Genomic DNA, 115,343 nt, shown 5'->3' with positions numbered 1-115,343 from the left:
CCTGGGTCATGTTGCGCGGAACGCAAAGGTACATGCCGCGCAACGATCCTAAAAGCATTTGCATGGGCGAACCGGCATGCCACATGCCTTGCAGCTGGTGCCCGCGGGTACGCACAATTAAGGGGGCGGCCTGCTTGCCCTTGGTGCGGTATTGCATGCTGGCCAGGTCATCGCTCAGGGTCGAATGCGCATAGATAAGGTAGTCGAGGTACTGAATTTCAGCGATGGGGCGGAAACCTCGTATAGCCAAACCAACCCCTTGTCCAATAATGGTTGTTTCCCGGATTCCCGCATCAGAAACACGCTGAATACCGTACTTTTCCTGCATGCCTTTCATCCCTTGATTAACGCCACCTAATTTTCCGGTGTCCTGTCCAAAGGTCACCAGGTTGGGGTATTTCTGAAATAGCACATCGAAATTTTCATTCAGAATGGTAGAACCATTAACTTCAGGAGCGTTTTCGCCGTACGAAGCGAGTACGCCTTCAACTTTTAACGCTGAATCGTTGCCTTCGCGGTAAAGTCGACTATTGTACAACCCGCTACTTTTAACTTTGAACTGTTCTATCCAATGATGTAATTTTAGCCGCTCTTCGCCAACGCTTTCATCGAGGTGAATGTCGTAATAAATTCGCTGGGCAAAGCTTAGGTATTTGCGGCGGGTAGGGAAGATGCGCTGCTTGATCTCAGCCAGTTCTTCAAGGTGGTCAACTATTCCATTTGATTTTTGCTTCAACAGGTGAAGGATTTCCTGTAGGTGCAGCACTTCCTCTTTGTAGCCACCCATGAAATTTTCCCAGGCATTCTTTCTGGCTTCTTTCGCCCGGGTTTCAGCTTTCTTCTCAATGGCATTGATGGTATCCATGTCGGCCTGGCCAGATTCAATCAGCCAGAGCTTAAACTGGTAAATGCCATCGTATTCTTTTTCCCATTCCAGGCGCTCCTTACTTTTGTAGCGCTCGTGCGATCCCGAAGTAGAATGCCCCAGTAATTGGGTCACTTCCTGCACGTGAAACACTACCGGTATATGATTTTTTCGACATTTTGAAATGCCATCGGCAAAGGTCTTCACCAATTCAGGATAGTTCCATCCTTTGCAGGTGTAGATCAGAATTCCGTTGGTATCCTTTTGTTTTTGAAATCCTTTTAATGCTTCCGAAATACTGGATTTGGTCGTCTGTAGCTCAATGGGAACGCTGATCCCGAAGCCATCATCATAAACAGCAACAGCCAACGGTACCTGCATCACGCCGGCTGCATTGATGGTCTCGAAGAACATCCCTTCCGAAGTACTGGCGTCTCCAATGCTGCCAAAAGCCACTTCGTTGCCCGTGACGTTGTTGTTCAGGTGCTTTTTCAAGCCTTTGTCTTCCCTAACAATTTTGGAGGCTTGCGCCAAACCAAGCAATCGGGGCATTTGTCCGCCTGTTGAACTAATGTCGGAACTGGAATTGAAGCTGGTGGCTAGATCCTTTATTTCCCCCTGCTCATTAATATTGGCTGTGCAAAAATGGTTGTTGAAATTGCGGCCACCGGTTGATGGATTCATTTCATCATCGGTGTCGCCATAAATCATGGCAAAAAACTCTTCGGGTTGCATCAGGCCAAGGGCAAGCATGAAAGTCTGGTCACGGTAATATCCCGAGCGCCAGTCGCCCTTCCGGAAGGTTTTGGCATAGGCTATTTGTGCAATTTCCTTTCCATCTCCAAAAACACCAAAATGTGCGCGTCCATTATGTACCTCGCGTTTTCCCAGGAGGCTCAATTGACGACTCAAATAAGCGATATAGTAATCGTTCAGAATTTCTTCGGTTTTTTTATCGCTTGTTATAAGCATTCCAGCTTTCTCTAAAAGCATTTATCGTAATTTAGTGATTAAGACTATTCGGTCTGAAATACATTAAACAACGTTCGTTCGTTGGATTTGTTTAGTTATATGTATGGATGAAAGTGAACACGCCATTCCCGAAAAGAATTTGACTCTCAGTTTCAGAATTGTAGCTGTGTTGAAGGGTTTATCTGAAATTTTGTCGACCAGCTTTTGTTGACATTGCAAGTAGTGAAGCGAGTATTGGTTGAAATTAGAAGAAGACCACCCGAAAATCGAGGCGAAAATTCCGGGTAGTCATTTCTAAATAAATTATAATGGGATATTTCCATGTTTGCGTGGAAGATTGGACTTGCGCTTGTTGTGGGTCATTTCCAGCGCATTAATAATTTTGATGCGTGTATCTTCCGGATATATAATCTCATCGATATACCCCAGCGAGGCGGCCCGATAGGGGTTGGCAAAAGCATCACGGTATTCTTCGACAGCTTTAGCTTTTTCGGCCTCATCGGTAATATCGCGGTTCAGAATGTTTATTGCGCCTTCAGGCCCCATAACGGCAATTTCTGCCGTCGGGAAGGCATAGTTAATATCGCCGCCAATGTGCTTGCTCGACATGACATCGTAAGCGCCACCGTAAGCTTTCCGGGTGATGAGCGTTATTTTTGGCACCGTTGCCTCAGCAAAAGCATAAAGCAATTTGGCGCCGTGTTTGATAATGCCGCCAAACTCCTGTTGAGTACCAGGCAAAAATCCCGGAACATCAACCAAAGTGACCAGCGGAATGTTGAAGGCATCGCAGAAACGTACAAAACGTGCAGCCTTAGCCGATGAGTTGATGTCGAGCACACCTGCCAAAACAGCTGGTTGGTTGGCTACAATGCCAACTGATTTACCCCCAAAGCGTGCAAAACCGATAACGATATTGGCAGCGTAGTTGGGTTGCACTTCCAGAAAGTGTTCATCGTCAACTATTTTCAGAATGATATCTTTCATGTCGTAAGCCTTGTTGGGATCTGCTGGGACAACATCGTGCAGGGCATCAATTTTACGGTCAATCGGATCGGTGGTCGTTTGAAGCGGGGGTTCTTCCATGTTGTTTGAAGGAATGAAACTCACCAATTCGCGCACCATCATGATGGTTTGTTCTTCGTTGTCACCCGAAAAATGAGCCACGCCACTTTTCGAAGTGTGTGTAACTGCTCCACCCAAATCTTCTTTGGTCACATTCTCGTGGGTTACAGTTCGGATGACATCGGGACCGGTAACAAACATGTGACTGGTTTCGTTGACCATGAAAATAAAATCGGTCAGGGCAGGAGAATAGACCGCCCCTCCGGCGCATGGTCCCAGAATTGTACTGATTTGCGGAATTACCCCTGACGAAAGAACGTTATTGTAGAAAATGTCGGCATAACCGGCCAAGCTTTGCACGCCCTCCTGAATTCGGGCGCCACCAGAGTCATTAAGGCCAATAAGCGGAGCTCCGTTTTCAATGGCCATTTTCTGGATCTTAACAATTTTATCAGCATTCGACCGGCTCATCGTTCCTCCAAAAACGGTGAAGTCCTGGGCAAAAATATACACCAGGCGATCGTGAATTTTTCCATAGCCAGTAACGACCCCATCACCTCGAAATTTCTTTTTGTCAATGCCGAAATCGGTTGCCCGATGCAGCACAAACTTATCGATCTCGTTAAATGTTCCCGGATCAAGCAGGTCTTCAATGCGTTCACGGGCGGTTTTTTTTCCGGCAGCATGTTGTTTTTCAATTCGCTCCTGGCCCCCGCCAATTTCAGCTTCCTTATTGAGTTGTTCTAATTTTTCGAATTTGCCTTTTAAGTCCATAGTTTTTTCAATTAATCAATTTCAATCAATACCTGGTTTGATTCTACCGTGTCACCATCGGCAACGTGAACCGCTTTCACAATGCCATCGAGCGCTACTTTGTACTCACTTTCCATTTTCATAGCTGCAATAATGATTGCGGTTTGTCCCTGGGTCACTGATTCACCTTCTTTTACCAATACTTTTACAATTTTACCTGGCATGGGCGCGGTAATCTGTTTCTCACTTTGCGCAATCGCTCCGGCGCCGCGGTTACGAATGTATCGTGCTTCGGCATCAATGATTTCCAGGTCGTAGGTATTATACAAGGTGTGCGCCGTATACGATTTTGGTTTTGGTGATGGTACCAGGGAAATATTATGTGAGCGGTTGCTCTCTATGATGGAAAAGGTTCCCTCGTCATTATGCATCAGGTCAACATTGTAAACCTTATCATCGACCATAATTTCGATGAGATTTTCATTTTGGTTTAAAATTTTAACGGACGCAATGCGGTCACCTAATTTTATTTCAATAGGCATATTTTTCTGTTTTATAAACGGTCAAAATTCTTTTGGTAAGTGTATTTCTTCCACCGATTCTTTGCCGGATTGAGCTCTTTGGTTGGAATGACTTTGTTTTTCCGGTTGATAAAATCGAAGTATGCGGCAATGATTACCATGTCTTGACTTTCGTCTGCGCTGGAATCATCGGCCAATAAAGTACTTCTATTTTTTTCGATGAAATTGGTGTCATAATTTCCACTGACAAAGTCGGCTGAATCCATGATTCGCTCCAAAAACTTGAGTGAGGTCCTGATTCCCGTGATTTTGTACTCGTAGAGGGCTCTTCGCATCCGTTGAATAGCCTCGCCACGTGTTTCAGCCCAAACAATCAATTTGGAGATCAGCGGATCGTAGTGAATTGGGATTTCATAGCCTTCATACACATAACCATCAGTTCGTACGCCTAATCCCAGGGGTTGCGTGATGGTGTGAATTTTTCCCGGACTCGGCATGAAGTTGTTGTCTGAGTCTTCCGCGTAAATGCGGCATTCGATGGCATGCCCTTTTTGTTCGAGCCTAGCTTGCTCCAGGTTTAGCTTCTGTCCTTCCGCAACCTGAATTTGTTTTTTCACCAAATCAATACCAGTGACCCGCTCAGTAATGGGATGTTCAACCTGCAAGCGGGTGTTCATCTCCAAGAAATAATAATTCCTGTCATTGTCCACTAAAAATTCAATTGTTCCGGCTCCAACGTAGTTCACCGCTTTGGCGGCGTCTACGGCATGTTTTCCCATTTGTTCGCGTAACTCAGGGGTCATCAAGACCGATGGCGTTTCTTCAACCATCTTCTGATGCCTGCGCTGGATAGAACACTCACGCTCAAACAAATGAACCACATTGCCATGTTCATCTCCCAACACCTGAAATTCAATGTGGTGTGGCGATATGACATATTTTTCAATGTAAACGGCATCGTCACTAAACGAGGCAAGCGCTTCGGAACGGGCCGCCCTGACTGAAGAAACAATGTCCTCAGCTTTTTCGACCAGGCGCATGCCTTTACCACCACCTCCGGCCGATGCTTTAATCATCACCGGCAACCCAATGGTTTGGATGGTTTTAATGGCTTCATCTTCCGACTGAATGGCCTCGGTTGTTCCGGGTACCACCGGAACACCTGCGGCAATCATGGCTTTGCGGGCCTGAATTTTATCACCCATTTTTTCAATCACTTCGGGAGTTGGCCCGATGAAAATAATGCCATTGTCGGTGCAAAGTTTCGCAAACTTGGCATTTTCAGATAAAAAGCCGTAGCCCGGGTGAATGGCATCGGCTTTTGATTGTAAAGCGACTTCAATAATTTTATCGGCTTTCAAATAACTGTCTTTCGACGGGGCCGGGCCTACATGATATGCTTCGTCAGCATAGCGTACATGCATGGATGTCCGGTCGGCATCGGAAAAAACAGCAACAGTTGCTATGCCCATTTCACGGCAAGTACGCATGATACGGACAGCAATTTCACCCCGGTTAGCAACCAGGATCTTGTTGATCTTCCTCATAATTAACTTTTAATACTTCAAATATTTGTCTTATTAAATAGTCTGGCTATAGTCTCTAAGTCTAACTTAAAAACCACATTCACCTTAAAAAGTTTCTCAATATCCTCATTAATTCTATCATTTTTCAAAAAAAATCGATGTTAAAAAACCTACTTGAATAATAAATTATGTATTTTTGATAGTCTTTAGAAAAAAATTATGTTCTACCAAAAATCACGCCTTCTGGTTTTTTCAGTTCTGGCTGGTCTTTGCTGGGTCAAATCGATTCAAGCACAGCAGTCTGGTAGTTATTCCTTATCTTCCGATTCGCTTGTCAATCAGGTCGCCAGTTATAAGAAAGTTTACTACGCTTCGTTTACGACTGAAAAAGTGAAAGTTGATGGTGAACTCGATGAGTCTTGCTGGAGTAACGGGCATTGGGGAGGAGGATTTGTTCAACAGCAACCACTGCAAGCTCAAGCTCCCTCGCAGGAAACGGAAGTATGTATTTTATACGACCGGAATAATCTTTACATCGCGATGCGCTGTTATGATAATGAACCGGAGAAGATTCGGCCAATTTTAAGCCGACGCGATGAAATGAATGGTGATATTGCGGGAATTGCGATTGACTCGTACGCGGATAGGCAGACTGCATTTGAATTTAATGTCTCTGCAGCTGGACAAAAGGTTGACCTCATGCACTTGGGCGCTTATGAGTGGGACCATAATTGGGATGCAGTGTGGGATGGCAAATCAGCGTTGAAAGATTCGATGTGGACGATTGAAATGCGCGTGCCTTTCAGCCAGCTTCGGTTTGCTGATGCCGAGGAGCAAGTGTGGGGGATGCATGTATGGCGTTGGATTGATCGGAATATGGAAGAAGCGCAGTGGAAACTGATTCCGGTTGACGCCCCGGCTATGGTCTATTTATTTGGTGAACTTCGCGGAATTAAAGACATCAATTCCAAGCGAAAAAAAGAGTTTTTGCCTTACGCAAGCACGCGCTATTCCCCCAATACGGATTTAGAAAACAAGACTAAGCTTGATTTTGGCCTGGACGGAAAAGTTGGTTTGAGTTCGGATTTCACGCTGGATTATACCATTAATCCGGATTTTGGGCAGGTCGAGGCTGATCCATCGGTTTTGAGTTTATCGTCGTATGAGGTTTTCTACAATGAAAAAAGGCCATTTTTTCTGGAAGGAAACAATGTGTTGGATTTCAGCACCGGACGGGATTTGCTGTTTTATTCGCGGCGGATTGGTCGCGCTCCCGTTTATTCGCCGGGGTTGCAGGATAAGCAGACGATGGCTATACCCGACAACACTTCCATCATTAGTGCCTTGAAGGTTACAGGAAAAAATAAAAAAGGTCTTTCCCTTGGTGTGGTGCAGAGTTTGACAGCGCGCGAAGAAGCGACTATCTATTCGGACGACGCGACCGAAAAGCTGACTGTTGAGCCTTTTTCGAGCTACTTTGTTGGCCGTGTCAAGCAGGATTTTAACGAAGGAAACACGGTTCTTGGCGGAATTCTAACCTCTTCGCTTCGTTCCATTAAGGACGAGCACCTGGAATTTGTACCCAGCTCGGCATTGGTTGGTGGTTTTGACTTGCAGCACAACTGGAAAAAGCGGAAGTACTTTTTCGACGCGAAAAGCTTTTTCAGCCGTGTAGGCGGAAGCAATGAAGCAATCAGCAGGTTGCAGCAGGCTTCGCAACATTATTTTCAACGTCCGGATGCTGACCACCTGACTTTTGACCCTGATAAAACCGAATTAACTGGCCATGGCGGCGAGTTAAAAGGGGGCAAGCGTAGCGGAAAGTTCCGTGCGATCGGGACCTTTAGTTGGCGTTCTCCAGGAGTTGACCTCAATGATTTGGGGTACATGTACCAAGCTGATTATCTGCAGCAAGAAACTGAATTGCGATACCAGGTAAACAAGCCATTGGGGATCTTAAGAGATTATTATTTCGACCTGACCCAGAACAATAGCTGGAGTTATGGTGGTGAGACAACTAAAAAAGAACTTGATCTGCATGCCTTTTTGCGGTTTACGAATTTGTGGCGCGTGCATGCTTACCTGGAATATGATTACAGTCAGTTTGATACGCGTGAGTTGCGCGGAGGCCCAAAGCTATATAAAGAAGATAGTTGGAAAGCCCGGATTTTTGTGCAGAGCAATAATGCAAAAAAAATACTCGTGGCTGGCGGACCAAATCTGACTTGGTCGGTTGATGAGGTTTCCAAGCGGGCGGTATATACCTTTTTCGTGCGATGGCAAATCAACGATCGGATTAGCATTAACAGTCAAACCGATTATGAATTGATGACCGACTACCACGAGTATGTTCGCAAGCTCAACCTTTCCGACAACCGGACTGGCTACCTGGTTGGTCAGCTCGACAGGAAAACAATTTCGACCACCTTAAGGCTCGAATATTTTATTACCCCGGAGTTTTCGCTCCAGTATTATGCCAATCCCTATGCTTCGGTTGGACAGTACAGCAATTTCAGGCGGGTAAACGAGGGCAGCAGTAAAAACATCAATGAGCGTTACTTTAGCCCACAAGACATCAGCCTGGAAAAAAATTCCTACAACATGACTGATGCGCAATCGGAAAGTTACGCGTTTGCCAATCCTGATTTCAACTACCAGGAATTGCGCTCGAATCTGGTTGCCCGCTGGGAATTCAGGCCGGGATCGACTGTGTATTTGGTGTGGAACAGTTCACGCTACTTGTATGAACGAAGCAGTAACTATTCGGTCACTAAGAGCTATGGCGATCTTTTTGGCTTGAAATCAGACAATGTCTTTATGATCAAGTTTAGCTACTGGTTTTCGTTATAAGCTAATGTCTTTACTTCCGATTGAATAATTTGCTATCGGAAAACAGATTTTGCTGATTTGATCAAAATAATTCATTTCATTTCCTTAAACAGAAAACATTCGTTTACTTTTGTGCAATTTTAATGCAAAGGTGCAAGAACCATTTTTGCTCGATTTGGTTTTTGTCTGTTTAAAATGACATTGAATTCGTGAGACTTTCAGATTATATCCCGTTATATAAAAAAAGCCTGCACCTGGCTTTTCCTGTTATTTTATCACAAATTGGCCAGGTAACGGTTAGCTTGGTTGATAATATGATGGTTGGGCATGTGGGAACCGTTGAGTTGGCTGCGGCAGCATTTTCCATCAATATTTTTCATATTGGCATGTTGTTGGGAATTGGAATTACCATGGGCTTGACTCCGTTGGTTGGCCATGTTTACAGTCAGAAGAAGGAACAACAAGTAGGCGAATACCTGAAAAACGGCTTGTTTGTGCATGGTGTGGCAACTTTGGTGATCGGCGTGATCATGGCTTTTATAAGCCTCTTTCTCAACCGGATGGGGCAGCCGGAAGAAGTCGTAAAACAAGCTGTGCCTTACTATTTGTTGCTGGTGACCTCCCTATTTCCCATGCTGCTGTTCTATTCATTCAAACAGTTTCTGGAAGGTGTGGGCAACACCAAAATTGCCATGTACATTACCCTCACGTCCAATCTGGTCAATATTATTCTGAATTATTTGCTGATTTACGGAAAGTTTGGATTTCCAGAGTGGGGGCTCAATGGTGCCGGAATTGCCACGCTCATTTCCCGAATAATTATGCCAGTAATGTTGATTCCCTTTGTATTGAAAAACAAACAGTACAAACGCGAATTCCGCATTGCTTATCATGCGCGGATTCAGCTCAAATTGCTGAAAGAAGTGTTTGCGGTAGGTTTCCCAATTGGCTTGCAAATCATTGTTGAAGTGAGTACGTTCAGCTTCGGAGCCATCATGATGGGCTGGATTAGTAAGGAGGCATTGGCCGCGCACCAGGTAGCCATTGGCTTAGCTTCATTTACCTACATGATCAGCTTAGGGTTGGGAGCCGGGACCACCATATTGGTCAGTCATAGCCGCGGATTTGATGATCCGCTGAAAATGCGACGAAGCATCTACGCCTCGTTCCATCTGGTCGTTTTGTTTATGTCGGTGATGGGTGTTTTGTTTGTACTGCTGCGGCACCAGTTGCCGTTTCTGTTTACCGAAGACCCCGAGGTTATTTTAATTGCAGCAAACCTGCTGATTGTGGCCGCGCTTTTTCAGATCTTTGACGGTATTCAAGTAATTCTGTTGGCTTCGCTCCGCGGATTGTCTGATGTGAAACACCCCATGTTTATGGCTTTTATCAGCTACATGGTTTTAGGGCTACCTATCAGTTACCTTTTCGGAATTGTGCTTGGATTTGGCGCAATTGGCGTTTGGATTGGTTTCCTGAGCGGGTTGGCTTTTGCTGCTTTGCTTTTCTCATTTCGGTTAAAGAAGCACCTCCATTTCAAATAGAAAAGCCTCAATTTTTTCGTGTTAGCAAAACGGTCGTGGGGCGTTCCATAATATCGCGGGCTGAAAAGGAAACCTTCACTTGATCTGGCAACCTCACCCCTTCGAGTTTTCGCTTGGTCGAAATAATGACACCATCAGGATATTCGTCGAAAAAGTTGGTGAACTGATCGTATTCCAGGTGTTCAATTTCCTTTTGAAGATAAAATGAGAAGGAAGGATTAAACTTTTCAAAATACCGAATTTCTTTTCCTTCCAGCAAGTGCAGGCTTTGAGCCACCGGGTTTTCCTGGTCGATTCGCGGAAAAACCAAGGAGATAAAGCTGAGTGCACCCAAAAGACTACTCACTCCAATAAGCTTTATCGCCAACTTTAATCGTTTTTTGGAGAACCAATAATACGCCACGGCAAAACCCAGCGGAATGGGAAGGAAATACCAGGCCAAGGAGTCTAAATGAGCCAGTGCCGGGTCGAAACTGATGCCGATATAAAGCGCCGGAATCAAAATAATACCAAAGATGAGCAGCACCAGCATACTCGCTTTGGGTTTGGCGAAGTTGAAGTTGAGTTGAGACAGCCACAGCCCCAGCAGTATGGCAAAAAACGGGTAAGCTGGCACAGTATAATTGGGCAGTTTGGTGCGCGAAATGGAAAAGAAAACCACAATTGTCAGTCCGGCCACTAAGCTGAGCAAGGTGAAATCATCTTTTCGGTTGGCAAAGGCCTTTTTTAAGGCTTGAACAATAAAGGCCGAAAAGGGAAAAAGGCCGAGCAAAACAAACAAAATGGTGATCAGGAAGATTCCTCCATGTCCTTCCATCTCGCTGGAAAAACGGCCCAGATTGTGTTTGAAGAAGAAACCATCAGTCCACACCCCGTTGGTTTTCACGTGAACCAGGATGTACCAGGGCAGAGCGATCGCCAAGACAATGGCCGCGCCCAGAAATGGCCTCAGCTGCTTTATTTCGATCCATTTGAAACGCTTACTGAAAATCAGAAACAGAAGAAAAATCAACCCGGGCAAGCCGATGGCAACCGGGCCTTTCGATAACGTTCCCAAGCCAATTGAGCCATAAAGCATCAACAGGTAGATGAATCGTTTTTCTTTGACAGCCCCATAGAATGAGAACAGGCTGGCAGTGAAGAAAAAGATCAGATAGGGATCGGGAACAGCTAAATGAAACTGGATATTGAGGTGGATGGAAGCCAATAAGATAAAAACAGTCCATAATCCAGCTTTTTCAGAATGAAAACGGCGAACAAACAGAAAACTTATCAAAATTGTCAGGGCACCGAAAACAGCCGAAAAGAACCGGGCCGAAAAGGCATTGACCCCGAAAATGGAGTAACTAAGCATCATGAAAAAGTAGTGCAAGGGCGGTTTGTCGGTACGCAGCTCGTGGTTGAAAGTGGGAACAATCAGGTCGCCCCGGGTAAACATTTCGGCAGCGCAGGTTGCATTCTTCGCTTCATCCAAAATGTATATGCTACTGCCACCAATATTGAAAAGGTAGCTTACTAAGGCAACGGAAAAAATAAACCAGGGATAATATTTGGGCTTGTTCAATCGCTTGAGCATGGGGCAAACCAGTTTTAAATTGATGATTCTATTAGATAACTTTCAGCCTTTTTTGTTAATTTCGTGTCGCTAAATAAGACAATTTCGGCAAAGATATTCTTTAATCGCCATAAACAGAAAATCATGAAGCAATTAAGTGTGGTTATTTGTGTTTACAACGAAGAGTTGAACATTCGGCCACTGAGCGAACAAATAAAAGGCGCTCTCAAAGATTTCGATTACGAAGCAATTTTTGTGGATGACGGATCGACCGACCGCACGCGCGAAGAAGTGAAAGCGATTAATGATGAGCATTTTTTGCTGCTTGAATTGAAGAAGAACTACGGACAGAGCTCAGCGCTGCAAGCTGGAATTGATGCCGCTTCGGGCGAGTATATCGCTCTTATTGATGGCGATTTGCAGAATGATCCAAAAGATATTCCGATGATGTTGAAGATGGCAATCGATGGCCAATGGGATATGGTTGCCGGCGTGAGGGCCAATCGTAAGGACGGCGCTTTTTTCCGCAAAATCCCAAGCAAAATTGCCAACTACCTCATTCGCGAGGCTACCGGAATCCGGATGAAAGATCTGGGCTGCACCTTAAAAGTATTCACCAATGAAGCGATCAAAAGCATTCATATATATGGCGAGCTACACCGGTTTATTCCGGCACTTTTAGCACTCGAGGGTTCTACCAGGATAACCCAGGTTGATGTGAATCACCGAGCCCGTGAGTTTGGAAAATCGAAATATAACCTGAGCCGGACCACGCGGGTTTTCAGCGACTTAATTCTGATGGTCTTCTTCAAGAAATATATGCAACGACCGATGCACTTTTTTGGCGGAATTGGGATTGTTACGCTGGGGATCGGCTTTTTGATTAATTTTTACCTGTTAGGTTTGAAGCTTTTGGGCTACGACATTTGGGGAAAACCAATTTTGATTTTGGGCATGCTTTTAGTGATGGGGGGCATTCAGTTTATGACCATCGGAATCATGGCCGAAATTCTAATGCGTACTTACTACGAAGGTCAAAATAAAAAGCCGTACCGGGTGCGCCGGATCACGGTTACCAGCAAATAATAGATCGGGTTAGGTGGCGCTTTGTTTTTCTTTCGGGTGGGTAAAGTAAAATCGGGAGCCTTCATTAACAGCGGACATCACCCAAATATGTCCTCCGAGTTTTTCGACAAGGGAACGTGCGATGGAAAGCCCAAGACCAGTGCCTCCCTGGTTTCGCGTGATATGTTCTTCAATTTGCTGAAAAGCCGAGAAAATTTCGTTTTGTTTGTTGTCCGGTATTCCAATGCCGCTATCTTTTACGAAAAATTGAATCATGTTATCTTCGCGATATTTGTACCCAAACTCAATGGTGCCCTCGTCTGTAAATTTCAGAGCATTGCCCAACAGGTTTAAAAGCACTTGTTTTAAGCGGACTTCGTCGGTTTCAATTACTAATTCCTGAGCAGCATCCCGATCTTTGGACAAAACCAGTTGTAGGTGTGATTTCTGATTGATTACCAGTTGATTTTTAACCAGTTCATAAACATCGTCAAGTATTTTATTAAGATGGTGCTCTTGCTTTTTGACGACTAACTGGTTGGCTTCAATCTTGCTCAGATCGATAATGTCGTTGATAATGGTGAGCAGGTGTTCGCCACTAGTCTGAATGTGACGGATAAATTCTTTTCGGATGATTTCATCATCATGATATTCTTCGAGTAAGGATGAGAAACCTAAAATACTGTTCATTGGTGTCCGGATTTCATGGCTCATATTAGCCAGAAAAGCCGATTTCAGCCGGTCACTCTCCTCGGCTCTTTTTTTTGCTTCTATCAGTTCTTGCTCGGCTTGAACCCGATGCGAGATGTCATGAATAATCACATAAATAAATGTGGTGTTATCGAAGATAATTTTTCCGCTATGAATTTCAACATCTTTTGTGCGCCCATCCTTCAGGTGGTGCTTTTGTTCGAAATGACTGTTTTGCTTTTGCGATTGGCTGAAAAATGCTTTGATATCCAGTTTGGGAAGTCGGCACAGATCTTGAAAATAAAGTGCTTTTAGTTCCTTCTGGTTGTACCCATAAAACCCGGCGGCGGCTTTGTTAGCATCTCTTATTTGCTGCGTGTTGGCATGGATAAGCAGCATCATCGAATGGCTTTCGTTAAAAATATTGAGGTAATTTTCAGCAATCATCCGAAGCGACTTTTCAGTTTTTCGTTTGCTGTTAATTAGATAGATAACCAGAAAAAGTATAAAGAAGAGAGCCAAAATAGCCGTGATAACCTTTATCAATTCCAAGCGGGCAATTTCAACATTCATTTGTGGCTGGTTGAGCAAAAGCACCCGTTGCGGGACCAACTCAAGGTTGATACTGTGTTTTTTCAATTGGTTGTAGTCGACAATGCTTGTTGTGGGGAGGGTACTGCTTATTTTGAATTGTGTTGGTGACGCTCCGGCCAGAATTTGCTTGCCAACCATACCAGCCGCGTACATGTGATCATAATAGTTTATGATTGTTCCTCCCATGAAGCCGTCACCAACCCCTTCATCATAAGCATGGTAGATTATGGCTTTCGTGTTGTTTTTAAGAAATTCGACAATTTGTTCCAGTCCTAAATAAATGTCTTTCAAACGGTACGAAGCCATTAGTAATACCAGGTTGTCAGCTGGAATTGCCCGAATTTTTTGAGTGTATTCCTCGAAGGTTAGATCGCTGACGTTTATTTTTTCAACACCAAAGCTGGGAAACAGAGCAATCTTTTGTTGAAAGACCCGGTAGTCTGCCATTGCCGTGGTTGTGTTATCTGTAATTACCTGCAATTTTGTCCGATTGGGATGAAGTTTCTGAATCAAGTTCAGGGTGTTTTCCAGCGAAATGTTTTCGGTAAAGCCCGTAATCCATGGATTATTCTCCTGCTCCATTGCTTTTTTTTGGTCGTTAATGCCCCAGAAAACGATCGGAGTTTGGTTAAATAATTCATTCTGGAATTCTAAACAAAAGTTGAAAGCATTGTCGTTGCAGGCAATCACAAGGTCGTATCGTTGTAAGGTTTGTTGCTTGAGCTTAATGTGTTGAAAAATGGTCGAATTGAGCTGGCCTTCGGGATAACGTTTCGAATCCAGAAATTCAATGTCAACAGAGTAGTCTTTTTCAGGAAAAATTTCATCAATAGCTACTTCTGATTCCTGGTAAATATGAAAGCTTGCGTTGTAGGAATAAATGATCAGTACTCTTTTCTGTTCGGACTGTCCCATGCAAGAAATCGAACAAAGCAGTAGGGTGCTAAAAATCAGATATGTGATTGTTTTTTGCAATGGACTAGGTGCGCGTTAAAAATTATTTAGTAAAATGGTGCATAAAAATAGCTTTTTTTTTGCTGATGTTAAAAGATCATTCGTCCTCATTTTCCTTTATTCCGAAAGTATTTTTTGCACCACTAAAAATCGATTTCCACCAATAGTTGACGATCGACTTTTGCGGATCTCGTTTAAAACGGATTTCATCGGGGAGCAGGATGCGGGTTCGTGGGTGCTTCGATTTCAATACCAAACTATTGGTTAGAAAACTCAGGAATTTAGCTTCTCTCGTATCCCCGTCTTTTTGTTCGAGAATGGTGATTTTAAGATCGTCGTAGGCAAATCGAAGCTTTCCGTCGGCTTGGGTTTCGTTGGCTGTAAATTCAAAATCGAATCGGTTAAGCTGTCCAGAACGAACGGCGATTCCTGCCGCATTTCGGGTAATGGGATTTAAAGTCTCTAAGTCAAATGGCTGAATTTGTCCACGTACCGTAAAACTGTTGTTGGATGAAAGGAGATTGTAAGTCATGGTTGTTTGGAGCAAAGCTTCGCCCATGAGCAATGCATTGGCTTTAACGTTTAATTCTGGTTTTGCATTCAACAGGTAGGGGAGATTGGTTACCGGAAATGCCCGGATATTCATCTTTTCAAAATACACCACCCCCGGCAAAGGCCTGTCTGCAGTTTGTTCCTCATAACGAATGGTGTAATCGTTCAATTTGAGGGTATCGAAATAAATTGGAAGCGCCAGGTTTTTGATTAACTCCTGAGGCAGCTTGGATTGTTTGTTTGGATCGTCTGGTGTTCGTTTGTCGCGATAAATATTCAGGGATCCACCGCTGGCAATTAACTGCGAAGCGGTCAGTTCGCCTTGATTAAACCATCTTTTCAGATCCAAATTCATCACGTCCAATTTGCTGATGGTTCCTTGGTAATGGTCGGCTTCAAAAAGAATAGCCGACTGAAATTGCTGTTTGCTATACCGGGGGTTGATCTTGATATCGGCAACGGATAAGTGGTTGTTCTGATTGCTGAATTGAATATCGCCCAAATGAAAATTATATTGATTTGATTCATCCGAAAAAGCATAATTTTTCAGGTTCAGCTTTACCGATTTTGCTCCAAGTAACCGGTCATTTGGAGTGGTGTCCAACGCAAATTCATGTAATTCAATCTGCAGATTTGGATAACTTTTTGATTGATCATGACCGATTCGTATTAGCTCAGCCTCATTGAGCTGAATGCTTTGAGCAGCAATTTCACGGACAATAGGTGAAATGTCCGGGGGAATTTTTAGTTGGTACAGGTTGATTTTCGAGTCGCCCGTCGCTTTTGCACGAATTGTCAAGCTCGGTTTGTCGGCCTGGATGGACTTAAACTGAAGACTATGTTCATTCAAGACCTGCTGAATATTGACTTTTTCGAAAGTCAGCGACGGAATATTCAACTGAACAAAACCAGTTTCACCGTTGCTGGCTGTATTTTTCAGAAGCAGGTTGCTTACGGTCAGATTTTTCTCATGGGTTGAAAAATGAAGTTCATCGGCGGTATAGTCAACGGTTCCCTTTTCAGGTTTGAAAATAACTCGGCTCAAAGTGGTCGAAATGTTGTCCGACTTGAAAGTAGCCGGCTGATTTGCCCCATGGCTAATCAAGCTGTTGTTGTCGCCAATCATTGATATTCCAGAGGTCAGCACTTTCGATTCATTAAACTCATCGGTATTGTAAATGTCAATTTGTCCGTTGGTTAGTATAAACTGGCCAATCATCAGTCGCTGCATTTCCTTGGGCAACGGCACTTCGATGTCCTGAAAAACCACTTGCTTTTGTGGTTTTTGCGAGCGATAAAGATTGATACTTGGTTGATCGATTAGAACCCGGTCAACATCAAGTTTTTGTTCAAAATAAGCTTCCTCCAAATCAACACCCTGCAGTCTGATTTCGGGAATATTAATGTGGAAATGCAGGGGCAAATCTCCGTAAATGCGACTGCTGATATCGGGATATAAAATGGCGTTGCGGATGTAAATTTCAGATTTTTTCGATGAGATGCCAATTTCGCTGGCCTGCATGTTGTGCACATCATCGGATAGCTGAAACAGCTGGTCTTCGATTTGCAATTCAAAATCATCAGCAAAAAATAAGCGATCTTTTTCAATTTCAGTTTCATTCAGTAAAAAGTTTTCCAGCTCAACACTAAATTTATTGTTGAAAGAACTGGTTTTACCTCGTCGACTGTGTGTAACCAACTCAATATTGCCATTTGGTGCTGAGATTTTTCCAATGGAAATACTTTCGATGTACTTGTTTAACAACTCGTACAATTCGCGCGGATTGGTCTTTTTTGTTCTGGTCTTGGGATGTGAAAAAACTTCAAGATAAATGCTGGGTTCAACGATCGAAAAATTATTGATGTGCAGGTTTTTTCTGAAGAAAGCCTGGTGGATGTTCGTATTACTTAAAACGAGTGATGGAATTTTGATTTCGTATATCTGCGAGCGATTGTAGCGTTTCAACAAGCGGGCATTTTGTCCTGGTGAGTCCGGAAATAGGTGCAAATTCTTCATGCTTGCCCTGTTGGTGTGCGACGACACGGCAATTTCATCAATTTCCAGCCGGTGAATCTGGTCAATCAATTTCATCTTGTAGTTCGAAAAAGTCAGATCGATATTGGTCGCAAAAAAAAGTTTGTCGGTTCGTTCGGCGCTGATTGAATCGAGCGAGAAATCGGTCAACCTAAAGTCGAAATCAGAAGAAATTACACCCGATCGTTGCGGTCCTTCATCGGTATTGATCACAAACCGGCCCCGATCGAATTCAACGACATTGGCATACACCCCTTTGATGTAGTTCCGAATGAAGTGATAGAGTAAGCTGTTGGTCTCTAGTTGCTCTTTCTGCTTCTTCTCGCCCTGGTTGATGATTAACGCCGGACTGAACGCCAAAACAGATTGAAGCGGCATTTCGCGCGAATGAAACAGTCTTTTTAGATCGATGTCTATTAACCGGATGCTGTCACATACCATGTCGACAGTCGTTAATTCGGTGCTCGGGTTTTGGCTGGGTTTCAGTTGCAGCTGATCGGCCTGAATGAAGCTGTTTTCGGTGTTGGCTATGATGTTTGTTGCGTCAAAACGATGTATTTCGTCATTCATCAAAAGGTAGTAGTTGTCGATCTGCAGGTATAGGTTTTCCGAGTAAAGGATGCGTTCCGGATCATTAAAAGAATGATCGTTGAGCTCAAAACTTTCGAGCTGAACGTTTAAATCATAAAACTCCTGGATACTTAATTTATCCTCATTTCTTCGTTCAATTTGCAGTTTTCTGGCATTCATCGAAAGATGGTTGATGCTCAGTTGATCAAATTCTCCTTCAACCAACTGAAACAGATCGAACGCTTTGACTTGTCTTAAATTAATTTCAGGTGCGTCTTCTTGAGGAACCACTTTAATATCGGCGCGGTTCAGAAACAGCGAATCAATCTGGATGCTGTCTGTTTGGAACAGCTTCTTTAATTGTTCCGACTTAATGGAAATATCCGGGATTTCAACAAAATACCGCGTGTGGGTTGCCATGCTGTTTGGAACTGGAGCCAATTGTATTTTCGTCCCCCTGATATCCTTTTTTTTCAATGAATATTGAATCTTCTGAACGGTAAGTTCGTGGATGCTGTCGGCCAGTGCTTTCCGGTAATTGTCTATACTCAGAAAAATATCGTCGGCTTGAAAGAAGTCCTCGCGGTGAGTCAGTAACTCCGGATCAGTATAAAAGTCAGACATGCCCACGTTGAAATTGAGCTCACCCAAACGGCTTTTTTGCTCCTGATCTGCAAATTGATCCTTGATGAATCCGGCGTTAGTCAGCTCAATTTCATCAATGGAAACGGATCGAAGGTTTTCACCGAAAAGCGATTGTAATTCCCGGATAAAGCTAAACGGACTTTTCGATTCCGAAGTTGCCAGCGTGTCTTTGGGAATATTCCAGGCCGGCGAATCGAGTTGCAGTTTCTTAATATGAAGTTTTTTATCCCGCAGAAGCTGTAGCAGGTTGATTTTTCGTATGGCGAGTGTTTTGGCTTTTAAAAAGTCAATGTTGACAGAATCGGTTTGTTTTTTGATTTCTATATCATTAAAAATTAAGCTCCGTGTAAATATATTGACCGATAAATCATTCAAGTATAAAGAGTAACTACCCTGCGTTTTTTTATTTAGTTGTGAGCTGAGCTCATTTTTAACTAAGCTTTCAGCAAAAATAAGAAGGAGTAAAAACGCGAGCAATGCCAGCCCTAAAACCATTGCCAAGATCCACTTGGTCAATCGTTTCCGTGTTTTATTTTCGGTCTGGTTCATCGGTTATCAACTATCAAACTAAATGCTTTATATACTTGAGACCAATTTTGCAAAAAAAGTTGCGTATTCAAAAGAAAATTGGGTTTTCATTCGCTTTGGAACAGATAAAAATGAAAGGTGTTATATAACGTATTAATTGCAAGAGTGCTAAAGCTCATTTTTTATATTTTTAGGCCGACGAACTTAAACCCTGATCATGCAATGGATAAAAATACGCAATTTAATGAATCCCAATTCCGCTTGGGGTGTTCTGTTCCGTTCTCTTTTTGCTGTCTTTTATTTTCCTGTTCCGATTTCAATTTTCACCATTAATATAGTGATAGAAAAATGAAAAAAGTGTTGTTTTATACCCTTTTACTGGCTGGATTATCGGGCTTTAGCCAGAAAATTGAGGTTTTGGTTGTGACCGGAGGCCATGATTTTGACAGGGCTGCTTTTGCCGAGCTATTCGACTCGATGGAGCAAATTACCTGGGACGAGCTTGCTCAGCCCCAAGCCAATCAACTGATGCTGAGTGGAGGCATGGGAACGTATGATGTGCTCGTATTTTATGACATGTTCCAGGAAATTTCGGAGGAAGAAAAGGCCGCTTTTCGGCAGCTGCTACAGGAGGGTAAACCCATGCTGTTTTTGCATCATGCGCTTGTTTCGTACCAAACGTGGGGCGAGTATGAAAATATTCTAGGTGGCCGGTATTACGATTCGGCCAGATATAAAGAAATCCCCGAAAACGGGTTTTCAACTTATTTGCACGACACGAATATTCCGATTCGGCTGCTGGTTCCTGAACATCCAGTAAGTTCGGGATTAACGGATTTTACCTTGTTCGATGAAGTTTACGGAAACACTTGGGTGTCGCCTGAAGTGACCCCGATCCTGGGTACCGATCATCAGGAAAGCACCGAAATCATAGGCTGGGAGCACACTTATGGATTATCAAAGATTATTTATCTGCAACCCGGGCATGGTAAAACAAGTTATCAGAATCCGAATTACCGCATGCTTTTGTATAATGCAATAATATATCTTTCAAAATAATCATTTCTAAACAAATAATCTAAAAATCTGAATTTATGGAGAATGTAAATCAAAAAAGACTTTTTGTCGCCAGTTGTCTGGCCCTGCTGGTAACAGCTATAACATTTGCTATCCGGGCAAAAATTGAAGGGGTATTTTCAACCGACTATGGCTTAACCAAAGAACAGGTTGGCTATGCGTTTGGTCCGGCGTTCTGGGGCTTTGCTCTGGCGATGTTTTTTGGCGGTTTCATTATCGATTTGGTAAAAACCAGAACAATTGTTTGGTTGGCATTTGGCATGCACTTCGTGGGGATCATCCTTTTGTTGCTGGCTCGTGACATGACTTCGCTGTTTGTAGCCAACGTCTTTATTGGTTTCGGAAATGGTAGTGTTGAAGCGGCTTGTAATCCTTTGGTTGCTACTTTATTCCCGAACAACAAAACAAAAATGTTGAACCGCTTTCATGTATGGTTTCCAGGAGGAATAGTTATTGGGGGCGTATTGGCCTGGCTAGTGATGGATGTAGCCGGCCTGCGCTGGGAGATTCTGGTTAGCTTATTGTTTATTCCGCTGGCTATTTATGGGTTTCTTTTCCTTGGACAAAAAATTCCGGAGACAGAGCGCGTAACGAGCGGTGTTTCGTATAAGGAAATGATGCGTAATATTGGTGCTCCGTACACGATTATTTTAACTGTTTTACTGATGATTCTCGCTGCTTCAATTCCTTCGCTTCGTCTGGATTTTGACAGCACCTGGCCATACGTTATTGTTGGGGTCATTGTTGTTTTGGTAGTTGTTGAAGGAAGATTGGTCAATAAAATTACCCTGCTGTTTCCCCTGGTTCTGCTAGCCATGTTGCTAACGGCTTCCACTGAATTGGGTACTACACAGTGGATCAATGCCTTGTTGATGACCAACGGTATTAATCCGATGATTATTTTGGTGGTGGTTACCGGAATTATGGCTGTTGGCCGATATTTTGCCGGCGGATTAATTCATCGCTTAAATCCGATTGGTGTTCTGTTGGGCTCCGCCGTCATTTCTGTGGCGGGCTTGCTTTTGCTGAGCATTTCGAGCGGTGCGGCTATGACACTGGGAGCCGCAGCCGTTTTTGCCATTGGCGTTTGTTATTTCTGGCCTACCATGATTGGTGTCGCATCAGAATACATTCCGAAAAGTGGCGCCCTGGGCATGTCTATTTTAGGTGGCGCTGGGTTTGTGGCTACTTCAATGGTATTGCCAATTATGGGAAAGTCGATCGAGACTGCCGGTCCACAAATTACGCTGCGCAATATGTCGGTTTTACCGCTTATTTTGATTGTGATTTTTATCGTGCTGTATTTGGTTGTCAAGAATAAAAAATCCACGGCTGTTTAGCAAAGCTAAGCATTGACAAGATCAGTTTCTGATTACAGGTCGTTTCAGTAGCACTCTGAAGTGACCTGTTTTTTTTGGTGATATGCTCATCCATGGTCACCGAATCAGAAAGTCGTCTCCTTTGTACCGGTTTTAGCTCACTTTCTTTCCAAAGAAGCCCTAAACAAATCAAGTTTTGCCTTGTTTCCTTCTAAACGAAATATAGCAGATCAACTTTTGTTTGTCCGGACAATAATGCTTGTCGGATATTGACGTAGTTTTCAGCTTCCTAATGATTAAAAGAACAATGTATGATAAAGTTTATCAATCTTTTGCTGTCGTTATTTGTGTTTGTGGCATGCAGCAATGATTCGCACAAACTCAAGACAATTACGGGTGATTCGGACAACGGAGGACTGACTTTGCCAGAAGGTTTTTGTGCTTTGGTAGTCGCCGACAGCCTCGGGCAGGCCCGACATATCCAGGTAAATGATCAAGGCGATATTTACGTTTCACTGAATCAGTTGAAAAAGGGCGGCGGAATTGCCTGCCTGCGTGATACAACTAATGATGGCCGTGCTGATTTAATTGAATATTTTGGGCGGCACCACGGAACGGGAATCGCTTTTTGGAATAACCATCTTTATTTTGGATCCGATACACTGGTCGTGCGATATCCGATGGTTTACAGCCAGCTTCTTCCTCATGATTCCGAGGAAATCGTTGTTGCCGGCTTACCAAAGAACAACCAGCACGGTGCTAAACCTTTGACTTTCGACAAGAACGGAAATTTGTATGTTACTGTAGGGGCACCTTCAAACGCCTGCATGGAGCAAACCCGAACAAAGGGGTCGCCGGGAATGGATCCGTGTCCGTTGCTTGAGCGACATGGTGGTATCTGGAAGTTCAAGGCCGATGAACTGGGGCAGGATCAGATGGAAGACGGAGAGCGCTACGCAACTGGTATTCGTCATGCAGTGGCCATTGACTGGAATGGAGCCGAGAATACCTTGTACGCCTTGCAACACGGGCGCGATCAGTTACACCAGTTTTTTCCCGAGCTCTATAACGAGAAACAAAATGCAGAGCTTCCGGCAGAGGAATTTCTTTTGGTAGAGAAAGGATCCGACTTCGGATGGCCGTATTGTTATTACGATCAAATAAAACAGCAAAAAGTGTTGGGGCCCGAATATGGTGGCGACGGAAATGAAGTGGGGGCGTGTCATGCCAAAGATGATCCGATTCTGGCTTTTCCGGGGCATCTGGCGCCGAACGATTTGCTTTTTTACACTGGCGACATGTTTCCCGAACACTATCGTAACGGTGCGTTTATTGCTTTTCATGGGTCATGGAACCGGGCTCCCGAAGTGCAGGAAGGATATTACGTTGTTTTTGTTCCTTTTGAAGGTAAGGTTCCGTCAGGCAATTGGGAAATATTTGCTGATGGCTTTGCCGGAGTTGATCCGGTCAATAGCCCCCGCGATGCTGAATATCGTCCATGTGGACTGGCGCAGGGCCCAGACGGATCGTTGTTCGTTACCGATGACGCGAAAGGTCGCGTGTGGCGGATCATGTATAATCCGGCTATTTAATCCGATTTATCAACGAAAATTCATACGTAGTGAGGCAGTTCCTTTTTTATTTAACTTTTATAATCGTCCTTGTAATTAGTTCCTGTAATGGAAAAAACTCTTCCAATAACCATTCACGTGAAGTTGAAAGCTCTGAAAAATCTTCCAGTTTGAATGATGCCAAACCGGAGACTGAAACGCATCCGGGTAAAACGGTCTATCAAAAATATTGTTTGACTTGTCATCAGGCAGATGGTTCCGGCGTTCCCGGTATGTTTCCGCCGCTTAGTCCAAATGAATGGATTGCAGATAAGGACAAAATGATTGAATTGATGCTCAACGGACAAAGCGGTGAAATTACAGTGAATGGCGAGGTTTATAATAACTTAATGCCGGCGCACGATTTTTTGTCTGATCAGGAGATTGCTGATGTGATTTCATATGTCCGATCGAGCTTCGGAAACGATTTGGAGCCGGTAAGCAAGGAAAAAGTAGCGGCGGCCCGCTAAAATTGAAGTGACGCTTGTTTGATAAGTTTGCCAACCTGCATCCTTTCTTTTGCTTGCCAGCGAATGATATAGCGTCCGGCAGGAAGCCTTTTCAGATTGATTTGCTGACTCGATGGCATTTGTTGCTCCCAGACCAGGCTGCCCTGAAAAGAATAAACCGAGATCACACTGGCGCTGTCAGCGGTTGAGAAGTTCACCAATCCGTCGGTTGGGTTTGGAAAGAAAAAGGACGTTTGCACGATTGTGTCCTGGCTTTCTGTCGCAAAGCTAAGTTCGTATAAGGCGATTTCATCAATTTGAACATTTGTTTTCGAATAACCTAAATCCAGGACCAGCCGGGATTGGTTGTCGGTTTTGTTTTGCATTTGAAAAATAACCGAAAATAATTGAGGCCTTGGGGTCATATTCAGTGTTGAGTATCCGCTGTAAGAACTCCACGGATCATGGTCCATGCCGGCATAAACAGAAATGGGCCGATTGTTTTCGGCTTTGGCGAGTATCCGGATTTCGTAGGTCTTTCCTTGCTCCAGCAGCAAATCCGGATAAACTAACTGAATATGCCAACCCTGTGTTCCTGCATTTTCAATGTCAATGGTCAAATTGCCCAGACCAACCAATCCTGAAGAGGAGGTGCCATTCGAGTTGTTCAGGTGCCATCCTTCCCAATCGCCATCGTCTTCAAAATCAGTCTTTAAAAGTTCCTCCAAATTGACTGGCGTTGGTTCGGGCATTTCGTTTTGCAGCAGCGCATCAACCAGCTCTGTATGAAATGTCTGGTTTGCCGGATCATATATTCCAAAGCCTGCACTGTATTCCCAATAAGCCCAGCTAAAATTTTGCGACTCAAAATAACGAGTCAAGTAGGTTGTCCAGCGCGCACGCGAATCCATGTCTGCTGTCGAATAAGCGCCAAATTCACCAATATGAATCGGAACCTGATTGGTCTCGCGGTACAGGATGGCCGCTGCAAAATCGGATTGAACAGCCTGTCGCTCGGACTCTGTGTCCATCCATTTTGTTCCCAGCCATTGTTGAGCTTCATCGCCAGCCCATTCTGCTCCCTGATGCGTGAATGAAAAGGGGCTATAATAATGAATGGTCAAAATGAGACGGTCGTCAGCGGGCAGTTTTAATTTCGGTAATCCGACAAGTCCGCCATATTCAGCAGTTCCAACCATCAAAAATCGGTTCGGATTGCTGTTGCGTATCGCATTTACCGCATCAGCAAGAAAAAGGTTCCACTTCGCTGCTGTCAGACTACCGTGAGGTTCATTCAATAGTTCAAAAATCAAGCGGTCGGGATAATCAGAAAAATAGTTGGCGATTTGATTCCACATGGCTAGAAAGCGGGCTTTTTGTTCATCTGGCTTCTCAAATAGCATTTCGTGATGGTGCATATTGATAATTACATGGAGCTGGTGCTCAAGCGCCAAATCAACAACATGCTGGATTCGCTCCAAAAATGAAGCTTCAATCGTGTAAGGTGATTCCGCCATGCTGCGATCTGAAGGTTCCCATCGGATGGGAATTCGCACGTGGTCAAACCCCAATTCGGCGATTTGCTGAAGATAGGCATCCTGAAACGGATTGCCCCACGCTTCTTCGCTTGGAGCCTCAAACATATTGCCCAGGTTAATTCCCCGGCCAAGCTCTTTATTTTTTTCGAACGCCGGCGATTGCGGAAAAACAGACTTGGCAAGTACGAGTAGAACAATGACAATCGTAATTTTCATGATTGATTTGGTTTACGGGGAACGAGCTACTTCTGGTTGCATCAGCTCCCATGAAATTATCGGTTCTGCAGGATCACAGGCTGTCCTTGAATAGCAAAACGGGCAAAAACTTTGTAATTCAGTTTGATTTTCTTAAACGAGATTGCTGGTTCTTCTGCCACTTCAGCTTCATCCTGAAACGATGCCACGCCTCTGATCATCATTTTTTCAGCAAAGGGTTGGCTATAGTTTTCACGTTCCTGAATAAACAACGCTGAACCAACCTGCTGGTCGACAGCTTCAAGCAAATAGGAAGCCTTTTCCTTGGCGTTTTTGATTGCTTTTATTTTGACTTCCTTTTTGAAATCATCCATTTGGCTGTGATCAACACGCTGAATATGGGCATTTGCTGCATCAATTTCATCCAAAATTTCCCAAACATCGGCCAGTTCTTGTGTTGAACTCACTTGAAGAACATAGTTTTTCGAGGCCAGCACATCCTTATTTTTTCTTTTGATGGTTACATAGTCTGCATCAGCATCAGCCAGAGATAGTTTGGTCAATTCGAATTGGTTGACCTTCAGATGCTGTTTCATTTTCTTTTCCAAATCTTCAATATTGATTTTGGTTTTTCCGTCATACCGTTCCGTTAGGGTGAATTGAAGAAAAATCTCGTCAGGAACGACTTCGATTTCGCCTTCGCCGGTTACCTCAATGTAAGGTGTTGAATGCAGAGGGTTAGGTTCTGTTTGTGCAAAACTACTCACCGATAAAAGAAGGAGGACCAATACTAGTTTACTTGCTTTCATGATTGATAATTTTATTGTTTCTAATGGATTCATTTTTATTGATTTGTTTCAATGGTTGAAAAATCTTTTCTGCTCGGCTAAATTTAAGTATTATCTTTAACAAAAATAATTCTGCATGACACCATTTTTAACGCAAGTTGCCCGCTATTTATATTCAACCTTCGGTTCTGATCTGCACCGGATTTCGCTGGTATTTCCGAGCCGACGCTCCAGTGTTTTCTTTCATGCCTATCTGAATGAACTGGTGACATCGCCAATCATTGGCCCCGACGCGATCACAATCGATGAATTGGTTTCACGCATGTCGGGGATGCAAATATCAGACCAGATTGGTTTGATCCTGCATTTGCACCGGGTGTATGTTGCTGAAACGGGACATGACGAAAGCCTGGATGATTTTTTCTTTTGGGGCGAAATTTTACTCAATGATTTTAACGATATCGATAAGTATCAGTTGGAGGCGACCGATTTGTTCCGAAATATCAAGGACATCAAAGAAGTTGAGACTCGTTTTGACTACCTCACGCCAGAGCAGAAAAAAGCGATCGAAGCTTTTTGGGGAAATATGGGACGGGTGGATGGTTCGGTGAACCGAGAGAAGTTTATGGCCGTTTGGAATAAGCTACCGGCCATTTATCAGCGTTTTCGAAACGAGCTGTTGGATAAGAATGTCGGCTACTCGGGCTTGGTCTATCGCGAATTGATAGAAGAAAATGAACGGGATAAGGTTGGTCTTCCGGAAGGCGATCAGTTTGTATTTATTGGTTTTAATGCCTTGGATCGTTGCGAAAATAAACTATTTAAGCGTTTTCAATCTGCTGCGAAAGCCTTGTTTTTTTGGGATTTCGATGAACAGTTTTTGAATGATCCGGCGCAGGAGGCGGGGCTTTTTGTCCGTCGCAACCAAATTGAATTTCCAGCTCCTGAAGATTTTGTTTTGGATGAAGGCGCACAAAAAAAGCAGAAAATTAGCTTGGTTTCGGTTCCGGGACAAGTGGCCCAAGCGCAGGTTATCCATTATCCGGCCTTGTTTCAGGAAGAGATCCGAGCTGAGCGGTTTGACGATACAGTCCTGGTTCTTTCAGACGAGAGTTTGCTGGTTCCGGTTATTTCCTCTGCCGGATCACGCTTTCGGAAAATCAACATCACGATGGGGTATGCGCTTCAAAATACACCTGTTTATAGTCTGATTTCACTGCTGATTGATTTGCAAAAAAATAGTCGGAAACTGGATGGCAAGCCCGCTTTTTACCACCGTCCGGTGCTGGCTTTATTAAAGCACCAGCTGATCGCCAACGATGAAACCAAAGGCTTGGTTGCAGAAATCCGCAGTAAGAACAAAATTCATGTTCGGCAAGCAGATTTGAATCGGAGTGAGTTGTTGAAATTGATTTTTTCAACACAAAACAATTGGAAAGCCTTTGCAGAATATTTGATGGAAATCATCAGTAATCTGGGATTGCGCTTTTCCAGCGCCGAAGATGCGCCTGTGAAACTGGACGGGGAATATTTGTATCAGGCTTATCTGTCAATTCAACGCCTGGTGGATACCTTAGATGAACTGGCAGATCAAAAAATGTCGGTGGCTTTGTTCTTCCGTTTGCTCATTCAGCATTTGCAGCGGGTTTCCATTCCGTTTGAAGGCGAGCCGCTAACCGGCTTGCAGGTGATGGGTTTCTTGGAAACTCGCTTGCTGGATTTTAAAAAAGTGGTGCTTTTCTCGGTTAACGAAGGTAAAATGCCGAAATCAACGCCAGTGCATTCCTTTATTCCCTATCATTTGCGAAAAGCATTTGGGCTGCCAGCTTACGAAGAGCACGATGCCATGTATGCTTACTACTTTTATCGCTTGCTCCATCGCGCCGAAGAAGTGGTGTTGGTTTATAATTCGGCCACCGATGGCTTAAATTCGGGGGAAATGAGCCGTTACCTGTTTCAATTGAAGTATGATTCTGAAGTTCAGCCTAAGGAATATTATTTTGATTTTAATTTTAAATCATCGGGCAATGCGCCAATTGCCATTCCGGCTACAGTCGCGCATCAAGAAAAATTACTACGAAATTACACTACACGCAAGCTTAGTCCGAGTGCACTAAACACTTACCTCGATTGCAAGTTGAAATTCTATTTCAAGCACATTGCCTTTATCAAAGAATCGGAAGAGGTGTTGGAGGATGTGGATCCACGTCTGTTCGGAAACTTGTTTCACTATGCGATGGAAATGCTTTACCAGGATTTTGTGGGTAAGGAAGTGCAAAAAGATCATTTAAAGGCTTTGCTGGTCAATAAAGCAAAAATCGAGCAGGTAATCCGCGCTGCTTTCGCCAAAGAATATTACAAGGACAAGAGTTTGAATGATGTGAGGATAAGCGGTAAAAATATCCTGGTGAAAGATCATTTGGAGACTTACCTGCACCAGTTGTTGATGAATGACTTGGCGTTTGCTCCATTTAAAGTCATCGCGTTGGAAGGCAAATATGAAGCCGCGTTTGATTTGCTGGTGGGAGAGAAGAAGCAACAAATCCGACTTGGCGGAACCATTGACAGGATCGATGAAACGGTCAATGGTACGCGTATCACTGATTACAAGACCGGGCGTAATTTAAAATTGAATTTCAGGGAAGTCGGTCAGTTTTACGAGCGAGACAAAAATGGTCGCCCCAAAGAGATTTTTCAAACCTTGGTTTATTCTGAGATTTTCAAACGCTCAACCGGAGAAAGCAATTTGCTTCCAACGATCTATAAGATTGATGATTTCTTTGATGATGAATTTCATCCTGAAGTGATTTATGGAAACGATCCTTTGAATTACCAGCAGATTGCAGAGCCTTTTTGCGAAAGTCTTGATGAATTGCTTCGCGAAATGTTCAGCACAGGTCATGTGTACGATCAAACAGAAGATGATCGAAAATGTCGCCTGTGCCCGTACAATGTGATTTGTCGTCGCGGCTAGTCTTTTAGCAAATCAGGCCGCAGGAGTTTGGTGCGTTCGTAAGCTTCTTTTTCTTTCCATTCATTGATTCTTCGGTCGTTGCCACTGATCAGCACTTCGGGTACTTTCCAGCCTTTGTAGTCGGCTGGCCGGGTGTAAACAGGCGGGCTCAGCAAATTATCCTGAAAAGAATCTGTCAACGCAGAGGTCTCATCCGAAATCACACCCGGAATCAACCGGACAATGCTATCGGCCATCACGGCTGCTGCCAGTTCGCCACCAGTTAATACATAATCACCGATCGATATTTCACGGGTAATCAGGTGTTCCCGAACGCGTTGGTCAACGCCTTTGTAGTGCCCGCAAAGAATCATGAGGTTTCCTTTTAATGATAATTGGTTGGCAATTCCCTGGGTAAACTGCTCACCGTCGGGGCTAGTGTAAATAATCTCATCATACTCCCGCTGAGCTTTCAAATACTCAATTGCTGCTTCAATTGGTTGAATGGTCATCACCATGCCAGCGCCGCCGCTAAAGGCATAATCATCGGTTCGCTTGTGTTTGTCGGTGGAGAAATCGCGGATGTTGTGCACGTGTATTTCAACCAAACCTTTTTCTTTCCCACGTTTGACGATGGAATGATTAAACGGGCTTTCCAGCAATTCCGGAACTACGGTTAAAATATCGATACGCATGGTTCTGAATTTTGTGCAAAAGTAGCAACATTTCGCAAATTCAATGAGGTGAATTTACATTTTATATATCTATTTGTTTGCATAACATGACATATTGACTCTATTTTTTGACCGAAATCGGAAATTATGACTTAAATTATCGGTTTAACTGAAATTGTTTGTCCGATTTTGCATGCTGGAATAAATCTTGAAATGGGATAGCCAGAAACAATAAAATGCTATAATTACAAACAATTAGGAGGAAACAAATTATGAAATTAGTTAATGTTAGTCGCCCTGTTTATCAAGCAAATCCAATGGATGCTTTGTTGAACGATTTTTTTAATGCCAATCGCACGAGCGATCGTTTAGAAAGGCAAGAATTAGCTTATTCTCCGTCAATCAACGTACTTGAGAGTGATACTGAAGTTGTATTGGAACTCCTTGTTCCCGGGTACTCCAAAGATCAAATTCAGCTTGCTGTTGAGAATAATACTTTAATGGTGAAGAGTGATTTGAGTAAAATAGAAGAGTCAGCCCCCGAAGACTCCAGCGAGTTGAAATATTCACGCGTTGAATTTGAAAAAAAGGATTTTGAGAAAAAGTTCAGATTGTCCGATAAGTTGGATCAGGAAAAGATTCGTGCCGAAGTTAACAACGGAATACTTAAAGTAATCTTGGAAAAAAGAAAAGAAGCGATCCCCGTTAAGCGTCAAATTGAGATTGGATAATTTCAGTTTTTTTGAAGTAATAAGCAAATGCCACGAGATCTCGTGGCATTTGTTGTTTCTAAATGGATGTTTTTCGTACTTTATTGCTGATTTCTTTGAGTATTCGTACATTATATTCTATTTTCGTATGCGAAAGGGATCCTAATTCTCTGATAATTACTTAGTAATTTAAAAATTTATTACATGACATCTGAAGACCTGAAAAACTCAAACAATGAGTTAAAAGCAACACCAGAGGAAACTGGTGCTGCTAATGCGCCAGAATCGAACCCGGGAAGTGACTTCGAAAAGCAAAAAAAAGAGGTTCAAAGCTCAGAAGCCGACGAGGAAAAAGTGCAATCCCAATCTGATGAAAACATTGGACAGCCCGAAGAGCAGGAAGCTCCTGAGATTGATGAGGATGAAGTCGTCAGCGAAGAGCCAGTATCGAAGGAAGAGGCTGAGTCTGAAATTGAGGGGAAGCAAGAAGGAGTGAAAAAGGAGATTGAAGAACCGAAAACAGAGGTTGAAGAGGAAGAAACAGTGGAGTCTGGAGCTGAAAATCAGGGAGAAGATAAGGCAGAGTTAGAGGCAGAGAAAAAGGAACCTGCGGTTGAAGTTCAGAGCGAAGAGAAAGTTATTTCGGAAACTGAAGAACCAGTCGCTAAGGTTAAGCAAGAAGATAAAGCAGAATCAGAGGAGGCCCGTGCTGGAGAAGCTGAAGCGAAAAACGAGGGGAAGCATGAGGATAAGGCTCCTGAAGAGCCGGAGCGGCAATCGGTTGATTATACTGCGTTGAATGAGGTTGAGTTGATTAATGCTTTGCGTGAATTGCTTGAAAAGCATGCCGACGATGATATCAAAGCCGATATCGACAGCATTAAAATCAATTTCTACAAAAAGCATCGGGCTGTGGCTGAAGCGGAGAAAAAGCAGTTTCTTGAGGATGGAGGTAATGAAGACGATTTTGAACCGTCCAATGCCATTTATGAAGATGACCTCCGAAATCTACTGCGAGATTTCAGGCAACTTCGGAATCAGCAACACCGGCAAATGGAGGATGAGAAGGAAGAAAACCTCCAGCGCAAATATGAAATCATCGATGAAATAAAAAATCTTGTTAATCGCAAGGAATCAATCAATAAGACATTTCAGGAATTCAGGGATTTGCAGCAGGAATGGCGTGAGATTGGCTTGGTTCCACAATCTAGACTAAAGGATTTGTGGGAAAACTACCACCATCATGTCGAGAATTTCTATGATTACATTAAGATCAACCGCGAGCTGCGTGACCTGGATCTGAAGAAGAATCTTGAATCGAAGCTCATTCTTTGCGAAAAAGCGGAAGAGTTGCTGGTAGAGCCCTCTGTCATTAAAGCATTTAATATTTTACAAAAATACCATGAACAGTGGCGCGAAATTGGTCCGGTTCCCCGAGATAAAAAAGAAGATTTGTGGGAACGGTTTAAGGCAGCCACCTCAAAAATAAACAAGAAGCACCAAGGCTATTTCGAGGGGAGAAAACAGGAGCAAAAGAAAAATCTTGACGCAAAAACCGTGCTTTGTGAAAAAGCGGAAGAAATTGCCAATGCCGAGATTTTGAACCATAAAGACTGGGATAAAAGATCGCGTGAGTTGGTTGAACTTCAAAAAGTTTGGCGTACAATTGGGTTTGCTCCCAAAAAAGATAATAACAGGATTTACGAACGTTTTAGAAGCGCCTGTGATCAGTTTTTTGATGCGAAGCGCGAATTCTACGCTGAGAACAAGGAGCTGCAGATGAATAATTTGCAGATGAAAACGGATCTTTGCGTTCAGGCCGAAGCCTTAAAAGACAGCACAGATTGGCGTAAGACAACCGAAGAGTTTATCCGGATTCAGAAAAAGTGGAAAGATATTGGTCCGGTTCCACGCAAACATTCCGATCCAATTTGGAAACGGTTTCGTGCAGCCTGCGACTACTTCTTCGATAACAAATCAAAACATTTTCATCATGTTGACGAAGAGCAGGTTGAAAATCTGAAGCTGAAGAAAGAACTGATTGAAGAGGTTAAAAATTATAAGCCATCAAAAAGCGAGGATGTTAATCTTGAAAACATCAAAGAATTTCAGCGTCGCTGGACGGATATCGGGCATGTTCCTTTTAAAGATAAAGATGTGGTGCAGAACGAATTTCGTGATGCCGTCAACATGCATTTTGACAACCTTAAGATTGACGATCAGAAACGAAGTTTGTTGAAGTTCAAAACGAAAATTTCGAACATTTCCGGAACAACCCGTGGTAATAATAAAATGCGCTATGAACGCGACAAATATGTCAGCAAGTTGAAACAACTTGAAAGCGATCTGATTCTATTAAATAACAACATTGGATTTTTCGCCAATACCAAGAATGCCGAATCGCTGATTGATGATGTGAATAAAAAGATACAGGATACGGAAGAGAAAATCGAATTTCTAAAGGAGAAGATTAGTATAATTGACTCGATGGATGATGACGATTAACTTCAAAAGGGAACAACCCGCTAATTTTAGCGGGTTTTTTAATGGTTAATTCGAATTATAATAAGGCCATTTTAAAGCGCAATAATTTTTATTGATTAACTTTGTGCGTTTTTAAGAACTATTAAAAATATACGATTTTGTCAGCAACCAAGTACATCTTTGTAACGGGAGGTGTGACCTCCTCCTTAGGAAAAGGAATTCTAGCCAGCTCGTTAGCTAAGTTATTGCAAGCCAGAGGTTATTCTGTTACTATCCAAAAATTGGATCCTTATATCAACGTTGATCCGGGAACGCTAAATCCTTATGAACATGGTGAATGCTTTGTTACTGAGGATGGTGCCGAAACGGATTTGGACTTAGGCCATTACGAACGTTTTTTGAATGTGCCTACCTCGCAGGCAAACAATGTGACAACCGGCCGGATTTACCAATCGGTGATCAACAAGGAGCGTCGGGGAGATTACCTTGGAAAAACGGTGCAAATCATTCCGCACATCACCGATGAAATCAAGCGGAAAATCAAATTTCTTGGAAACAAGCGCAATTACGATATTGTGGTGACCGAAATTGGTGGAACTGTTGGCGATATTGAATCGCTGCCTTACATAGAAGCTGTTCGCCAGTTGAAATGGGAGTTAGGCTCCAATGCATTGGTCGTTCACCTGACTTTGGTGCCCTTTTTGGCCGCTTCGGGCGAGCTGAAAACCAAACCTACGCAGCACTCGGTTAAAATGCTGCTTGAAAATGGGGTCCAGCCCGACGTTTTGGTTTTGCGTACGGAGCACGATCTGAACCTCAGTATTCGTAAGAAAGTCGCCCTTTTCTGCAATGTTGATATTGATGCAGTTGTGCAGTCGATCGATGTTTCTACGATTTATGAGGTTCCAAATAAGATGCTGGAAGAAAAACTTGATCTGACGGTATTGAAAAAATTAAAATTGCCAACGAAAAACGAACCGGATTTAAAAGAATGGAACGAATTTCTGCGAAAACACAAAAATCCGGAACAAGAAGTTGAAATTGGCCTGGTAGGAAAATATGTTGAACTGCAGGATGCTTATAAATCAATTGCGGAAGCCTTGGTTCATGCAGGTGCTACCAACCGGGCGAAAGTTAATTTGAAATGGATTCATTCGGAGGAGTTAACGCCGGAAAATGTTGAAGAACAATTGGAGGGGTTGGACGGAGTGATTATTGCGCCGGGATTTGGACATCGTGGTATTGAAGGAAAAATTAAGGCCACACAATACGTTCGCGAAAACAATATTCCATTTTTAGGAATATGTTTGGGAATGCAAATCGCTGTTATTGAATATGCCCGCAATGTATTGGGAATGACCGGAGCCGATTCAACGGAGATGAATGACAAAACCACCGCACCTGTGATTGCGCTGATGGAAGACCAGAAAGGGATCTCGGAAAAAGGCGGTACCATGAGACTTGGTGCTTACGATTGCCACATCGTCAATAAAAAATCAAATTTTTACAAGACCTACGGAAAGACGGATATTCGCGAGCGTCACCGGCATCGTTATGAGTTTAACAACCATTACCTCGAGGCGTTCAAACAATCGGATATGAAACCCGTGGGAATCAATCCGGATACGGATCTGGTTGAAGCAATGGAAATTATGAGCCACAAATGGTTTATTGGAGTTCAATTCCATCCGGAGTACAGCAGCACGGTTTTAAATCCACACCCACTATTTGTTGCCTTCATTAAAGCAACTTTAAGCACTAAATAAAGAAAAAAAAACATTTAAAATGGATAGAAATACGATTATCGGGATTGTGCTGATTTTTACGATCCTGATTGGATTCAGCTATTTAAACCGACCTTCGGAAGAAGAGATTGAAGCAGCCAGAAGAAGGCAGGATTCCATCGTGCAAGTGGAAGCATCACGTGCAAAAGAGGCAGAGGTCCAAGCTCAAATCAAAGCCATGGAGCAGGATGCTCAGCCTGAAAATATCACAGAATCAGATTCTGCTGTTGTTTCAAAAAATGGACGTGACCAGTTTGGCGCTTTTGGCGAAGCTGCAACTGGAGAAGAAAAATTCATCACCTTGGAAAACAACCTGATGAAGGTTACCATTTCAACCAAGGGGGGTAAAATTTATTCGGTTGAGCTGAAAGATTATCAAACCTACGACTCTTTACCATTAATGTTGTTTGAGGGCGATGACAATTTGTTTGGATTCAACTTCTTTTCCGAAAATCGCAGTATCCGTACCGATGATTTATACTTTGTTCCTTCTGTCGAGCAGGATCGCATTATTGTAAGTGGGCCCGAGGTCCCAAAAGGGAAAGCGGGTCGCTTGAAATTCAATGAAGAATATGGAGGGGAAAGCAAGACGCTGAGCATGCGCCTGAATGCCGGAAACGGACGCTACATGGAGTATAAGTACACGCTGGAACACAACTCCTGGTTGGTTGGTTTTGATGTGAGCAATGTCGGATTGAATGAGCTGCTATCGCGAAACACCAATTACCTGAACTTCAATTGGGCATTTGCAGCGCCACGCCTGGAACGTAAATCGGAATATGGAGAAGACCGCTACACCACCATTAGCTACAAGTTTTTTGAAGATGATGTGGAAAAACTAAGTGCTGCCAAGTCGAGTGAAGAAACCTTAAAAACAAAGGTGAAATGGGTTAGTTTTAAACAATTGTTTTTTAACTCTACCATTATTGCTGATGAATCGTTCCCGACAGCTGATGTTCGTTACGAATACTTGGAAGATGACCCGAAATATGTGGGCCGTTATTTCACGGATATTGCTTTTCCTTACGAAGGAAATTCGCAGGAAGACCACAACATGCAGTTTTACTTCGGGCCAAACCATTATACAACTCTGAACCAGTATGACTTGTCGCTTGAGCGCCTGATTGACCTGGGCTATGCAATAGTCCGTCCGGTTAACAAATACCTGATTATCCCAACCTTTAACTTTCTGATGAAATACATTGATAATTTTGGGATTATCATTTTGCTGCTAACCATTTTTATTAAGCTCATTGTTTTTCCATTTACCTATAAGTCTTACATCTCGCAGGCTAAAATGCGGTCTTTGAAACCAGAGATTGATGAGCTGAACGAGAAATTTGGCAAAGACAAGCCCATGGAAAAGCAGCAGGCGACCATGGCTTTGTATAAAAAAGCGGGAGTTAATCCAATGGGGGGCTGTTTACCCATGTTGCTACAGTTTCCAATCCTGATTGCCATGTTCTTTTTCTTTCCAACGTCGATTGAATTGCGTCAGGAAAGCTTCCTGTGGGCAACCGACTTGTCCTCGTACGACTCGATTATGAGCCTGCCATTTAAGATTCCATTTTATGGCGATCATGTCAGTTTGTTTTGTCTGCTGATGACTGTGACAACCGTCATTTCAACAAAGATGAACTCCCAGGCGGCCAGTAGCCAGCAAATGCCGGGCATGCAGACCATGATGTACCTGATGCCGGTCATGTTCCTGTTCATTCTAAATAATTATTCATCAGGTTTGAGCTATTATTACTTCCTGGCTAACATCATTACCATTGGTCAAATGTACTTGTTTCGGTACATGATTGATGAGGACAAAATCAGGGCGCAACTGCAAGCTAATAAAAAGAAAGGGCCAGCTAAAAAATCAAACTTCCAGAAAAGACTGGAAAAAATGGCCAAAGAAAAGGGAATGCAACTTCCGAAATAATATTTAAAATGCTGCCAATTTTGGCAGCATTTTTTGTAAATTATCGTTCGTAACTTAAAAATGCAAACGATGTATCAATATCAGGCAGAAATACAACGGATAGTCGATGGCGACACTTACGACATTGACATAGACCTGGGATTAAGTGTGTGGGTTCGTAACGAACGCGTCCGTCTCTACGGTGTAGACACACCGGAGGTCTACGGTGTAAAAAGAGATTCGGAGGAATACTTGTTGGGAGTGGCGGCTTCCGGATTTGTCAAATCGCTCGTCAAGAAAGGAACATTGGCTATCGTGGAGACCATCAAGGACAGCAAAGGAAAGTATGGCCGCTATCTTGTGGTATTGTACGTTCGTGTTCCTGGTGAACTACTCGCCGGGCATGATAATATCCGGGCCATCGCCGATTTCTATTGCCTGAATGACTTACTCGTAGCTAAAGGGATGGCGGTGCCTTATTTTTTATAGCTCGTTCAATTCTAATAGTACTTTGCATTCTTTTGAAGCAAGATAATGCTGTGATTTGATAATTGAAACGAAAATGATTGCAAAAACTCCCCGTCCTCCTTATTATGCCGTAATATTTAGCTCTGTCAGAACTGATATAGATGATAAGGAATACGCGGAACTTGCTGAAAAAATGGAGGCCCTGGTAAAACAGCAAGACGGTTTTCTGGGCGTCGAATCTGCACGGAATGAACTGGGATTGACGATATCTTATTGGAGAGATCTTGAATCAATACGGAACTGGAAAATACATGCAGACCACGTTTTTGCGCAGCGGTTAGGAAAGGAGCGCTGGTATAAAAGCTATAAAACACGCATTGCCCTGGTTGACCGGGATTATGGTTTTGAGAAATAATCACTGAAAATAAACTACAATGAATAAATTGATTTTTTTAACGGTGGTGGGAGCCGGACTCTTCATGAGTTCCTGCACCGACAAACCCAAACAAGAGGATACAGTGAAAAGCGAAATCGCTTCGAAGGCCGATGCATTTGTCTCATTTCAACTGACAACAGATCTTTCGGTACTGACCGAAAAAGAGAAACAAATGTTGCCTCATTTATTCAAAGCAGCAGAAATCATGGACGATATCTTTTGGATTGAAGCCTTTGGCGAAAAAGAATCGGTGTTGTCTCAAGCTTCAGAGGCTGCCATGGGGAAGTTTATCAAAATCAACTATGGGCCCTGGGAACGGCTGAATGACAATGAAGCTTTTTTGGAAGATTTTGGGGAAAAGCCAGCTGGGGCAAACTTTTATCCGGCTGATATGACGAAAGCTGAGTTCGAAGCCTGGGATGAGCCCACAAAAACCAGCCAGTATACTTTGATCCGTCGTGATGAGGATAGAAACCTAACAGCCATCCCGTATCACGAAGCTTTTCAAGAACAGATTGGCGAGGCGGTTGAAGCGATTCGCCAGGCGTCGGAGTTAGCCGAAGACCCCGGACTGAAAAAGTACCTTGAACTGCGCGCCGAAGCTTTGTTGACCGACGAGTATTATGAAAGCGATGTGGCCTGGATGGACATGAAAAACAATACGATTGATTTTGTGGTAGGGCCCATTGAAAACTACGAAGACCAACTTTTTGGCTACAAAGCAGCTCACGAAGCGTTCATTTTAGTGAAAGACAAAGCGTGGAGCGCCCGACTCGATAAGTATGCTGCCTTGTTGCCCGACCTTCAAAAGGCGTTGCCAACACAAGAAGTCTATAAAAAAGAGACACCCGGCTCGGATTCGGACCTGAATGCATACGACGCCATATACTATGCCGGTGATTGTAACGCCGGAAGTAAAACCATCGCCATCAACCTGCCTAACGATGAGCAAGTTCGGGCCAATAAGGGCAGTCGCAAATTGCAATTAAAGAATTCGATGCAAGCCAAGTTCGACCAGATTTTAATGCCAATTACCGATTTGCTGATTGCTGAAGACCAGCGTGAACATGTAAAATTTGACGCGTTTTTTGAAAATACCATGTTTCATGAAGTGGCGCACGGTTTGGGGCTGGGAAGTACAATCAATGGAAATCAGACTGTTCGTGAAGCGCTCAAGGAAACCTACACCTCGATAGAAGAAAGTAAGGCCGATATTTTGGGCCTTTGGGCCGTTTATCAACTGAACGAATTGGGCGAGTTTACTGACAAGGATCTGATGGACAATATGGTTACTTTCATGGCCGGCATTTTCCGTTCGGTACGCTTTGGAGCCGCCAGCGCCCACGGAAAAGCCAATATGATTCGTTTTTACTATTTCCAGGAAAAAGGAGCTTTTGAGCGCGATGATACGACAGGAACCTACCGCGTGAATTACGAAAAGATGAAACAAGCCATGTTGGATTTGTCCGACCTGATTTTGACAGTACAAGGCGATGGTGATTATGAAAAAGCAAAAGCGATGATTGAAGAAATGGGATTCATCCGCGAAGGTTTACAGGCCGATCTGGATCGAATTAGTGAGGCTGGGATTCCTGTTGATATTGTTTTTGAACAGGGACCTGAAGTGCTCGGGCTGTAGACGTTTTCCGCGAAGAAAAGGGAAACGCCGACGTTTTGAGCCATTGGGTGTCGCGATTTTACCTTCTTTGTAACTAACCATAGATTTGACGGATGATAAGGATTTTTTTAGGTTCATACTTCTCTACTCCTCTTTACAAACAATACGACTTGAGTTATTGTTAATCCTTTGATAACCAATAATGAAAAATCATGGTAAAAATAGTCAGTCTAATTGTATTTGTGCTGTTTTTGAGTGAGGCAAATGCGCAGGATTTTGCCCGTAGACAGTTGGAAGCGTCACCACGTCATCACGAATGGGTGAAGGTAAAATCCGGCGAGCGGGAAGTTCACTGCTTTGTGGTGTTCCCCGAAGTCTCCAAAGAAGCAACTGTTGCCATTGTAATTCACGAAAATCGCGGTTTAACAGATTGGGTGCGAAGTTTTTCCGACCAATTAGCCAAGGCTGGTTACATTGCTGTAGCACCTGATATGCTGTCGGACTTCTCAACCGACTATCAAAAAACCAGCGATTTTCCTTCATCAGATGATGCCCGCAACGCCATTTATGAGTTAGCTCCGGAACAGGTGAAAAACGATTTGAATGCCGTGCAATCCTATGCGGCCAAAATGCAGGCAGGCAATGGAAAAACAGTAGCGATCGGTTTTTGCTGGGGTGGTTCGCAGAGCTTTCGGTTTGCCACCAACAACGACAAGCTGAAAGCAGCTTTGGTCTTTTACGGCAGTGCCCCGGAATCAGCTTCAGAAATTGAGCGGATAACGGCCCCTGTTTACGGTTTTTATGGTGAAAATGATTCCCGCATCAATTCGGGCATTCCGGCAACGGAAAAGATGATGAAAGAAGCCGGAAAAATCTATGATTATGTAATTTATGACGGCGCAGGTCATGCCTACATGCGTCAGGGCGACGCCCCTGAAGAATTGGGTGACAATAAAAAGGCCCGCGATGAATCATGGAAAAGAATTAAAACAATTTTATCAGAGATTTAATGGAGCAGGGAATAGTAAAAAATTGAAAGGGGCCCTAAAAGCCCCTTCCTGCTGCTGTTAAATTAAATGCCCTCAAACAATTGAAAATAATCGCAAAAATTCTCAACCTAAGTTTGGGCTATTTACTAACTTTCTTAAACCACATTCGGTCTCCCACATTATAATATTCATTTTTCAAGTCCGGGTTATTTGCCAAATCTTTTTGAGTATAAGGAAAGTGTGGGACCATCATATCATCTCCCGTCGTCCAGTTGGCAGGTGTCAGTAACTTGGTTTTGTCTGCTGCCTGGAGGGCAAGAATGGTTCGTTCAATTTCAGTGATGTTCCGTCCTATTTCTATCGGATAGAAGTTAATTGAGCGTACCGTGTTTTGAGGGTCAATGATGTACACTCCGCGAATATCGCGGCTGGTGCTCGTCGGCGCGTGTAGCATGCCATAAGTGATGGAAACTTTCTTTGATGAATCATCAATGATGGGAAACTGGATGGTTTGCTTTCCTCTACCTTTGTAGTCCAACTCTTCGAGATGGGCTTTCCACATGTTATGCTGCGATAGATCATCAGTTGAAATAATCGCGAATTTCACATTCAATAAATCGAGTTCTTTTTGCATGTAGGCTAACTCAAGAAGCTCAGAAGAACACACTGGCGTAAAATCTTTCGGATGACTAAAAAGTATTTTCCAGCTTTCGCCGAAGTCGCTTGGGAATGTTAATTCACCATTGGTTGTTTGTGCTGTAAATACGGGTGCTTTAGCGCCTATTAACGGGATTTGATTGGACTGAGCATAAGCGACACTGATCACATAAAAAAAGAGAAGAAGAAATAACGCATTCGTTTTCATACTTGTGTATTAAAATTGTCTTTTAGTAAAAAAATGGATTAACGGAAAAAAATGAAAGAGTCTGCAACGGATGAGAATGTCAACACTTCTTGCTCACATTCTTATCCAGGGATCAAATTACTTTAAAGGTTATGTTTCCTTTTGTTCACTGCTAGCAACGCGACAAATAAACGCCAATTTATAAGCAACCTGCAATACGTGATTTCCGTACCTTTTTATATTTTATTTTAAGCCGGTGGAATGAATGGATGGCTGCAATAAATTGATATACATATTGTTAGCGTGCATCACCTGAATATAAAATCGTATGCTCCAAATACCTTAACGAATGTTAAAAATGCTGTTATTAGGAGTGATTTATTGACTGGAAGATTTGTTTATTCCAAAAATACGTCTGTTTATATTACTATAAAACAATAAGATAGGAATTGTAATTAGTATTTTAACTTTTTTATTTGAACGTTCTATTTTTTCTAGAATTTTGACTACTTCATTTATACTATGATCAAAGCATGCCGGATGTCATTTTGAAATTTTGTATCGCCAGACGGAATTACTGAATCGGACAAATAAGTCTCCCATATAAATTACTGGATGTGAATAAGCATGAACGGTTGGAAATTCAGGACTTTCAAAACGGCTAATGAGTTCAAACCCCTCTGGAGTTGGTTTGGCCAAGGCGATTTCTCCTGTTTCAGTGAAAATAAAGAATTTGCCGTCGGCCATTACAAAAGCGCCCGGTTTTATTTCGCGAGTCGTAAAAACTTCTTCTCCGTCGATCCACCGTAAGGCAGCCCAGTGTTTCTTTTGATCCGCCGTGCCGTGAATCAATCCGTCAACCACTTGTATTCCACTCAACTTCGAATCGAAATCGGTATTCTGCCACAGTGTATCCAACTGCTGTGTGGCATCGTTAATTTTATACATGACCGAACCTTCTCCGTAGCCGGAAGAGTAGAAGATTTGTCCATCCTGATATATCGGTTCGTTCGAGTGGTTACCGCGCCTTTCGGTCAATGCATGTTTTAGTTTCACCACGCCCGTTTTCGGATCAAACAAAACCAAGTTGAAATCGAGATTGAGCAAGCAAAGGGTTTTTCCGTTGTGCTCGATAAGCCGCGGCGTGCTATAAGCATTCGCATTTCCTTCCACTTCGGTTTCCCAAACCACCGTACCATCATATTTGTTTAGCCCAACCAGAGAAACTTCCTGACCGCCAGGTTGCAGAATAACCAAATCTTTGTAAACCAATGGTGACTCGGTGTAGCCCCATTTGATCAGCTCACCTCCATATTTTTCAAAAATGTTGACGTGCCAGATTATTTTGCCGGTTTTCATGTCCAGGCAGACAGCATCGCCATAGGCTCCTGAGTAATAGAGTTTGCCATCGTCCAAGGTAGGCGTGCCACGCGATCCGGGAAATCGAAAAGTGAAATCCTGACCATACTCAGTTTTCCAGACCATTTCACCGTCATGAGAAAAATGGAAAACATAGCCCGTTGAATCGTGCATGCCGGCAATAAACAAACCGGCTTCGGTAATGGAGGGCGACCCATAACCTTCACCGATGCCGCTGTAGGTCTGTTTGATTGGTAGCGTGTCACTGGGCCATTCATCCAAAAGATCGGTGTCTGGATAGCGAGCATCTTGGTTGGTCCCATGCCAGCGGTGTGCCTGTCCAAAAAAGAGTACTGGAAGGCAGATTAGTATGATTAGAAAGGCTAGTTTCATGATTTAAAATTTGTACTTCCGGGTGAGGGAAGGGGGGTTAAGTCAACTGTTCCATTTTCGAATCGCAGCAATGTTGCGATCGTTAATCATGTTTTTGGCTTCGGGTGTATAAAGGAATTCCAATTCTTCAGCAAAGTACTCGTTAATTTTTCCGCGCACTATTTTCATCAGGGAGTTCAGCAGGTGATTTTTCTCTGTAAATGCTTCTGGAAGGATAACAACCGTTGCAGGTAGCCAACGCTGTGGAAACTGGTTTTCAAATTCTCCGCCTGGCCGGTATTTGTTTAACTCAGCCCAGAGTATTTTAATGCTCTCAACATAGCCTTCGTCGGTTCCTGGAGTAACACCTTTATGCTTCAATTCTTGGTTAATTGCCTGAATGTTTGGAACAATCATGCCCGAAGTGTATGGATTTTGATTGTTATGAAGCACGCACTGGTCAATGAATTTTGACTGATCAATAAGGGCTTCCTCAATCCCTTCGGGGCTGAATTTTTCTCCATCGTTTCCAATCAATAAACTTTTAAAGCGCCCCAGGACATAGAGAAAGCCATCTTTGTCTACATAGCCCATGTCGCCGGTGTGTAGCCAGCCATCTTTAATGGTATCTGCCGTAGCCTGCGGGTTTTTCCAGTAGCCCAGCATCACGTTGTCGCCTTTAATGATGATTTCACCTTTTTGCCCGGTGGGCAATTCCTTTCCTTCATCGTCCACAATTTTCAGCTCCATGTATTTTACGGGCTTACCCGATGAGCCAAACTTGATGGCGTGCAACGCATTCGATGAAATAACCGGCGATGCTTCAGAAAGTCCGTAACCCTGGCACATGGGCATTCCAATCGCGTAGAAAAATCGCTGCAATTCAATATCGAGCAGGGCTCCTCCGCCAATAAACAGCTTTAAGTTTCCTCCAAAACCTTCCCTTATTTTTGAAAATAATATTTTATCGTAAAAGGCCATCAAGGGTTTGTAGATGAAACGCATTCCCTTACCTTTGTCATGCCCAAAACCATTGTATTTATAGGCAATATCTAAAGCGTGATTGAATAGTTTTTCGGCTGTTTTTCCTTTTTGCCTGATGTTGGTTTCAATGCCTTTTCTGAAATTTTTGGCAACAGCTGGGACGCTCATCAAAATATTAGGTTGAATTTCCTTGATATTCTTTGGAATATTTTTTAGCGTTTCCATGGGGGTTGAACCTACCTCGAGCGATGCGATGCTGGCGCCATTGTACATGAAACAGTAAAGACAGGCAGTATGTGCAAAGGAATGGTCCCAAGGCAAGAAGGCCAGCGTTTTCCAATCCGAAGTAATATCCATCAGCGAGTTCGATTGAATGGTGTTGGCCGCATAGTTCAGATGCGTTAGCATGATTCCTTTGGGATCGGCGGTTGTCCCTGAAGTGTAGGAAATATTGGCCAAATCGTTGGGTTGAATATTTTGGTAAACTGCTTCGAGCTTTTTCTTGTTCTCTTTCAGAAAACTTTTTCCCTTTTCAATGATATCACCATAGTAGAGGTCGCTTTGACCTAAATCTTCTTTTTTGTCCAGGTAAATTATTTTCTCAAGCGTAGGAACTTCGTTGCGAATGGCTTCAATTTTCGCGGCCTGCCCCTTGGATACAATAACCATGCGTGCACCGGAGTGTGAGAGGCGGAACTTCAACTCGCTCGCTTCATCGAGCTTGACTGACATGGGAACATTGACAGCGCCGGCATACAACATGCCCAGTTCGCTAATAATCCATTGGTTTCGGCCTTCTGAAACCAAGCCAATCCGGTCACCTTTTTCAATACCAATTGATAAAAAGCCTGCAGCCAATTGAAGTACTTCTTCACGTGTCTGCCGGTAAGTCGTTCCCTGATAGCCTCCCTGTTTCTTTTCCCACAAATAAATATGCTCGCCGTAATTGCTTACACTGGTTTCAAAGAGCTCTATAATCGTTTTCATTCGCCTTGATTTAATTATTTTTTCGGTAGGAGCCAAAAATACAATTTTTTTCACAGGTCCAACTGAAAAGAAAAAAGCCCTCAGGATTTTCAAACTCTGAGGGCTTCAATAATCATCAAAATGCCTTAGCAAATAACTACATAGTTGCCCTAGCGAGTTAGAGCCATTGATTTGATCCTATTCAATCAACCCAAACTTATAAACGGTCTGTTCTTCGTATTTTTCGCCTGGGGCCAGCACCGTTGACGGAAATTCGGTGTGATTGGGTGCATCAGGATAATGCTGGGTTTCCAGCGCTACGCCGGCATAACTTCCAAATTTCTTTTCTCCCCGGATGGTCAGTTCCGGAATCCAGTAGCCCGTGTAAACCTGAATCCCCGGCTGGGTGGTGTACACTTCAACCTGGCGTCCGCTTGTGGCTTCTTTCAATCGTCCGACAAAAACAAATTTCCCTTCTTCATTGTCCAATACGTAATTCAGGTCGTAGCCATCAGGCAAGCTGTCAATGTCTTGCCCAAGCTTTTTATTGCTGGTAAAGTCAAAAGCAGTTCCTTCAACCGGAATAATTTTCCCCGTAGGTATCAAATCCACGCTTTCAGTCATCTTGCTGGCTGAAAGTTCCAGCTCATGATTCTTGATGTTTTCCTGGCCACCCGTAAGGTTGAAGTAGCTATGGTTGGTGAGGTTGACCAAGGTTTTCTTGTCGGTTTCAGCTTCGTATTTAATAGCCAGTTCATTCTCGTTGTTCAAGGTGTAAATGCAGTTTGTCACCAAAGTTCCCGGGTAGCCTTCTTCGCCATCCACACTGGTGTAAGTCAATTTTACACCAACTTCAGTTTCATTTTCAAACATTTCGGCTTTCCACAATTTTTTATCGAAACCTTCCAGTCCGCCATGCAGATGGTTGGGCCCATTATTGATTGCCCCATTGTACTCGATGCCGTCAATCTTATATTTTCCATTGGCAATGCGGTTTCCATTTCGCCCGATTATAGAGCCAAAGTATGGATAGCTGCCCAGGTACTCTTCACTCAGATAATCTTCCAATCTTTCAAAGCCACATACAATATTGCTGGTTTTTCCACTCTTGTCAGGTGTTTCAATGGAAGTGATAATGGCGCCATAATTGGTCACTTTAATCACAACACTGTGGTCATTACTCAAGGTAAACAAATCAGCCTGAGCTCCGTTGGGCAGGTTGCCAAATGTTTTACTGGTTATCTTCATTTTTGTCAAATTTAAGTGATAAGTCTACAAATTTAATAAATGATACTTACTGGTGGGTACTGGTTGATAAAAATTGGAGAAAATTTGTAAATTTGGGCTTCTTAGCTAAACAAAAACAAACTTTGTGAAGAATATACAGATTGATGATACGCTCGGAATACCGAAATACCGCCAGATCATAAATTCAATTTATCAGGGTATTTTAAACGGAAACCTCAAATTAGGCGATAAAATTCCTTCCTTAAACCAGATCTGTGCTGAATTTGATCTTTCACGCGATACGGTGATGGTGGCCTTTAATGAGCTGAAAGCAAAAGGAATTATCAGCTCCATTCCAGGCAAGGGATACTATATCAACAGTACAGAAGTGAATGTTGATCAGCGAATCTTTCTGCTTTTTGATGAGTTGAACGCCTTTAAAGAAGACGTTTATACCTCTTTTCTGAATAGCCTCGATATCAAATCTAATGTCGATATTTATTTTCACCATTTTAATTTTCAGCTTTTTAAGGATTTGATTTTGGAAGCTGCCGGCAATTATACTTCCTATGTTATTATGCCGGCTACCTTTGATTATACAGTCGATATTCTTTCGGTTTTGCCCAAAGACAATGTTTATATTTTAGATCGAAAAAAGGCTGATTTGGCCGACTATCCGGTCATTTATCAGGACTTTGAAGCGGATGTTTACGAGGCGCTGCAATCGGGCGAAGATTTACTGAAAAAATACGAAAAACTAGTGATGGTTTTTCCGGGAGGAAAAGAGCCGGAAGGACGAATGACCGGCTTTCAAAAATACTGTGAGGAGCACAAGATTAAATACGAAATTGTACGAAGTTTAATTAATCGTCCAATTGAAAGGGGAGAAGCTTATTTTGTTCCTTCTGACCGAAACCTGGTAAAATTAGTAAAAATGGCGGCTGAGAATAAACTGACGCTAGGGCAGGATTTTGGACTGGTCTCTTTTAACGACACCATGCTAAAAGAAGTAGTCGCTGGAGGAATTACAACTATTTCGACTGATTTTCAGCTTATGGGAAAAACGTTGGCTAAAATGGTTTCTGAACGATCCAAAGAACAAGTGAGCAATCCGTCGACTTTAATTCGGAGGAATTCATTATAAAACGATGAGGAGTGGAAAGTAAATTAGGTAGGTCCGTATCTGAATGTGTTTTACAACACAAAAAACGTCGAATTTGAAAAAACAATTATCGGTAGTTTTGCCCACCAGTACCCACCAGTTGGTTTAAATAAAGAGAATATGAATAGTTTTAACAGTAAAGATCACCCACACACGCGATTAAATCCGCTGACAAATGATTGGATTTTGGTCTCGCCGCATCGGTCAAAAAGGCCATGGCAGGGGCAAGTTGAAAAAGCGATCGTTGACGAACGCCCGCAGTACGATCCATCTTGCTATTTATGTGCCGGAAACGAAAGAGCCGGTGGCCATAAAAATCCGGATTACAAAGGAACCTTCGTTTTCACAAACGATTTCAGCGCCTTGCTGACAGATACGCCTGAAGGGGGAGTTAATGAAGGAAGCCTTTTTCAGGCCAAAAGCGAAAGCGGTATTTGCAAGGTCATTTGCTTTAGCGAAAACCACAGCCTGACCATTCCTGAAATGGAAGTGGGAGATATTCGCAAAGTCGTGGATGTTTGGTGTGAGCAGTTCAAGGAACTTGGAGAGAAAGAACAGATTAATTACGTTCAGATTTTTGAAAATAAAGGTGCCATTATGGGGTGTTCCAATCCACATCCGCATGGGCAAGTTTGGTCGTCCTCGTCGGTGCCGGTAGAGCCGGCCAAAGAGTCGGAAACCCAGAAAAGCTATTTTGACAAGCACGGGCGAACACTTCTGAGCGACTACCTGCAAGCTGAGCTGGAAAAGAAAGAACGGATCCTGGTCGAAAACGAACATTTCGTTGCCCTGGTCCCGTACTGGGCTGTTTGGCCGTTCGAAACAATGATTCTCAGTCGTCGGGCTGTTCAAAACATCCTTCAGCTTACCGATGCTGAAAAAGATGGTCTGGCTGATATTTACAAAAAGCTGACCGTGAAGTATGATAACTTGTTTGAAACTTCGTTTGCCTATTCGGCGGGCTTGCACCAAGCGCCAACGGATGGCAAAGACTACCCGGAATGGCACCTGCACATGCATTTTTATCCGCCGCTGCTACGATCGGCAACAGTCAAAAAATTCATGGTTGGCTACGAAATGCTGGCAACTCCACAACGCGATATTACAGCCGAACAAGCCGCCCAACGCCTGCGCGACTTGTCAGACATTCATTATAAAACAAGCATTAAATAAATAACTAAAACACAATAGAATTATGACAAAAATTAGTGCATTGAATGAAAAGATCAATGGTGGCAACCATCCACTGTTTGAGGAATTATACGGAACTGATACTGTCGTTTTGAAAGAGCAGGCCGATCGTTATGCAAGCCTGATGAGTGAGTTCGAAAAAACATATGGGAACGATGATGTCGCGCTTTTTAGCTCTCCGGGACGTACCGAAATAGGCGGTAACCATACCGATCACAACTACGGACGTGTTTTGGCCGGAGCTGTAAACTTGGATATGGCTGCTGTTGCCGCTAAAAACAACAGCAACATCATTCGGATCAAGTCGGCTGGTTATCCCGAGTTTCAGGTCGATCTTTCAGATTTAAGTATTGATGAATCGAAGTTTTACACGTCAACTTCATTGGTGCGTGGTATTTGTGCACGAATGAAAGAATCTGGTTACGAAATTGGCGGTTTCGACGCTTGTGTTGAAGGCCGTGTGCCAAAAGGTTCGGGACTAAGCTCCTCGGCTTCGTTTGAAGTATTGGTTGGCGCGATTGTCAACAATCTGTTCAACGATGGCAAGATGAGTGCCGTTGAAAATGCAATCATTGGTCAGTGGTCTGAAAACAACTATTTCGGAAAGCCTTGCGGCTTGATGGATCAAACAGCTTGCTCAGTTGGTGGCTTAATCACCATTGACTTTGAAGATCCTTCAAAACCAATCGTCAAGGAAGTTGATTTTGATTTTGTGTCAACAGGATTTTCACTGGTGATTACCGATGTGGGTGGGGGACACGACGACCCGGCTTCACAGGCTGAGTATGCCTCTTTGCCAACTGAAATGAAGGCGGTTGCTGCGGAACTCGGTGCCAAAGTGTTGCGCGAAGTAACGCTGGAGCAAATCGTAGAAAAAATCCCGGAGATTCGCAAGAAAACTGGAGACCGCGCCATCTTGCGTGCTTACCACTTTCAGGGAGACAACCAACGGGTTGTTGATCAGGTGGCAGCCTTGGAAGATAACGATTTCGATGCTTTCCTGAAGATGGTGGTTGAGTCGGGGTATAGCTCGTACATGTACAATCAGAATATTTTTGATGTGGTACATAAAGACGAACAAGTGGTGTCATTGGCTTTGGCTTTGAGCGAAATGGTGCTGAAAGGATCTGGCGCATGGCGCGTCCATGGTGGTGGATTTGGCGGAACAATCCAGGCATTTGTGCCACAAAATAAGCTGGATGAGTACGTCAACACACTTGAGCATGTTTATGGCAAAGGATCTTGCCACAAATTGTTCATAAGAAATAAAGGGTCTGTAAAACTCGAGCTTTGAAAAGTTACCTGATAAAAGTTTCAGAAATCGTTTATTTTCTGAAATTTGCATGGAGCTTTAAAAATAGATAGTATTGTTTCAACTAAAATCAATAGAAGTAAGAAATAATTAATCAGCCTAAAGTTATTTATCATGAACAAAAACAAAAGTTACTTACTGCCGATTATTATGATGATCCTGCTTTTCGGGATGATCTCGTTTATCACAAATTTGGCCGCACCGATGGGAATTGTGCTGAAAAACCAGTTCAACGTCTCCAACTCGCTTGGGATGTTGGGTAACCTGGCAAACTTCATCGCATATGCCGTTATAGGTATCCCGGGAGGTATTCTTCTTCAGAAAGTGGGTTACAAAAAAACAGCTTTAATTGCGGTTGCTGTAGGTTTCGTAGGAGTTGGAATTCAATATCTTTCGGGCCATGCTGAAAGTTTTGCTGTTTATTTGTTGGGAGCATTCATTGCTGGTTTCTCCATGTGTCTGTTAAACATTGTTGTAAACCCGATGCTGAACACGTTGGGAGGAGAAGGTAACAAAGGAAACCAACTTATTCAGGTTGGTGGGTCGTTTAACTCGGTCATGGCCACTTTTACGCCTGTGTTTGTCGGAATCCTGATTGGAGAGGCAACGAAAGCCAATATTACCGATGTTTTTCCCATTTTGTATATCGCATTAGGTGTTTTTGCCCTGGTGTTTTTTATTTTGTTGGTCGCTAGAATTCCTGAACCTCATGCCGATCAGCCTAAAGAACCACTTGGCAAAATGATGTCAGGAGCATTGACATTTCGACATTTTGTTTTAGGTGCAATCGCCATTTTTGTCTATGTTGGTGTTGAAGTTGGAACGCCGGGAATGGCTAATCTATACATGACCACGCCAACGATTGCTCAGTCCGAAGAGATTATAGCAGACTATAATAAACAGCAATCAGATCCGGATTACCTGCAGGAGCTTAAAGCTCAAGACGATCAAAATATGGGTGATAAAAGCTATAGGAATCGTGTAGTTAGCGAGATATCTTATGAAAGTGCCTTGAAAATTGTGGAGGGTCGGGACACCCCCGGGTTGGGCATCGGAGCAGGTATTGCAGGTGGAGTAGTTGGTATCTACTGGCTGTTGATGTTGGCAGGACGTTTATTTGGAGCTGCATTTGGAGACAAAATTGCCAGTCGAAAAATGTTGAGTACTGCTTCGTTCGTTGGATTGGCGCTGGTTCTTTTGGCCATATTCTGGCCACCTCAAACGGTGATCTCCATGCCGACTTTTAACGTGGTGGCCGGAGCTGTCAAATTTGGGTTGGTTGCTGTCCCGATTAAGTTTTTCTTCTTGGCCTTGGTTGGATTATGTACCTCAATTATGTGGGGAAGTATTTTCAACCTTGCTGTTGAAGGCTTGGGTAAATACCTCGCAGCAGCATCCGGAATTTTCATGGTGTTGGTTGCTGGTGGTGGTATTCTGCCATTGGTGCAAGGATGGATTGCCGATGTTGCCAATTATGAAATAAGCTATTGGGTAATTGTGGCAGGTTTAGCCTATCTGTTGTTCTACGGAGCTATCGGCAGTAAAGTCACAAAAAGAGCCGACGATAATAGCCTTGAAGGTAAAACCATAATTGGAGCGGCTGAGGCTGACGGAATGTAGAAATTGGTTGTTAAAATCACGTTAATATAGTAAAGAAAGGGCTGCCGGAAGGAAGCCCTTTCTTTTTGGCTGGTGTACAACAAAGACTTGCGGCGCTGTATCTGCACTGTTCAGTCCGTTGAGAGCATCGATGGATGGCTGAGTAAAGTTGATTCCTCCAGTGTCTTTCTGCCGGGAGGAAAGCACAAATGAATTTAACGCGAATTTCCATGGTCATTTTTCTTGTGTTTTTGATAAAAGTGATAACTTGCCTCCCATAAATGGACTACTTTTTATGTACGATATTATAGGCGATGTGCATGGGCAGGCAGGTATCTTGAAAGATTTGCTGAAGTCCATGGGATATGAAAAACAGGATGGTTTTTTTTCTCACCAAACCCGTAAGGCGGTATTCGTCGGCGATTTTATAAACCGGGGGCCTCGCATTCGTGATACGGTTAACCTGGTGCGTAACATGGTCGACGCAGGAAGTGCCCTCGCTATCCTGGGAAATCACGAGCTAAACGCCATTCTGTTCGATTTGAAAGACAAATCGGGCAAGCTCTTTAATAAACGTTTATCCAAGTATCGTTTGCCTTTAAATCAAACTCTGGAAGAGTTCGCTCCATTTCCTGAAGAATACAGAGATCACTTGAAATGGATGCGCACCTTGCCCATGTTTCTTGAGCTTGATGGAATTCGAATTGTACATGCCTGCTGGCGAGATGAAAACATTGCATTGCTAAAAGAGCATATAACAGAGGGAAGATTGAAGAAAAGCTTCTTGCGCAAAGTCAGTAAAAATAGCTCTGAACTTTCTGTGGCATTCTGGCAAACTTGCAAAGGAATCGACTTTCAGCTTCCAAAAGACCTGTTGGTTTTTGATAACAAAGGCCAGGCACACCGAAGTTTTCGATCCAAATGGTGGTTGAATCCTCAAGGTATGAATTTTCAGGAGTTGTCGTTTGAAAGTCGTTTCGATTTGCCTCCATATACCATTCCGCCCGAAGTGAACGGCGAAAGAAAGCCTTATGGAGTTGACGACCCCATCGTCTTTTTTGGTCATTATTGTTTGAAAAATGGAGACAATATTTTGGCTCCAAACATCTGCTGTTTGGATTCGTGCATCAGTCGCGACGGAAAATTGACCGCTTATCGCTGGTCCGGAGAAAAAAAATTGAAGTTTGAAAATATCGTTAAATAGTTGGCCGGCGGATTTATAAATTTGAAAATTAGAGGGCTAGGTTTAGAAACCTAAAAACCGCCAGCTTCCCCGAAATCGAAGCAATCATTTTTTTGAGTTTTGCTATTGCAGAGAAAAAAAGAAAGTCTATATTTGCAGAGCCTTTTGAAAATAGCATTTCACGAGGGTTCTAAAGAAAAATGGTGGCGTAGTTCAGTTGGTTAGAATATCGGCCTGTCACGCCGAGGGTCGCGAGTTCGAGTCTCGTCGTCACCGCACAAAACGTTCTTTTTAAACACGCTAATTTGACTTAATTTGTTAAATTAGCTCGCGAGTTTCCCGAGCACTCGGGATCGTTCGCAGCGAAAACGTTCTTTTTAATGATTAAAAATAGTTTACTTCGAATAAGTTTTTAACTTATTCCGGATTAAAAAAGGTGGCGTAGTTCAGTTGGTTAGAATATCGGCCTGTCACGCCGAGGGTCGCGAGTTCGAGTCTCGTCGTCACCGCAAGCAAAAAGCTGCTCAATTTGAGTGGCTTTTTTTGTGTACGGGCGCATGTTTTATGTTCATAATTTCTTAGCTTTGTGCTTGTGACACAAAAAATAAAGATGACTTCTTGTACTTTGTGCGAAAATCAGCAAAAGCTTTTACCCATCGGCGGCCCCGATATGAGACAGTATCTGCATTGTCCTGAATGTCGGTTAATTTTTGTGCCGCCGGATTTGTTGCCTTCGGAGGAGGAGGAGGAAAGACGCTACCTTCAGCACAACAATGGCTTGCATCATCGCGGCTATTTGAAATTTTTATCCCGGGCGATTGATGCAGCAGCTCCCTTGCTGTTTGAGCATGCAAAAAGCTTGGATTACGGCTGCGGTCCTTCACCAAGCTTGAGTATGCTGCTCAAAAAGCAAGGGATGAATTGCGCCGACTACGATCCGATTTTCTTTCCAGAACTACCGGCTGGCCCATTTGATTTTATTTTTGCAACGGAATGTTTCGAACATTTCTTTTCGCCGGCTGAAGAGCTTGCGAAGTTGAACCAGCTATTGCGTTCAGGAGGTTCTTTGGTGGTGATGACCAGCCTGTGGAATTCGCAAACAAAATTTCGAAATTGGAGTTATGCCCGCGATTACACGCATGTTTCGTTCTACCACGCGAAATCTTTTGAGTACATCTGCAGTCATTTCGGTTTTAGGCTTGCTGGAGGAGATCAAAAGCGCCTGGTCATTCTTCAAAAAGAATAAGTTTCATTTGTCTTCGACTTTTTCTATCGCCTCAGGCAATTGGCACACAACCTGATTTCGGGCCGAAGTTTTAAGCGTTCGAACGGTATAGACTGGTAGCATTTGAGGCAAATACCGTAATTGTTGTCTTGCACAATCTGTTTGATTTGCGAAAGCTTCTCCAAACGTGTTTCAATGTTCCGTGAGCTGGCATCAAATACACTTTTATTGTTGATGGCATCCATCCGCGAAATCCGACCAATGGCATCATCAGGCGAAATGGGACCGGTAAAATCCTTCAACGTATCGGCCTTAGACTGAAGTTTTTCGATTTCAGAGTGAATAATTTCAACCAGTTGCTGGCGTTCTTCGTTTGTCATATTTCTTTGGTTAGCTTCCAAAAATAGCGAATAAAACCATGTTTTTCAATGTCAATTTAATGTCAATTTTTAAGATAATGTTGTCCGAAACTTCACGCAGGTCATATGATTTCGAAGCAAAGGTCTATTTTTGCCGGCCCTAACATGAAACTAAAGGACCACCCCGTTCTTTTGATGCTCCGCATCATTCAGGGAAAGAATAATAAAAACCAAAACCGGTAATTGTAATCTGTCAATCAATTGACTGGCAGAAAGAAAGTTAGCTTTTAAATTTATTTAGATGAGGAAGATTCTTAATTTATTCGATTTAAGACAGAAAGTAGATTACAAAACGGAAATCCTATCCGGCTTAACTGTGGCCCTGGCTTTAGTTCCCGAAGCCATTGCGTTTGCACTAATCGCCGGCTTGTCGCCGCTCACCGGGCTTTATGCTGCCTTTGTGATGGGCCTGGTGACTTCCATATTGGGTGGTCGTCCCGGAATGATCTCGGGAGCCACCGGGGCAGTCGCTGTTGTGATTGTTGCATTAGCGATATCGCACGGACCCGAATATGTTTTTGCGACGGTAATTCTAGCCGGGGTTCTGCAAATTCTGGCCGGAGTTCTGAAAATGGGTAAACTCATGCGTTTGGTTCCTCATCCGGTTATTTTTGGTTTTGTGAACGGACTTGCCATCATTATTTTCATGTCACAGCTAGCACAGTTTAAAGATGCCTCAGGTAATTGGCTAACGGGGCAGTCACTTTACGTCATACTCGGACTGGTGTTGCTTACGATGTTGATTATTTGGGGCTTGCCTAAAATCACCAAAGTCATTCCATCCTCCTTAACTGCAATTTTGGTGGTGTTTGGAATTGTGGCCTATTTTGGCATTGACACCAAGACAGTTGGCGATATCGCATCAATTAAAGGTGGATTTCCACCATTTCATTTTCCGGCTGTACCATTTACGCTCGAATCAATGATCTTGATTTTTCCTTATGCCGCTATTATGGCCGGCGTGGGCTTGATTGAAAGCTTGCTTACTCTGAATATTATTGATGAGATTACCGAAACCCGGGGACGTGGCAACAAGGAAGCCATCGCTCAGGGAACGGCCAATGTGCTGTCGGGCTTATTCTCGGGAATGGGCGGATGCGCCATGATCGGCCAAAGTTTGATCAATATTTCTTCGGGCGCCCGAGCCCGTTTGTCAGGCATTGTGGCTGCAGTAATGCTCCTCGTATTTATCATGTTTGGAGCTGGATTAATCGAAAAAATGCCAATGGCTGCGCTGACCGGACTGATGATCATGGTTGCCATCGGAACTTTCGAGTGGGCCAGTTTGAGAACGTTCAACCGGATGCCAAAGTCTGATATTTTCGTGATGGTGCTGGTGACCTTGGTGACCATCTTTTTACACAACCTTGCCTTGGCGGTGGTGGTTGGAGTCATTATTTCGGCCTTGGTTTTTGCCTGGGACAATGCCAAGCGCATTCGCGCCCGCAAGCATATTGATGATCAAGGCGTGAAGCACTACGAAATTTACGGTCCACTATTTTTTGCTTCAGTAACAGCATTTAATTCAAAGTTTGATGTGTTGAATGACCCCGATGAAGTGATCATTGATTTTGCGGAAAGCCGTGTTGCCGATATGTCGGGGATTGAAGCGCTCAACAAACTGACGGAGCGTTACCTGAAAGTGGGCAAGAAACTACACCTAAAGCACCTGAGTCCCGATTGTCGGAAGTTGCTGCACAATGCCAACCAAATTATCGAGGTGAATATCATTGAGGATCCGAAATACAAGGTGGCGGTGAACAGGATTTAGCCAAGTATCACAAGCAAAGTGTTTAGATAATTCCGGCACCAAGACCAATGGAAATAAGTACCAGCATCGTGGCTACCAGCAATTGAATAAACCGGAGCGTAATCTTTGTCAGCAGTTTGCTGCCGAGGTAAGCTCCGGCAATGGCTGCCAGGGTAGCCGAAAAAAGCAAGAGTTTATTTTCACTCAGGCCAGATGCTGCAAAGCTGGAGGCATAAACGGTAAGCCGCGTAAAGTCAACCAACGAAGCAATGATCACACTGGTAGCGATGTAGGCTTCTTTCGATAGCCCGCTTTTAATCAGAAAAGCACTGCGCAAGGCTCCCTGTATTCCAGCCAGTCCGCCAAAAAAGCCGCTCAAAGCTCCTCCCAGAATCAACTTGTTTCTGCTGAACTGAATCCGTTGAGCTGCTGGCACCACTTCGGTAATGGAAAACAACAACAGCAGGATGGCAATAATGAGTTTCACCGGCGTTATTTCAAATTCCTTACCGCTCAGTTCGTATTGGTAAATTGATGGTAAGTTTGAAATGCGTAGAAGCAGCCATGCTCCGGCAAATGAAGCCAGAATAGCCGGAATTCCGAAGCGAACTAAGACGGCTTTATCAGCTAGTTTCCCAACCAATGCCATTTTGAAAAGGTTGTTTGTAAAATGAACCACGCCGGTTAGGGCAATGGCAATATCTACAGGAAAGAAGAGCGCAAACACAGGCATTAAAATAGTTCCCAGCCCGAAGCCGGAAAAGAAGGTGAGGATAGCCGTGAAAAATGCTGCAAGACTGATCAGTATGATTTCCATGCGCGAGCGAATTTATTTTTACCCGAAAATAGAACAAGCTGCGCAAAACAGCATGGTAGTATGGAATCTAAAAATGGTATTATTGAAAATATTGCTTTCGGAATTGAACCGGCGTTTTTCCTTCCGCCTTTTTGAAAAACTTGACAAAATTCGAGGCATCGGAAAAGGAGAGAAGCTCCGCAATTTCGACGATGGTATTGTCAGTGTGAAGAATGTAACGCTTGGCTTCCAGCACCAGTTGGGCCGAGATCAATTCCCCTGCACTTCGGTCGGTGTGCTTTCGGCAAACCGCATTCAGGTTTTGCGGACTTGTATTCAGCAGGCTGGCAAATTGATGTACCTTGTGGAGTCGCGGCGTTTCCTCCGGCAATAGCTGCCGAAATCGTTCGAAGATGGCTGGCTCCGGATTTTGTTTTTGTGGGCTGTCGTCGGAAGCCGACAACAATTTTCCAAGCAGGGCAGCCAGCAAGCCATGGATAATTGAGCGCGAATAGGCCGTGTTTCGCTGGTATTCGCGCAATAGCTCGCTCAATATTGCCTCCGGAAAATTGGCTGGCGAAATTTTTAATCGATTGCGCGTCGCCAATCGCTGATACATGGCGATGAGCTCTGCTTCCTGCAATTCATCAAATTCTTCCTTTTTAAACAATACGACAAAGCCCCTTGGAATCCGGGTAAACTCCCAGAAATGCAGCTGTCCGGGTTGCAGAAAATAGCACTCGGGTGGGGAAACGACGAATTTTTCGGTTTCAATGGAATGAAAACCTTCGCCCTCACTCAAAAAGATCAACTCATAGTAGTCGTCGTGCTTGTGCGGGTTGGTGCGTTTAATCTGTTCTTTGAAACGCGAAATCTTAAACTTCATCCCTCCATCGAGCTTATTCTTTGTATCGATTTGGTTGCTTGATGTCATGCTCCTAAAAATAGCAAATAATTCGCTTCACCGGGATCAACATTTGAATCCGCTGGCGCTATTTGAACTCATTTAAACATCTGTTGGTTCCTGTTGTTTTTTATACCGAAAGCATTTTAAAAATTAATCGTTACAAGTTATTCGTTATGAAGACCATCAAAAAGATTCACCAGCCGGTTTACGAACCCATACAAGATTTAATTACATACCGGGTTATTCCAACCCCCTCGATTAAGTACATGGACCCGTTTTTATTTTTGAACCACCACGGGCCGCAGGATTATCCGCCAAACAATAATGGACTTCCATTTGGTCCGCACCCACACCGGGGCATGGAAACGGTCACCTTTATTTTGGATGGTGATATTGCTCATTTCGACAGCAGTGGCGAAAAGAGCGTGATCAAATCGGGTGGGGTACAATGGATGACTGCGGGAAGCGGTTTGATTCATTCTGAAGTTTCGTCGGATGAATTTAAGCGAAATGGCGGCCACCTCGAGATTTTGCAGCTTTGGATTAACCTGCCAGCGCGCTCAAAAATGACAAAACCCTTCTATAAAGGGCTTCAAAAAGAACAGGTTCCTACGATACCCTTGGATGACGAGAAGGTGTTCGTTAACCTGGTTTCCGGCGACTGGGAAGGAGTCGAAGGTGCTTTTCACTCAGGCATTGGCGTTCAGCTGTCAACCATTGATTTCAAGGCGGATGGCCAGTTGCAGTTGAGCATTCCCGAAACGGAAAATGTATTCTTCTATCTGATTCGAGGGCAAATGGAAGTCAACGGTGAGCTGGTTGACGAGAAAAAATTGGTTGAGTTTGAAAATGACGGCCAAAAAATCAACATCCGGGCAACTATGCCAAGCGTGGTCCTGCTGGGCTATGCGCCACCGCTAAAGGAGCCGGTGGTTTCGCAGGGCCCGTTTGTGATGAACACCCGCGAGGAAATTGAGCAGGCTTACGAAGACTACCAGAACGGGAAGTTTGGAAGCTTCAATCATTAGGCTATAAGGTTAAATTACTGTCAAGTTCCTGCCTGTTGTCTTTTTGCTGTTGATTTAAAGTGTACTTTTGCCGCTCGAAATAGAAAAAGAATAGCGATCAGATGATTACAGTATCAAACTTAGGAATACAATTTGGCAAGCGCGTATTGTTTCAGGATGTGAACCTGAAATTTACAGCAGGAAATTGCTACGGCATCATTGGCGCCAATGGCGCGGGAAAATCAACCTTTCTGAAAATGCTTTACGGCGGACAGGATCCCACTTTTGGGCATGTGAGCATTGCGTCGGGCGAGCGGCTATCGGTATTGAAACAGGACCACCAGGAATTTGATGAGGTGTCGGTCTTGGATACCGTGATGATGGGGCATGACAAACTGTGGAAAGTGAAGGTTGAAAAGGACCAGCTTTACATGAAGGAAGACTTCACGGAAGCTGACGGGATGAAAGCGTCGGAGCTGGAAGATCAGTTTGCCGAAATGGATGGCTGGAACGCCGATAGTAATGCGGCCAGCTTACTAAGTGGACTGGGCATTGACGAGTCACTTCATTATAAATTGATGAAAGACCTGAGTGGAAAAGAAAAGGTAAAAGTGCTGCTGGCTCAGGCTCTATTTGGCAAACCCGACAACCTGTTGCTTGATGAGCCGACCAACGACCTGGACTTGGACACGGTTTCTTGGTTGGAAAATTACCTGTCGAACATTGACCAAACGGTGCTGGTGGTTTCGCACGACCGTCACTTTTTGGATGCCATTTGCACCCACACGGTAGACATCGATTTTGGAAAAGTACAGTTGTTTGCCGGTAACTACAGTTTCTGGTACGAATCGAGCCAGCTGGCTTTGAGACAACAAGCGGCACAGAACAAAAAGGCAGACGAAAAGAAGAAGGAATTGCAGGAATTTATCGCCCGCTTTTCAGCCAACGTAGCTAAGTCGAAACAAACGACCAGTCGGAAGAAGATGTTGGAAAAGCTGAACGTGGACGAAATAAAACCTTCCACCCGAAAATATCCCGGAATTATTTTCACGCCGGAGCGCGAACCGGGAAACACCATCCTCGAAGTACGCAACCTGAGTAAAACATCGGGGGGCGACTTGCTTTTTAAGGATGTGAGCTTTGTGGTTGAAAAAGATGATAAAATCGTCTTCCTGTCGCGCGACCCGCGTGCCATGACTGCCATGTTCGAAATCCTGAATGGCCATGAAAAGGCGGATACCGGAGAATTCGACTGGGGGGTAACCATCACCAAAGCCTATTTACCCCTGGATAACGCCGAGTTTTTCGAAAAAGATCTATCACTTGTTGATTGGCTGGGACAATACAGCTCCGACACCAGCGAGAACTTTTTGCGGGGTTACTTGGGGAAAATGTTGTTTTCAGGTGAAGAGATTTTCAAAAATACCAAGGTGTTGTCGGGAGGGGAGAAGATGCGCTGCATGATTGCCCGTATGATGTTGGCCAACGCCAACCTGATGATGCTGGACACGCCAACCAACCACCTTGATTTGGAATCCATTCAGGCATTCAACAACCGGTTAACACAGTTTAAGGGCAACATCCTGATGTCGTCGCATGACCACGAGTTTATTCATACCGTTTGTAACCGGGTGATTGAACTGACACCGAACGGCATCATCGATAAACAAATTGAATACGACGATTACATTAGCAGCGACGAAATCAAAGAACGAAGAGCCGCGATGTATAAGAAATAGATTTTATTTAGCATGATCAATACAGCCTTGCAATGCAAGGCTTTTTTTATGCCGGTTAGTGAATAGTCATTCAATGGATTCGAAACAACAAATGACGATTGAATGACAACGAATAACCACTTTTTAATCGTGGTAGCCAGAAAGCATTTGTATAGGTTGGAACACAGACGTCTGCGCCAGTCGCTTTCAATCCTAACTCAGCTTACTTTTGTAGTCATCATATCCAAATTGCCTCACCAACTGAAATTCGCCATTCTCCCGGATGATTCCGATAGCCGGATGTTGGACGCCATTAAAAAAGGTGGTTTTCACCATCGTGTAGTGAATCATATCTTCAAAAATAATGACGTCGCCGACTTGTAGTTCTTCGTCAAACGACCAGTAGCCCATGTAGTCACCGCTCAGGCAACTGTTGCCGCCCATGCGGTAGGTCGGTTTTCCACTCACCGGGCCAAAGCTGGCCTGCCGGATACGAGGCTGGTAGGGCATTTCGAGGCAATCGGGCATGTGTGCGGCAAACGACACGTTCAGCATGGCGGTTTGAATGCCTTTGTTCTCCACTACATCGAGCACGGAGGCTTTCAGGAAGCCGGTTTCCCAGGCGAAAGCGCTGCCCGGCTCCAGAATCAAATGCAAATGCGGATAACGACTTTTAAAGCCTTGAAGCAGGCCAATCAGATGTTTGGTGTCGTAATCCTTACGGGTCATCAGGTGGCCGCCGCCCATGTTGAGCCACTTGACCTGCTGAAGGTAGACTCCGAATTTTTCTTCCACCGCAGCCAGTGTCTTTTCCAGGTCGTACGATCCCGACTCACAAAGCGTATGAAAGTGTAGGCCGTCCAAACCTTGGGGTAAACGATCGGGCAGTTGTTCGGCAATCACACCCAGACGGGAACCCGGTGCACAGGGATTGTACAATTCGGTTTCCACCTCCGAAAATTCAGGATTGATTCGTAAACCTACTGAAATCGGCCGCCCAGCTTGGGCCAGTCGTGGCTGAAAACGATCGAACTGGCTGAGTGAGTTAAAGGTGATGTGGCTCGAGCACTGCATCAGCTCGTCAAACTCCGCCGGATCGTACACTGGTGCGTAGGTATGCGCCAGGCTGTTCATCTTGTCGCGACAAAGTTTCGCCTCGCTCAAGGAGCTGGCTGTTGCTCCGCTAATATATTCCTTCACCACCGAAAAGGCGCTCCACATAGCAAAGCCCTTGAAAGCCACAATAATTTCAACACCGGCAGCATCGGCAACCGAGCTGATCAGTTGCAGGTTTTTACGTAACAACTTTTCGTCCAGTACAAAGCAAGGCGAGGGTATCGTATTAAAATCAGTCATGTATCTTCAATTAATTTAAGGCCCACAAAATAAGGATTTTTTTGCTCCGATTGGATGCCAACCGCAAAGGAAATCGAATTGTACGGCTTTGCTGTCGCGCGGCATAACGAGAAAAGCCTCTCTTTTGGCATTACGTTTCAAGGCCTTGCCGGAATCGGATAAAACCACCCGGAAATGGAAGAAGTACGGTCTTGATGCAATTCCAGGCGATACCTCCTGTCCGGGCAGGGATCGTATCCAAGGCGAAAGATTCTCTACACTGTTCAGCACACGACTATGCCGGTGAAAAAAGATTTGTGCATGTACAAACAGTTTTATATTGATGCATACTCAAAACGGGACAGCTCGGGGGAACGTTTAGACTTAGAGGTTTCGAGTCAATCCAATACGCGGCTTTGCGCCTTTGCGTAAAAGAAATTTTAAGTTCCAAATTCGAATAGCACATTTATTTCACTGCCACCAGCCGAATGACATGGGCTTTTCCTTTATGAAAGGGCCCTTCGTCCAATTCCACATCGGCTTCCGAAATGTTGACATTGGCGAAACCGGCGAAATCTGCTTGCAGTTCTTCCTTCGAAAATAACAGGTCAATGTCTCTGGGGCCGCCGGAGTTGTTGTGGATTTGCGACTTGGAAAAACCTTCCAAAATGACTGTGCCTCCTGCCTTAAGAGCAGCTTTCAGTCTTTGGATAAAACCCTGGCGTTGGGGTAGCGGCATGTGTGTAAAGATGAGCGCCACACAGTCGAAAGCCTCCGGCTCCAGTCGAATGGTATCATACGAATCCAGCTGGTATTCGATTTTCACCTGCCGGGCGGTGGCCAGCTGCTCCGCTTTTTTCTTTCCTTCGGTGCTGGTGTCGAAAGCCGTGACCTGCCACTTGTTTTGGGCTGCAAATACGGCGTTGCGTCCTTCACCTTCGCCGGGTAACAAAATGGTACCGGCTATCAGCTTGTTCAGCTCCTGTCTGAAAAACATATTGGGTTCCGTGCCGTAAGCATATTCTTCGGCGGCAAATCGTTCATTCCAAAATTCACTCATACTCGTATTTTTGGGTATTCAAACAAGAGGCCGGGCCGCAAAGTTTAATCCGAAAAATTCACGAATTTTTCGGAATTGTACCGCACGACCCATCGCTCAGTTACTCAATTCACTGCGTTTTTGCATGAATTCGGGTTAATACTTCCACTTATTTGCCAGTGCCACCAGCGAAAGCATAACGGGAACTTCAACCAAAACCCCCACAACGGTAACCAGTGCTGCGGGCGACTGAAGCCCAAACAGCGCAATGGCAACCGCTACGGCCAGTTCGAAAAAGTTGCTGGCGCCTATCATGGCGGCTGGGGAGCAAATGGCATGCGGCAGTTTCAATTTTCGACCGCCAAACCAAGCCACAAAAAAGATGAAATAGGTTTGAATGACCAGCGGAATAGCCACCAGCAGAATAATCAGCGGGTTTTCGGTAATCGTATTTCCCTGGAAGGCAAACAGCAAAATCAAGGTGAGCAATAAAGCCAAAATAGAAACGGGTTTGAACCGGGGCAAAAAGTTTTCCTTGAACCAGGTTTCGCCTTTGCGGTCAATTAATATTTTGTGCGTGAGGTAGCCGGCCAACAGCGGAACCACCACAAAAATCAGTACGCTCGCTACCAGCGTATCGTACGGAACCTGCACATTGGTAATGCCCAGCAGCAAGCCCACAATGGGTACAAAAGCCACCAAGATGATCAGGTCGTTGACCGACACCTGTACCAGCGTATAGTTGGGGTCGCCATCGGTAAGGTAGCTCCACACAAAGACCATGGCTGTGCAGGGCGCGGCCCCCAGCAGAATGGCTCCGGCAATGTATTCACCAGCCATTTCGGGACTGATCCACGCCGCGTAAATTTTGGTAAAGAAAATCCAGGCGAAAAAAGCCATGGTAAAAGGCTTGATCAGCCAGTTGATAACCAGTGTCAATATCAAGCCTTTGGGACGTTTCCCAACACTTTTGATACTCGAAAAGTCGACTTGTAGCATCATGGGGTAAATCATGAGCCAAACCAAAATAGCTACGGGTATATTGACTTTAAAGACTTCCCAGCTGCTTAGCATGCTAACACTTTCGCCTGCAAAATTGCCGATGAGAATTCCGGCTCCAATGCACAATGCCACCCAGAGGGTAAGGTATTTCTCGAAGAATCCAATTTGTTTTTTCTCCTGGGTCATGATGATTGTTGTTATGTGGGGTGTTTTGTTCTATTTTGAAGCGTTAACGGTGATACTGTAAATTCCGGCATCGGTGGCTTGATAATCTGCCAGCTCCAGTTCACTCAGGTATTGCAGGAGCACCTGCTCCGGAATCGCTATTTTTCGTTGCTTTTTGATTTCGGGCTGCGAAAAGCCTTGCTCGCGAATCAATTTCAGGTACTCATCGATGGGCAAGGCACCTGACACACAGCCGGCATACAGTTCAGCTGCTTCCTGCAGCTTTGCGGGCAAAGTGCCGGTAATCACCACGTCCGAAATGCAAAAATGTCCGCCGGGCTTCAATACCCTGTAAATTTCACCAAAGGCTTTTTGCTTGTCCGGCACCAGGTTCAGCACACAATTACTGATCACCACATCGTAAGCGTTGTCCGGAAGGGGCATATTTTCAATATCTCCCTGGATAAACTCCATGTTTTGAAATCCGGTTTTCACCAGATTTTGCCGCGCTTTTTGAACCATCTCGTCGGTGAAATCGATACCCGTCACTTTTCCATCGGGGCCCACGAGGCTGCGGGCTACAAAGCAGTCATTACCCGCTCCCGACCCCAAATCCAGCACCTGGTCTCCCTTTTCAATTCCAGCAAATTCGGTTGGCAAACCACAACCCAGGCCCAGGTCAGCATCCTTGTTGTAGCCGGCCACATGTTGGTATTCATCGCCAATCATGCTGAATTCGAGTTCACCACAACAACCTCCAGTACCACAACAGCTTTGCGGCGCCGTCAGAAGACTTTGGCTGGCAATGCTGCCGTATTTTTCCCTGACCACTTGTTTTAAATCTTCGGCTTTCATAATTGAGGTTCAATTTGTTCAGTGTAGAGTTTCCAGAATCCGGCTTTAATTTCGTCACGAACGCGGATAAATTCGCTCCAGATGAATTCTTCGGTTCCAACGGCATGCGACGGGTCATCAAAGCCGATGTGCAACCGGTGTTTTACTTTGCCCATAAAGGCCGGGCAGGCTTCGTTGGCGCCTCCGCATACGGTAACCACATAATCCCACTCATCAGCAAGGTACTTCTCCACCGAATCGGATGTGTGGTGACTAATATCAATGCCAATCTCTTTCATGGCAGTAACGGCTTTCTGGTTCAATTTTCCCGAAGCTTCGGTGCCCGCTGAACATACGGTGATGTTGGGGTCGAACGATTGTAAAAAGCCGTGAGCCATTTGGCTGCGGCAACTGTTTCCGGTGCAAAGAATCAATACTTTCATTTTTAACATTTTGAATTGGTACAACAATCAATTTCGGTGAGAAAACCATCCAGGCTCTCTTTCACCTTTAGGAGTGTATCAGCGTTCAGGCAATAATTGGTTTTAGCGCCTTGAATCTCTCCCACGATGAGATTTAGTTTCTTTAGTTCCTTTAAATGCTGGTGAACTGTTGTCCGGCTCAGGGGAAGTTCATCCGAAATATCTCCTGAGATACAAACTTTGGTTTCGGCCAGGTACTTTAAAATCGCCAAACGGGCCGGATGCGACAGCGCTTTGAAAATCGCCGCTGTTTCCTGCAAATCTTTTTCAAATAAATTAACCTTGGTCATTGTTGAAGAATATATGTCGCAAATATACGACACAATTTCAAAATGTCGCTTTTTTACGACATCTTTTTTTGAAAATAATAAAAGAGGCTGAAATAGATCATTTCAGCCTCTTTGCGAAAGTCTTTACGGTTTGATCTTCCCAAACAAGCCCATCAGCTTGGTTTGATACATTTCGGTGATTTCAGTTTCGTGCTCACCAATGGGTTTAACTGGAATCAAGTCCATCACTTCAGCAGGGGTGAGGCCGGATTTGTAATAAAGCTTGATGGCTTTTTCAAGCGAAGCCTTGACGGCTTTGTTTGCTTCCTTTTCCGACAAGCCGGTTTGCAGCGCCACATCGTGCATGGCTTGCCATTGGAACCAGAAATAAGTGGGAAGCATAGCCGAAACAATCGCATAGCTCTCGAGCTTGGCTTCTTCCGTTTCGAAGGTTTTGCCCAACTTCTTTAGGAATTTTAGCAGCTGCTTTTTTTCTTTTTTATCGAATTCGGAGGCAAAAGCAATGGGGTTATAACCTTCGTTGATATACGAAGTCACATTGGGAATCATCCGTGCAAGTTTTTTTGTTGGCAGGATGGATGCCATCTTTTCCAGGCTGATTTTAGGCGCGAGCGAAATCACAAGCGTTTCTTCGGCCATCGCGTCTTTAATGGCCTGCAAAGTCTCCATAACAACAGGAGGGTGCACTGCAATAAAAACGATTCCCTGTGCAGCCGCCTCAGGAGCTGTAGTGACTGCCGTTACGACCGGAAAATCAGCTTGCAGCACTTCGATCGTTTCGGCATTGGGTTCAAACACATGGACTACTTCGGGTAAAGCTTTTTTTTCGGAAAGCCCCTGGAGGAAAATCCGGGTGATTCGTCCTCCGCCAATAAAACCGATTGATTTTGATTTCATACGTTAATGATTTATTTGGTTACCGCTTTTATTCTTCATGATTGTCCGCTTACTTGCCTATTTGTTCTGTATTGGCTGTCAATTATTGTCATTCATCGTCACTGATCGTCTCAAATCAACTTAATGACTCTTTAATGACATTAGGCAATCCTACGTATATTTTATTTTATTCCTTCATGAATTTGTAATGTACATCTGAGAAAACCCTGTGCCCAATAGATTCGGAGTGGCACGAATTACAACTCATCTTGACAGCCGTGTTATCCAGTTTGCCGTCTCCTCCATGACATGCTACGCAGGTGCTCACGGTTTCGTTGCTATGAATCCCTGCTATGTAGGCATCGGTATGAATTTCATTGAGCGCAGCGGTCACTTTTTTTGCCACATCGGCGGTCAGGCGCCGGCACCTTTCTTTTCGTTCCTTGCTGCTTATCTTATATCCTGATTGCTTGCTCCAATTTGTATTTGAAGCGTGGCACAAAACTGAATTGGAAACGGCGGTGGGAGGCGAAAATTCAAAATTGGCTTTTTGAGGTCTAAATTCCGGCAGCGGTTCTTTTTCATACCATTGAAAGAGATCGGTGATCATCTGATCCTGAACATTTTTGTCGGTAATGAGCAAACCAATGAGCGCCGCCGCACCGTTTAACGTGCCGCATACCGAGCCATAGCCACCAATGCCACCGTGCCCATATTTAAATAGATGGGTGGGGAATGACACAAACGGTTCGCCAAATTTTTCAGCCAGTTGAGAGATGATACTCGTGACGGTGGCGTACATGCAACTTCCCTCGCTGTAGGATTGATAGGCCAGCTCAGCAGTAACGGAAGGATCGAGTGGCTCATATTTCCAATTGCTTTCCGTAGGGGTAAACTTCAGTTTGTGTGGCGCTGCCTGGAGCTGGCTTTTTGGTTTAAATGCTTGCGAAAGTGTCAACAATCCGGCTCCACCTCCGGCAATAACGCCAGCAGTTATCTTCATTGCTTTTCGTCTATCCATTTTCTTTTCTTGTGTTTAGTTTATAATATCCAGTTGAATAGGTATCCCAATAAAATGATGAACACCGTGATTGTGCCGAAGAAAATACCAATCAGCTTCCACTTCATCACTTTTTTCAGAAGGGTTGCTTCGGGCAATGAAAGGCCCACAACTGCCATCATAAAAGCGATACCGGTTCCCAGCGGAACGCCTTTGGCAACAAATACCTGAATGACCGGGACAATTCCGGCAGCGTTGGCGTACATGGGTACAGCAAGGATTACCGCAAGGGGTACGGCGTACCATTTATCAGCTGAAAGAAATTCCGTAAAGAAATTCTCGGGCACATAACCATGCATGGCCGCGCCAATCGCAATCCCAATCAACACGTACACCAACACTTTGCGCACAATGTCCCATCCTTCGCGTATGATACTTGGCAGCCGGTCGATAAACGGCGTTCGGTCTATTTCCCATTTTTCCGATTCTTGTTCCGAATTGGCTTGAATCTCTTTGACCCAGTCGCTGAGGTAGCGGTCCAGCTTTAATTTTCCCAAGATAAATCCGCCGATTGTTCCCAAAAGAATCCCGCTGAGGGAGTAAATCAAGGTCACTTTAATTCCAAACAGCCCGAGAAACATCGCAACTGCAACTTCATTAACCAAGGGAGAGGTGATCAAAAATGCGAAAGTTACCCCAAGCGGTATTCCACCTTTGACAAAACCGATAAAAAGCGGAATAGACGAACAGGAACAAAAGGGAGTGATGGCGCCAAATAATGAGGCGAACAAATATTGTAGCCCATACATCTTCTTTGTCGTCAGGTAAATGCGCAGTCTGTCAACCGGAAAATAAGCGTTGACTGCTCCCATCAATGAGCTGATCAGGAATAAGAGGATCAGAATCTTAATGGTGTCGTAGATAAAGAAGTTGATGGCTTCGCCAAGGTGGCTTTCCGCTTTTAATCCAACCAGATCGTACGTCAAATAATTGACCAAGGGTTGGAGAAAGTAGTAAACTAGCCCCAACAGCGGCAGGACAAGTGCGATGGATACAATCAGCTTTATTTTTTTATTCTTCTGCATGAAACGATGATCTAAGTTGTTCGCAAAAACACGAACATGCGATTCAAATTTTTTATAAGAACATGACCCAGACATAGTAGATCCCTACGCCGATAAACAACACGGCTACCACGCGGCGAAACCATCGCTCAACGGTCTTCATTTTGTTGTAAACGCCTCCAATTGAACCGACCGAAAAAGCAATTAACCAGGCAAACAGAATGACCGGAATGCCAGTAGCCAGCGCAAAAACGACGGGCAGATAAAGTCCCGATGCACTGCTGATGGTCATGGGGATCAGCATTCCAAAATACAGGACGCCACTGTAAGGACAAAAAGCCAGCGCAAATACAATACCCAGCAGTAAGACGCCCCAAAAGCCTTTATTGGCGCGACTTTCCATTTTACCGGTCAAGTTGTTGAGTCCCGGAATTTGGATAAAGTTTAGCATGCCAAGCATAAACAAGCCGATAAGGATGAGTATCGGCCCCAAAAGTTTTTCACCCCAGCTTTGAAAGAATCCTTCCAGATGAAACTGTCCGGCCCCAAAGAAGAAAAGCAAGCCAATGGCCGTGTAGGAAACAGCACGTCCAAGCGTGTACACCAGCCCATTGTAAAACACTTTTTTCCGACTTTCCAGGTCTTTGCTGATGTAGCCAATGGCGGTAATGTTGGTTGCCAAAGGGCAGGGACTGACGGCAGTCATCAGTCCCAGTATAAAAGCGGTAAACAATGGAAATTGCGAATTTTCCAGGAAATTTTGCAAAAGCTCCATAAGCTTATTTCATTGAATCGATGGTTGATTTCAGCTTGGCCTTGAACTTGTCAGGATTGGTCCGGGCGTTCAGGAAAGCATCGTTGGTCAGGTTCTTTACTTTGTCGCCGCTCACAATCAGCAGCGTTTGGCCGTTCACTTTGTATTTCTCAAGCAAGGGGTTCTCGCTATCTTCTTCGCGGTCGATTGACAAAAAAGCAACTTGGTCTCCGTAATGTTCTTTCAGGGCTTCTTTTGTTACTTTTTCAACGGCTTGGCACGTGACGCAGCGGCGGGTGGCATGAAAATAATAGGCTTTTACGCCTGCTCCAGTGGCTTGTTCCGCCAAGGTCACTTCCGTGCTGGTTAGTTCGGCAACTTTTGAGTCGCAACATTGCGCGCTGGCTGATAAAACTCCGGCCCACAGGGCGATGATTAAAATAAGCGTTAGCTTTTTCATTTTTGATGATTATTTGGTTAGTAATGTTTTGATTTCGGCAACCGTGGGGACTTTCCCTTTGACAAGCACTTTCCCGTCGACAACGAGGGCAGGAGTGGTCATCACCCCGTAATTCATAATCTCCACAATATCTTCGACTTTGGTAACAGAAGCAGAAATGCCAGCTTCGGCAACGGCTTCGCGGGTCGCTTTTTCAAGCGATTTACATTTGGGACAACCAGTCCCCAGGACTTTGATGTCCATTTGAATTGGTTTCAAATTCTGATAATCCATTGATTTTTGTTTTTATTCGTAATTCGCAAAATAGCGAACGATTGGGTTAAATTTTTTTTATCGATTCAAAAATTTCTGAAACAAGGCCTGCGCTTTTGCCCAGTTTTCACGGTTGATGCAGTATTTGATTTTGGGTGCTTCAATTTCACCTTGAATCAACCCTGCGTCTTTCAGTTCTTTCAGATGCTGCGACAGAGTCGATTTGGCGATGGGTAGCACGTCCGATAAGTCGCCACTATAGCAGCAAGCCTGCTTGTTTAGCAATTCCAGCACGTAAAGCCGCACCGGATGGCCTATGGCCTTGGCAAAGCGTGCCGCCTGAACCAGTTCTTCTGTAAATACAATTGTTTCTTTCATGATATTTGTTCGTAAAACTACGAACAAAAGTAGGAAGTTTTTCTGAATACAAAACAAACGAGCACAAAAAAATTTGGATTTGATTATCATATATAAGTTGATTAACCAACGAAAGCAGATGCCCGACGCACAAATAACAAGTTCTCATGCAACTTTGAAATGATGTATCGCATTTGTGACTTTAATCGCCGTGAAGATTTAAAGTGATGATGTTTTTTTCCTCCCTTGAATATTTGTCATATTTTTGCGCGCACTATATTGAAGGGAAAATCTTATTCCGGCGGATAAACCGGAATCAACTGAGTTGAAAACAAGAAAAAATTGATTTTTTAAAGAATGTAACGATGGATATAAGAAAACTGATTACAAGGACCGAAATGGTGGTGGGAGCCGCGCTGCTCATTTTTATAGCGTATGGTTTGTATCTCGGCCACCTTGTTGGCGTTGAAGAATTTTGGGAATATGTCAGAGAGGATGGACCGGCAGAATGGGCTACAGCTTTGTTTTTATTTTTCTGTAGTATGATTGGTGTATATTGGGTTTTTCAATTCCGGAAACTGAAGAAGCCGCTCTGGCTGATCACTTGGGGAGCCATGGCCGTTTTATTCTTTTTTGCAGCTGGCGAGGAAATCAGCTGGGGACAACGTGTATTTGGAATTGAAAGTAGCGATTTTTTTCTGGAAAACAACAAACAAGCTGAGACCAACCTGCACAACCTCATTGTTGGAGGACAAAATATTAATATCCTTATTTTCTCCCGGCTGATGTTTTTGGTGTTGATTATCTACTTTGTTTTTTCCAGGATCTTGGTTTTGAAAGTTCCTGTAATTAGGCGTCTGGTGAATCAATTTCGGGTGCCGCTACCTAAAAAGCAACACCTGATTCTGATGGGAGTCTCTACGGTAATGGTACTCTTGATTGGTTTAAAAAAGGAAAGCGAGCTGCACGAATTGTCCTTTGCCATGGTCTTTTTTATGATTTTCTTGAATCCGTACGAAATCGATCAGGATTAGGTTCCTGCTTCTAAAAAATACCGGTTGAAAGTCGCTTGAGGATAACTTAAGCGACTTTTTACGTTTTGAGAAACGGACTTAAAACCGACTTTTCAGGAGATGGAATTGTTTCTTGGCTAAAAGGCATTTCATATCCGATCAAAAGATGTTGGATTGCCGGCTCAATTTCAACTTCAATAATAAATTTAGATTACATAGCTTATTTTATAAATAATAAGAGTATCTTTGCGGAGGAAATAATGCTTCTCTAAACGGATGATGTCATTCTAAATATTGAATCACGTCATATTCCCGCCTCTGATTACGATGCTTTCATTGTTAAGATTTACTCTGCATTGAACGGCCAACCGTCGCTTTATTTTTCTTTTTTGCTTTTACAATATTAAATAGAAAATCATCAAATATCCAGAAATGGATTAAAAACGAGAAAATGAGAAAACAATTTTTATTGATTATCCTTCTAATCGCGACTAGCACAGCTTTCGCACAAGGTCCAATTTCAAAAGGTGAATCACAATTGAATGTTGGGGTAGGGCTTTCGTCTTGGGGCGTTCCCGTTTACTTGGGATTTGATCATGGCGTACACCAGGATATTACGTTGGGCGGAGAGCTATCTTTTCGTTCCTATAACGACAATTGGAATGGCAACAAATACGATCACTCGGTTATCGGAATTTTGGGAAATGCAAATTACCATTTTAACACCGTGTTGAATATTCCTTCGGACTGGGATTTTTATGCCGGTCTAAATCTGGGTTTCTACAACTGGAGTTCACCAAATGATTATGATGGTTCTCACAATTCGGGACTTGGATTGGGCGCACAAATTGGTGGACGCTATTATTTTAGTGATAATGTGGGAATCAACCTTGAGCTTGGCGGTGGAAATGCGTTCTCGGGTGGAAAATTTGGACTAACCATTAGACTATAAATTATGGATACAGAATTTGATTTTAAAAACTGGGGCGACATCATGATGAACCTCAAGAATAAATACCCTCAGTTGACCAACGCCGACTTGATGTGGAGGCATGAAACAAAAGATGATCTCTATAAAACAATAGCCAATAAAATTGGCAAAACGAAGAACGAATTGATTGCAGTTATTCAATCATTCTAATAGCCTCGTTTTCGACAATCTTTCTTTAGATGTAATGATCTTAAAACTACGGCCATGGAAGTCGTAGTTTTTTATTTTAACCTGGCTGGCGAGTGAAAGTCGGCTGAATTTGCTTGTTGATTTTCCAGATGGACACTTTTCTGTTATTCCAAATCAAAATCATTCTGAGAAATATCATCATCCGGATCTTTGTCGTATGGGCCAACACCCGGCGGGTTGAATAAACCCCAACGATCAATGATGTAGTCCCACTGATCGAATCCGGCAACCCAGTCGACAAACAACAATCGGTATTCTTCCATTAAGTCGCGAACGAGTTGAAAATATTCCACTTCTGCAAAGCCATACATTTCCAACGAATGCCTCTTAACCATTAAATCGCGCGCAGCCTTTCGGATAATGGCTGCCGCTTCCATTTTCAGGTCGCACAAGCCAACGTGATTTGCTCCGGCAATTTTTACTGACAAGGGTATCGCATCTGCCAGTATCTCGGCTTTCACATCTTGAAGATGTTCATTATCCTCTGGAATCAAATCCCCAATCCTTTTGACCAGATCAAATACCTCTCTTCCTTTTTGGAAGATAGCAAGTTCTTCAACAGGATCTTCGTTTTCTTCGTTCATTTTGATGGAATTGATAAAGTGACAAAAAGTAAGAACCACGAAACCGAAAGACGAGTTGCTGCACAGCATTGTTGCCACACGGACACGGCCAGGCTATTGGCTTAAAGTGCCATTCTTTTTTTTTTCTACTTCAAATAATTGTCCTATTTTTATCCGCATTATTTTGAAGAGGAATCCACTGCCGGAAGATTCAACCCGGATACACGAAGTTCAAAATAGACAAAATATTTTTAAACGAATGTTTTTATGGAAACAAAAAAGCTAATTGCAGGTACTGAGATGGCGGTTGGAGCCATTCTGCTTATTTTTATTGGTTATGGCCTGTATTTGGGTCATCTTGTTGGTGTTGACGAATTTTGGAACTTTGTGCGAGAGGATGGCCCCGTGGAGTGGCCCACAGCCCTGTTCTTATTTTTCTCTAGTTTAATAGCCGTTTACCGGTTTTTTCAATACCGGAAACTTAAAAAGCCACTTTGGCTGTTGACCTGGGGGGTCTTGGCCTTTTTGTTCTTTTTTGCGGCCGGCGAAGAAATCAGCTGGGGACAACGCGTGTTTGGAATTGAAAGCAGCGAATTTTTCCTGGAGCATAACAAACAGGCCGAAACTAACCTACATAACCTGGTTGTTGGAGGCCAAAGTATAAATATCCTGATTTTTTCCCGGTTGATGTTTTTGGTACTGATCATTTACTTTGTATTTTCTCGCTTACTGGTTTTGAAAGTTCCATTCATCCGCCGATTGATCAATCGTTTTCGGGTGCCGCTACCTAAAAAGCAACACCTGATTCTGATGGGCGTTTCAACGCTGATGGTGCTCCTGATTGGCTTGAAAAAAGAAAGTGAGCTGCATGAATTATCGTTTGCGATGGTTTTTTTCCTGATTTTCCTGAATCCTCACGAAATAGACCAGGATTAGATTCCTGATGTTATATCGATCGAACGAAGTCGCTTGAGTTTAACTTAAGCGACTTTCGTCGTTTTATCCGTCTTAAATTTTCCTACTATACGTTGGTCGTGAAAACAAGTCCGCAGCATGTCTGACCATCTGGCAGGCTGGTTTGGCTTGGAGTACTTTTTGATGTTACTAGTTTTTCGTATCTTTTAACACTTGAGATAACAGCTATGACAGACAAAGAACTCCACAGACAATATGCCGGGATTTGCAGCAGCCTGGCCGAACGGAAATTGAAACCTGCCTTCGACCAACTGATGAAACTCATCAACGAAAACGGTCTGGGCGCGTTGAACGACGAATGGCGTGAGCTGGATCAAACCTACCACTACATGCTGCAATACACCGTTGAAGGCACGCGGGACCCGGAGCGCCAAAAGGTATATCGAAAACTCATTGTTTCGGCCTTCGAACTGGTTGATAAGGTGAATGAGGCGATTCGTTATAAATATTCATCTTCTATCGAATACGAACGGAAAAGAGGATTTGAGAGTCAGTGGATCAGCGATTTCGAAATGTTTTTGACCGAATTGGAGGCGTTTTATCATCACCGCGAGTTAAAGGCATTAGCCGAAAACCGAAGCGTGGGCAACTCAACAACATCAGAAGCAGCTGGCAAGCACCGGCAGCAAATGTTCCGGTTATTTTATCATTTGTGGTTTCGCAATCGCCTGAATGCTGAAGAAGTCAAATTTCTGAAACAGTTTTTTGCAAGCCCGGCAATTCTTTCGTTTTACAAGTCATTTATTGTCACTGCCTTAATACTAAGTCAGCAGCGCTATTTTGATGATGGGAAACTGAGCTTGCTGTTCGATGCTTATGAGTTGGAGGAAGCAGCCATCGCCCAAAGGGCTTTGGTCGGATTGCTCATTAACCTTTATAAATACGATTCCCGGTTGGCCTACTATCCTGAAATTACCGCACGTTTGGAACTCTTAAACGAAGATCCGGCCTTTAAACGAAACCTGGAACGCATCATTGTCCAATTAATCCGGAGTAAGGAAGCCGAGAAACTTCAACAGCGGATTCGCGATGAACTGCTGCCCGAAATGATCAAGATTAGCCCCATACTGAAAGATAAGCTCAATCTTGATAGTTTGATGGAAGAAGGACTTTCGGAAGATAAAAATCCCGAATGGCAGGAAATTTTTATGGACTCGCCGGGATTGATGGACAAAATGGAGGAGTTGTCAGAATTGCAGATGGAAGGAGCTGATGTGTTTCTCGGATCATTCGCCCTGTTGAAATCGTTTCCCTTTTTTAATGAACTTGCCAACTGGTTTATTCCATTCTTTGCAGAAAACCCTGAACTAGCCCAAGTGCTTGATGTGTCGACTGAGGTCAACCGAATGTTTGTAGATACAATTGCCAATGCACCAATTTTGTGCAATTCTGACAAATACTCGTTTAGCCTGAGTATTCACAACCTGCCAAAAGAGAACCGCGAATTTATGATCCAGGGACTGAAAGCAGAGATGGAACAGCTGCGTGAAATTGAAAGTGACGAAGGACTGACTGATCCCGGAAGGAAAGCCGGGGATATTTCCAACCAATACATCCAGGATTTGTACCGCTTTTATAAACTACATCCGCGGAAAAGTGATTTTGAGGACGTTTTTAACTGGCGGTTTGATTTTCATAACCAAAAAACCTTGGGCAGTATTCTGAAAGAAGACGAGAACATGCTTCGGAACATTGCGGAATACTATTTTTCGAAGAATTATTTTGAAGAAGCATCCGGTATTTTTGGCTACCTGCTGACCATTAAGAAAGATGGCGAACTGCTTCAAAAAATTGCCTTTTGCCATCAAAAGCAGGGCAACTTTCAAAAGGCGCTGGAAGCATACCTCGAAGCGGAATTGTATGAGCCCAATCGCTTGTGGAATCTGAAAAAGATTGCTCTTTGTTACCGAAATCTCAAGCAGCCAGCCAAAGCATTGGAATATTACAAAGAGGCTGAAAGACTGAATGCCGACGATTTGAATAATCAGTTAAACGTGGGGCACTGTTTGCTTGAGCTTGAGCAATTTGACGAAGCACTAAAATGTTATTTCAAAGTAGAATACCTGGCTCCCGGAAACAAGAAAGTATGGCGCCCCATTGGCTGGTGTTCGTTTTTAACCGGAAAAAAAGAGCAGGCTGAAAATTACTTCCTTAAGCTGATTCAAGAACAGCCGAGCAAGCACGATCTGATGAACATGGGACACGTGCAGTGGAGCATGAATAAGCGGAAAGCAGCGCTGGACTACTACAAGCAATCCATTTCAAAAAACGGTTTTTCCGAATCTGAATTCATGGACGTTTTCGAGGAAGACCTGCCACAGTTGCTTCGCCAGGGGATCGACCAGGACGATGTGCCAATCATGCTCGATCAGCTGCGTTATTTTGTAGAAGGATAGCTTGGGGTTTTATCTGCACAAGAGAAGGCATATCGCGGTGGACTTATCAATAATCTCATGATTTGATATGAAATATGAATTTTAATTTGTATTATTGGCACGTCAAAATTTATATTAAAGAGTCTCATAAATTCAAGAAGAATTAGAAATAAGTATGGATAATCTTGACCTTAATAAGAAAAAAACAATTGTTATTGTAGAGGATAATGATTTGCTTAGCAAGGTATTAGAATATCGCATGGCGAAGGATGGCTTTCGTGTGGAGGTTTTTAATAATGGGGAGGAGGCCATTGAATTTTTGAGCTCTAATTCTTTTGATCTTTTGATAACGGACTTATATATGCCGTTTTTGAATGGAAGTGAACTTATTCAATATGTAAGGGACAAGATATCGGACACAGTTCCGGTAATGGCGATTTCATCAACACATGAAGAAGATGTCATTGCCAATGTTTTTAATATTGGAGCGAATGATTTCATCGTTAAACCCTTTCGGGCCGGGGAGTTAAGTGCTCGAATAAAGCGATTGTTGGGATAACAGGGATTTTAAATTTTTGTGGGACGGGAAAGTGAATGTGAAGTAGGTATAAAAATTTAAGATGAAGAAATTTGGGCGTTATTTTTTGAGGGGAGGAATCTTTATTGTTATTCATTCTTTGTTCTTTTTATGGGGACAAGTTCAGGAGATTCAGGCAGCTGTTAGTTTTCCGGAAACGAATGCGGCAGCTGATTTGGTTCAAACAAGTGAAGATGGAGGAATTGCACTACAGAATGCGAGTATTCGTTTAGACGCGCGGGGAATAGCGCAGGAGAACCCATCAGAAGTAATCAAGTCGGGCGGCGGTACAACCAAAATATTATTCCTTTTTTATAAAGGTGTTATAAGTGATTTCTTTGCCTTTGTTGATAAAATTTCGCTCGGGTATAGTCTATTGTTTTACCTGGCCTTATTTGCCCTATTTTTCCTGTTTAATATTGCCTTCGTTGTAGTTGTTACCGTTGTTTCAAACTCGATTTTCAATAGAAAGAAAAGCTACTACAAGTACAAGCGGAAGGAAATTATTGACATCGTTTCGCCGTATTTTTACGATGACTTAGATGATCATGAAGAAGCAGCGATTGTTGAACTGCTAAGCCAATACAAATCATCAAAAGACAAACAGATTATTATTGATGTCTTGATTGAGGGCAAGCGAAATTTCACGGGCGAGGGCTCAATTAAGATCAAGGCACTGTATCAAGTACTGCAACTCCATAAAGTATCGCTGCGCAAAATCAAGTACGGCAACTGGTATCGCCGCTCTGTCGGTCTAAGGGAATTGGCTTTTCTCGGGAGAAGAGCCTTTAAGACAGAAATCGAAAAATACATCAACGACAACCATCAGTACGTTCGGACTGAAGCCATTCTTTCCTACATGTTGCTGGACGATAAGAATCCTTTCGGATTTTTGATGGAGTTGAAATACTCGTTTGTTAGGTGGGACTCGCTAAGTATTTACTATACCATGTATTTTAATGGCATTTCTCCACCGCCTATGGCTCCCATGTTAAAGCATTCAGATTTGCAGGTGCGTTTGTTCCTGCTTCGGATGATATCCATTTACAATCAGCTGGATGCTGTCAGAGACGTTACGAAATGTTTGTTGGACGAGAATCCGGAAGTCAGGCAGGAGGCAATCGTAACGCTTAGGGCCTTGGAATATTACCGGATAAAGGTCCTCATGAAGAACAGGTACGTTGATGAATGTCATCCGGTAAAGTTGGAGATTCTTCGGTCAATGAAGCATTTTATTGAAGATGATGATATATCATTCGTTGAAGAGCGTGTACGCAAGGGATCATTTGACGAAGTTTTTGAAGCCGTCAAACTGCTCTACAAATTTTCGGGCTATGGAGAGCAAAGGCTTTGGCTGCTGAATGAAGAGCTTGGAGGGAAAATTGCGGTATTTATCAAACATGTGGCTGAACCAAGAAATAAACATGTAGCATGATTAAACTTATCCTTGTCGTCCTTGAGTATATATTCCTCGTGTACGCGATCCTGATCGTTGTTCATTATTTGATTCTGGCGATTGTTGCGCTGTTTGAACTGCGAAAAGTCGTGCGCGAAAATAAACTGGCTCAATATAAATCATTGATGGTATACGACCGGGTTCCCTGGGTTTCAATCGTTGCTCCGGCATTTAACGAGGAAAGGACCATTGTTGAGAATATCAACGGCTTGTTGCACCTTCGCTATCCTAAATACGAAATCATTGTTGTTAATGATGGCAGCAAGGATGAAACACTGCAAACAGCCATTGATGCTTTTGAGCTGGTAAAAGTCAATTTTGCAGTCAATTCGGTGCTCGATTGTAAAGAAATCAGAGGAATTTACCGATCAAACCTGGAAACTTACTCCAACTTAATTATTGTTGATAAAGAAAATGGCGGTAAATCGGATGCGCTGAACGCTGGAATCAGTATTGCCAAAGGGGAGTATTTTATGACCATTGATGTGGATACCATTATTGATCCATATGTCATTCAATACCTGATAAAGCCATTCCTGGAATATTCTGATTCGAAAGTGATTGCCACTGGTGGTACGATCCGGGTAGCCAACTCCTGTGAATTTAGGAAGGGACATCTGATTAACGTAAAGATTCCAAAAAATTTCCTGGCCCGATTTCAGGTGCTGGAATACAACAGAGCTTTCCTGCTTTCGAGATTGGCCTGGAAAAAGCTGAATGGAATGATCCTCATTTCCGGAGCTTTGGGCATGTTTGACCGCGAACTGGTTTTGAAATGTGGCGGTTACAGTACCAAAACGGTTGGAGAAGACATGGACCTAATCATCCGGATGCGAAAATACATGTACGACCGCGATGAGAAGCACCGCGTAATATTAGTTCCGCATCCGATGAGCTGGACTGAAGTGCCGGAAGACTGGCGAGTATTTGGCAGGCAACGTACTCGCTGGACCCGAGGCTTGATTGATTGTATGGTTAACCACCGGAAAATGTGGTTTAATCCCCGTTACAAGATTGTTGGCTTGCTAAGCATGCCGACCACCGTCCTCTATGAGTGGTTGGCCCCCATGATTCAGACGCTTGGTATTTTCTATTTTACTTACCTGGTGATCATAGACCATGTTAACTGGCCATTTTTTCTGGTTCTGTTACTTTTTGTTTACTTTTTTGGAATTGCATTTTCTACCTGGGCTATTTTGTGCGACCATTTTGCTTATCACAAATACACCAAAACAAATCATATCGTCAAGCTATTATTTATTGCATGGATTGAAGCTTTCACGTTTAACCTGGTTAACAGCTTCTTTTCTTTAAAAGGAAACTTTGAGTATTTCTTCAAAAAGAATCGAAATGGCTGGGGAAATATGTCGCGTACAGGATTCGTGACAATTAAAAAGCCATAGTTGTTACGTATGTTGTGGTGGCGTAATGACTCAGGTGATGACTTGAAGATGAAGCAAGATTGAAAATTTATAAGGATGAAATCAAAAGAACGAAAAAGCAATATTTTTAAAGATTTGACTCGCTGGTTTGGCGGATATGCGGTTGTTCTGCTAAGCCTGTTGTTGTTGCTGCGAATCTTCGAGATTTTTAGCGGTAATATTTCGCAGCTCCTTCCGGAAGAAAGCGATTGGAACTATTATGCCAGCGCATTTTATTTCGATCTGATTTATTGGCTTTTCATTGTTCCCATACTTTTTGTCATTTTTCTGGCCTGTTGTTGGTTGTCAATCCGGCTGGCAAGGGTCGTTGCGGTTGCCTTGTTTAGTTTGGTGGTATTGGGGCACGGCCTGCTGGGACAATATTTTTCAACTGTCCTTAATCCACTTGGAGCCGACCTTTTTCATTATTCACTTCAAGAGATTCGCCAGACAGCCGGTGCTGCCATAACCGGACCTATGACCATTGGACTGATGATCGGAATTGCACTGATTGTACTTGCCTTCACTTTTGTTCCGAGGTATCTGAAACTCCCCGCAAAGGTGATTTATGGCCTTTTGGCTATTAGTTTTTTAAGTTTCTTTTTTGTCGGAATAGCCCCTGCCAACCCCAAAGCAGCGTTTGGCTCGGAGTTTTTAGATCATTCTGCGATAAACAAATCGGCCCATTTTTACCGCGAAGCATTCTATCATCTTTCCGGTTGGGAGCAGGACGAAAACCTTCCCTTATTTGCCGACTCTTTTTTGGGCTACAATGGTCAATCAGGGCAAAAATGGTTGAATAAATTTGTCTATCCCGATGCTGTTCAGTTCCCTTTCCTCCATGAGAAAAATAGGGTTGATGTATTTTCGTCTTTCCTGAAAAAGAAGGATACGCCGCCGGATATTGTCATGATCGTGATTGAAGGGCTTGGGCGCGCATTTAGCAACGATGATGCCTACATGGGAAGTTTTACTCCGTTTCTGGATTCCTTGTCCGACCATAGCTTGTACTGGGAAAATTGCCTAAGCACCAGTGGTCGTACGTTTGCCGTTTTGCCATCTTTGCTTGCTTCGTTGCCGTTTGGCGAACATGGTTTTGCCGAAATGGGAGAGGAGATGCCTCCGCATCAAAGCTTAATTAATTTGTTGCAACACAACGGCTATCATTCCAGGTTTATGTACGCCGGTGATTCCGAGTTCGACCAGATGAAATTGTTTATGGAAAGACAGGGCTGCGACGAGATTATTGATAAAACGAACTTTGGCGCCGGATATGAATTATTGCCGGGCAATGCCTCCGGATTTTCTTGGGGATATGGTGATTTCGAATTGTATCGACGCTTTTTTAACGCGCTAGACGATACGGGCCATGACAGTCCCAGCGTAAATGTTTTATTAACGGTTGCAACGCATAGCCCGTTTCTGGTCAACAATCAGGAACAATATCAGAAAAAGTTCCATCAGATTTTACCAAGTCTCGAACTTGAAGGGCAAATGGAAAGCTTGTGCCGGACTTACCAGCAGCAGCTAGAAACGGTTTTGTATATGGATGATGCCTTGAGAAGTTTTTTTGAAACCTATCGGAAACGCGATTCTTTCGAAAATACCATCTTCATCATAACCGGCGATCACCGGATGCCGGAAATTCCTATGACAACAAAAATTGACCGTTACCATGTGCCATTCATTGTGTATTCTCCGCTGGTTGCAAGGCCAACGAAGTTTTCCTCCGTGGTTTCGCACTTCGACCTTACGCCGAGTTTGACGGCCTTTCTTGAGAATGAATTTGAATTTGATATGCCCGGACTTGATTGCTGGATGGGAGCTGGACTGGATTCAACGCTGGTATTCTCGAACAAAAATACATTCCCTCTGATGCAGACTAAAACAGCGATAAGCGATTTGGTTTCCGGCGAATACTTTCTCAATGGCGACAAGATCTATCGTCTTGGTCCGCATATGACTTTGGTTGATGAAGATGATCTGGAAATAACCGATCGTTTGAGTTTGGAAATGCAACGATTTAAGAATAGAAATACGCAGTTGGTACAAGGAAAAAGGCTATATCCGGATTCACTGATTTCGGGCTATTCGCCACCTTTGGTTCAATTGGGTAAGCCGTAAAAAACAGGAACAGCATGAACAGAATAATCACCGTAACATTTGCGCTCTTTTTATTTGTTTCACAAGGAGCTACTCAAAAAGTCAATGCACAGACGGATTATACTTCGGACGAACTATTCGTGCTCGCCCGGAAAGCTGCTTTTGACGAAGATGATTATCCCAAAGCAATCGAGCTTTCGATGCAGGCACTTCAAAAGAGTCCTGATTACAGCGATATTCGAATCTTTTTGGGGCGAATTTACACCTGGACCGATCGGGTGAAAGAGGCCCGTGAATCGTTTCAGTACGTTTTGGAGCGCTATCCGGGACACGAAGATGCGTCCATGGCAATCACCGATCTGGAATATTGGAATGACAATGATCAGGCAGCGTTGGAGTATTGTAATGAAGGTCTGTCTGAACATCCCAATTCGGAAGGATTGTTATTGAAGAAGGCCAGAATCCTGAATAACATGAAGCGGTTTGATGATGCATACCAAGTCGCCGAAGCGTTAGTTGAGCGTTATCCCAAAAATCAGGATGCCCGTTCATTACTAAGCAATATTCGTTATGATTCTGCCAAAAATAAGATCAGCATTTCGCATGATTTCAGTTGGTTTAATCAGAAGTATCCGGATCATTTGCACGAAAGTCCCTGGCACATTGTGGGAATTGATTATGGCCGGTACACCAAAGTTGGTTCTGTTATTGGCCGTATCAATTGGGGTGAACGTTTTGGAAACCAGGCTTTTCAATACGAAGTTGATGCTTATCCTCGTTTGTTCAAAAATATCAATGCATACATGAATGTCGGCTTGTCCGATCATTCGGCTGTTTTCCCCCGGTTTAGGGCTGGCCTATCGCTGTATTTTAGTCTGCCTAAAAGCTTTGAAGCTGAGGCAGGTACGCGGTTCCTGCATTTTAGCAGCAATACTTGGATTTATGTGGCCAGTGTGGGTAAATATTACAAAAATTATTGGTTCAACCTAAAAACTTACCTGGTTCCTGGAAATCAGCAAGTATCCCACTCGTACACCATGACTACTCGCTATTATTTTGGCGGGGCCGATGACTATTGGAAATTCAGCTTTGGCTATGGACTTTCGCCCGATGATGCTGTTTCATTGCAAAGCTACGTAAGCGACTACCGGCTAAAATCAGCTCATGTTGGCTTGGGGTTGAGAAAAAGTATAAAGCGGTTTAATGTGATTGGGCTTTCCGCATCCTTTATCAATCAAGAGTTTGAAAAGGACCAGAAAGGCAACCAGCTAAATACTTCAATTACCTACATTCGTAAATTCTAGGAATATGAGCTTATCGTTTGTCAAGCAGGTTAGGAAAAGAGTCTTTTTTGGGGTTCTAGCAGGCGTCATTATTCTATTCCCTTTGGTTATTCTCCTGATCATGAAAATGAGTTGGAAAGTAACGCCTGCAAAAATGGTCAACGTGGCTTACCTCGATAAAACAGATGCTTCCGATGAACGCCTGGCCCACAACGCTTTCTTTTGGGTTCTCCAGAACCAACAAATCAGAAAACAGGATGGGACACCCTATGACAAATCAAATGACTATTGGGGCGTATTTTCTGATAAAACCGGAAATCACCGGTTCAACGATTTCGATCAATTGTCCGAGCTACAACTAGATTCATTAAGTCGGCAAACAGATGTTTTGATGTTTGCCGACACGTATGGCGTTTACGCTTCTGAAACTGAAAGCGAAGGATCGGGGCTGATTTATGGGGGACTGAGTTCCAGCGACATTTCTTTGTTTCGAAAAATGAAAAAAGAAGGGAAAACCATCATTGCTGAATTTAATGTGCTTCAAGCGCCAACTTCGAGAGTAAGTCGTCGACAATTTCAAGAAGAAGCAGGGATCCATTGGACTGGATGGACTGGAAAATATTTTGAGTCATTGAATCCGGAGAGCGAAACATTGCCGGCTTGGGTAATTCATTTGTATAGCGAAAATTACCAAGAGGCATGGGATTTTCATGGGGCGGGGATTATCCTGGTTCACGAAGATGGGCGCATGGTGGTTTTATCTGAAAAAAATGACCTGAACGCTGCGATGCCTGAAATAAAAACATTCGCCTATGGTCTGAATCGACTGAAACTACCCCCATTGCAGGAGTTTCCTTATTGGTTTGATGTGATTGAGTACAATGATTCGATCAACCACGCCATCTCGGCTTACCAGTTACACCTGACAGATCAAGGAAAATCAAAATTGAACCAGCTTGGAATTTCTGATCGTTTTCCGGCAATTCTGATGCACCAGGCACCTGATTATTCGTTCTACTATTTGTGTGGCGATTTCAGCAGCAAACCGGTAGATCTATCAACCAGTCGTTTGAAGGGAATTCAACATTTCAGTTCAATTTTGAAAGGGAGGAAAGGGACGTTTGGCGAAGATGAATTCTTCTATCGTTTCTATTTTCCGCTGATGCGCAACATTATGAATAAACACAATCGTCCCAAACCTTAACATGAGACTACTCTGCTTCCTGATTCTTTTTCCGGGTTCATTCATTGGGTTGGCCCAAACCGTGCAAAGTCCGGTTGAGTTTCCTGACTGTAATTTCACAGCGGTAGCGCACCGGGGATACTCTGAGTTTTATCCTGAAAATACCTTACTTGCCATCGAAGAAGCCTTTAAGCGGGGAATCAAGTATTGCGAGGTTGATGTGGCCATTTCAGGCGACGGCGTTTACGTCCTGCATCACGATCCATACACCATTGCGCGGACAACCAAAGGTGAAGGGGTTGTGGCTGACAATACGTTTGAACAACTCTCCGGACTTGACGCAGGCGATTGGAAAGCAAGTTTTTTCAAAGGGATAACGGTACCATCATTAGCGGATGCCTTGAAAATAGCTCAAAAATACGATGCGTTTCTTTACCTGGATGTTAAAGATTTTGATGCGAAAGCCCTGGCGAACACACTGGCTGATGCCCAAGTGGATCCAAGCCGGATGATGCCCGCCATTACAAGCCTCGAATCAGCAAACACGTTCCATCAGTATTGCCCTGATTCTCCTTGGGTATGGTTTGGACCAGATCCGGATTCGCCAGAGAACAAGAATTGGTTTGATGAACGCACAGCTCTTGGATGTCAGGTGTTTGAATTGGCAGAAGATAAAGTACTATTTGAAAGGGAATGGTCGTTGCAATTTATTGAACATGCCCATGCTGCCGGTGCAAAGATTTGGGTCTATACCATTAATAGTGAAGGCAGGATCAAAGAATTTGCAGACCTGGGAGTTGATGGCGTTGAAACCGACCGGCCTTATGTGGCCCAGCTCTACGTGTGTGGGCACAATCCGGTATCAACCTATCCCAAAGCGGAAACCACCGGAAACTGGGATTTTAAGAAACGGAACTTGGAAAATACAGGTATTGGCTCTCGTTTAAAAAGTTTTGTAGGAGAAGGAGGACAACTTCAACTCGTTGAGTTTGGATTAACAAGTGATTTTGGTATTTCGAAAATTGCAGGGAAAGATACGGTAGTGGCCAAAATTCCGGCTTACGACCCAAATAACGGGCTGTTTGCCTACGATAATTTTATGATGGAAGATTCCGGAGCCGTTGACTTCAGCTATTCGGTTATCATGGATATTTATATTGAAGCGAAAGACAGTGGTGGTTACATCAGTCTCATTCAGACCAGTCCAGACAATTTGAATGATGCCGATTTTTTTATCGCTCCCGATGCCAGCATGGGCACCTATGGCGAATACCATGGCGAGTTTACTTTTGACGAATGGCACCGGGTCGTATTTGTGCATGATGGTAACGTGGTGCGAAAATACTTGGATGGAAAACATCTTGGAGATGTGGAGATTAGCGGATCGCGTTGGACTGCGTTCAACAACATGGCTTATCATGGGAAACATGGCTTGTTGTTTTTTGCCGATGAAGACTTCGAAACAGCCGAAATTTATGCCAGCGCCCTTCAGTTGCGGAATTATGTCTTGTCACTATCTGAAATTTCGGCTTTAGGCGGAGTCAAAGTCGATGGAATACCGATGAATAACAAAAAAGTGTTTTCAACCGGAATGGATAAGCTGGAAAGTGAGCTGGTGGACTGGGAGCAACAAACAATTTTTTTTATGCAAGCCGGAAGCAGCGCTTCTTTGACAATACCTTACCACTTAAAACTAAGTTACGGAGCAACGACAAGCATACCCGAAAGCGGTGTGTTTGACTTTAGCAGCGGCGAACAAACCTTTCAGGTAATTGCTGCTGATGGTTCTTCCACCAACTGGACCGTCCATCCCCTGCTTACCGTTGGAATCGAGGATTGGAGCAATAAGCCTATGGTTTTGGTTTACCCCAATCCTTTTCACCATCACCTAAAAGTGAAAACCGATACGGCAGCACATTTGGAGCTCATCGACACGATGGGGCAGGCGTTGTACCGGAAAGATCTGGTGGCGGGCGAAAACATGTTGAGTATTGGAGACTTGCCCCCGGGAACGTATCTTTACCGGATCCGAAGTGAGGAGGGGTACTCGACCAATGGGGTTCTCCTGAAATCAAACTAGCAAATCGGCCGGAGATTCGAAGCGATTTTGGTTTCAACACCTGATTGCTAAAAAGCGCTTCGGTTTTTGTGCAATTAAAGGGAATCCAGTATGAAATATCGTTGTTTATTTTTTGCGTTTCTATTTTTAGCTGCGATCGCGCAAGCTCAAACAATTGGAGCCAAATCGTCTTCAAATAAAATTGCGAATAGGTCAGAAGAAGCGGTTTCCGCTGACAGTGTATCGGTATTTACGTCGGGTAGTTATTCGGTTTCGCAATACCAAATAGGAGATGAAAATGTTCAGGTGCTGGATCTCCAACGCGATAAAGGCTACTATTCCATTCTGCAAATCAATTCGCCCAATAAAACACCTTTCGAATCAACGCTGGCATTAATGAACGAATCGGACTCGATGGGTGTCGAATTTCTTGACCTGTATAACCAGAACTATCCCTCGGAGCGTCAGTTTGGCATCCGCTTGCAGAAAAGGGGCAAAGGCGCTTTCAAACCATTTGTAATTGATTTTTCGGATGGGATGAAGAAGACCAAGATTTTTCAGGCTACCAGCGACCAGATCAGTACGTTTTATGGAAGGCTGCAAGTGGAAGGGAATTTTCTCTCCGTTCAGGGAAAAGGAAGTGGCTATTCTTTCTCGGCCTTGGAACTAAAAAGCGATGAGGATGTACCTAAGCTTTGGCAAATATCACATAAACAAGATGTTCCCCATGCCTTATCCTTTTCCTATTATGATGGCGACGTATGGAAGTTTCCCTTGATGATTTCGGAGAAGGGAAATACGTTAGTTGGCTCGATTAACGATCTGAGAAATGCCCGTTTCCAGGTAAGTGGAACCTCTTGGTTTAATGGAGATATACAGCTTCAAGATGCAATCCTTTCTCTTACAGGCCGTGATAGCCGGATTTTGTTTGAAGCAGGCCAAGGCACTCACGGAATAAGTTCGGTAACGGGCTTTTTGGGGTTTGACTCAGAAAATGGAGATTTGTTGCTTGGAAAAACGGATTCAAAATCCGAAGAGAGCGAGCCCGTTTCACTATTGGTTTCGGGTAAAACGGGTGATGTTTTTATTGGAGCCGATCGCTCGCAGGAAAGACTGCAGGCTGTTGGCAAGCTTCATGCTGCGGACGTGATTGTTGATTCCTCCACGCTTTTGGATGGCGAATTTCCCGATGAGCTGAAAGCGTTCATGGAATCGGGTGGGAGTGAGCTTAGCTTGGTTTTGCTGAACCGCTTACTGCTTGAAAAAGTGGAGGAACTCTACCTGAAGGTAAATTCGTTGGAAAAACGCGTGCAGGAGTTGGAGCAGTGATTTTTTTCCTTTGTGTAACAAGAAAAGCTACACCTGTTGCATCACAATCAACAGGTGTAACATCTGGAATTTCTAATAATCAATTTTATATACCAATGGAACGGTAGCTCCATTGATAAGCGCTCCTTTCACAGCTGTCGCCTTATCAATGTCAATAGCATACATCCTGACTTCACTTTCCGTAGCAATATCATGATAAGCAATACCATCCTCAATAAAGGCGCCTCTTGACCAACCACCTCCATGGACAGGAATGCCGTCTACCGGCGTAACCGTTTTGCTTTCCAGATCGACAATGGCCATTTCAAAGGCGTATACATGATCGTTTGTTGCCGCCCATACGGTTTTAATTTCATCATCGGTTTCCACGGGGATGTATCGGACGAGTGCTTTCCCATCACCTAAATAATTTCCAAATACAATTCGTCCTGCAACAGGGCTTTCTTCGAAATTGATGAAATAATCCGCATCAAAATTGTCTTCTCCATTTTTAATGCGCAGAATACCGGAAGGACTACCTGTTTGCGTGTAACCGGAAGCATACGATCCAGTGGAGAAGGTATAAATATCTCCTTCTTCAGTTACCGAGATACAGGGTTGTGAACCATACATGCCAATCGGTGCAGTGCGCTCGTCTTTCAAGGTAGTCACATAATCAAGCGAAGGATACGCATAAACCGCGATATAGGCTGTATCCATAACAGGTGTCTTCCAGGTTTCACCATGTAGAGGGTAATAAGGCACATAAATCTTGTCGCCCCGTACGACAGCTCCGGTCGGCCATAAGTTGAGCTTGACATCGCCATGCTGCATGGACATGCTGTTAAACTGGCGGCTGGTGATTGATTTTGATTCGGCATTGATCACCATAAACTCGCAATCGTAGCTGCCACCTCCCCATGGAGCGCCTATTCCAATCATGTTCTCTTCGTCGGCAATACCCATGCAATCGAGCCGATCGGCATAAAAATTACCGGTTTGCTGTATATTTCCGGCAGCATCCAAGCTGTAGGCGATTGTTCCTTCATCACCATAGTTGATGCTGAAGAATGAGTTTTTCAAGCCAAAATAATAATTCCAACCAGCCTGTTCAATACCCAGGCCTTCAACCGACAGTTCGCCCGATATCAATTGTTCCAAGCTGTCAAGTTTCCAGACATAATCGGAGGTTCCATCGGCTCCCTGGGTTCTGAGCGAGAAAATATATCCGAAGTTTTCATCTGTTCCGTCCGCGCCATCATCAATAACATCGTCGTCTTTGTCGCAGGAGATCATGACAGGAATGATCACAAGGCACACCAGGTACCATTTCATTTGAGAGATTGTATTTTTCATGATTTAAACATTTTTAGTGATTATTATTTGCAATTATCTGATTGGATGAATCATTGTAAAAAGTAACGCAACTTGATCACGAACGAACGGCCCGGCTTTTGAATGTTGTAGTAATCGTACACCTTGGTGTCCGTAAAGTTCTGGCAATCAAAGCTGATATTGTACTTTCCGTTATTCAGCAAATAGGCCAAGCCAATATTTCCCGTAATCTGCTGCGGAATAGACCGCTTATTATCGGGACTGCCATATTTGGGCCAATAGAGGTAAAAGGCTTCCACGTAATTGCAGCTCAAAGTAATAAAGAGCCGGTCATCGTTGCGAAGCAATTCCCGGAAGTTAAAACCCATGTTGGCATTTCCGAAAAGGTACGGGATGTTGGGGACCTGTTGCTGGTAAGTATCATTTATTTGCTGTGTTCCGGGGACGTATTGATCGGTATTGACCAGCTTTTGCCAGGTTCCGTTTACTTCAAAAGTAAACCACCCGCCCTGCTTGTAACGGAACGAAGCTTCAGCACCCGTGCCACGCACGCTGCTCAGGTTTTCGTAAACTGTCTTGGCACCATCAATTGTATTGCGAATAAAATCGGAAGCATCGCGGTACACAAAGCCGGCCTCGGCATTTAGCTGGTTTCGCGGATTTGTTTGGATAAATGCCAAGCCAACATTCAGGTTATTGCTTTGTTCGGCCTTTAAATTGGGGTTACTGTTGATGTTTAGCCCATCGCCAAGGATCTCGGCAGGAGAAGGCAACCGACTGGTTCGTTCGTACGAGGCCTTGGCCTGCCACTTCGGAGATAAGTGCCATGCAGCAGCGATTCCGTATCCTGGATTTTGGATGGAGGATGAGATGGTAACCGTATCGCCAATCACCAGTTGATTGTTCATGAGAAACAATTTTCCGAAGACGGATACCGACAGACGCTTGTCGTGCGACGTTAGTTTGTACTCAAGTCCGCCGACGTGCTTCGAAATAGATGGTGAATTCAAACCATATTTATCGGGATTGTATTCGTCTTCTTCATCCCGCACATAGTCGTTGTGCACGTGGTTGAAGGTGAACAGCTGGTTTCCCGACAACCGGTAGATCAGGTTGGTGTTGATCAGCCAATTGCGTTCGTTGTATAGGTAGATTGTCTTTTCTCCCAATTCCCCCTGTCTGGCATTGTCACCGTAATTGCGGGATGTGGAATTCCCCGTCCAGTCGTAAACAACCGAGCTGGTATCAACCGACCGGTTTTCAGCAAGGTAGTACGAGGAATGCATTTTCAGGGCAAGTCCGTCAGTCAAAAAATCTTCCTTTTCGAACCTGATGGTAGGCGTTATACTTTTCCCGTCGGTAAACGCCTCGCCAACCACCCGCTGCATATTGGACCCCTGCTGGATCTCCTTTTCATTACCGGAAACCATCAGCCCAACAAGCAGCCGATCGGCATAGGATTTGCCCAAAACGCCGACTTCGGCTTTAATTGTCGCCGATTTGTAGCCGTCGTGAAAATGCTTGTATTCCTGTACCGGACCATAAACGCCGGTGTTTGGATCGGCAATGCTCAGGTCCACACCATAGTTGTTGTCTGAATAGTTGACAAAGGCGTTTGTGTTCACGGTAAAGCCGTTTTTTGAACTTTGTCTGAAGTTGGCGGACGCCTTATGGCTGTTAAACGATCCCAGGCTATACGACACATCCAGGTAATCCTTGCTTTTTTGGTTAGTGATCACGTTAACAGCCCCACCCAAGGCATCGGCCCCAAGGCTTACCGGAACCACGCCTTTATAGACTTCAATTCGCTCGGCCATATTCACCGGTATATTATCGAAAGAAAGGGCTGAACCAAAGTTCTCCAGCGGAATCCCATCGATAAAAAACTTCACCTGGTTACCGGAAAAGCCATTGATCGAAAAATTGAACCCGGAGCCCATTCCGCCCGACTGCCGCACCCGGACGCCTGTTGTGCGATTTAGTACTTCATTGATACTGGCTGTGGTGTTGTGGAGTTGACTGGCATCGATGGCCGAAATATTAAAGGCCCGTTCACGCGCTTGTTGTACAATGGTTTTAGCGGTAACCTGTACTTCCTCTATTTCAGCGACCTCTTCTTCGAGTATGATATGCTGAACCAACCGGCTTTGCCCGTCTACCGAAATACTGATTTCATTCGTCTTGAAACCAATAGCCGAAGCAACCAGCGTATAGTCTCCAGCTGGAACTGCCAGGCAGTAGTCTCCACTTTTGTCGCTTGTAATGCCATAGGTTGTTCCCTTCAAAAAAACAGAAGCGAAGGCAACCGGCTTTTTATTTGCATCCTGAATATGTCCTGCTATCACCTGATTGTTCTGCTGTGCAAAAACAACAGCGACTGTTATTACCAAGACCACAACTGTTCCCCAAAGCCTTCTTTTCATCCTGAAAAAAATTATGAACTATAAATTACTGTTTGTCGAGTCAGCAAAGTTAGCGTGGGAAACGAAAGCCTGCCATCCCAATTACTGGGGGTATTTCAACGAATTGCGGGAAAGCAAATACAGGTAGTTATCAAAAAGCAAACATGCATCTTCCTGAAAACTGTAAATTTTATCCGGGGCACAGTCGAATAATGCTCCTCTATCGCTATTTGTGGGGATTGGGCATTATCCGGATAAAGTCAAAGGTGATTTTGCACATAGGCAACTTAAAGAACTGATCGAGCTACTCATGCGCGTATGAAGTATCACCTGTAAAAATGGGACAATTCAATATTTAATAAGAAATTGCCCTTAATGACGATTCAATTTTGAAAAACAAGAGATGAGCCGGAGCAATCATGGGCTGGTGTATAACCCTACCGGATTTATCTATCACCATAACCATCGCCATCTGAATCTTGCGGATCAGTAGCAATGGCCGTAACATCGAGTACACCATCACCGTCATCATCAGGATCGCCCAAGGAAAAACTCAAGGCTTTATATTCTGACACGGTTACAAGCAGTTGATGGTTTTGCGTCACTTTTGCTTTTGACAGCTTCCCATTACTGGAAGCAGGACTGTTGCCCCGTATGGTATTAGATACGTTTGCTACAAAAGCATTCAAGGCATTTCCGGCATCAGTCTTGGTTAATTTTGCCTCATCGGCTACCAGGTTGACCAATTCATCGGCTAATTTTTTCAAATCGGCTAGACGTGCGTTACTTTCGTTAGATAAACCGGGAGTGTTTCCATTCTCTCCAAAATGAATTAACTGTAGGTGATCTCCATTGCTTAGTGATTCCGACAGGCTCGAAAATATTGAATTTAAAGCATTTCCGGCATCAACCTTGGTTAGATTTGCATCTTTGGCCACAGCAGTAACCAGCTTATTGCTATTGATCGGCATGTTCTCTTGCGAAGCACCTCTTTTCAAGGTGATGTTGGCATATTTTGTTCTTCCTGGCTTCTTTCTCACTAACGCTGCACTTGATCCGATTTCAATACCGCTGGCGGTACCACCAAAATTATTGCCAGGCATCGCCTTTTCAGGACCTGTGGTTTGGCTCCACGTGGTATCACTTGCGTGGAGTGATTCGGGTATATTTCCGGGATCAATTGTTTGTCCGCCTTCCCTAATGGGAAGTTTTCGTTGTTGCTGATGCGACGACTGACCTTCGGCGTTAATAAACGCCAGTACAAACACGAGAAGTAATACTGTTTTCATCCGTTGAGTTTTTAGTTTAATTTGGTATTCCACGGTAAATATAGCATAAAACACCAAAAGATATCAAACTCCGATTATTGATATTAATGACACCGCTTTCTGGAAACTAAGGCAATGTCCATAACTTAGTCTAGACCATCCTGCGCTGTTCCCGGAATAATCACCAGCGATTCCCACCCAAAAGTTCAGCACCTATCTGAAAAAAGAACAAGTATTTTTTGCTCCGAGTAACGCTCTTCACAGTCTATCAGAAAGATTCCTCATCTTGTTTCTCAGGTGATTATTGACAAAGGCCTTTACCAAGGAGGAGAGAAGGGTCGTGAAATCTACCACATCAGGGGTGCAGGTGTTTAGCGTTCAGCAAACTTATCTTAATTTACTGATTGTCCACGCTCGGTCCCTGGCCTGAAACGGATGTTGACCGATTGAAGTTGATCGGTTGTGCATTCCGATTCCGTTTCGGCCCCTTCGCAATTCAAATTTAACAGAAAACTTACCCAGTCGCCCATCAGAACAATATAGCCATCCAACAGGTAGTTTCTAATAGTATCTTGCAGTTCATCGATCACCAGGGCACTTAGCCACGGCTAAGTGTGGCATTTTTACTGTCGGATTCGGCGACCTCTTATACTGTTTTGAGGGGAATCCGCTTGGGAGTAATAAACCATTTTTTGTCTGCCTATGGGTTTTGAGGGTTGATTCGTTTGATTTTTGTGTAAGCGATTGCCATGATTTAAAAGTCAGGTACATTTCCAAAAAAAAATTATATAATTTGTATCTTTTCACTGCCCTAAATTTGCACTTTTGTTTGATTATTTAATTTTTTTAACCATGCTAAAATTTGCGTTAGTGCTTTCCATACTCTTTCAGCTGGGAGCCACGGTTTATGCCATCAGTTTAATCCGCCGGACGCGCTACAGCGTATCGTGGATTCTAATTTCATCGGGCTTAGTCTTGATGGCACTGCGGCGTTTGTTCGACTTTTCAACTCTTTTTTGGGAATCAAGACTGTTTCAACAAGAAGAAATCAACAGTTGGATCGGAGTGCTCATTTCTGGATTGCTATTCATTGGGGTCATTTTCATCAAAAAAATATTCAATCTTCAGGATCAGATTGAACAGCTACGCCTTGACAATGAGAAGAAAACACTTGCGGCAGTTCTGGAAGCGGAAGACAAAGCGCGTCAAGCCTTTGCCCGCGAGCTACACGATGGACTTGGGCCTGTTTTATCATCGATCAAAATGTCGTTGAGTGCAATTGATCAGGATAGCATGGAACAACCGAACCGACGGATTATTGAACGCTCCAGCCTGGCGACCGATGAAGCGATTACCTCCCTTAAAGAAATATCCAACCTCTTAAGTCCGCACATCCTCGAAAATTATGGATTAATCAAAGCGATCAAGGCAACCACAAGCCCGCTGTTGGAAGGATCACAAATTCAGTTTGAGATCAATTCGAATTTTAGTGAACGTCGGTTTCACCGCAACCTGGAGATCAATGTTTACCGGATTGTTTGCGAGTTGATCAATAATAGCATAACTCATGGTGCCCCAAGTTACATCAGGGTCGATATTATCGAAGAGCAGCAGGTTATTTTATTAACCTACAAAGATGACGGTTCGGGCTTTGATCTGGATAATCGTTTGCAAGAGAAGGTGATTACGGGGATGGGCATGGAGAACATTTTCTCGAGAATTAAACTACTCAAAGGTCAATATCAAATTAATACCTCGCCTGACAGTGGTTTCATCATCACTTTAAAAATTCCGGTTGAATGAAAAGACTGAAGCTTTTTTTGGTCGATGACCATGACTTATTCCGAGAAGGGTTAAAACTCTTATTGTCCGAGTGGGACTTGATAGAAGAAATTTATGAGGCGGAGAATGGTCAGCAATTTATTGAAAGTCTTCGTCAGCATCCGGTGGATCTTGTTCTGCTCGATATTGAAATGCCGGTAATGAATGGAATGGAAGCGGCGAAATTGGCCAGGGAAATTAACCCGGAAATGAAGATCATTGCGCTTTCCATGTATTCAGATGAAAATTACTATACCAGTATGATTGAGTCAGGCGCTGATGGTTTTCTGCTGAAGAATTCAAAATTCGCCACCGTAAAGAGAGCCATTGAAGAGGTTGCGGGCGGCAAGAATTATTTCTCTCAGGAAATTATTCAACTGTTGGTCAGGCACCTCAATAAGCAGGAGAGAGCAAAAGACAATCTGGTGATCACCGACAGGGAAATGGAGATTCTGGGTTTGATATGCCGTGGGCTTTCCAATACTGAAATAGCCAAAGCGCTTCAAATTAGCAAACGAACCGTTGAAAAGCATCGGCAGAATTTATTGGATAAAACCCAATCGAGAAATACGGTGGCCTTGGTTCTTTATGCGATAAAATCCGGGTACTTTAATGTTCGGTAGTTCTTTTGCTCATTCGGCTACGCAAAATTACGTAAGCCGAGTTTAGGCTTTAAGGCTGTTCCGGTAGTTCTTGCAAGCTGGTAGTTTTGTCATGGAACAATCAACAAATTACCATGATACGAAAACGTACCCTGAAAGAAAACACCAAGCTACTCGGTAAAAAACAAAAGCATGCGATACGAACAGCTTGTTTCCTGCTCATTGGCATGACGTTTTCAACACCTCTTTTTGCTCAATTTCAAATTGATGCACAGTTTCGAAATCGTTTTGAACTGCGCGATGGCTACCGTAAGCTGGCAGCCTATGGAGCTACGCCCGCCGTTTTTATTTCGCAACGGACACGCCTGTCGTTCAGTTACGAAACGGAAGGGCTGAAAGTGAAGTTTACGCCACAAGATGTCAGGGTGTGGGGCGACGAACAACTGGCCAGCTCCACCAGCGTATTGGGCGACAACGCGTCGCTTGACCTTTTCGAAGCTTTTGTTGAGATTAAGACAGGTGCCACAGGTTGGCTTTCGGTGGGCCGCCAGCAACTGGTTTATGACAACCAACGAATTTTAGGAGCCCGTAATTGGAACCAGAACGGAATAGCCTACGATGCCATCGTTTATAAATGGCAGGCTGAAAATCGTGCCTTCCACCTGGGAACTTGCTGGAACTCCACGGGCGAAAATACGTCTGACAACTATTACGACCCCACGCGTATCAAGTCACTAAGTTATATCTGGGCCAAAAGCAGCCTGTCCGAAAATTGGGATTTGTCCCTTTCTCATGTGGCTTCGGGTGTAACTAAATCTGAAACCGACAACACGCTTTACTTTCGTCAAACGACCGGAGTATATTCAACTTATAAAAAGGGTGATTTAAGCTTCTCAGGAAATATCTATTACCAGTTCGGGAAAAACCGATCAGGGAACAACGTAAGTGCCGTTTTGGTTGATGTCGAATCTAAATACAAACTGGGAAAATTATCGTCGGGCATTGGACTCAGTTACCTTTCGGGAAACAGCAAAACTGGTAGCAGTCATCAAACCGGCCATCTGTTTGATGTCCTCTATGGTGCACGCCATCGCTTTTTTGGGGGAATGGACTATTTCCGAAGTTTTGATTCGCACACCAAGGAAGGTGGCTTGGTTGATTATTATTTCTTCCTCGATTACAAATTCACGAAGAACACCAGCCTGCGAAATGCCGGTCATTACTTTCAATTGGCACAGACCAACCCGGCCACTCCGGATGACAGAAACCTGGGGTATGAAAACGACCTGGTGCTGAAATACCATTTTGCCGGCTGGGGAGCACTGGAAAGTGGCTATTTATTCTATCTGCCCACCGGCTCGCTAAAAACGATTCAGGGAGTCGAAGATGATAAGTTCTCACAGTTCTTGTACGTGCAACTAACCGTCAGCCCGTCACTTTTCAAAAATTAAAAAGCAATTATAAAAATAAGAGATATGAAGAATAGAAACTTAGCTTTGTTTTTGGCCATCGCCATCAGTCTTTCCGCTTGTTCTTCAGGCCAAAGGAAAGAACAAACCATTAGTCTTTCCGGGGCGTTCGCACTCTATCCACTGGTAATTAAGTGGAGTGAAGAATACCAGAAGGAAAACCCCGGAGTCCGGTTCAATATATCTGCTGGTGGGGCAGGAAAGGGGATGGCTGACGCTTTGTCGGGTACAGTTGACCTGGGCATGTTCTCGCGTGAGATTGTCCAGGAAGAGATTGACAAAGGTGCCTGGTGGGTGGGCGTTACCAAAGACGCAGTACTCCCAACCATCAATGCGAAAAGTCCGGTGTTAAGTGCCATTCAACAGCGTGGGCTCACCCGCGACGAGTTCCGCAGCATCTTTGTTACGGGTGAAATTATAAACTGGAACCAACTTGCCGGGATTGAAACTGATTTGGCTATCAACGTTTTTACCCGTTCCGATGCCTGTGGTGCTGCCGGTACCTGGGCAGCCTACCTTGGCGGTCAACAGGAAGACCTGAAAGGCGTGGGCGTGTTTGGTGACCCCGGATTGGCCGATGCCGTGGTGAAGAACGAAAAAGGGGTGGGTTTCAACAATACAATTTATTTGTATGACATTCAAACTGGCAATAGAAACCAGGGGATTGAAGTCATTCCCATCGATGTGAATGAAAACGGAGCCATTGATACCGATGAGGCGTTCTACGACAAATTTGATAAAATACTGGCTGCCATTGCCGAAGGGAAATATCCGTCGCCACCAGCCCGCGAGCTATACCTGGTATCTAAGGGTAAACCGGAGAAACAAGCTACGATCGACTTTTTGAGGTGGGTGGTCACCAAAGGACAAGCTTTCGTTTCCGAAGCTGGCTATGTGCCGCTGACAAAGTCAAGACTGGAAGAACAGGTATCCAAATTAAATTGAGCCCGTTCGAACGAACATGTACTTTGAATTGGGCGAAGAAATATAAAAACGAACTTATAAAATGAACAGAGGTAGAAGGCTGACTGACCTTATTGTTACGATATGGATGCGGGGAGGATTGTATTTATTATTGTCCATTCCGGTTCTGATTGTTATTGGACTTTATTGGAAGGCCGCTCCACTATTGGTTCATCATTCCTTTACTGAATTGATCTTTTCCACAAAATGGTTCCCGATGAAGGGTGAGTTTGGGTTTATGCCCTTTATTTACAGTTCGGCCTACGTCACTGTCTTGTCGTTTATCCTGTCGGCTCCTTTATGCCTTTTTGCCGCTGTTTATCTGACTCAGTTTGGCAAAATACGATTGCTAAATCTGATGTTGCCGGTAATCGATATTCTGGCAGGAATCCCGTCTGTGGTGTACGGGGTATGGGGCGTGCTGGTCGTTGTGCCAGCGGTTTCAGACTACGTGGCACCCTTTTTTGTAACCGCCAGTTCTGGCTACAGCCTGCTTGCTGGTAGCGTTGTTTTGGCGGTCATGTGTATCCCCTACATGCTGAACATGCTGATCGAGGTCTTCCATACCATTCCGGTGGGCATGAAGGAAGCCTCGCTGTCATTGGGGGCAACTCATTGGGAGATGGTGAAACATGTCATATTTAAAAAAGGCTTTCCCGGAATCATCTCAGCTTTTGGGCTGGGCATTGCCAAAGCCTTTGGCGAAACCATAGCCGTACTGATGGTGGTTGGCAACACACTCGACATTTCGGTATCACCCTTCAGCCCGGGTTATCCACTGCCAGCCCTGATTGCCAACAACTATGGAGAAATGATGTCGATACCAGACTACGATTCGGCGCTGATGTTTTCCGCGCTGTTGCTATTTGTAATCATCCTGGTCATTAACCTGTTTTTCCGATATTTCATTCATAAAACCGAGAAATTATGAGAAAATGGAAAATCATAGAAGAGCAAATCTTTAAGCTAATCTCATTAGTGGCTGCCTATTCGGTTATTGGCATCTTGTTGTTCCTGCTTTTCGTGGTGTTCAACAAAGGGGTTGGAGCCTTGTCGTGGGACACCATTACCAAACTGCCCGAAGGTGGCTATTATTTCGGTGGTGAAGGTGGGATACTCAATGCGATTGTCGGCTCATTCTACCTTTCGGTTGGCGCTACGTTGCTGGCCGTGTTTATTGGTCTGCCGGCAGCTTTGTTTATCAACGTGCAGCTCATTAAGATGAAACGGGCGCAAAATACCATCCGCTACCTGTTGGATGCGCTGTGGGGCATCCCCTCCATCGTTTACGGAGCGTTTGGCTTCGCAGTCATGTTGTTTTTTGGCTTGAATGCCTCGTTGTTGGCCGGAATCATTACCGTTGCCTTGCTAATTACCCCGATCCTGGTGCGGGCTTTTGATGAAGTGCTGAAAACCGTTCCGGTGGAGTTGCAGGAGGCTTCTTTTTCACTGGGAGCAACCCGCACTGAAACAGCGATGAAAGTTTTATTTAAACAAGGATTTGCAGGCTTTATCACGGCTTTGTTGTTGGCTTTCGGCCGTGGAATTGGCGACGCAGCCTCCGTTCTTTTTACGGCGGGCTACACCGATAATATTCCCATTACCCTTGATGAACCGGTAGCCACACTGCCGCTGGCCATTTTCTTTCAGCTTAGTTCTCCCATTGAAGAAGTTCGACAACGCGCCTATGCCGCCGCAGTTGTTTTAACCTTCTTTATTCTAGTTATCAGTGTCTCTGCACGACTGTTATCCAAACGGTATTCAAAAAGTATAATTAAATAGAACGATGATGTTTACAGAAAAGGTATTCAAGCAGACAAGTGTACACACCAAATCAAAATTGAAGATGAGCAAGACGGGCATCGAAAAACCAATTATTCAGATCAAGGGACTAAGTGTAAAAACCCGAGAAGGTGAAATTCTGAAAAATATTAACCTGGATATCCCCCGAAATGAGATTGTGGTTTTGCTGGGACCTTCGGGCTGTGGTAAAACCACCTTGTTGAAAAGTTTGAACCGCTTAACGGATTTGCACAAGGAACTGATCGTCAGCGGCGAAGTATTCATCGACGGGAAAGATATCCTGAAAGCCTCACACGATCTCCCTATTATGCGGCAAAAGATGGGCTTGCTGTCCCAGCGACCGTTTCCCCTGCCTGTTTCAATTTACAAAAATGTGTCCTATGGTTTAAAGCTGAAGGGAGTCCGCAACAAAAAGCTCATTGCACACAGCGTGGAGTCGAACCTGAAGCGGGTGGGCCTGTGGGACGAAGTGAAAGACCGCCTGAACAGTCCGGCAACCAGCCTCTCCATTGGTCAGCAACAGCGTCTTTGTTTGGCTCGCGGGTTGGCCGTGAAACCCACAATTATCCTGGCCGACGAGCCAACTTCAGCTTTAGATCCCATTTCTACCAAGACCATTGAAAACCTCTTCAAAGACTTAAGGGAGCATTACACCATCATTTTGGTAACCCACGTATTACGGCAGGCCGTTCGTTTGGCCGACCATGTGGTATTTATGTATTATGGCGACATCATTGAACAAGGACATCCGGATGAAATCCTGAAAAATCCGCAGACGGAGATCCTTAAAAAGTACTTGATTGATGGGAATTGAAGTTTTGCGGCGGTTACTTTCCGATACAGAAATTCTTGAAGATATGCCCCAGTACTTCGTCGTTGCTGATTTCGCCGGTTATTTCACCCAAGTAATGAAGGCATTCGCGGATGTCCTGTGCCAGAAAATCGCCGCTGATACCATCTTCTAGTCCATCAATCACCCGGATAACAGCTCGGTGGGCATTGGTCAGCGCTTCGTAGTGGCGGATGTTCGAAACAATCACATCAGTGCCTTCAGCCTGTTGCAGATTGGCGTTTTCCTTTAGCAACTCAATCAACGCTTCGAGGTTTTGTTGTTGCTTTGCTGAAATAAAGACCAGGTCTTCATTCTCAGACAGGATGAAAGCATCCAGCATTTCCTTGACTTTTGCCTTGCCACCCAGATCGGCTTTATTTCCAACGATAATCAATTTTTGATCCTGAACGCGTTCACGAATCAGTTCTACACGCTGCCTGATCAAGTCGATGGGGTTTGATAAATCTGTGACCAACAAGACAATTTCGGCTTGCTCCAGTTTGCTGTAACTGCGCTCAATTCCGAGGGTTTCAATCTGGTCAATGGTTTCGCGGATGCCAGCCGTGTCGAAAAATCGAAAAGCCGTACCGTCAATATTCACCACATCTTCAATCACATCGCGCGTTGTCCCATGAATGTCGGACACGATGGCTTTTTCCTCGTTTAAGATGGCGTTGAGTAGGGTAGACTTGCCCACATTTGTTTCGCCAACAATGGCCACAGGAACACCGTTTTTCAATACATTGCCCAGCTTAAATGAGCCGGCAAGCTTGTTAAGCAGGCGTTCGATTTTCTCAGTCAGCTCAATCAACTGTTTGCGGTCGGCAAACTCCACGTCCTCTTCACCGAAATCCAGCTCCAACTCAACCATGGCAATAAAGTGCAGGAGTTGATCGCGCAGTTTTTTGATTTCGTTGGAAAAGCCACCCCGCATTTGTTTTAGGGCCATTTTGTGATTGGCCGCATTGCTCGATGCTATTAAGTCGGCAACCGCTTCGGCCTGCGACAAATCCATCTTGCCATTCAGAAAAGCCCGCTGGGTAAATTCGCCGGGACGCGCCATTCGAGCGCCACTTTTCAGCAATAATTCCAGCAAACGTTGCTGGATGTACGACGAGCCGTGGCAGGTAATTTCAACCACATCTTCGCCGGTAAACGACTGGGGCGCACGAAACAGAGAGACGACCACTTCATCAATGATTTCGGGCCCTTCGCTGATTGTTCCTACGTGCAGTGTGTTGGCTTTCTGGTTGGCCAGCATTTTGTTTTCAATCGGTGAATGAAATACCTTATCGGCTATTTCTATGGCTTCATCGCCCGATAAACGGATGGTGGCAATCGCTCCAACTCCGGGAGAAGTAGCAATAGCGCATATGGTGGATTGATCAATCATGATGTCGTAATTTGAATTGAGACAAAAGTACAAAATGTGAGGGTAGCCACAAGTTATTGGCTGGAGCGTATTCCGTCAAGCAAAATTATTCGGAAAACTTAAAATGTTTGAAATAAATTACTGGCAGTTCCCTAATCCGAAGATTTTCGCGGGTAAACCAAACATTGAAAAGTCGCTCAGCCATAAAACCCATTATTCGTTCCTGATAGCCCTGATAATCGCTCAGTTCAATTCGTCGTTCAAATTCAAAGAGTACATCAAAAAGCCACGTCATGCACCGGTCAAAGTCTTGTCGCTTCATAATAAACATGTTATTGGCAAACAGGCGTTTCCCCCCCAGCACCCGTTGAAGCGCGTTTAAATATTCCGGACATCGCTCATTGATAATTGATTCGATCAGTTCCAGGTCTGCCGGATTGTGGTACCGGGAGTAATGCGTGCGCACAGTATATTTTAGCTTTCGCCGCTGTGGCAAAATGAGATCGTAGGTCTGCAATATATCAAGGATCTCGTTTTCAGTTAAAATTCTGGGTTTAAAAAACGCGATGTTTTTGGTATAGGTCAGTCCAAAACGTTTCTTTTGCAAACCCGCTAAATAATAAAGAAATCGCTTGATACGATGGGGTAGCGGCTCATTCTTTTGAGTAAGAAATCGCCGGTAGTGTACGCTGCCAACGATGTCCTGCGTTGTGTTTTTCCATACCCAATAAATGCCGGTCAGCTCGCTGTAATAATTATTCTTTTCGGAAATATTGTCCCCGGTATCATCACCAGGAATATCGCTGCCTGCTGATAACCGTGCTTTCCCTGCCATAATTGGCTGGTAGATGGGGCTTATTTCAAGCGTGGGGCCGCATTTGTAGTAAAAAACGTAGATTCTTGTCTTTGGAAGATCAGCCATTCATGAATTTTATTTTGCACAAAAATAATGGTTTTAATAGGTTTTAGTAATCACTTCCCCGCAAATATTGCTTTGTTATTAGCTCATGCAAAAAATTTCCTATAAATTCATACCTTCACGGCCTAATTTTATTTTGAGTCAGAGTTTTGGTCTTCAAGTTTTAATAAACTGTTTTTTATTCCATGAATCAACTTACTTCTAAGCTATACAGAATTGTGGTTCCAAAGTTTATCCGGAAAAGAATTCTGGCCAAACAACTTCCGGTCGCTATTCTTGACTATTACGATGGCAGGAATGAACCTCCATCAGTAGAAATTCAACAGGCACTGAATTTTCTAAAAAAAAATCCCTTAGCCATATTTCCTTATGATTTCCAGAATGAGTATCATGCCGAGGATATTGAAGTTTTTGATGACCGGGAGAAAGGGATGCGCTATGTTTTACAGGATGGCAAAAGGCTTTATTTCAAAAAAAGATGGGGCAAGCGAAAGATTCGGGATTTGTATAATTTGTTAAAAAAAGAGCAGGATATTCGGAGCCCACACCGCTATTTGACGCAAGAATTCCGTTTTGAAGAAGGAGAAGTGCTTGTAGATGTTGGCGCGGCAGAAGGAAATTTGGCACTGAGTGTTGTCGAGAAAGCGTCAGAGCTTATTCTTTTTGAAGCGAATAAGGACTGGATTGCGCCACTAGAAGCGACTTTCGAGCCTTGGAAAGATAAGGTGAAGATTGTGCAGAAATTTGTCAGCGACGTTACCAACGATACCAATACGACACTTGATGACTATCTGTCACTCGACGATTCGAGTGTATTTTTGAAGATTGATGTGGAAGGTGCAGAATCACGTTTACTGGAAGGGGCCAAGCGCATTCTTTCAGCGCATAGCCCATTAAAAGTGGCAGTTTGTACCTATCACAAGCAGAATGATGAAAAAGAGTTTACCAAGCTACTATCAACCTATGGTTTTCGTTCGTCCCACTCGGACGGCTATATGCTCTTCTATTTCGACAAAAAAATAAAAGCACCCTATTTTCGAAGGGGTTTGATAAGAGCGGTAAAGATGAATGAAAACAAAAAGTCTAATCAATAGAAGCAAGGAGTTGCTATTGATTAGACCAACCGTTTCGCATATTTTATTACTTTTACCCGAGATTCAAAATTCAAAAAATTAAATCATTTATTATGAAACTTCTTGAAGGAAAAACGGCTATCGTTACCGGTGCATCAAGGGGCATTGGAAAAGCAATTGCCATTAAATTTGCCGAAGAGGGATGCAATATCGCTTTCACCGATCTTTTTGAAGATGAAAACATGAAAGCCACCGAAGCGGAAATCGCTGCTTTGGGTGTAAAGGCGAAAGGCTATGCTTCGAATGCCGCTGACTTTGCCGATACCGAAAGGGTAGTTGCAGAAATTGTCAACGAATTTGGACAAATTGATGCTCTGGTGAATAATGCCGGGATTACAAAAGATACATTGCTGATGCGTATGACGGAAGAACAGTGGGATGCTGTGATCAATGTCAACCTGAAGTCGGTTTTTAACTTTACCAAAGCAGCTCAGAAAACCATGCTGAAGCAACGTTCAGGCTCTATTGTGAACCTGAGTTCGGTGGTTGGCGTTAGCGGAAATGCAGGACAATCTAACTATTCAGCCTCAAAGGCAGGGATCATTGGATTCACCAAGTCGATTGCCAAAGAGCTCGGTTCACGGGGCGTCCGCAGCAATGCGATTGCTCCGGGATTCATCATCACTGAAATGACCGCCAAAATTCCAGAAGACGCACGCAAAGCCTGGGAAGCCAATATTCCGATGAAACGCGGAGGCACACCTGAAGAAGTTGCCAAAACGGCTCTTTTCCTGGCATCCGATTTATCGAGCTATGTGAGCGGACAAGTGATTAATGTTTGTGGCGCAATGAATACTTGATTTTATAAGCACTCAATATTGAGCCGTCACGAATCCATGTGGCGGCTTTTCTTTTTTCAAGCCCTATGAAACAAGCCCTATTCTTTGGTCTGGCCACACTCGACATTCAATATTATCTTGAGGAATTTCCGAAAGAAAATGTGAAAGTAAAAACCACTCTGCCAGAGTTTTTTGTTGGCGGTCCGGCAACAAATGCAGCCGTGGCATTTGCTGCACTGAATGGTGAAGCACATTTAATCACTGCCATTGGTCAAAGTCCTTTTCATTCCATTTTTAAGGATGACTTTCTTTCTGCCGGCGTATGCTGTACCGATCTCTTAAAAGATCAACTAGCTCAGCCGGTTTTGGCTACAGTAATTACAACGACTAACGGAAATCGCACAATCTTCACACATAATCCCAAAAAATTAGATGTTTCGCTGGATGAAAAAAAACTATTCGATAGGTATTGTCCTGAACTTTTGATGCTGGATGGCTTTTACCCCGAAGTGGCGATTAAACTTGCCCAAGAGGCCCGGAGCCGGCAAGTACCTGTCGTTTTTGATGGCGGAAGCTGGAAACCTCATCTACCGCAACTATTGCCTTTTGTCGATTACGCGGTTTGTTCAAACGATTTTTCTCCGCCGGATTGTCAAACTCCCGAGACTGTTTTTGCTTTTCTCGATCGGTTTTCGATCACCTATAAAGTGATCACTCGAGGGGGAGAGCAAATTATTGCACAAACTTCGGATCAGATTGATTTAATTGATGTTCCAAAAGTCCAGGTGGTCGATACACTCGGTGCAGGTGATTTCTTTCACGGTGCTTTCTGCTATTACCTGTTAACTAAAAATACTTTCGCTGAGGCACTTGATAAATCAGCTGTATTTGCATCTAAAACCTGTTTATTTAAAGGAACGCGGCAATGGATGAATAAACTGAAATAAGATCTTTACTTTCCCCTTGATTTTTCATAACTTGTATGTTCATTGCATTGACCCAAATTCATGTATAAACGAAGTATTGCTTTTCAGCTTGGACTTTATGTAGTAACTGCTGTAGTTATTATCATATCCATGATTGTGTTTATTAATTACAAGCACAGCAAGGAGATCATCATGGAAAAGATTGAAGAAGGCGCGATCCATCAATCAAGCCTGATTATCAATGAAATCACGCGAAATGTAATTAACAGTCAGGAAGTTACCCGGAATGTTGCGAACCAAACGCTGTACTACCATTCCCATGGTGACCTTCAAATGTTTCTTCATCAGGTTGTTGAAACCAACCCGGTGCTTACTGGCATCCATGCACGACTATTCGAATCTTCCGATACGCTAACGTACTCAACTTATTGGAACAAGGATGGGCAATTAGTTGATAAAACGAATTTTGAATTTTGTTCTGTTTTTAAATACCCGGAATTGGCGGAACTTGCCACACAAGAAAAAGTAGGCGTTTGGTCTGATCCGTTTCACTGTCCGATGGATTCGACCACCTTAATGATTTCCTATTTCCTGCCAGTGTTAGATGAGTTTGGAGAGTCAGTTGGGATAGTCGCCGGAGACATCAACCTTAAGTTTTTGAATCGAGTGATTGATGACATTCAGATAGGGGTTAACGGTTTTGCGTTTGTCGCTTCAGCTCAAGGTTATTATCTAACTCATCCGCGGTCGGAATGGGTAATGAAACGAAATCTGTTTGAAACTTCCTCTCAAGTATTCAACGGTGATCGTAACCGCTATCGGCAGATTCTCGAAGATGGTGAGACTGGCTCTGGTTTTGCCTACCCGGAACTCCTGAATTTTGAAAAAAGTTGGTTCTATTTTGCACCCATACCTTTCACCAACTGGAGAGTCGTGATTGTGATTCCAACCGAAGAGCTCTTTGACGACCTGGATATCATATTTCGAAAGATTGTATTGGTGTCGGTGCTTGGATTTGTATTGATTTTGCTTGTTGTTATTCTATTGTTTAATAAGATGTTTACCCCGCTTAGAAAGATAGTTCGTTCGATCCAGCGGTTTAGCTTTGGCGAACGGGGAAGACGGGGAAAGAAAAACGAAATCGAATTATTAAGCGACAGTTTGAAAGAATTGCAGGTTCAGTATAGCACCTATATGGCTGAACAGAATCAAGTTAGGAAAGACAAAAGAAAGTATGAGAAAGACTTAAAATCGGCGAAGGAAATTCAACGTACGATCATCCCGCAGGATTACAGCTTTTTGGAAACGCGCAGAGAAATTGACCTGTATGCCGTCCTTCATCCCGCTGAGAGTATTGGCGGTGACTTGTATGATTTCTTCTTTATCGATGAAAGACACTTGCTTTTTACCATGGGAGATGTTTCCGGGAAAGGGATTCCGGCCGCCCTGTTTATGGCTGTCGCCAACACAATAATCAAAAGTAAATCAACGGAATTATCGGCCAGAAATATTGTAGATGTCGTTAATAAGGCTTTGAGTAAAGAAAATTCAAACCAACATTTCTTAACCTTATTTTTGGGGATCTTGAATGTGGAAACAGGAATTCTGGATTACTGCAATGCAGCACATAACTATCCGTTTTTGTTACGCAGACACAGAGAGTTAATACAACTTGAACACACGCACGGATTGCCTATCGGACTCTATTCAAACAAGACCTATAAGTCGCATTCGATAGCACTTTCAAAAGGCGACGTTCTGTTTCTGTACACTGATGGAGTTACGGACTGTAAAAACCCATACGGTGAAATGTACGGAACGGAAAGGCTCTCAAAATTTATGGCACAAACCAAAGAGCCAGAGCCTAAAACTATGGTTGAAGCGCTGATGAACGAATTGATGGATTTTAAAGGGGAAACGGCACAAGCTGATGATATCAGCCTGATGGCGCTTCAGTTTTTTGGAAAGTACAGCTAGCACTGATGAACACTTGATTCGTTTTATTGTTAATTTGCAGCAAAGCAGATGCGGGAAGCTTTTCTAAAAGTTGTTTGCTCTCCGTTTTTTGTTTAAGCGATTGGGAAGTAGTTGTTCGACTGTAATACTTTATTCATGAGTTTATTTCTAAAAATAGCGATTGTTGTCGCAGGAATTATTGTTGGGGTCTTTATAGCCTATGCAATTATTGGTCGTATTAAAAAGATAATCCATCGCAATACTGATATTGGGGTTGTCCTAAAAGTTATACAGTTAGTGAGCCTGCCATTCATTTTTTTGATTGTTCTAATTTCCGGATCGATGTTAATACCAGCTACCGGATTGCTCGATGAATTGAATTTGGACACAAGTGTTGGCTTTGGGATCGTTTATACTGTTGTCATGGCTTGGTTGATTATAAACGCAATTGGGGGCATTAAGATCTATGTTTTAGCCAAATATGATATCTCGACGAAAGATAACCTGAAAGCCCGGAAAATTCATACCCAGCTTTCGGTTCTCGAACGCATGCTTATCGCCATTGTGATTATTATTTCAATCGGCATCATACTCATGACCATACCTCAAATTCGCAAAGTAGGGGTGAGCCTATTGGCAAGTGCGGGGATTGCCGGTATCATTATTGGTTTCGCCGCGCAACGGAGTATTGCCTTGATTTTAGCAGGATTTCAAATTGCCATAACACAACCTATCCGTCTCGAAGATGCAGTAATTGTGGAAGGGGAGTGGGGCTGGATTGAAGAAATTACGCTGACCTATGTTGTCGTTCGTATTTGGGATAAACGTCGTCTCATTGTGCCAATTACGTATTTTATTGAAAAACCTTTTCAAAATTGGACACGCACATCAGCTGAGATTATGGGTACTGTTTTTATTCACGTTGATTATGGATTTCCGGTTGGAGAAATGCGAAAGAAATTGACTGAAATTTTGAAGAATACGGATCTGTGGGATGGCAAAGTAAATGTACTTCAAGTGACTGATTTAAACGACAGAACCTTGGAGTTAAGGGCCTTGGTGAGTGCGTCAGATTCACCCAAAGCTTGGGATTTAAGGGTCTATGTACGCGAAGAATTGATCCGGTTTGTTCAGGATGAATATCCTCAATTCCTACCAAAAGAAAGAATCAACCTGACGGAAAGACGACCAGATCAGATAAAAGAGTCATAAAAAAAGGCCGGACATCCGGCCTTTTTTATGCTACTTTGTTGTTTTATCTTTTGTGGCAAGTATACGAACTTTTATTTTTTCATTCTTTTTATCATAGCCTATTGAAATGGTGTCACCCTCTACAATCGAGGCTTTGATAATCACTTCAGCCATTTCATCTTCCAGATATTTCTGAATTGCTCTTTTCAACGGTCTAGCTCCATATTGAGCATCATATCCCTTCTCAGCAATGAAATCTTTCGCTGACCGCGATATTTTTAATTTGTAATTCAAAGATTCAACCCTGTCGTAAAGATCTTTCAATTCGATATCGATTATTTTGAAAATGTCTTCCTTTGACAGCGAGTTAAACATGATCACATCATCAATCCGGTTTAAAAACTCCGGTGCAAAAGCACGCTTCAGCGCCTTTTGGACAATATACTTGGCTTGCTCGTTTTCCTCTTCTGGTGTTTTCTGTGTTGAAAATCCAACGCCACGGCCAAAATCGGACAATTGACGTGAACCGATATTCGAAGTCATAATAATGATGGTATTCTTGAAATCAATATTACGTCCAAGGCTGTCAGTCAGGCGTCCTTCGTCAAGCACTTGTAGAAGCAGGTGAAAAACGTCAGGATGGGCTTTTTCAATCTCATCAAGCAACACAACCGAATAAGGTTTGCGTCGTACTTTTTCTGTCAGCTGCCCACCTTCTTCGTAGCCGATATATCCCGGGGGTGCACCGACCAGTCGCGAAACTGAAAATTTCTCCATGTATTCACTCATGTCAATGCGAATCAGCGAATCAATGCTATCAAACAAATATTTGGTCAATACTTTAGCCAGCTGAGTCTTACCAACACCAGTAGGTCCTAAAAAGACAAATGAGCCAATCGGCTTGTTCGGATCTTTCAGACCAGCCCTGTTTCGTTGAATTGCTTTAACAATTTTAGCAATGGCATCATCCTGACCGACGACACTCCCTTTCAGTTTTGCTCCCATGTTCATCAAACGAATGCCTTCGGCCTGAGCAATGCGCTGAACAGGAATTCCGGACATCATGGCCACAACTTCAGCAACTTTTTCTTCTTCAACAACCTCCCGATGACTTATCAGCTCTTTTTCCCAGGCTTCTTTCTCCTGATCCAAAAGCTGTAGCAGGTTTTTTTCTTTATCGCGGTGGTTGGCGGCAACTTCAAAATTCTGGCTTTTTACAGCTTTTATTTTTTCTTCCCGTGTACTTTCAATTTTCTCCTCGAGTTTTACAATCCGGTCAGGCACATTGATGTTCGAAATATGGACACGTGAGCCGGATTCATCCAGCGCATCAATTGCTTTATCTGGCAGAAAACGGTCAGTAATGTACCGGGCCGTCAATTTCACACAGGCTTTAATGGCATCATCGGAATAGGTAACATTGTGGTGGTCTTCGTAACGTTCTTTGATGTTATGAAGAATTTCAATGGTTTCATCAACCGACGTTGGTTCAACCATCACTTTTTGGAAACGACGTTCCAATGCTCCGTCTTTTTCAATTTGCTGCCGGTATTCATCGAGTGTTGTGGCACCAATACATTGGATGTCACCACGCGCAAGTGCCGGCTTCAACATGTTGGCTGCATCAAGCGAGCCGGTAGCTCCTCCTGCTCCTACGATGGTGTGAATTTCATCGATGAACAAAATTACATTGTTTACCTTCGCCAGTTCGTTCAGAATGGCTTTCATCCGTTCTTCAAACTGCCCTCTGTACTTTGTCCCGGCTACAATCGACGCGATGTCAAGACTAATCACACGTTTGTCAAAAAGAACCCTCGAAACTTTCTTCTGAATAATACGAATGGCCAAACCTTCAGCTATAGCCGACTTTCCAACCCCAGGTTCTCCAATCAGGATTGGGTTGTTCTTTTTCCGACGTGACAGGATTTGTGCCAAACGCTCAATTTCCCGTTCCCGTCCAACAATGGGATCGAGGTTGTTTTCTTCGGCTGCTTTGGTGATGTCGATGCCAAAGTTATCCAATACTGGAGTATCAGATTTAGCGCTGCCAACTTTCTTTGACGAAGAGCCCGATGGTGGCTGTTGCTTTGCGAATGGGTCATCAATATCATCCTCGTCGCCGAAATCAGATTTAGCTTCCGGCTGCTTGTAATCCTCCAGCCTGGATTTCAGGATGTAGTAATTCACGTGGAATTCACTGAGCAAAGTTGCAATCTGACTTTCTTTGTCCTTTAAAAGTGCCAGCAACAAGTGACCGGTACTAATCGTTGGGCTGTTAAAGGCCCTGGCTTCGAGATAGACTAACTTAAGCGCTTTTTCAGCTGATTTTAAGAGTTGAACGGAAGCTTGCGGATCAATGGTATTATCTGTACGAAGCGCTTGTTCAATGGCTTCTTTGATTTCTGATAAATTCACTCCCAAATTGGTGAGTATGTCAATTGCAATTCCTTCACCTTCTCTCAAAATTCCCAGAAAAATATGCTCAAGTCCAATCTGCTCATTTCCTAACCTGATCGCCTCTTCGCGACTGTAGGTTAAAACATCTTTTATTCTTGGTGAGAATTGAGAATCCATAATAAACTGTCTTAATAAATTTCTAATTTATTCCTTTCTAACAAATACTATTCCGAAATGTTGGGGGTCTAACCGCCTCGGAAAATAAAAAGTCAACTATAAAAATAGTCAATATTTACTGACTCTCTGCTTTAATCCGTGGGTTTTTTAAACATCCGAATGTTAAAATCTTGTTTCATTTCGACAATTAAAAGCTACTCAAAATGGCTGATTTTGTTAGTATTTTTATATTTTTGTAAGTCAAAATTTTTCAACATAAAATTTCTTTAAAAGGAGGATTAAATGGCTGAAGGCGAAAAAATTATAAAAATAAATATTGAAGAGCAGATGAAGTCTGCTTACATCGATTATTCGATGTCAGTCATTGTGTCAAGGGCTCTGCCTGACGTGCGTGATGGCTTAAAACCAGTTCATAGACGTGTCTTGTTTGGAATGAATGAGTTAGGGATATTTTCCAACCGTTCGTATAAGAAATCGGCAAGAATCGTCGGGGAAGTTTTAGGTAAGTACCATCCCCATGGTGATTCCTCGGTTTATTTTACCATGGTGCGTATGGCGCAGCATTGGTCATTGAGATACCCGTTAATTGACGGACAGGGAAACTACGGTTCCATTGATGGTGATAGCCCGGCTGCTATGCGTTACACTGAAGCCCGTTTGGCAAAAATAGCAGAAGAGATTCTGCAAGATTTAGATAAAAACACAGTTGATTTTCAACCAAACTTTGACGAGTCATTAGATGAACCAACGGTTTTGCCGACCCGGATTCCTAACTTATTGGTGAACGGTACCTCGGGAATTGCTGTCGGAATGGCAACAAATATGCCACCACACAACTTATCAGACACCATTGATGCCATCGTGGCATACATTGATGACCGTAACATAGAAATAGCGGATCTTATTCCTATTATCAAAGCCCCTGATTTTCCCACGGGTGGTATCATTTACGGCTACAGAGGAGTGGAAGAATCCTATGAAACAGGCCGTGGCCGAGTTGTTTTGCGAGGTAAAGCCCATATAGAGCTTACTCCAACCGGCCGGGAAAAGATTATTGTCACTGAAATTCCGTATTTGGTTAACAAGGCAGAACTGATCATGAAGATTGCCGAGTTAGTCAATGAGAAAAAAATTGAAGGAATCTCAAATGTTAATGACGAGTCTGACCGTGATGGGATGCGTATCGTCATCGACATTAAGAAAGATGAAATTTCGAATGTTGTTCTAAACAAGCTCTATAAGTATACCCAATTACAAAACAGTTTCAGCGTAAACAATATTGCATTGGTTAAAGGTCGCCCAAAGATGCTGAACCTGAAGGATCTCATTCGTTATTTTGTGGAACATCGTCACGATGTCGTGGTTAGACGTACACAGTACGAGTTGGATCAGGCTGAAAAACGTGCGCACATTCTTGAAGGTTTAATTATTGCCAGTGACAATATTGATGAAGTTATCGCAATAATTCGTGGTTCGAAAACACCTGATGAAGCCAGAGAGCGTTTGATCGAAAAATTTGAACTGTCGGAAATTCAGTCACGCGCCATTGTTGAAATGCGCCTGCGTCAATTGACCGGGCTGGAGCAAGACAAATTACGCTCGGAATATGAAGAGGTCATGAAGTTTATCGAACGGTGCAGGGAAATCCTGGCAAACGAAGAACTTCGTATGGAGATTATTAAAGATGAGCTACAAGAAATTAAAGCAAAATACGGCGATGAAAGAAGAACGGAAATTGTTCCCGATGCCGAAGAATTTAACCCGGAAGATTTCTACGCAGATGAAGAAATGGTGATTACCATTTCACACATGGGGTATATCAAACGAACACCATTAACCGATTTTAAAACGCAGGGCAGGGGAGGCACCGGCTCAAAAGGCGGGTCAACCCGAGATGAAGACTTTTTGGAGCACATGTTTATTGCTACCATGCACAATACACTGCTGCTCTTCACCGAAAAAGGAAAGTGTTTTTGGCTGAAAGTCTATCAAATTCCGGAAGGTACCAGAACATCCAAAGGACGTGCGATTCAGAATCTGTTAAATATTGAACCCGATGATCAGGTATTGGCATACAACAAAGTGAAGAAATTGGATGACCCTGAGTACATCAATAACAACTTTATCATTCTCTGTACAAAAAAGGGTGTTATTAAAAAGACATCATTGGAAGCCTATTCGCGCCCACGTCAAAATGGAGTTAACGCCATTACAATTCGTGAGGGAGACCAATTATTGGAAGCTCGGCTGACAAACGGCAACCAGGAAATCATGATCGCAGTGAAATCCGGCAAAGCTATCCGCTTCCACGAAAACATTGTTCGCCCAATCGGTAGAACAGCCTCTGGAGTACGTGGTATAACCCTTGGAAATGAGAGCGATGAGGTAGTTGGCATGATCTGTGTTGAGAATGAGTCAGAAGACGTTCTTGTTGTTTCTGAAAAAGGTTACGGAAAACGGTCAAGCATTGAAGGCTACAGGATAACCAACAGGGGAGGAAAAGGTGTTAAAACAATTAATATCACCGAAAAAACAGGTAGTCTGATCGCGATTAAGAGTGTTATTAATGAGAATGATTTGATGATCATTACCCAGAATGGCTTGACAATCCGTCTTCCGATTTCTGCATTGCGCGTGATGGGACGAGCAGCTCAGGGAGTTCGCTTAATTAACTTGAAAGAAGAAGATCGAATTGCATCAGTTGCCAGGGTTACCTTCGAAAACAGTAATGAGATCGAAGAAAACGAAAATGGAGAAGAGATTTCGCCTGATAACGAAGAAAATTCTGAAAATGAATCATAAAGCGTTTTGCTATCAGGAGTTTGAAATGGATAGCAAAAGAATTAAATTTGTAAAAAAATCTAAAAAATAAGAATGATGATGAAGAAAACTATTTTTCTATTTGTACTTATAATTTCAGTAACCACTGTATTTGCTCAGAAAGGAAAAGTATCCAGTGCGCAAAGTTATAAGGACGCGGGTAAACTGGATCAAGCTGTTGAGACAATCGAATCAACCATTGATCCGAGTAATGATAAATCGGATAAGACGCTGGATTGGCCGCGGACATGGGAAGTACGTGGTGAAATATATCAAGCCGTTTACCAAAGTAAAGACGCAAACTATAAAAAGTTATCGGAAAACCCACTTGCTGAAGCTTTGAAGTCGTACCAGAAAGCACTGGAACTGGATGACAAAGGACGTAATGCAAACGCTATTAAGATCAAATTAACGCTGTTAATTTCGGATTTTACCGACCAGGCTGTGCAAGCTTTCAACGATAATAATTATGATCTTGCCTTGCAGTCATTTAAGCAAATTCTTGAAGTTCAGGATATGCCATTGATGCAAGATGATACCAATGCTGGTGTTGTTGATACCGTTATTATCTTTAATGCCGGCTTGGCTGCTTATAACGCAGAAAAATATGATGAAGCTATTAAGTACTACGAAGAAGCGGCGAAACATGATTACAACGGAGCCCGTACATTCGAATTAATTTCGTCAAGCTACATTTTACAGCAAGACACCGTCAGTGCAGTAGACGCCCTGCAAAGGGGTTTTGAAAAATACCCAGACAATAGCTCAATTATGGTGGCTTTGATCAATATCTACCTGAATTCGAATAAAGTGGATGAAGCCATGAAATACTTGCAGCTAGCCATTGAAAACGACCCAAAGAATGCTTCTTTCCATTTTGCACGAGGCTCACTGTTTGATAAAACCGGCGAGACCGAGAAGGCGGTTGAAGCTTACAAGGATGCCATCGAAATAAAAGAAGATTTTGCTGACGCCTATTACAATCTGGGAGCAATTTATTACAATAATGGTGTGCAACAAATTGAAGTCGCCAATGCTGTTCCTACAAACCAGCCTGACAAATATGAGGAAGAAAAGAATAAGGCTGATATCGATTTTAAAAAGGCCGTTGAGCCAATGGAGAAAGCCGCTATGTATGCGGCGGCAGCAGAAGAACCTAACGAAAATACAAAGCAAACCCAATTGAGTGCGTTGGAAACGTTGAAAACTTTGTACTATCGCTTGAAAGAGATGGACAAATTTGATGAGGTCAATGCCAAACTGGAAGAGTTAAAACAATAATTGCGATACAAAAAAAGGGAGAGATTTTTACTCTCCCTTTTTTATACATATAAAAATAACATAATATCAACTATAAGACAACGTCTATTTGCAGATGATTCATTCACTTCTTGATTTCCTTCTCTAAGTTTGGATATATTTACGACAATCGAATCAAGTACGGATAAGGCACCAATCCTTCATGAGTACAGTCTGAACCATTCGGA

Annotated in this window: 89 protein-coding genes and 2 tRNA genes (1 of these 91 running past the window's edge); 54 read left to right on the top strand and 37 right to left on the bottom strand. The window is 43.6% G+C overall.

All coding sequences use genetic code 11. The features are described 5' to 3' along the window. The 4 genes from AAC033_RS01175 to accC all read right to left on the bottom strand — a co-directional run. Positions 1-1,858, bottom strand: partial view of a thiamine pyrophosphate-dependent enzyme gene (locus AAC033_RS01175; protein WP_339734485.1) — the 5' portion only. It extends 563 nt beyond the left edge of the window; the window shows 1,858 of its 2,421 coding nt (coding positions 1-1,858); its start codon is at positions 1,856-1,858; the stop codon falls past the left edge of the window. 282 nt (positions 1,859-2,140) lie between these two features. After that, on the bottom strand, positions 2,141-3,676 hold the full coding sequence (locus AAC033_RS01170) for an acyl-CoA carboxylase subunit beta (RefSeq protein ID WP_339734483.1): 1,536 nt from the start codon (positions 3,674-3,676) through the stop codon (positions 2,141-2,143). Between the two features lie 11 nt (positions 3,677-3,687). Continuing rightward, a complete protein-coding gene (locus AAC033_RS01165) occupies positions 3,688-4,197 on the bottom strand; it encodes an acetyl-CoA carboxylase biotin carboxyl carrier protein subunit (protein WP_339734481.1) in 510 nt (169 codons plus the stop codon). A gap of 11 nt (positions 4,198-4,208) precedes the next feature. After that, entirely contained in the window at positions 4,209-5,723 is a 1,515-nt protein-coding gene (gene accC / locus AAC033_RS01160) for an acetyl-CoA carboxylase biotin carboxylase subunit (RefSeq protein WP_339734479.1), read from the bottom strand. A 198-nt stretch (positions 5,724-5,921) separates the two neighbouring features. On the opposite strand from accC, the gene AAC033_RS01155 reads away from it, so the two are divergent. Both AAC033_RS01155 and AAC033_RS01150 read left to right on the top strand, forming a co-directional pair. Then, positions 5,922-8,552, top strand: a complete 2,631-nt coding sequence (locus tag AAC033_RS01155) for a DUF5916 domain-containing protein (RefSeq protein ID WP_339734477.1) — start codon at positions 5,922-5,924, stop codon at positions 8,550-8,552. Between the two features lie 188 nt (positions 8,553-8,740). Then, positions 8,741-10,075, top strand: coding sequence for an MATE family efflux transporter (locus AAC033_RS01150; RefSeq protein WP_339734475.1), 1,335 nt, complete (start codon positions 8,741-8,743; stop codon positions 10,073-10,075). Positions 10,076-10,082: 7 nt separating this feature from the next. On the opposite strand, the gene AAC033_RS01145 is transcribed toward AAC033_RS01150, so the two are convergent. Next, positions 10,083-11,651 carry a glycosyltransferase family 39 protein gene (locus AAC033_RS01145; protein ID WP_339734473.1) on the bottom strand — a complete coding sequence of 523 codons (1,569 nt, stop codon included), beginning with the start codon at positions 11,649-11,651 and terminating at the stop codon, positions 10,083-10,085. Positions 11,652-11,774: 123 nt separating this feature from the next. Between AAC033_RS01145 and AAC033_RS01140 the strand changes: the two genes are divergently transcribed. Then, on the top strand, positions 11,775-12,716 hold the full coding sequence (locus AAC033_RS01140) for a glycosyltransferase family 2 protein (RefSeq protein ID WP_339734471.1): 942 nt from the start codon (positions 11,775-11,777) through the stop codon (positions 12,714-12,716). A gap of 9 nt (positions 12,717-12,725) precedes the next feature. Here the strand turns inward: AAC033_RS01140 and AAC033_RS01135 are convergent, their stop codons facing one another. Both AAC033_RS01135 and AAC033_RS01130 read right to left on the bottom strand, forming a co-directional pair. Further along, positions 12,726-14,894, bottom strand: a complete 2,169-nt coding sequence (locus tag AAC033_RS01135; protein ID WP_339734469.1) for an ABC transporter substrate binding protein — start codon at positions 14,892-14,894, stop codon at positions 12,726-12,728. A gap of 136 nt (positions 14,895-15,030) precedes the next feature. Next, positions 15,031-19,284, bottom strand: coding sequence for a hypothetical protein (locus AAC033_RS01130; protein ID WP_339734467.1), 4,254 nt, complete (start codon positions 19,282-19,284; stop codon positions 15,031-15,033). Positions 19,285-19,611: 327 nt separating this feature from the next. Between AAC033_RS01130 and AAC033_RS01125 the strand changes: the two genes are divergently transcribed. The 4 genes from AAC033_RS01125 (at position 19,612) to AAC033_RS01110 (ending at position 23,739) form a co-directional block, all read left to right on the top strand. After that, a complete protein-coding gene (locus tag AAC033_RS01125; RefSeq protein WP_339734465.1) occupies positions 19,612-20,322 on the top strand; it encodes a ThuA domain-containing protein in 711 nt (236 codons plus the stop codon). Between the two features lie 35 nt (positions 20,323-20,357). After that, positions 20,358-21,680, top strand: a complete 1,323-nt coding sequence (locus AAC033_RS01120) for an MFS transporter (RefSeq protein ID WP_339734463.1) — start codon at positions 20,358-20,360, stop codon at positions 21,678-21,680. 290 nt (positions 21,681-21,970) lie between these two features. Beyond that, positions 21,971-23,251, top strand: a complete 1,281-nt coding sequence (locus tag AAC033_RS01115) for a PQQ-dependent sugar dehydrogenase (protein ID WP_339734461.1) — start codon at positions 21,971-21,973, stop codon at positions 23,249-23,251. 149 nt (positions 23,252-23,400) lie between these two features. After that, positions 23,401-23,739 carry a cytochrome c gene (locus tag AAC033_RS01110; RefSeq protein ID WP_339734459.1) on the top strand — a complete coding sequence of 113 codons (339 nt, stop codon included), beginning with the start codon at positions 23,401-23,403 and terminating at the stop codon, positions 23,737-23,739. On the opposite strand, the gene AAC033_RS01105 is transcribed toward AAC033_RS01110, so the two are convergent. Both AAC033_RS01105 and AAC033_RS01100 read right to left on the bottom strand, forming a co-directional pair. Beyond that, a complete protein-coding gene (locus AAC033_RS01105; protein WP_339734457.1) occupies positions 23,736-25,472 on the bottom strand; it encodes a cellulase family glycosylhydrolase in 1,737 nt (578 codons plus the stop codon). The genes AAC033_RS01110 and AAC033_RS01105 overlap by 4 nt on opposite strands. A gap of 56 nt (positions 25,473-25,528) precedes the next feature. Next, the gene (locus AAC033_RS01100) at positions 25,529-26,260 is read right to left on the bottom strand and encodes an SIMPL domain-containing protein (protein ID WP_339734455.1); all 732 of its coding nucleotides are present in this window, start codon (positions 26,258-26,260) and stop codon (positions 25,529-25,531) included. A gap of 115 nt (positions 26,261-26,375) precedes the next feature. On the opposite strand from AAC033_RS01100, the gene AAC033_RS01095 reads away from it, so the two are divergent. Continuing rightward, on the top strand, positions 26,376-29,213 hold the full coding sequence (locus AAC033_RS01095) for a PD-(D/E)XK nuclease family protein (protein ID WP_339734453.1): 2,838 nt from the start codon (positions 26,376-26,378) through the stop codon (positions 29,211-29,213). Here AAC033_RS01095 and trmD read toward each other — a convergent pair. After that, positions 29,210-29,887, bottom strand: a complete 678-nt coding sequence (gene trmD / locus AAC033_RS01090; protein WP_339734451.1) for a tRNA (guanosine(37)-N1)-methyltransferase TrmD — start codon at positions 29,885-29,887, stop codon at positions 29,210-29,212. The genes AAC033_RS01095 and trmD overlap by 4 nt on opposite strands. Positions 29,888-30,138: 251 nt before the next feature. Here trmD and AAC033_RS01085 point away from each other — a divergent pair, with 251 nt between their 5' ends. The 8 genes from AAC033_RS01085 to AAC033_RS01050 all read left to right on the top strand — a co-directional run bounded on the left by AAC033_RS01085 (position 30,139) and on the right by AAC033_RS01050 (position 40,285). Further along, a complete protein-coding gene (locus tag AAC033_RS01085) occupies positions 30,139-30,597 on the top strand; it encodes an Hsp20/alpha crystallin family protein (RefSeq protein ID WP_339734449.1) in 459 nt (152 codons plus the stop codon). A 183-nt stretch (positions 30,598-30,780) separates the two neighbouring features. Then, positions 30,781-33,081, top strand: a complete 2,301-nt coding sequence (locus tag AAC033_RS01080; protein ID WP_339734447.1) for a DUF349 domain-containing protein — start codon at positions 30,781-30,783, stop codon at positions 33,079-33,081. Positions 33,082-33,218: 137 nt separating this feature from the next. Beyond that, on the top strand, positions 33,219-34,826 hold the full coding sequence (locus AAC033_RS01075) for a CTP synthase (protein ID WP_339734445.1): 1,608 nt from the start codon (positions 33,219-33,221) through the stop codon (positions 34,824-34,826). A gap of 19 nt (positions 34,827-34,845) precedes the next feature. Next, entirely contained in the window at positions 34,846-36,774 is a 1,929-nt protein-coding gene (yidC, locus tag AAC033_RS01070; protein WP_339734444.1) for a membrane protein insertase YidC, read from the top strand. Between the two features lie 69 nt (positions 36,775-36,843). Beyond that, a complete protein-coding gene (locus AAC033_RS01065; protein WP_339734442.1) occupies positions 36,844-37,242 on the top strand; it encodes a thermonuclease family protein in 399 nt (132 codons plus the stop codon). 73 nt (positions 37,243-37,315) lie between these two features. Then, positions 37,316-37,636: an antibiotic biosynthesis monooxygenase gene (locus AAC033_RS01060; protein WP_339734440.1), complete on the top strand. Its 321-nt coding sequence runs from the start codon at positions 37,316-37,318 to the stop codon at positions 37,634-37,636. Between the two features lie 19 nt (positions 37,637-37,655). Continuing rightward, complete coding sequence (locus AAC033_RS01055) at positions 37,656-39,296, top strand: Zn-dependent hydrolase (protein WP_339734437.1); 1,641 nt, start codon at positions 37,656-37,658, stop codon at positions 39,294-39,296. 191 nt (positions 39,297-39,487) lie between these two features. Beyond that, entirely contained in the window at positions 39,488-40,285 is a 798-nt protein-coding gene (locus AAC033_RS01050; RefSeq protein ID WP_339734435.1) for a dienelactone hydrolase family protein, read from the top strand. Positions 40,286-40,403: 118 nt separating this feature from the next. Here the strand turns inward: AAC033_RS01050 and AAC033_RS01045 are convergent, their stop codons facing one another. From AAC033_RS01045 to AAC033_RS01030, 4 genes are all read right to left on the bottom strand, one after another. Continuing rightward, complete coding sequence (locus AAC033_RS01045; protein ID WP_339734433.1) at positions 40,404-41,129, bottom strand: redoxin domain-containing protein; 726 nt, start codon at positions 41,127-41,129, stop codon at positions 40,404-40,406. 522 nt (positions 41,130-41,651) lie between these two features. After that, complete coding sequence (locus AAC033_RS01040; RefSeq protein ID WP_339734431.1) at positions 41,652-42,860, bottom strand: PQQ-binding-like beta-propeller repeat protein; 1,209 nt, start codon at positions 42,858-42,860, stop codon at positions 41,652-41,654. Between the two features lie 42 nt (positions 42,861-42,902). Beyond that, positions 42,903-44,810, bottom strand: coding sequence for an AMP-binding protein (locus AAC033_RS01035; protein WP_339734429.1), 1,908 nt, complete (start codon positions 44,808-44,810; stop codon positions 42,903-42,905). Between the two features lie 177 nt (positions 44,811-44,987). Then, positions 44,988-46,037, bottom strand: a complete 1,050-nt coding sequence (locus AAC033_RS01030) for an aldose epimerase family protein (RefSeq protein ID WP_339734427.1) — start codon at positions 46,035-46,037, stop codon at positions 44,988-44,990. A gap of 124 nt (positions 46,038-46,161) precedes the next feature. Here AAC033_RS01030 and AAC033_RS01025 point away from each other — a divergent pair, with 124 nt between their 5' ends. The 8 genes from AAC033_RS01025 (at position 46,162) to AAC033_RS00990 (ending at position 53,709) form a co-directional block, all read left to right on the top strand. Beyond that, positions 46,162-47,160 carry a GntR family transcriptional regulator gene (locus tag AAC033_RS01025; protein WP_339734425.1) on the top strand — a complete coding sequence of 333 codons (999 nt, stop codon included), beginning with the start codon at positions 46,162-46,164 and terminating at the stop codon, positions 47,158-47,160. Positions 47,161-47,298: 138 nt separating this feature from the next. Next, complete coding sequence (locus AAC033_RS01020) at positions 47,299-48,351, top strand: UDP-glucose--hexose-1-phosphate uridylyltransferase (RefSeq protein WP_339734423.1); 1,053 nt, start codon at positions 47,299-47,301, stop codon at positions 48,349-48,351. A 22-nt stretch (positions 48,352-48,373) separates the two neighbouring features. Beyond that, a complete protein-coding gene (locus tag AAC033_RS01015) occupies positions 48,374-49,663 on the top strand; it encodes a galactokinase family protein (protein WP_339734421.1) in 1,290 nt (429 codons plus the stop codon). 132 nt (positions 49,664-49,795) lie between these two features. Continuing rightward, positions 49,796-51,301 carry an MFS transporter gene (locus AAC033_RS01010; protein WP_339734419.1) on the top strand — a complete coding sequence of 502 codons (1,506 nt, stop codon included), beginning with the start codon at positions 49,796-49,798 and terminating at the stop codon, positions 51,299-51,301. A 274-nt stretch (positions 51,302-51,575) separates the two neighbouring features. Continuing rightward, the gene (locus AAC033_RS01005) at positions 51,576-52,484 is read left to right on the top strand and encodes a metallophosphoesterase (RefSeq protein ID WP_339734417.1); all 909 of its coding nucleotides are present in this window, start codon (positions 51,576-51,578) and stop codon (positions 52,482-52,484) included. Between the two features lie 181 nt (positions 52,485-52,665). Next, positions 52,666-52,739 (top strand) — tRNA-Asp (locus AAC033_RS01000). Positions 52,740-52,898: 159 nt separating this feature from the next. Further along, positions 52,899-52,972 (top strand) — tRNA-Asp (locus tag AAC033_RS00995). Positions 52,973-53,073: 101 nt separating this feature from the next. Further along, positions 53,074-53,709: a class I SAM-dependent methyltransferase gene (locus AAC033_RS00990; protein ID WP_339734415.1), complete on the top strand. Its 636-nt coding sequence runs from the start codon at positions 53,074-53,076 to the stop codon at positions 53,707-53,709. A 23-nt stretch (positions 53,710-53,732) separates the two neighbouring features. Here the strand turns inward: AAC033_RS00990 and AAC033_RS00985 are convergent, their stop codons facing one another. Continuing rightward, complete coding sequence (locus AAC033_RS00985) at positions 53,733-54,068, bottom strand: TraR/DksA C4-type zinc finger protein (protein ID WP_339734413.1); 336 nt, start codon at positions 54,066-54,068, stop codon at positions 53,733-53,735. Between the two features lie 280 nt (positions 54,069-54,348). Here AAC033_RS00985 and AAC033_RS00980 point away from each other — a divergent pair, with 280 nt between their 5' ends. After that, positions 54,349-55,878 (top strand): SulP family inorganic anion transporter, encoded by a 1,530-nt coding sequence (locus tag AAC033_RS00980; RefSeq protein WP_339734411.1) that lies wholly within the window; start codon positions 54,349-54,351, stop codon positions 55,876-55,878. Between the two features lie 22 nt (positions 55,879-55,900). Here AAC033_RS00980 and AAC033_RS00975 read toward each other — a convergent pair whose 3' ends face one another. Together AAC033_RS00975 and AAC033_RS00970 are read right to left on the bottom strand one after the other, a co-directional pair. Beyond that, positions 55,901-56,674, bottom strand: a complete 774-nt coding sequence (locus AAC033_RS00975; RefSeq protein ID WP_339734409.1) for a sulfite exporter TauE/SafE family protein — start codon at positions 56,672-56,674, stop codon at positions 55,901-55,903. Between the two features lie 79 nt (positions 56,675-56,753). Continuing rightward, positions 56,754-57,539, bottom strand: coding sequence for a helix-turn-helix transcriptional regulator (locus AAC033_RS00970; protein WP_339734407.1), 786 nt, complete (start codon positions 57,537-57,539; stop codon positions 56,754-56,756). A gap of 194 nt (positions 57,540-57,733) precedes the next feature. Here AAC033_RS00970 and AAC033_RS00965 point away from each other — a divergent pair, with 194 nt between their 5' ends. After that, positions 57,734-58,588 carry a pirin family protein gene (locus AAC033_RS00965; RefSeq protein WP_339734405.1) on the top strand — a complete coding sequence of 285 codons (855 nt, stop codon included), beginning with the start codon at positions 57,734-57,736 and terminating at the stop codon, positions 58,586-58,588. Positions 58,589-58,689: 101 nt separating this feature from the next. Further along, positions 58,690-60,306, top strand: a complete 1,617-nt coding sequence (locus AAC033_RS00960) for an ATP-binding cassette domain-containing protein (protein WP_339734403.1) — start codon at positions 58,690-58,692, stop codon at positions 60,304-60,306. 192 nt (positions 60,307-60,498) lie between these two features. Here AAC033_RS00960 and nspC read toward each other — a convergent pair whose 3' ends face one another. The 13 genes from nspC to AAC033_RS00895 form a co-directional block, all read right to left on the bottom strand. After that, on the bottom strand, positions 60,499-61,641 hold the full coding sequence (gene nspC, locus AAC033_RS00955) for a carboxynorspermidine decarboxylase (RefSeq protein WP_339734401.1): 1,143 nt from the start codon (positions 61,639-61,641) through the stop codon (positions 60,499-60,501). A 445-nt stretch (positions 61,642-62,086) separates the two neighbouring features. Beyond that, entirely contained in the window at positions 62,087-62,680 is a 594-nt protein-coding gene (locus AAC033_RS00950) for a class I SAM-dependent methyltransferase (RefSeq protein WP_339734399.1), read from the bottom strand. A 135-nt stretch (positions 62,681-62,815) separates the two neighbouring features. Then, positions 62,816-63,847, bottom strand: a complete 1,032-nt coding sequence (arsB, locus tag AAC033_RS00945) for an ACR3 family arsenite efflux transporter (RefSeq protein WP_339734397.1) — start codon at positions 63,845-63,847, stop codon at positions 62,816-62,818. A 30-nt stretch (positions 63,848-63,877) separates the two neighbouring features. Then, positions 63,878-64,681 carry an arsenite methyltransferase gene (gene arsM / locus AAC033_RS00940; protein ID WP_339734395.1) on the bottom strand — a complete coding sequence of 268 codons (804 nt, stop codon included), beginning with the start codon at positions 64,679-64,681 and terminating at the stop codon, positions 63,878-63,880. Further along, positions 64,678-65,103 (bottom strand): arsenate reductase ArsC, encoded by a 426-nt coding sequence (locus AAC033_RS00935; protein ID WP_339734393.1) that lies wholly within the window; start codon positions 65,101-65,103, stop codon positions 64,678-64,680. The genes arsM and AAC033_RS00935 overlap by 4 nt, the downstream gene beginning before the upstream one ends. A 2-nt stretch (positions 65,104-65,105) precedes the next feature. Then, on the bottom strand, positions 65,106-65,432 hold the full coding sequence (locus tag AAC033_RS00930) for a metalloregulator ArsR/SmtB family transcription factor (protein WP_339734391.1): 327 nt from the start codon (positions 65,430-65,432) through the stop codon (positions 65,106-65,108). Between the two features lie 123 nt (positions 65,433-65,555). Continuing rightward, a complete protein-coding gene (locus tag AAC033_RS00925) occupies positions 65,556-66,329 on the bottom strand; it encodes an NAD(P)-binding domain-containing protein (RefSeq protein WP_339734389.1) in 774 nt (257 codons plus the stop codon). A gap of 166 nt (positions 66,330-66,495) precedes the next feature. Further along, entirely contained in the window at positions 66,496-67,329 is an 834-nt protein-coding gene (locus tag AAC033_RS00920) for a C-GCAxxG-C-C family protein (protein WP_339734387.1), read from the bottom strand. A 20-nt stretch (positions 67,330-67,349) separates the two neighbouring features. Further along, on the bottom strand, positions 67,350-68,393 hold the full coding sequence (locus AAC033_RS00915; protein WP_339734385.1) for a permease: 1,044 nt from the start codon (positions 68,391-68,393) through the stop codon (positions 67,350-67,352). A gap of 52 nt (positions 68,394-68,445) precedes the next feature. Beyond that, positions 68,446-69,147, bottom strand: a complete 702-nt coding sequence (locus tag AAC033_RS00910) for an aromatic aminobenezylarsenical efflux permease ArsG family transporter (RefSeq protein WP_339734383.1) — start codon at positions 69,145-69,147, stop codon at positions 68,446-68,448. Between the two features lie 4 nt (positions 69,148-69,151). Then, positions 69,152-69,586: a nitrophenyl compound nitroreductase subunit ArsF family protein gene (locus AAC033_RS00905; protein WP_339734381.1), complete on the bottom strand. Its 435-nt coding sequence runs from the start codon at positions 69,584-69,586 to the stop codon at positions 69,152-69,154. 9 nt (positions 69,587-69,595) lie between these two features. Further along, complete coding sequence (locus tag AAC033_RS00900) at positions 69,596-69,859, bottom strand: thioredoxin family protein (protein WP_339734379.1); 264 nt, start codon at positions 69,857-69,859, stop codon at positions 69,596-69,598. A gap of 57 nt (positions 69,860-69,916) precedes the next feature. Then, positions 69,917-70,216: a metalloregulator ArsR/SmtB family transcription factor gene (locus AAC033_RS00895; RefSeq protein WP_339734377.1), complete on the bottom strand. Its 300-nt coding sequence runs from the start codon at positions 70,214-70,216 to the stop codon at positions 69,917-69,919. A gap of 344 nt (positions 70,217-70,560) precedes the next feature. Between AAC033_RS00895 and AAC033_RS00890 the strand changes: the two genes are divergently transcribed. The 3 genes from AAC033_RS00890 (at position 70,561) to AAC033_RS00880 (ending at position 72,349) form a co-directional block, all read left to right on the top strand. Then, a complete protein-coding gene (locus tag AAC033_RS00890; RefSeq protein WP_339734375.1) occupies positions 70,561-71,229 on the top strand; it encodes a hypothetical protein in 669 nt (222 codons plus the stop codon). A gap of 430 nt (positions 71,230-71,659) precedes the next feature. Further along, the gene (locus tag AAC033_RS00885) at positions 71,660-72,160 is read left to right on the top strand and encodes a hypothetical protein (protein ID WP_339734374.1); all 501 of its coding nucleotides are present in this window, start codon (positions 71,660-71,662) and stop codon (positions 72,158-72,160) included. Positions 72,161-72,163: 3 nt separating this feature from the next. Further along, positions 72,164-72,349 (top strand): hypothetical protein, encoded by a 186-nt coding sequence (locus AAC033_RS00880; RefSeq protein ID WP_339734372.1) that lies wholly within the window; start codon positions 72,164-72,166, stop codon positions 72,347-72,349. Between the two features lie 143 nt (positions 72,350-72,492). Here the strand turns inward: AAC033_RS00880 and AAC033_RS00875 are convergent, their stop codons facing one another. Beyond that, complete coding sequence (locus tag AAC033_RS00875; protein WP_339734370.1) at positions 72,493-72,972, bottom strand: hypothetical protein; 480 nt, start codon at positions 72,970-72,972, stop codon at positions 72,493-72,495. Positions 72,973-73,218: 246 nt separating this feature from the next. Here AAC033_RS00875 and AAC033_RS00870 point away from each other — a divergent pair, with 246 nt between their 5' ends. The 10 genes from AAC033_RS00870 (at position 73,219) to AAC033_RS00825 (ending at position 87,712) form a co-directional block, all read left to right on the top strand. Next, positions 73,219-73,887: a hypothetical protein gene (locus AAC033_RS00870; protein WP_339734368.1), complete on the top strand. Its 669-nt coding sequence runs from the start codon at positions 73,219-73,221 to the stop codon at positions 73,885-73,887. 206 nt (positions 73,888-74,093) lie between these two features. Beyond that, positions 74,094-76,322, top strand: a complete 2,229-nt coding sequence (locus AAC033_RS00865; protein ID WP_339734366.1) for a hypothetical protein — start codon at positions 74,094-74,096, stop codon at positions 76,320-76,322. Positions 76,323-76,476: 154 nt separating this feature from the next. After that, positions 76,477-76,860, top strand: a complete 384-nt coding sequence (locus AAC033_RS00860; protein WP_339734364.1) for a response regulator transcription factor — start codon at positions 76,477-76,479, stop codon at positions 76,858-76,860. Between the two features lie 61 nt (positions 76,861-76,921). After that, positions 76,922-78,313, top strand: a complete 1,392-nt coding sequence (locus AAC033_RS00855) for a HEAT repeat domain-containing protein (protein ID WP_339734362.1) — start codon at positions 76,922-76,924, stop codon at positions 78,311-78,313. Beyond that, a complete protein-coding gene (locus AAC033_RS00850) occupies positions 78,310-79,737 on the top strand; it encodes a glycosyltransferase (RefSeq protein ID WP_339734360.1) in 1,428 nt (475 codons plus the stop codon). The genes AAC033_RS00855 and AAC033_RS00850 overlap by 4 nt, the downstream gene beginning before the upstream one ends. Before the next feature lie 75 nt (positions 79,738-79,812). Continuing rightward, a complete protein-coding gene (locus AAC033_RS00845) occupies positions 79,813-81,879 on the top strand; it encodes an LTA synthase family protein (protein ID WP_339734358.1) in 2,067 nt (688 codons plus the stop codon). A gap of 14 nt (positions 81,880-81,893) precedes the next feature. Next, complete coding sequence (locus AAC033_RS00840; RefSeq protein ID WP_339734356.1) at positions 81,894-83,162, top strand: YaiO family outer membrane beta-barrel protein; 1,269 nt, start codon at positions 81,894-81,896, stop codon at positions 83,160-83,162. Positions 83,163-83,166: 4 nt separating this feature from the next. Continuing rightward, a complete protein-coding gene (locus AAC033_RS00835; RefSeq protein ID WP_339734354.1) occupies positions 83,167-84,345 on the top strand; it encodes a hypothetical protein in 1,179 nt (392 codons plus the stop codon). Between the two features lies 1 nt (position 84,346). Beyond that, positions 84,347-86,404 carry a glycerophosphodiester phosphodiesterase family protein gene (locus AAC033_RS00830; RefSeq protein WP_339734352.1) on the top strand — a complete coding sequence of 686 codons (2,058 nt, stop codon included), beginning with the start codon at positions 84,347-84,349 and terminating at the stop codon, positions 86,402-86,404. Positions 86,405-86,494: 90 nt separating this feature from the next. Next, entirely contained in the window at positions 86,495-87,712 is a 1,218-nt protein-coding gene (locus AAC033_RS00825) for a hypothetical protein (RefSeq protein WP_339734350.1), read from the top strand. A 72-nt stretch (positions 87,713-87,784) separates the two neighbouring features. Here the strand turns inward: AAC033_RS00825 and AAC033_RS00820 are convergent, their stop codons facing one another. The 3 genes from AAC033_RS00820 to AAC033_RS00810 all read right to left on the bottom strand — a co-directional run bounded on the left by AAC033_RS00820 (position 87,785) and on the right by AAC033_RS00810 (position 92,717). Beyond that, positions 87,785-89,047: a DUF4374 domain-containing protein gene (locus AAC033_RS00820; RefSeq protein ID WP_339734348.1), complete on the bottom strand. Its 1,263-nt coding sequence runs from the start codon at positions 89,045-89,047 to the stop codon at positions 87,785-87,787. A gap of 50 nt (positions 89,048-89,097) precedes the next feature. Continuing rightward, a complete protein-coding gene (locus AAC033_RS00815) occupies positions 89,098-91,449 on the bottom strand; it encodes a TonB-dependent receptor (RefSeq protein WP_339734346.1) in 2,352 nt (783 codons plus the stop codon). 425 nt (positions 91,450-91,874) lie between these two features. After that, positions 91,875-92,717 (bottom strand): HU family DNA-binding protein, encoded by an 843-nt coding sequence (locus AAC033_RS00810; protein WP_339734344.1) that lies wholly within the window; start codon positions 92,715-92,717, stop codon positions 91,875-91,877. An 831-nt stretch (positions 92,718-93,548) separates the two neighbouring features. Here AAC033_RS00810 and AAC033_RS00805 point away from each other — a divergent pair. From AAC033_RS00805 to AAC033_RS00775, 7 genes are all read left to right on the top strand, one after another. Further along, positions 93,549-94,499, top strand: a complete 951-nt coding sequence (locus AAC033_RS00805) for a histidine kinase (RefSeq protein ID WP_339734342.1) — start codon at positions 93,549-93,551, stop codon at positions 94,497-94,499. Beyond that, positions 94,496-95,140 carry a response regulator transcription factor gene (locus AAC033_RS00800; protein ID WP_339734340.1) on the top strand — a complete coding sequence of 215 codons (645 nt, stop codon included), beginning with the start codon at positions 94,496-94,498 and terminating at the stop codon, positions 95,138-95,140. The genes AAC033_RS00805 and AAC033_RS00800 overlap by 4 nt, the downstream gene beginning before the upstream one ends. Before the next feature lie 113 nt (positions 95,141-95,253). Next, the gene (locus AAC033_RS00795; RefSeq protein WP_339734338.1) at positions 95,254-96,570 is read left to right on the top strand and encodes an alginate export family protein; all 1,317 of its coding nucleotides are present in this window, start codon (positions 95,254-95,256) and stop codon (positions 96,568-96,570) included. Positions 96,571-96,594: 24 nt separating this feature from the next. Further along, positions 96,595-97,533 carry a substrate-binding domain-containing protein gene (locus tag AAC033_RS00790; RefSeq protein ID WP_339734336.1) on the top strand — a complete coding sequence of 313 codons (939 nt, stop codon included), beginning with the start codon at positions 96,595-96,597 and terminating at the stop codon, positions 97,531-97,533. 61 nt (positions 97,534-97,594) lie between these two features. Then, positions 97,595-98,482 (top strand): phosphate ABC transporter permease subunit PstC, encoded by an 888-nt coding sequence (gene pstC / locus AAC033_RS00785; RefSeq protein WP_339734334.1) that lies wholly within the window; start codon positions 97,595-97,597, stop codon positions 98,480-98,482. Next, the gene (locus AAC033_RS00780) at positions 98,479-99,333 is read left to right on the top strand and encodes an ABC transporter permease subunit (RefSeq protein WP_339734332.1); all 855 of its coding nucleotides are present in this window, start codon (positions 98,479-98,481) and stop codon (positions 99,331-99,333) included. Before pstC ends, AAC033_RS00780 begins: the two co-directional genes overlap by 4 nt. A 4-nt stretch (positions 99,334-99,337) precedes the next feature. Continuing rightward, entirely contained in the window at positions 99,338-100,168 is an 831-nt protein-coding gene (locus AAC033_RS00775; RefSeq protein ID WP_339734330.1) for a phosphate ABC transporter ATP-binding protein, read from the top strand. 13 nt (positions 100,169-100,181) lie between these two features. Here AAC033_RS00775 and mnmE read toward each other — a convergent pair whose 3' ends face one another. Then, positions 100,182-101,579, bottom strand: a complete 1,398-nt coding sequence (mnmE, locus tag AAC033_RS00770; protein ID WP_339734328.1) for a tRNA uridine-5-carboxymethylaminomethyl(34) synthesis GTPase MnmE — start codon at positions 101,577-101,579, stop codon at positions 100,182-100,184. An 85-nt stretch (positions 101,580-101,664) separates the two neighbouring features. Continuing rightward, the gene (locus AAC033_RS00765; RefSeq protein ID WP_339734326.1) at positions 101,665-102,480 is read right to left on the bottom strand and encodes a DUF4422 domain-containing protein; all 816 of its coding nucleotides are present in this window, start codon (positions 102,478-102,480) and stop codon (positions 101,665-101,667) included. Positions 102,481-102,662: 182 nt separating this feature from the next. Here AAC033_RS00765 and AAC033_RS00760 point away from each other — a divergent pair, with 182 nt between their 5' ends. From AAC033_RS00760 to AAC033_RS00740, 5 genes are all read left to right on the top strand, one after another. Further along, positions 102,663-103,571 (top strand): FkbM family methyltransferase, encoded by a 909-nt coding sequence (locus tag AAC033_RS00760; RefSeq protein ID WP_339734324.1) that lies wholly within the window; start codon positions 102,663-102,665, stop codon positions 103,569-103,571. Positions 103,572-103,663: 92 nt separating this feature from the next. Then, entirely contained in the window at positions 103,664-104,410 is a 747-nt protein-coding gene (gene fabG / locus AAC033_RS00755) for a 3-oxoacyl-[acyl-carrier-protein] reductase (RefSeq protein WP_339734322.1), read from the top strand. 38 nt (positions 104,411-104,448) lie between these two features. Beyond that, complete coding sequence (locus AAC033_RS00750) at positions 104,449-105,336, top strand: PfkB family carbohydrate kinase (RefSeq protein WP_339734320.1); 888 nt, start codon at positions 104,449-104,451, stop codon at positions 105,334-105,336. A gap of 60 nt (positions 105,337-105,396) precedes the next feature. Next, positions 105,397-107,292 carry a SpoIIE family protein phosphatase gene (locus AAC033_RS00745; RefSeq protein WP_339734318.1) on the top strand — a complete coding sequence of 632 codons (1,896 nt, stop codon included), beginning with the start codon at positions 105,397-105,399 and terminating at the stop codon, positions 107,290-107,292. Between the two features lie 135 nt (positions 107,293-107,427). Then, the gene (locus tag AAC033_RS00740) at positions 107,428-108,483 is read left to right on the top strand and encodes a mechanosensitive ion channel domain-containing protein (RefSeq protein ID WP_339734316.1); all 1,056 of its coding nucleotides are present in this window, start codon (positions 107,428-107,430) and stop codon (positions 108,481-108,483) included. 30 nt (positions 108,484-108,513) lie between these two features. Here the strand turns inward: AAC033_RS00740 and AAC033_RS00735 are convergent, their stop codons facing one another. After that, positions 108,514-111,036, bottom strand: a complete 2,523-nt coding sequence (locus AAC033_RS00735; protein WP_339734313.1) for an ATP-dependent Clp protease ATP-binding subunit — start codon at positions 111,034-111,036, stop codon at positions 108,514-108,516. A 282-nt stretch (positions 111,037-111,318) separates the two neighbouring features. Here AAC033_RS00735 and gyrA point away from each other — a divergent pair, with 282 nt between their 5' ends. Together gyrA and AAC033_RS00725 are read left to right on the top strand one after the other, a co-directional pair. Further along, positions 111,319-113,838 (top strand): DNA gyrase subunit A, encoded by a 2,520-nt coding sequence (gene gyrA / locus AAC033_RS00730; RefSeq protein WP_339734311.1) that lies wholly within the window; start codon positions 111,319-111,321, stop codon positions 113,836-113,838. A 72-nt stretch (positions 113,839-113,910) separates the two neighbouring features. Beyond that, a complete protein-coding gene (locus AAC033_RS00725; RefSeq protein ID WP_339734309.1) occupies positions 113,911-115,137 on the top strand; it encodes a tetratricopeptide repeat protein in 1,227 nt (408 codons plus the stop codon). Positions 115,138-115,343 lie beyond the last annotated feature (206 nt).

The sequence above is a fragment of the uncultured Sunxiuqinia sp. genome (assembly GCF_963974515.1).
Lineage (GTDB): Bacteria > Bacteroidota > Bacteroidia > Bacteroidales > Prolixibacteraceae > Sunxiuqinia.
This window is presented reverse-complemented; position numbering and strand designations above follow the sequence as displayed.

What these genes read in the sequence shown, in the direction of transcription:
- AAC033_RS01060 (WP_339734440.1), top strand. Translation starts at nt 37,316, where the DNA reads ATGATTGCAAAAACTCCCCGTCCTCCTTATTATGCCGTAATATTTAGC.
- AAC033_RS00880 (WP_339734372.1), top strand. Translation starts at nt 72,164, where the DNA reads ATGGATACAGAATTTGATTTTAAAAACTGGGGCGACATCATGATGAAC.
- AAC033_RS00835 (WP_339734354.1), top strand. Translation starts at nt 83,167, where the DNA reads ATGAGCTTATCGTTTGTCAAGCAGGTTAGGAAAAGAGTCTTTTTTGGG.
- AAC033_RS00920 (WP_339734387.1), bottom strand. Translation starts at nt 67,329, where the DNA reads ATGGATAGACGAAAAGCAATGAAGATAACTGCTGGCGTTATTGCCGGA.
- AAC033_RS00725 (WP_339734309.1), top strand. Translation starts at nt 113,911, where the DNA reads ATGATGATGAAGAAAACTATTTTTCTATTTGTACTTATAATTTCAGTA.
- mnmE (WP_339734328.1), bottom strand. Translation starts at nt 101,579, where the DNA reads ATGATTGATCAATCCACCATATGCGCTATTGCTACTTCTCCCGGAGTT.
- AAC033_RS01145 (WP_339734473.1), bottom strand. Translation starts at nt 11,651, where the DNA reads ATGCTCAAGCGATTGAACAAGCCCAAATATTATCCCTGGTTTATTTTT.
- arsM (WP_339734395.1), bottom strand. Translation starts at nt 64,681, where the DNA reads ATGAAAGCCGAAGATTTAAAACAAGTGGTCAGGGAAAAATACGGCAGC.
- AAC033_RS01100 (WP_339734455.1), bottom strand. Translation starts at nt 26,260, where the DNA reads ATGAAAGCAAGTAAACTAGTATTGGTCCTCCTTCTTTTATCGGTGAGT.
- AAC033_RS01140 (WP_339734471.1), top strand. Translation starts at nt 11,775, where the DNA reads ATGAAGCAATTAAGTGTGGTTATTTGTGTTTACAACGAAGAGTTGAAC.
- AAC033_RS01010 (WP_339734419.1), top strand. Translation starts at nt 49,796, where the DNA reads ATGAACAAAAACAAAAGTTACTTACTGCCGATTATTATGATGATCCTG.
- AAC033_RS01040 (WP_339734431.1), bottom strand. Translation starts at nt 42,860, where the DNA reads ATGAAACTAGCCTTTCTAATCATACTAATCTGCCTTCCAGTACTCTTT.
- AAC033_RS01050 (WP_339734435.1), top strand. Translation starts at nt 39,488, where the DNA reads ATGGTAAAAATAGTCAGTCTAATTGTATTTGTGCTGTTTTTGAGTGAG.
- fabG (WP_339734322.1), top strand. Translation starts at nt 103,664, where the DNA reads ATGAAACTTCTTGAAGGAAAAACGGCTATCGTTACCGGTGCATCAAGG.
- AAC033_RS00895 (WP_339734377.1), bottom strand. Translation starts at nt 70,216, where the DNA reads ATGAAAGAAACAATTGTATTTACAGAAGAACTGGTTCAGGCGGCACGC.
- AAC033_RS00975 (WP_339734409.1), bottom strand. Translation starts at nt 56,674, where the DNA reads ATGGAAATCATACTGATCAGTCTTGCAGCATTTTTCACGGCTATCCTC.
- AAC033_RS00830 (WP_339734352.1), top strand. Translation starts at nt 84,347, where the DNA reads ATGAGACTACTCTGCTTCCTGATTCTTTTTCCGGGTTCATTCATTGGG.
- AAC033_RS01015 (WP_339734421.1), top strand. Translation starts at nt 48,374, where the DNA reads ATGACAAAAATTAGTGCATTGAATGAAAAGATCAATGGTGGCAACCAT.
- AAC033_RS01055 (WP_339734437.1), top strand. Translation starts at nt 37,656, where the DNA reads ATGAATAAATTGATTTTTTTAACGGTGGTGGGAGCCGGACTCTTCATG.
- AAC033_RS00985 (WP_339734413.1), bottom strand. Translation starts at nt 54,068, where the DNA reads ATGACAAACGAAGAACGCCAGCAACTGGTTGAAATTATTCACTCTGAA.
- AAC033_RS00760 (WP_339734324.1), top strand. Translation starts at nt 102,663, where the DNA reads ATGAATCAACTTACTTCTAAGCTATACAGAATTGTGGTTCCAAAGTTT.
- AAC033_RS01095 (WP_339734453.1), top strand. Translation starts at nt 26,376, where the DNA reads ATGACACCATTTTTAACGCAAGTTGCCCGCTATTTATATTCAACCTTC.
- pstC (WP_339734334.1), top strand. Translation starts at nt 97,595, where the DNA reads ATGAACAGAGGTAGAAGGCTGACTGACCTTATTGTTACGATATGGATG.
- AAC033_RS00925 (WP_339734389.1), bottom strand. Translation starts at nt 66,329, where the DNA reads ATGAAATCAAAATCAATCGGTTTTATTGGCGGAGGACGAATCACCCGG.
- AAC033_RS00765 (WP_339734326.1), bottom strand. Translation starts at nt 102,480, where the DNA reads ATGGCTGATCTTCCAAAGACAAGAATCTACGTTTTTTACTACAAATGC.
- AAC033_RS00745 (WP_339734318.1), top strand. Translation starts at nt 105,397, where the DNA reads ATGTATAAACGAAGTATTGCTTTTCAGCTTGGACTTTATGTAGTAACT.
- AAC033_RS00875 (WP_339734370.1), bottom strand. Translation starts at nt 72,972, where the DNA reads ATGAACGAAGAAAACGAAGATCCTGTTGAAGAACTTGCTATCTTCCAA.
- AAC033_RS01030 (WP_339734427.1), bottom strand. Translation starts at nt 46,037, where the DNA reads ATGAAGATAACCAGTAAAACATTTGGCAACCTGCCCAACGGAGCTCAG.
- gyrA (WP_339734311.1), top strand. Translation starts at nt 111,319, where the DNA reads ATGGCTGAAGGCGAAAAAATTATAAAAATAAATATTGAAGAGCAGATG.
- AAC033_RS01125 (WP_339734465.1), top strand. Translation starts at nt 19,612, where the DNA reads ATGAAAAAAGTGTTGTTTTATACCCTTTTACTGGCTGGATTATCGGGC.
- AAC033_RS00905 (WP_339734381.1), bottom strand. Translation starts at nt 69,586, where the DNA reads ATGAAAAAGCTAACGCTTATTTTAATCATCGCCCTGTGGGCCGGAGTT.
- AAC033_RS01080 (WP_339734447.1), top strand. Translation starts at nt 30,781, where the DNA reads ATGACATCTGAAGACCTGAAAAACTCAAACAATGAGTTAAAAGCAACA.
- AAC033_RS00935 (WP_339734393.1), bottom strand. Translation starts at nt 65,103, where the DNA reads ATGAAAGTATTGATTCTTTGCACCGGAAACAGTTGCCGCAGCCAAATG.
- AAC033_RS00825 (WP_339734350.1), top strand. Translation starts at nt 86,495, where the DNA reads ATGAAATATCGTTGTTTATTTTTTGCGTTTCTATTTTTAGCTGCGATC.
- AAC033_RS01065 (WP_339734442.1), top strand. Translation starts at nt 36,844, where the DNA reads ATGTATCAATATCAGGCAGAAATACAACGGATAGTCGATGGCGACACT.
- AAC033_RS00795 (WP_339734338.1), top strand. Translation starts at nt 95,254, where the DNA reads ATGATACGAAAACGTACCCTGAAAGAAAACACCAAGCTACTCGGTAAA.
- arsB (WP_339734397.1), bottom strand. Translation starts at nt 63,847, where the DNA reads ATGACCCAGGAGAAAAAACAAATTGGATTCTTCGAGAAATACCTTACC.
- AAC033_RS00855 (WP_339734362.1), top strand. Translation starts at nt 76,922, where the DNA reads ATGAAGAAATTTGGGCGTTATTTTTTGAGGGGAGGAATCTTTATTGTT.
- AAC033_RS00805 (WP_339734342.1), top strand. Translation starts at nt 93,549, where the DNA reads ATGCTAAAATTTGCGTTAGTGCTTTCCATACTCTTTCAGCTGGGAGCC.
- AAC033_RS00960 (WP_339734403.1), top strand. Translation starts at nt 58,690, where the DNA reads ATGATTACAGTATCAAACTTAGGAATACAATTTGGCAAGCGCGTATTG.
- AAC033_RS00915 (WP_339734385.1), bottom strand. Translation starts at nt 68,393, where the DNA reads ATGCAGAAGAATAAAAAAATAAAGCTGATTGTATCCATCGCACTTGTC.
- AAC033_RS01035 (WP_339734429.1), bottom strand. Translation starts at nt 44,810, where the DNA reads ATGAAAACGATTATAGAGCTCTTTGAAACCAGTGTAAGCAATTACGGC.
- AAC033_RS01135 (WP_339734469.1), bottom strand. Translation starts at nt 14,894, where the DNA reads ATGGGACAGTCCGAACAGAAAAGAGTACTGATCATTTATTCCTACAAC.
- nspC (WP_339734401.1), bottom strand. Translation starts at nt 61,641, where the DNA reads ATGACTGATTTTAATACGATACCCTCGCCTTGCTTTGTACTGGACGAA.
- AAC033_RS00930 (WP_339734391.1), bottom strand. Translation starts at nt 65,432, where the DNA reads ATGACCAAGGTTAATTTATTTGAAAAAGATTTGCAGGAAACAGCGGCG.
- AAC033_RS00810 (WP_339734344.1), bottom strand. Translation starts at nt 92,717, where the DNA reads ATGAAAACAGTATTACTTCTCGTGTTTGTACTGGCGTTTATTAACGCC.
- AAC033_RS00735 (WP_339734313.1), bottom strand. Translation starts at nt 111,036, where the DNA reads ATGGATTCTCAATTCTCACCAAGAATAAAAGATGTTTTAACCTACAGT.
- AAC033_RS00820 (WP_339734348.1), bottom strand. Translation starts at nt 89,047, where the DNA reads ATGAAAAATACAATCTCTCAAATGAAATGGTACCTGGTGTGCCTTGTG.
- yidC (WP_339734444.1), top strand. Translation starts at nt 34,846, where the DNA reads ATGGATAGAAATACGATTATCGGGATTGTGCTGATTTTTACGATCCTG.
- AAC033_RS00870 (WP_339734368.1), top strand. Translation starts at nt 73,219, where the DNA reads ATGGAAACAAAAAAGCTAATTGCAGGTACTGAGATGGCGGTTGGAGCC.
- AAC033_RS01165 (WP_339734481.1), bottom strand. Translation starts at nt 4,197, where the DNA reads ATGCCTATTGAAATAAAATTAGGTGACCGCATTGCGTCCGTTAAAATT.
- AAC033_RS00980 (WP_339734411.1), top strand. Translation starts at nt 54,349, where the DNA reads ATGAGGAAGATTCTTAATTTATTCGATTTAAGACAGAAAGTAGATTAC.
- AAC033_RS00790 (WP_339734336.1), top strand. Translation starts at nt 96,595, where the DNA reads ATGAAGAATAGAAACTTAGCTTTGTTTTTGGCCATCGCCATCAGTCTT.
- AAC033_RS00840 (WP_339734356.1), top strand. Translation starts at nt 81,894, where the DNA reads ATGAACAGAATAATCACCGTAACATTTGCGCTCTTTTTATTTGTTTCA.
- AAC033_RS01020 (WP_339734423.1), top strand. Translation starts at nt 47,299, where the DNA reads ATGAATAGTTTTAACAGTAAAGATCACCCACACACGCGATTAAATCCG.
- AAC033_RS01170 (WP_339734483.1), bottom strand. Translation starts at nt 3,676, where the DNA reads ATGGACTTAAAAGGCAAATTCGAAAAATTAGAACAACTCAATAAGGAA.
- AAC033_RS00775 (WP_339734330.1), top strand. Translation starts at nt 99,338, where the DNA reads ATGATGTTTACAGAAAAGGTATTCAAGCAGACAAGTGTACACACCAAA.
- AAC033_RS00910 (WP_339734383.1), bottom strand. Translation starts at nt 69,147, where the DNA reads ATGGAGCTTTTGCAAAATTTCCTGGAAAATTCGCAATTTCCATTGTTT.
- AAC033_RS00845 (WP_339734358.1), top strand. Translation starts at nt 79,813, where the DNA reads ATGAAATCAAAAGAACGAAAAAGCAATATTTTTAAAGATTTGACTCGC.
- AAC033_RS01120 (WP_339734463.1), top strand. Translation starts at nt 20,358, where the DNA reads ATGGAGAATGTAAATCAAAAAAGACTTTTTGTCGCCAGTTGTCTGGCC.
- AAC033_RS00965 (WP_339734405.1), top strand. Translation starts at nt 57,734, where the DNA reads ATGAAGACCATCAAAAAGATTCACCAGCCGGTTTACGAACCCATACAA.
- AAC033_RS01130 (WP_339734467.1), bottom strand. Translation starts at nt 19,284, where the DNA reads ATGAACCAGACCGAAAATAAAACACGGAAACGATTGACCAAGTGGATC.
- AAC033_RS00885 (WP_339734374.1), top strand. Translation starts at nt 71,660, where the DNA reads ATGAGAAAACAATTTTTATTGATTATCCTTCTAATCGCGACTAGCACA.
- AAC033_RS00850 (WP_339734360.1), top strand. Translation starts at nt 78,310, where the DNA reads ATGATTAAACTTATCCTTGTCGTCCTTGAGTATATATTCCTCGTGTAC.
- AAC033_RS00815 (WP_339734346.1), bottom strand. Translation starts at nt 91,449, where the DNA reads ATGAAAAGAAGGCTTTGGGGAACAGTTGTGGTCTTGGTAATAACAGTC.
- AAC033_RS00800 (WP_339734340.1), top strand. Translation starts at nt 94,496, where the DNA reads ATGAAAAGACTGAAGCTTTTTTTGGTCGATGACCATGACTTATTCCGA.
- AAC033_RS00900 (WP_339734379.1), bottom strand. Translation starts at nt 69,859, where the DNA reads ATGGATTATCAGAATTTGAAACCAATTCAAATGGACATCAAAGTCCTG.
- AAC033_RS00740 (WP_339734316.1), top strand. Translation starts at nt 107,428, where the DNA reads ATGAGTTTATTTCTAAAAATAGCGATTGTTGTCGCAGGAATTATTGTT.
- AAC033_RS01045 (WP_339734433.1), bottom strand. Translation starts at nt 41,129, where the DNA reads ATGAAAACGAATGCGTTATTTCTTCTTCTCTTTTTTTATGTGATCAGT.
- AAC033_RS01155 (WP_339734477.1), top strand. Translation starts at nt 5,922, where the DNA reads ATGTTCTACCAAAAATCACGCCTTCTGGTTTTTTCAGTTCTGGCTGGT.
- AAC033_RS00950 (WP_339734399.1), bottom strand. Translation starts at nt 62,680, where the DNA reads ATGAGTGAATTTTGGAATGAACGATTTGCCGCCGAAGAATATGCTTAC.
- AAC033_RS01105 (WP_339734457.1), bottom strand. Translation starts at nt 25,472, where the DNA reads ATGAAAATTACGATTGTCATTGTTCTACTCGTACTTGCCAAGTCTGTT.
- trmD (WP_339734451.1), bottom strand. Translation starts at nt 29,887, where the DNA reads ATGCGTATCGATATTTTAACCGTAGTTCCGGAATTGCTGGAAAGCCCG.
- AAC033_RS01085 (WP_339734449.1), top strand. Translation starts at nt 30,139, where the DNA reads ATGAAATTAGTTAATGTTAGTCGCCCTGTTTATCAAGCAAATCCAATG.
- AAC033_RS01115 (WP_339734461.1), top strand. Translation starts at nt 21,971, where the DNA reads ATGATAAAGTTTATCAATCTTTTGCTGTCGTTATTTGTGTTTGTGGCA.
- AAC033_RS00970 (WP_339734407.1), bottom strand. Translation starts at nt 57,539, where the DNA reads ATGAAGTTTAAGATTTCGCGTTTCAAAGAACAGATTAAACGCACCAAC.
- AAC033_RS00780 (WP_339734332.1), top strand. Translation starts at nt 98,479, where the DNA reads ATGAGAAAATGGAAAATCATAGAAGAGCAAATCTTTAAGCTAATCTCA.
- AAC033_RS00860 (WP_339734364.1), top strand. Translation starts at nt 76,477, where the DNA reads ATGGATAATCTTGACCTTAATAAGAAAAAAACAATTGTTATTGTAGAG.
- AAC033_RS00865 (WP_339734366.1), top strand. Translation starts at nt 74,094, where the DNA reads ATGACAGACAAAGAACTCCACAGACAATATGCCGGGATTTGCAGCAGC.
- accC (WP_339734479.1), bottom strand. Translation starts at nt 5,723, where the DNA reads ATGAGGAAGATCAACAAGATCCTGGTTGCTAACCGGGGTGAAATTGCT.
- AAC033_RS00890 (WP_339734375.1), top strand. Translation starts at nt 70,561, where the DNA reads ATGGATATAAGAAAACTGATTACAAGGACCGAAATGGTGGTGGGAGCC.
- AAC033_RS00990 (WP_339734415.1), top strand. Translation starts at nt 53,074, where the DNA reads ATGACTTCTTGTACTTTGTGCGAAAATCAGCAAAAGCTTTTACCCATC.
- AAC033_RS01005 (WP_339734417.1), top strand. Translation starts at nt 51,576, where the DNA reads ATGTACGATATTATAGGCGATGTGCATGGGCAGGCAGGTATCTTGAAA.